At 59.2% G+C, this 115,343-nt stretch carries 102 protein-coding genes and 3 pseudogenes (1 of these 105 running past the window's edge); 62 read left to right on the top strand and 43 right to left on the bottom strand.

What is annotated here, in order from left to right:
- The 5 genes and pseudogenes from AACY50_RS16875 to AACY50_RS16855 all read left to right on the top strand — a co-directional run.
- Positions 1–386: the 3' portion of a DUF4123 domain-containing protein gene (locus AACY50_RS16875; protein ID WP_339538881.1), read on the top strand. Its footprint begins 355 nt before the window's first position; the window shows 386 of its 741 coding nt (coding positions 356–741); the start codon falls outside the window, past its left edge; its stop codon occupies positions 384–386.
- A complete protein-coding gene (locus AACY50_RS16870; RefSeq protein WP_339538880.1) occupies positions 383–5,389 on the top strand; it encodes an RHS repeat-associated core domain-containing protein in 5,007 nt (1,668 codons plus the stop codon). The genes AACY50_RS16875 and AACY50_RS16870 overlap by 4 nt, the downstream gene beginning before the upstream one ends.
- The gene (locus AACY50_RS16865; protein ID WP_339538879.1) at positions 5,389–5,700 is read left to right on the top strand and encodes a hypothetical protein; all 312 of its coding nucleotides are present in this window, start codon (positions 5,389–5,391) and stop codon (positions 5,698–5,700) included. Before AACY50_RS16870 ends, AACY50_RS16865 begins: the two co-directional genes overlap by 1 nt.
- 484 nt (positions 5,701–6,184) lie before the next feature.
- Positions 6,185–6,751, top strand: a pseudogene (gene tnpC, locus AACY50_RS16860) (IS66 family transposase); the annotation flags it as partial.
- A gap of 379 nt (positions 6,752–7,130) precedes the next feature.
- Positions 7,131–7,958: a glycosyltransferase family 2 protein gene (locus AACY50_RS16855; RefSeq protein WP_339432501.1), complete on the top strand. Its 828-nt coding sequence runs from the start codon at positions 7,131–7,133 to the stop codon at positions 7,956–7,958.
- Between the two features lie 406 nt (positions 7,959–8,364).
- Here the strand turns inward: AACY50_RS16855 and AACY50_RS16850 are convergent, their stop codons facing one another.
- Genes AACY50_RS16850 through AACY50_RS16840 form a run of 3 tightly spaced genes read right to left on the bottom strand, consistent with a single transcriptional unit; the run spans position 8,365 to position 12,543 of the window.
- Positions 8,365–9,432 (bottom strand): lipocalin-like domain-containing protein, encoded by a 1,068-nt coding sequence (locus AACY50_RS16850; protein WP_339432502.1) that lies wholly within the window; start codon positions 9,430–9,432, stop codon positions 8,365–8,367.
- Positions 9,422–11,893: an ABC transporter permease gene (locus tag AACY50_RS16845; protein WP_339538878.1), complete on the bottom strand. Its 2,472-nt coding sequence runs from the start codon at positions 11,891–11,893 to the stop codon at positions 9,422–9,424. Before AACY50_RS16845 ends, AACY50_RS16850 begins: the two co-directional genes overlap by 11 nt.
- On the bottom strand, positions 11,890–12,543 hold the full coding sequence (locus AACY50_RS16840; protein WP_221729569.1) for an ABC transporter ATP-binding protein: 654 nt from the start codon (positions 12,541–12,543) through the stop codon (positions 11,890–11,892). Before AACY50_RS16840 ends, AACY50_RS16845 begins: the two co-directional genes overlap by 4 nt.
- Positions 12,544–12,702: 159 nt before the next feature.
- Here AACY50_RS16840 and AACY50_RS16835 point away from each other — a divergent pair, with 159 nt between their 5' ends.
- Complete coding sequence (locus tag AACY50_RS16835; RefSeq protein WP_339538877.1) at positions 12,703–13,644, top strand: YncE family protein; 942 nt, start codon at positions 12,703–12,705, stop codon at positions 13,642–13,644.
- A 16-nt stretch (positions 13,645–13,660) separates the two neighbouring features.
- On the opposite strand, the gene AACY50_RS16830 is transcribed toward AACY50_RS16835, so the two are convergent.
- Complete coding sequence (locus AACY50_RS16830; protein WP_339538876.1) at positions 13,661–15,358, bottom strand: sulfatase-like hydrolase/transferase; 1,698 nt, start codon at positions 15,356–15,358, stop codon at positions 13,661–13,663.
- Positions 15,359–15,748: 390 nt separating this feature from the next.
- Between AACY50_RS16830 and AACY50_RS16825 the strand changes: the two genes are divergently transcribed.
- The 17 genes from AACY50_RS16825 to AACY50_RS16745 all read left to right on the top strand — a co-directional run bounded on the left by AACY50_RS16825 (position 15,749) and on the right by AACY50_RS16745 (position 34,510).
- Positions 15,749–17,101, top strand: a complete 1,353-nt coding sequence (locus AACY50_RS16825; RefSeq protein WP_339432506.1) for a UDP-glucose dehydrogenase family protein — start codon at positions 15,749–15,751, stop codon at positions 17,099–17,101.
- Positions 17,098–18,135, top strand: a complete 1,038-nt coding sequence (locus AACY50_RS16820) for an NAD-dependent epimerase (protein ID WP_339432507.1) — start codon at positions 17,098–17,100, stop codon at positions 18,133–18,135. The genes AACY50_RS16825 and AACY50_RS16820 overlap by 4 nt, the downstream gene beginning before the upstream one ends.
- Before the next feature lie 18 nt (positions 18,136–18,153).
- Positions 18,154–18,900 carry a sugar transferase gene (locus AACY50_RS16815; RefSeq protein ID WP_339432508.1) on the top strand — a complete coding sequence of 249 codons (747 nt, stop codon included), beginning with the start codon at positions 18,154–18,156 and terminating at the stop codon, positions 18,898–18,900.
- A complete protein-coding gene (locus tag AACY50_RS16810) occupies positions 18,900–19,547 on the top strand; it encodes a CpsD/CapB family tyrosine-protein kinase (protein WP_339465650.1) in 648 nt (215 codons plus the stop codon). The genes AACY50_RS16815 and AACY50_RS16810 overlap by 1 nt, the downstream gene beginning before the upstream one ends.
- Before the next feature lie 21 nt (positions 19,548–19,568).
- Positions 19,569–20,594 carry a polysaccharide biosynthesis/export family protein gene (locus AACY50_RS16805; protein ID WP_221729562.1) on the top strand — a complete coding sequence of 342 codons (1,026 nt, stop codon included), beginning with the start codon at positions 19,569–19,571 and terminating at the stop codon, positions 20,592–20,594.
- A 17-nt stretch (positions 20,595–20,611) separates the two neighbouring features.
- Positions 20,612–22,207, top strand: coding sequence for a GumC family protein (locus tag AACY50_RS16800; RefSeq protein ID WP_339495844.1), 1,596 nt, complete (start codon positions 20,612–20,614; stop codon positions 22,205–22,207).
- Positions 22,204–23,295: a glycosyltransferase family 4 protein gene (locus AACY50_RS16795; RefSeq protein WP_339538875.1), complete on the top strand. Its 1,092-nt coding sequence runs from the start codon at positions 22,204–22,206 to the stop codon at positions 23,293–23,295. The genes AACY50_RS16800 and AACY50_RS16795 overlap by 4 nt, the downstream gene beginning before the upstream one ends.
- The gene (locus tag AACY50_RS16790) at positions 23,292–24,662 is read left to right on the top strand and encodes an O-antigen ligase family protein (RefSeq protein ID WP_339432512.1); all 1,371 of its coding nucleotides are present in this window, start codon (positions 23,292–23,294) and stop codon (positions 24,660–24,662) included. The genes AACY50_RS16795 and AACY50_RS16790 overlap by 4 nt, the downstream gene beginning before the upstream one ends.
- Positions 24,659–25,627 (top strand): glycosyltransferase, encoded by a 969-nt coding sequence (locus tag AACY50_RS16785; protein WP_339538874.1) that lies wholly within the window; start codon positions 24,659–24,661, stop codon positions 25,625–25,627. Before AACY50_RS16790 ends, AACY50_RS16785 begins: the two co-directional genes overlap by 4 nt.
- The gene (locus tag AACY50_RS16780; RefSeq protein WP_221729557.1) at positions 25,620–26,756 is read left to right on the top strand and encodes a glycosyltransferase family 2 protein; all 1,137 of its coding nucleotides are present in this window, start codon (positions 25,620–25,622) and stop codon (positions 26,754–26,756) included. Before AACY50_RS16785 ends, AACY50_RS16780 begins: the two co-directional genes overlap by 8 nt.
- A gap of 13 nt (positions 26,757–26,769) precedes the next feature.
- Positions 26,770–27,771 carry a polysaccharide deacetylase family protein gene (locus AACY50_RS16775; protein WP_339538873.1) on the top strand — a complete coding sequence of 334 codons (1,002 nt, stop codon included), beginning with the start codon at positions 26,770–26,772 and terminating at the stop codon, positions 27,769–27,771.
- On the top strand, positions 27,768–29,075 hold the full coding sequence (locus tag AACY50_RS16770; RefSeq protein ID WP_339538872.1) for an oligosaccharide flippase family protein: 1,308 nt from the start codon (positions 27,768–27,770) through the stop codon (positions 29,073–29,075). The genes AACY50_RS16775 and AACY50_RS16770 overlap by 4 nt, the downstream gene beginning before the upstream one ends.
- Positions 29,072–30,994: a hypothetical protein gene (locus tag AACY50_RS16765; RefSeq protein WP_339538871.1), complete on the top strand. Its 1,923-nt coding sequence runs from the start codon at positions 29,072–29,074 to the stop codon at positions 30,992–30,994. The genes AACY50_RS16770 and AACY50_RS16765 overlap by 4 nt, the downstream gene beginning before the upstream one ends.
- A gap of 67 nt (positions 30,995–31,061) precedes the next feature.
- Positions 31,062–31,751: an N-acetyltransferase gene (locus AACY50_RS16760; protein WP_339432518.1), complete on the top strand. Its 690-nt coding sequence runs from the start codon at positions 31,062–31,064 to the stop codon at positions 31,749–31,751.
- A gap of 4 nt (positions 31,752–31,755) precedes the next feature.
- Positions 31,756–32,940 (top strand): GNAT family N-acetyltransferase, encoded by a 1,185-nt coding sequence (locus AACY50_RS16755; RefSeq protein ID WP_339538870.1) that lies wholly within the window; start codon positions 31,756–31,758, stop codon positions 32,938–32,940.
- Positions 32,912–33,703 (top strand): ChbG/HpnK family deacetylase, encoded by a 792-nt coding sequence (locus tag AACY50_RS16750; RefSeq protein ID WP_339432520.1) that lies wholly within the window; start codon positions 32,912–32,914, stop codon positions 33,701–33,703. The genes AACY50_RS16755 and AACY50_RS16750 overlap by 29 nt, the downstream gene beginning before the upstream one ends.
- A gap of 114 nt (positions 33,704–33,817) precedes the next feature.
- Complete coding sequence (locus tag AACY50_RS16745; RefSeq protein WP_339538869.1) at positions 33,818–34,510, top strand: N-acetyltransferase; 693 nt, start codon at positions 33,818–33,820, stop codon at positions 34,508–34,510.
- 61 nt (positions 34,511–34,571) lie between these two features.
- Here the strand turns inward: AACY50_RS16745 and AACY50_RS16740 are convergent, their stop codons facing one another.
- Complete coding sequence (locus tag AACY50_RS16740; protein ID WP_339432522.1) at positions 34,572–35,378, bottom strand: class I SAM-dependent methyltransferase; 807 nt, start codon at positions 35,376–35,378, stop codon at positions 34,572–34,574.
- Positions 35,379–35,494: 116 nt separating this feature from the next.
- Positions 35,495–36,394 carry a LysR family transcriptional regulator gene (locus AACY50_RS16735; RefSeq protein WP_339432523.1) on the bottom strand — a complete coding sequence of 300 codons (900 nt, stop codon included), beginning with the start codon at positions 36,392–36,394 and terminating at the stop codon, positions 35,495–35,497.
- Positions 36,395–36,554: 160 nt separating this feature from the next.
- Here AACY50_RS16735 and AACY50_RS16730 point away from each other — a divergent pair, with 160 nt between their 5' ends.
- Entirely contained in the window at positions 36,555–37,574 is a 1,020-nt protein-coding gene (locus AACY50_RS16730) for an alpha/beta hydrolase (RefSeq protein WP_339538868.1), read from the top strand.
- 91 nt (positions 37,575–37,665) lie between these two features.
- Here the strand turns inward: AACY50_RS16730 and ycaC are convergent, their stop codons facing one another.
- The 5 genes from ycaC to AACY50_RS16705 all read right to left on the bottom strand — a co-directional run bounded on the left by ycaC (position 37,666) and on the right by AACY50_RS16705 (position 42,426).
- A complete protein-coding gene (gene ycaC, locus AACY50_RS16725; protein ID WP_339432525.1) occupies positions 37,666–38,292 on the bottom strand; it encodes an isochorismate family cysteine hydrolase YcaC in 627 nt (208 codons plus the stop codon).
- 69 nt (positions 38,293–38,361) lie between these two features.
- Positions 38,362–40,200 (bottom strand): amidohydrolase, encoded by a 1,839-nt coding sequence (locus tag AACY50_RS16720; RefSeq protein ID WP_339465658.1) that lies wholly within the window; start codon positions 40,198–40,200, stop codon positions 38,362–38,364.
- A 30-nt stretch (positions 40,201–40,230) separates the two neighbouring features.
- Entirely contained in the window at positions 40,231–40,857 is a 627-nt protein-coding gene (locus tag AACY50_RS16715; protein WP_339495856.1) for an antibiotic biosynthesis monooxygenase, read from the bottom strand.
- On the bottom strand, positions 40,850–41,266 hold the full coding sequence (locus AACY50_RS16710; protein ID WP_339538867.1) for a DoxX family protein: 417 nt from the start codon (positions 41,264–41,266) through the stop codon (positions 40,850–40,852). The genes AACY50_RS16715 and AACY50_RS16710 overlap by 8 nt, the downstream gene beginning before the upstream one ends.
- Positions 41,267–41,502: 236 nt before the next feature.
- On the bottom strand, positions 41,503–42,426 hold the full coding sequence (locus AACY50_RS16705; RefSeq protein ID WP_221729543.1) for a LysR family transcriptional regulator: 924 nt from the start codon (positions 42,424–42,426) through the stop codon (positions 41,503–41,505).
- Positions 42,427–42,784: 358 nt separating this feature from the next.
- Here AACY50_RS16705 and AACY50_RS16700 point away from each other — a divergent pair, with 358 nt between their 5' ends.
- A complete protein-coding gene (locus AACY50_RS16700) occupies positions 42,785–43,237 on the top strand; it encodes an AraC family transcriptional regulator (protein WP_339432530.1) in 453 nt (150 codons plus the stop codon).
- A gap of 8 nt (positions 43,238–43,245) precedes the next feature.
- On the opposite strand, the gene AACY50_RS16695 is transcribed toward AACY50_RS16700, so the two are convergent.
- Entirely contained in the window at positions 43,246–43,815 is a 570-nt protein-coding gene (locus tag AACY50_RS16695) for a flavodoxin family protein (protein ID WP_339432531.1), read from the bottom strand.
- Positions 43,816–44,172: 357 nt separating this feature from the next.
- Between AACY50_RS16695 and AACY50_RS16690 the strand changes: the two genes are divergently transcribed.
- Positions 44,173–46,980 (top strand): ATP-binding protein, encoded by a 2,808-nt coding sequence (locus tag AACY50_RS16690; RefSeq protein ID WP_339538866.1) that lies wholly within the window; start codon positions 44,173–44,175, stop codon positions 46,978–46,980.
- On the opposite strand, the gene AACY50_RS16685 is transcribed toward AACY50_RS16690, so the two are convergent.
- Both AACY50_RS16685 and AACY50_RS16680 read right to left on the bottom strand, forming a co-directional pair.
- Entirely contained in the window at positions 46,945–48,414 is a 1,470-nt protein-coding gene (locus AACY50_RS16685) for an ATP-binding protein (protein ID WP_339538865.1), read from the bottom strand. The genes AACY50_RS16690 and AACY50_RS16685 overlap by 36 nt on opposite strands.
- A 90-nt stretch (positions 48,415–48,504) precedes the next feature.
- Positions 48,505–49,455 (bottom strand): GlxA family transcriptional regulator, encoded by a 951-nt coding sequence (locus AACY50_RS16680; RefSeq protein ID WP_339432534.1) that lies wholly within the window; start codon positions 49,453–49,455, stop codon positions 48,505–48,507.
- Between the two features lie 219 nt (positions 49,456–49,674).
- Between AACY50_RS16680 and AACY50_RS16675 the strand changes: the two genes are divergently transcribed.
- On the top strand, positions 49,675–50,397 hold the full coding sequence (locus AACY50_RS16675; protein WP_339432535.1) for a pirin family protein: 723 nt from the start codon (positions 49,675–49,677) through the stop codon (positions 50,395–50,397).
- Between the two features lie 48 nt (positions 50,398–50,445).
- Here the strand turns inward: AACY50_RS16675 and AACY50_RS16670 are convergent, their stop codons facing one another.
- Positions 50,446–50,742: a hypothetical protein gene (locus AACY50_RS16670; protein ID WP_339432536.1), complete on the bottom strand. Its 297-nt coding sequence runs from the start codon at positions 50,740–50,742 to the stop codon at positions 50,446–50,448.
- Positions 50,743–50,879: 137 nt separating this feature from the next.
- Here AACY50_RS16670 and AACY50_RS16665 point away from each other — a divergent pair, with 137 nt between their 5' ends.
- The 3 genes from AACY50_RS16665 to AACY50_RS16655 all read left to right on the top strand — a co-directional run bounded on the left by AACY50_RS16665 (position 50,880) and on the right by AACY50_RS16655 (position 52,629).
- A complete protein-coding gene (locus AACY50_RS16665; protein ID WP_017338400.1) occupies positions 50,880–51,182 on the top strand; it encodes an ArsR/SmtB family transcription factor in 303 nt (100 codons plus the stop codon).
- Between the two features lie 62 nt (positions 51,183–51,244).
- Complete coding sequence (locus AACY50_RS16660) at positions 51,245–52,207, top strand: zinc-dependent alcohol dehydrogenase family protein (RefSeq protein WP_339538864.1); 963 nt, start codon at positions 51,245–51,247, stop codon at positions 52,205–52,207.
- A gap of 53 nt (positions 52,208–52,260) precedes the next feature.
- Complete coding sequence (locus AACY50_RS16655; protein WP_339432538.1) at positions 52,261–52,629, top strand: antibiotic biosynthesis monooxygenase family protein; 369 nt, start codon at positions 52,261–52,263, stop codon at positions 52,627–52,629.
- Positions 52,630–52,728: 99 nt separating this feature from the next.
- On the opposite strand, the gene AACY50_RS16650 is transcribed toward AACY50_RS16655, so the two are convergent.
- Entirely contained in the window at positions 52,729–53,643 is a 915-nt protein-coding gene (locus tag AACY50_RS16650) for a LysR family transcriptional regulator (protein ID WP_339432539.1), read from the bottom strand.
- A gap of 140 nt (positions 53,644–53,783) precedes the next feature.
- Here AACY50_RS16650 and AACY50_RS16645 point away from each other — a divergent pair, with 140 nt between their 5' ends.
- Positions 53,784–54,179: a RidA family protein gene (locus tag AACY50_RS16645; RefSeq protein WP_339432540.1), complete on the top strand. Its 396-nt coding sequence runs from the start codon at positions 53,784–53,786 to the stop codon at positions 54,177–54,179.
- Positions 54,180–54,603: 424 nt separating this feature from the next.
- On the opposite strand, the gene AACY50_RS16640 is transcribed toward AACY50_RS16645, so the two are convergent.
- From AACY50_RS16640 to tnpA, 4 genes and pseudogenes are all read right to left on the bottom strand, one after another.
- Positions 54,604–54,927, bottom strand: a complete 324-nt coding sequence (locus AACY50_RS16640; RefSeq protein ID WP_339507866.1) for an ASCH domain-containing protein — start codon at positions 54,925–54,927, stop codon at positions 54,604–54,606.
- Positions 54,876–56,425: pseudogene (tnpC, locus tag AACY50_RS16635) on the bottom strand (IS66 family transposase). Before tnpC (AACY50_RS16635) ends, AACY50_RS16640 begins: the two are co-directional and overlap by 52 nt.
- 61 nt (positions 56,426–56,486) lie before the next feature.
- The gene (gene tnpB, locus AACY50_RS16630) at positions 56,487–56,822 is read right to left on the bottom strand and encodes an IS66 family insertion sequence element accessory protein TnpB (RefSeq protein ID WP_339432541.1); all 336 of its coding nucleotides are present in this window, start codon (positions 56,820–56,822) and stop codon (positions 56,487–56,489) included.
- Entirely contained in the window at positions 56,819–57,151 is a 333-nt protein-coding gene (tnpA, locus tag AACY50_RS16625) for an IS66-like element accessory protein TnpA (RefSeq protein WP_339465666.1), read from the bottom strand. Before tnpA ends, tnpB begins: the two co-directional genes overlap by 4 nt.
- A 110-nt stretch (positions 57,152–57,261) precedes the next feature.
- On the opposite strand from tnpA, the pseudogene AACY50_RS16620 reads away from it, so the two are divergent.
- Positions 57,262–57,479 (top strand): annotated as a pseudogene (locus AACY50_RS16620) (hypothetical protein).
- Between the two features lie 407 nt (positions 57,480–57,886).
- Here the strand turns inward: AACY50_RS16620 and AACY50_RS16615 are convergent.
- Positions 57,887–58,225 carry a hypothetical protein gene (locus AACY50_RS16615; RefSeq protein ID WP_339432544.1) on the bottom strand — a complete coding sequence of 113 codons (339 nt, stop codon included), beginning with the start codon at positions 58,223–58,225 and terminating at the stop codon, positions 57,887–57,889.
- 205 nt (positions 58,226–58,430) lie between these two features.
- The gene (locus AACY50_RS16610) at positions 58,431–59,306 is read right to left on the bottom strand and encodes a LysR family transcriptional regulator (RefSeq protein WP_339538863.1); all 876 of its coding nucleotides are present in this window, start codon (positions 59,304–59,306) and stop codon (positions 58,431–58,433) included.
- Between the two features lie 109 nt (positions 59,307–59,415).
- Between AACY50_RS16610 and AACY50_RS16605 the strand changes: the two genes are divergently transcribed.
- The 3 genes from AACY50_RS16605 to AACY50_RS16595 all read left to right on the top strand — a co-directional run bounded on the left by AACY50_RS16605 (position 59,416) and on the right by AACY50_RS16595 (position 62,723).
- Complete coding sequence (locus AACY50_RS16605) at positions 59,416–60,606, top strand: YbfB/YjiJ family MFS transporter (RefSeq protein ID WP_339538862.1); 1,191 nt, start codon at positions 59,416–59,418, stop codon at positions 60,604–60,606.
- 61 nt (positions 60,607–60,667) lie between these two features.
- Positions 60,668–61,666, top strand: a complete 999-nt coding sequence (locus AACY50_RS16600; RefSeq protein WP_339432547.1) for an NAD(P)H-quinone oxidoreductase — start codon at positions 60,668–60,670, stop codon at positions 61,664–61,666.
- 112 nt (positions 61,667–61,778) lie between these two features.
- Positions 61,779–62,723 (top strand): alpha/beta hydrolase, encoded by a 945-nt coding sequence (locus tag AACY50_RS16595; protein WP_339432548.1) that lies wholly within the window; start codon positions 61,779–61,781, stop codon positions 62,721–62,723.
- On the opposite strand, the gene AACY50_RS16590 is transcribed toward AACY50_RS16595, so the two are convergent.
- Positions 62,720–64,531 carry an ABC transporter ATP-binding protein gene (locus AACY50_RS16590; RefSeq protein WP_339538861.1) on the bottom strand — a complete coding sequence of 604 codons (1,812 nt, stop codon included), beginning with the start codon at positions 64,529–64,531 and terminating at the stop codon, positions 62,720–62,722. The two genes, AACY50_RS16595 and AACY50_RS16590, sit on opposite strands and share 4 nt — an antisense overlap.
- Before the next feature lie 6 nt (positions 64,532–64,537).
- Between AACY50_RS16590 and AACY50_RS16585 the strand changes: the two genes are divergently transcribed.
- Together AACY50_RS16585 and AACY50_RS16580 are read left to right on the top strand one after the other, a co-directional pair.
- Positions 64,538–65,254, top strand: a complete 717-nt coding sequence (locus AACY50_RS16585; protein WP_339465669.1) for a hypothetical protein — start codon at positions 64,538–64,540, stop codon at positions 65,252–65,254.
- 148 nt (positions 65,255–65,402) lie between these two features.
- Positions 65,403–65,816, top strand: coding sequence for a VOC family protein (locus tag AACY50_RS16580; RefSeq protein WP_339432551.1), 414 nt, complete (start codon positions 65,403–65,405; stop codon positions 65,814–65,816).
- Positions 65,817–65,872: 56 nt separating this feature from the next.
- Here AACY50_RS16580 and AACY50_RS16575 read toward each other — a convergent pair whose 3' ends face one another.
- From AACY50_RS16575 to AACY50_RS16520, 12 genes are all read right to left on the bottom strand, one after another.
- Positions 65,873–66,202 (bottom strand): hypothetical protein, encoded by a 330-nt coding sequence (locus AACY50_RS16575; RefSeq protein WP_339432552.1) that lies wholly within the window; start codon positions 66,200–66,202, stop codon positions 65,873–65,875.
- A gap of 227 nt (positions 66,203–66,429) precedes the next feature.
- The gene (locus AACY50_RS16570; protein WP_339432553.1) at positions 66,430–67,452 is read right to left on the bottom strand and encodes an ABC transporter permease; all 1,023 of its coding nucleotides are present in this window, start codon (positions 67,450–67,452) and stop codon (positions 66,430–66,432) included.
- A gap of 56 nt (positions 67,453–67,508) precedes the next feature.
- Entirely contained in the window at positions 67,509–69,074 is a 1,566-nt protein-coding gene (locus tag AACY50_RS16565) for a sugar ABC transporter ATP-binding protein (RefSeq protein WP_339432555.1), read from the bottom strand.
- A 70-nt stretch (positions 69,075–69,144) separates the two neighbouring features.
- Positions 69,145–70,071, bottom strand: coding sequence for a sugar ABC transporter substrate-binding protein (locus AACY50_RS16560; RefSeq protein ID WP_339432556.1), 927 nt, complete (start codon positions 70,069–70,071; stop codon positions 69,145–69,147).
- 156 nt (positions 70,072–70,227) lie between these two features.
- Positions 70,228–71,280 carry a Gfo/Idh/MocA family protein gene (locus tag AACY50_RS16555; RefSeq protein ID WP_339432557.1) on the bottom strand — a complete coding sequence of 351 codons (1,053 nt, stop codon included), beginning with the start codon at positions 71,278–71,280 and terminating at the stop codon, positions 70,228–70,230.
- A 154-nt stretch (positions 71,281–71,434) separates the two neighbouring features.
- Positions 71,435–72,460: a Gfo/Idh/MocA family protein gene (locus AACY50_RS16550; protein WP_339538860.1), complete on the bottom strand. Its 1,026-nt coding sequence runs from the start codon at positions 72,458–72,460 to the stop codon at positions 71,435–71,437.
- A gap of 42 nt (positions 72,461–72,502) precedes the next feature.
- Positions 72,503–74,434: a 3D-(3,5/4)-trihydroxycyclohexane-1,2-dione acylhydrolase (decyclizing) gene (iolD, locus tag AACY50_RS16545; protein WP_339538859.1), complete on the bottom strand. Its 1,932-nt coding sequence runs from the start codon at positions 74,432–74,434 to the stop codon at positions 72,503–72,505.
- Positions 74,435–74,481: 47 nt separating this feature from the next.
- Positions 74,482–75,303 (bottom strand): TIM barrel protein, encoded by an 822-nt coding sequence (locus AACY50_RS16540; protein WP_339538858.1) that lies wholly within the window; start codon positions 75,301–75,303, stop codon positions 74,482–74,484.
- 25 nt (positions 75,304–75,328) lie between these two features.
- Positions 75,329–76,831 carry a CoA-acylating methylmalonate-semialdehyde dehydrogenase gene (locus tag AACY50_RS16535; protein ID WP_339432561.1) on the bottom strand — a complete coding sequence of 501 codons (1,503 nt, stop codon included), beginning with the start codon at positions 76,829–76,831 and terminating at the stop codon, positions 75,329–75,331.
- A gap of 44 nt (positions 76,832–76,875) precedes the next feature.
- Positions 76,876–77,685 (bottom strand): 5-deoxy-glucuronate isomerase, encoded by an 810-nt coding sequence (iolB, locus tag AACY50_RS16530; protein ID WP_339465679.1) that lies wholly within the window; start codon positions 77,683–77,685, stop codon positions 76,876–76,878.
- The gene (gene iolE / locus AACY50_RS16525; RefSeq protein ID WP_339495622.1) at positions 77,685–78,575 is read right to left on the bottom strand and encodes a myo-inosose-2 dehydratase; all 891 of its coding nucleotides are present in this window, start codon (positions 78,573–78,575) and stop codon (positions 77,685–77,687) included. Before iolE ends, iolB begins: the two co-directional genes overlap by 1 nt.
- A gap of 69 nt (positions 78,576–78,644) precedes the next feature.
- Positions 78,645–80,582, bottom strand: a complete 1,938-nt coding sequence (locus tag AACY50_RS16520) for a bifunctional 5-dehydro-2-deoxygluconokinase/5-dehydro-2-deoxyphosphogluconate aldolase (RefSeq protein WP_339432564.1) — start codon at positions 80,580–80,582, stop codon at positions 78,645–78,647.
- A 309-nt stretch (positions 80,583–80,891) separates the two neighbouring features.
- On the opposite strand from AACY50_RS16520, the gene AACY50_RS16515 reads away from it, so the two are divergent.
- Positions 80,892–81,812, top strand: coding sequence for a MurR/RpiR family transcriptional regulator (locus AACY50_RS16515; protein ID WP_339432565.1), 921 nt, complete (start codon positions 80,892–80,894; stop codon positions 81,810–81,812).
- A 160-nt stretch (positions 81,813–81,972) separates the two neighbouring features.
- Positions 81,973–83,088 carry a Gfo/Idh/MocA family protein gene (locus AACY50_RS16510; RefSeq protein WP_339538857.1) on the top strand — a complete coding sequence of 372 codons (1,116 nt, stop codon included), beginning with the start codon at positions 81,973–81,975 and terminating at the stop codon, positions 83,086–83,088.
- A 497-nt stretch (positions 83,089–83,585) separates the two neighbouring features.
- Here AACY50_RS16510 and AACY50_RS16505 read toward each other — a convergent pair whose 3' ends face one another.
- Entirely contained in the window at positions 83,586–83,732 is a 147-nt protein-coding gene (locus AACY50_RS16505; protein WP_339538856.1) for a hypothetical protein, read from the bottom strand.
- Positions 83,733–84,221: 489 nt separating this feature from the next.
- Between AACY50_RS16505 and mtlD the strand changes: the two genes are divergently transcribed.
- Together mtlD and AACY50_RS16495 are read left to right on the top strand one after the other, a co-directional pair.
- A complete protein-coding gene (gene mtlD, locus AACY50_RS16500; protein ID WP_339432567.1) occupies positions 84,222–86,378 on the top strand; it encodes a bifunctional mannitol-1-phosphate dehydrogenase/phosphatase in 2,157 nt (718 codons plus the stop codon).
- A 192-nt stretch (positions 86,379–86,570) separates the two neighbouring features.
- On the top strand, positions 86,571–86,873 hold the full coding sequence (locus AACY50_RS16495) for a hypothetical protein (protein ID WP_339432568.1): 303 nt from the start codon (positions 86,571–86,573) through the stop codon (positions 86,871–86,873).
- Positions 86,874–87,338: 465 nt separating this feature from the next.
- On the opposite strand, the gene AACY50_RS16490 is transcribed toward AACY50_RS16495, so the two are convergent.
- Entirely contained in the window at positions 87,339–88,058 is a 720-nt protein-coding gene (locus tag AACY50_RS16490; RefSeq protein ID WP_339538855.1) for an alpha/beta family hydrolase, read from the bottom strand.
- A 95-nt stretch (positions 88,059–88,153) separates the two neighbouring features.
- On the opposite strand from AACY50_RS16490, the gene ccoN (AACY50_RS16485) reads away from it, so the two are divergent.
- The 8 genes from ccoN (AACY50_RS16485) to ccoP (AACY50_RS16450) all read left to right on the top strand — a co-directional run bounded on the left by ccoN (AACY50_RS16485) (position 88,154) and on the right by ccoP (AACY50_RS16450) (position 95,050).
- On the top strand, positions 88,154–89,578 hold the full coding sequence (gene ccoN / locus AACY50_RS16485; protein WP_221733294.1) for a cytochrome-c oxidase, cbb3-type subunit I: 1,425 nt from the start codon (positions 88,154–88,156) through the stop codon (positions 89,576–89,578).
- Between the two features lie 10 nt (positions 89,579–89,588).
- Positions 89,589–90,197 (top strand): cytochrome-c oxidase, cbb3-type subunit II, encoded by a 609-nt coding sequence (gene ccoO / locus AACY50_RS16480; RefSeq protein ID WP_339432570.1) that lies wholly within the window; start codon positions 89,589–89,591, stop codon positions 90,195–90,197.
- Between the two features lie 3 nt (positions 90,198–90,200).
- Positions 90,201–90,398, top strand: a complete 198-nt coding sequence (locus AACY50_RS16475) for a cbb3-type cytochrome oxidase subunit 3 (protein ID WP_339432571.1) — start codon at positions 90,201–90,203, stop codon at positions 90,396–90,398.
- Positions 90,395–91,348: a cytochrome-c oxidase, cbb3-type subunit III gene (gene ccoP / locus AACY50_RS16470; protein ID WP_339538854.1), complete on the top strand. Its 954-nt coding sequence runs from the start codon at positions 90,395–90,397 to the stop codon at positions 91,346–91,348. Before AACY50_RS16475 ends, ccoP (AACY50_RS16470) begins: the two co-directional genes overlap by 4 nt.
- Positions 91,349–91,828: 480 nt before the next feature.
- Positions 91,829–93,271: a cytochrome-c oxidase, cbb3-type subunit I gene (gene ccoN, locus AACY50_RS16465; RefSeq protein WP_123463551.1), complete on the top strand. Its 1,443-nt coding sequence runs from the start codon at positions 91,829–91,831 to the stop codon at positions 93,269–93,271.
- A complete protein-coding gene (gene ccoO, locus AACY50_RS16460; protein WP_221733289.1) occupies positions 93,271–93,879 on the top strand; it encodes a cytochrome-c oxidase, cbb3-type subunit II in 609 nt (202 codons plus the stop codon). Before ccoN (AACY50_RS16465) ends, ccoO (AACY50_RS16460) begins: the two co-directional genes overlap by 1 nt.
- Positions 93,880–93,884: 5 nt before the next feature.
- Entirely contained in the window at positions 93,885–94,070 is a 186-nt protein-coding gene (locus tag AACY50_RS16455) for a CcoQ/FixQ family Cbb3-type cytochrome c oxidase assembly chaperone (protein WP_003175465.1), read from the top strand.
- Positions 94,067–95,050, top strand: coding sequence for a cytochrome-c oxidase, cbb3-type subunit III (gene ccoP / locus AACY50_RS16450; protein WP_339538853.1), 984 nt, complete (start codon positions 94,067–94,069; stop codon positions 95,048–95,050). The genes AACY50_RS16455 and ccoP (AACY50_RS16450) overlap by 4 nt, the downstream gene beginning before the upstream one ends.
- A gap of 55 nt (positions 95,051–95,105) precedes the next feature.
- Here ccoP (AACY50_RS16450) and AACY50_RS16445 read toward each other — a convergent pair whose 3' ends face one another.
- Positions 95,106–96,110 (bottom strand): metallophosphoesterase family protein, encoded by a 1,005-nt coding sequence (locus tag AACY50_RS16445; RefSeq protein ID WP_339465694.1) that lies wholly within the window; start codon positions 96,108–96,110, stop codon positions 95,106–95,108.
- A 327-nt stretch (positions 96,111–96,437) separates the two neighbouring features.
- Between AACY50_RS16445 and AACY50_RS16440 the strand changes: the two genes are divergently transcribed.
- The 9 genes from AACY50_RS16440 to AACY50_RS16400 all read left to right on the top strand — a co-directional run bounded on the left by AACY50_RS16440 (position 96,438) and on the right by AACY50_RS16400 (position 105,377).
- Positions 96,438–96,614 (top strand): hypothetical protein, encoded by a 177-nt coding sequence (locus AACY50_RS16440; RefSeq protein WP_339538852.1) that lies wholly within the window; start codon positions 96,438–96,440, stop codon positions 96,612–96,614.
- 256 nt (positions 96,615–96,870) lie between these two features.
- Entirely contained in the window at positions 96,871–98,286 is a 1,416-nt protein-coding gene (gene ccoG / locus AACY50_RS16435) for a cytochrome c oxidase accessory protein CcoG (protein ID WP_339538851.1), read from the top strand.
- A gap of 11 nt (positions 98,287–98,297) precedes the next feature.
- Positions 98,298–98,837: a FixH family protein gene (locus tag AACY50_RS16430; protein ID WP_339432576.1), complete on the top strand. Its 540-nt coding sequence runs from the start codon at positions 98,298–98,300 to the stop codon at positions 98,835–98,837.
- A 120-nt stretch (positions 98,838–98,957) separates the two neighbouring features.
- Positions 98,958–101,408: a heavy metal translocating P-type ATPase gene (locus tag AACY50_RS16425; RefSeq protein ID WP_339538850.1), complete on the top strand. Its 2,451-nt coding sequence runs from the start codon at positions 98,958–98,960 to the stop codon at positions 101,406–101,408.
- Positions 101,409–101,430: 22 nt separating this feature from the next.
- The gene (ccoS, locus tag AACY50_RS16420; protein WP_339432578.1) at positions 101,431–101,643 is read left to right on the top strand and encodes a cbb3-type cytochrome oxidase assembly protein CcoS; all 213 of its coding nucleotides are present in this window, start codon (positions 101,431–101,433) and stop codon (positions 101,641–101,643) included.
- A complete protein-coding gene (locus tag AACY50_RS16415) occupies positions 101,636–102,319 on the top strand; it encodes a sulfite exporter TauE/SafE family protein (RefSeq protein WP_339432579.1) in 684 nt (227 codons plus the stop codon). Before ccoS ends, AACY50_RS16415 begins: the two co-directional genes overlap by 8 nt.
- 132 nt (positions 102,320–102,451) lie before the next feature.
- Positions 102,452–103,834: an oxygen-independent coproporphyrinogen III oxidase gene (gene hemN, locus AACY50_RS16410; protein WP_339432580.1), complete on the top strand. Its 1,383-nt coding sequence runs from the start codon at positions 102,452–102,454 to the stop codon at positions 103,832–103,834.
- 181 nt (positions 103,835–104,015) lie between these two features.
- On the top strand, positions 104,016–104,750 hold the full coding sequence (gene fnr, locus AACY50_RS16405) for a fumarate/nitrate reduction transcriptional regulator Fnr (protein ID WP_339432581.1): 735 nt from the start codon (positions 104,016–104,018) through the stop codon (positions 104,748–104,750).
- Between the two features lie 78 nt (positions 104,751–104,828).
- Positions 104,829–105,377, top strand: coding sequence for an adenine phosphoribosyltransferase (locus tag AACY50_RS16400; RefSeq protein WP_027921719.1), 549 nt, complete (start codon positions 104,829–104,831; stop codon positions 105,375–105,377).
- A 122-nt stretch (positions 105,378–105,499) separates the two neighbouring features.
- Here AACY50_RS16400 and AACY50_RS16395 read toward each other — a convergent pair whose 3' ends face one another.
- From AACY50_RS16395 to dnaX, 5 genes are all read right to left on the bottom strand, one after another.
- On the bottom strand, positions 105,500–106,648 hold the full coding sequence (locus tag AACY50_RS16395; protein WP_339538849.1) for an acyl-CoA dehydrogenase family protein: 1,149 nt from the start codon (positions 106,646–106,648) through the stop codon (positions 105,500–105,502).
- 193 nt (positions 106,649–106,841) lie between these two features.
- Positions 106,842–107,444, bottom strand: coding sequence for a recombination mediator RecR (gene recR, locus AACY50_RS16390; protein ID WP_339432583.1), 603 nt, complete (start codon positions 107,442–107,444; stop codon positions 106,842–106,844).
- Between the two features lie 66 nt (positions 107,445–107,510).
- Positions 107,511–108,545 (bottom strand): NADP-dependent oxidoreductase, encoded by a 1,035-nt coding sequence (locus AACY50_RS16385; RefSeq protein ID WP_339432584.1) that lies wholly within the window; start codon positions 108,543–108,545, stop codon positions 107,511–107,513.
- Positions 108,546–108,805: 260 nt separating this feature from the next.
- Positions 108,806–109,144 (bottom strand): YbaB/EbfC family nucleoid-associated protein, encoded by a 339-nt coding sequence (locus AACY50_RS16380; RefSeq protein ID WP_008088817.1) that lies wholly within the window; start codon positions 109,142–109,144, stop codon positions 108,806–108,808.
- Between the two features lie 67 nt (positions 109,145–109,211).
- Positions 109,212–111,311 carry a DNA polymerase III subunit gamma/tau gene (gene dnaX / locus AACY50_RS16375; protein ID WP_339538847.1) on the bottom strand — a complete coding sequence of 700 codons (2,100 nt, stop codon included), beginning with the start codon at positions 111,309–111,311 and terminating at the stop codon, positions 109,212–109,214.
- A 146-nt stretch (positions 111,312–111,457) separates the two neighbouring features.
- Between dnaX and AACY50_RS16370 the strand changes: the two genes are divergently transcribed.
- From AACY50_RS16370 to AACY50_RS28800, 4 genes are all read left to right on the top strand, one after another.
- Positions 111,458–112,207, top strand: coding sequence for a substrate-binding periplasmic protein (locus tag AACY50_RS16370; RefSeq protein WP_339538883.1), 750 nt, complete (start codon positions 111,458–111,460; stop codon positions 112,205–112,207).
- 230 nt (positions 112,208–112,437) lie between these two features.
- A complete protein-coding gene (gene codB / locus AACY50_RS16365) occupies positions 112,438–113,709 on the top strand; it encodes a cytosine permease (protein WP_339465691.1) in 1,272 nt (423 codons plus the stop codon).
- Between the two features lie 14 nt (positions 113,710–113,723).
- On the top strand, positions 113,724–114,962 hold the full coding sequence (gene codA / locus AACY50_RS16360; RefSeq protein WP_339465692.1) for a cytosine deaminase: 1,239 nt from the start codon (positions 113,724–113,726) through the stop codon (positions 114,960–114,962).
- A 239-nt stretch (positions 114,963–115,201) separates the two neighbouring features.
- A partial coding sequence (locus AACY50_RS28800; protein WP_445261491.1) for a hypothetical protein occupies positions 115,202–115,343 on the top strand: 142 nt, incomplete at its 3' end.

Here is a 115,343-nt window from a genome sequence, read left to right as displayed (position 1 = left end):
TGTTTTTCAGATTCTGGGATGGTCGACATCTTCATCCGATCATCGAAGGGTTAGGTGCCACGGCAGGTGAATTGCTGCCAGTGTTCCAACGCTACCTGATCAACGGACAGACTCTCGAAGTCGGCAGAAGAGCAGTGCCACCCGCAAAAGAGTGGCCCTGGTGGGAGATCCCCAAAACGCTATTGGATGCCCTCGCGAAAAAGGACCACACCACCGTCGTAGATAACCTGATGCAGTGGCTGTCAGAAGATTGCCCCGAGTTGTATTTCGAATTCCCCGAAGCCAACTTGCGCAGAAAGGTTGAGCGCTTCGTGCGCCAGAACCCAAACACAGAAGAAATGGCAGAGCGTCTCGCCGCACAGCTGACAAAGGAAGTCACGTCATGAATACCCCGATTGGTACCCTGGTCCTGCGTGTGCTGGACGCCAAAGCGCCTGACGTGAGCCTGATTCTCAAAGACTTCAAGAACTGTCTGAGTGAATACAAAGACTGGGCGGACGGTTTCTGGACCGGCTGGGCACTGGATGTCGACCAGACCTTCAAGGTCGGCAACGAAGTCAGCGTATCCGAGCGAAAAACCAAGACCGGCGCAGTGGAAACTTACGCGACCTGCCCGCTGGTGGGTGACTTCACGCTGATTCACATGTTCGAATCGGCGCGATTCGTGCCTATTGGCAATACCCCGGTGAAACTGGAGCCGGTCACCAAAGGCACCTTTTACGACGACGTTACCGGACCGGTCATCGAAACCATGATCGGCCCGAGCGGTATCAAAGTGATCGAGGGGGCCAAGAAGGGTCAGACCTATCGCATCACTTTTTTCCCCAACGTATCCCAGAGTGACGTCAAGGCGCTCTATGACTCCTATCAAGGCGTTATCGGCAAGCTTGATGGCTGGCTGCAGAGCGAATGGTCGAGCAAGTTTCAGCCGCAATGGGCCAGTTACTCTGCAGCGGATCGCACCGGGCGTTCGGTGATTTTGCTCAAACGAGCCCTGGAGGGGTTTGAAAAGGCTCTGTTGCAGCTGTGGGATGACATCAAAAGCCTGTTCGAGCTGCTCGCCAATCCGAGGAAAAATTACGAAAAGCTGAAAAAGTACCTTTCGGACGTCGAGATCGACAAACTCTATGCAGCCTCCAAGGAGTCGATTGCTTCAGGGCTGTTGATCCTCAGCGACGAGCCGCTGATGTTCGTCTACGTCTCCGCCATTGTTGCTTGGGTCGGCATGCTACCGCCGCAGGTAGTTGTCGACGTGATGACTGCCATTGCCTCGGAATTCCTGATCAACGTACTGGTGGGCATCTGCCTGACAGGTGGCGCCGGACTGGCCGTGAGAGCGGGCACCAAAGTCCTCTCCACCGTCAAATCCGGAGAAGCCATCAAGTATCTTGAAGACCTCGCGTCTACCTTGATGACACTCAGCAACAAACACGCCCTGCCCGCCCATGCGGAAGTGTCGAAGACAATCATCGCCAGTGCCAAAAATGTGCCAATGAAGCCTGCCAAAACCGCAGCGCTGAAAATCGATGAAGCTACCACTGAAGCGCCAAAGGCTGGCTCGCGCAAGGCTGAACCCAAAAGTCAGGTAGAAGGGTTACCGTCACAAAAACAACTGCCTAAAACTGCAGATACTCCGAAACAGGAAGTCAAAGACGCCTCTTCGTTCCCAAGGGACAAGAAAAAGAACCAATCCACTTTGCAACCTGAGGAAAAAGTCGACGACGTTCCCGATCAGTCCAAGACTCCCGACGATAAAAGCGCAACCTGCGCGAAGAAAACCTGCACCAATGGCTGCCCGGTCTCGATGGTCACCGGTGAAGAACTGCTAACCATTACCGACGGTGAACTCGGTGGCCTGCTGCCGTTCAACTGGACTCGTCTCTACCGAACCAGCGCAACTGAAATCGACTGTGGTCTAGGCTATGGCTGGAGTCACGCCCTCGCTCAACGGGTGGACATCAAAGGCGACGAGGTCGTGTGGACCGATCACGAAAATCGGGTCACCACTTTTCCGATGCCCAGCTTACAGCGCCCGGCGATCACTAATAGTCTTTCGGCAGCCGCCATCTTCATTGGCGATGATGCGTCCGAACTCATACTGACCCAGGCCGGCGAAAAGCCGCTGTTCTATCACTTCCGCTTCAGCAGCAAAGGCGCGACGTTGATCGCCATCAGCGACAACTACGACAATCGCCTGCACATCACGCGTGACATCCATGGACGCATCAAGCGAGTGGATAACGGCGCTGGTCGTGCCCTGCTTGTCCGATACAACCTCAAGCACATTGTCGCCATCGACTATCAGCAGTTCCTACCGGCGGACAATCTCGAGGACGGCTGGAACACAGTTCAGACGCTGACCACCTATGAATACGATGCTCAACATCGATTGATCAAAGCCACAAACGCTCTGGGAGAGTCCGAGCGTTATGCCTACAACGAGCAAAACGTCATTCTTGAGCGGCAACTCGCCGGGGGCGCAAGCTTTTACTGGGAGTGGGAAAAGGAAGGCAAGTCCGCACGTTGCATCCATCACTGGGCCAGCTTCTCTCAGATGGATGCGCACTATGCGTGGGATGACAAAGGCAGCGTCACCGTTACCAATGCCGATGGAAGCGAAGAGGTCTATACGCACGATGACAAGGCGCGACTCGTCGCCAAAGTTGATCCGGACGGTGCCGAGCACTTAAAGGCCTATGACGACAAAGGCCGACTGATCGCCGAAAAAGATCCGATGGGGGCGGTTACGGAGTATCAGTACAACGAAGCTGGTCGATTGATCGCGGTGATACCGCCAGAAGACGCGCCGACCACCTACGAGTACTACAAGGGCTTTGTCCGTGTGGCGAATCGCGGTACCGCCAAATGGATCTACTGGCGTAACAACCAAGGTGACATCACTGAGCAAGTCGACCCGGATGGTAACTCGACGCATTACACCTATGATCGCCAAGGACGCCTGCTGGAGATCCGCCATCCCGACGGCAGCCGCCACCAGCTGGGGTGGAATAACCTCGGTCAATTGCTGGAGGAGCGCCTGCCCGATGGCGGCCAGCGCAAGTACCGCTACGATGCGCTCGGTCGCCAGATCACACGTCAGGCCGAAACCGGAGCGATTACTCATTATCAATGGGATGCCGCCAATCGACTGGCACAGATCACTCTGCCCGGCGGTGCTACCCGTGCATTCACTTACAACCCATACGGCCGCGTCACTGCAGAACGCGACGAACTGGGGCGCATCACTCGCTATGAGTACGCCGACAATCTTCATTTGGTCAGCCGTCGTATCAATCCGGACGGCAGCCAACTGCGTTATCGCTACGACAACGCACGCCTGCTGCTCACCGATATCGAAAACGAACGCGGCGAACACTATCAGCTCGATTACTACTCGAACGGGCTGATCCAGCAGGAAACCGGGTTTGACGGGCGTCGCACCGCCTATGAGTACGACCTCAACGGCAAACTGTTGAAGAAAACCGAGTTTGGTGACGACGGCAGTGAGTTGGTGACCGAGTATCAGCGCGATGCCTCTGGCCGCTTGCTGGTCAAAATCCTCGCTGATGGCGAGGAAATCCATTACAGCTACGATGCCTTGGGTCGCCTGGTAAACGTCGACGACGGCCACTGGCCCCTCGCCTATGAGTACGACGTACAAGATCGCCTGATCACTGAGCACCAAGGCTGGGGCACCACGCGTTACGAGTACGACAGCATTGGCCAACTGAACCATTGCCGACTCCCTGATGGCAGCACACTCGATTACCGCCATCTCTCCGGCGGCCGGCTGAGCAGCATCGACCTCAACGGCTCGCGCCTGACTACGCACCAGTTCGACGCTGGCCGCGAGCAGCAGCGCCAACAAGGCGTACTGCTTAGCCAATATCACTACGATGAACAGGGAAGGCTTCAAGCGCACACCGTAAGTCAGCAGGCTCGCAATCTGTTCCAGCGCCGCTACGCCTACGATGCAAACGGCAACCTGGCCGGCATCGATGACAGCCGCAAAGGAAACCGCAGCTACCACTACGACCCTCTGGATCGTCTGGTCAGCGTACGTGGCGCGACTCCGGAAACTTTCGCCCACGACCCAGCCGGCAACTTGCTCGGCCAAAGCGATCTGCCCACTGCAAACCTCGCTAACGTCAAAGGCAATCGCCTGCTTATGCAAGGCGACCGACATTACGACTACGACGCCTACGGCAACCTGAGCCGCGAACGCCGTGGTACCGGCCAGCAACTGGTCACCGAATATCGCTACGATTGCCAGCATCGTTTGATTGGAGTCAGCCTTCCCGGTGGCAGCACCGCAAGCTACAAGTACGACGCGTTTGGCCGTCGTATCGAAAAAACCGTCGATGGACACACCACTGAATTTCTGTGGCAAGGTGAACGCCTTATTGCCGAGAGCGCTGAAAATCGCTACCGCACCTACATCTACGAGCCAGGCAGCTTCCGCCCATTGGCAATGCTTGATGGCGAAGGCCCGCTAAAGGCAACACCGTTCTATTACCAACTCGACCACCTTGGTACACCTCAAGAACTCACCGACTACAGCGGTGAAATCATGTGGTCGGCGAGATACCGTGCATACGGCAACCTTGCGGCGTTGAACGTCAGCGAAATCGACAATCCGCTGCGCTTCCAGGGTCAGTACTTCGACGCCGAGACGGGCTTACACTACAACCGGCACCGTTACTACAACCCAAACACAGCACGTTTTCTGACGCAGGATCCGATCAAACTTGCAGGTGGATTGAATAACTACCAATACGCACCTAACCCAACAGGATGGGTAGACCCTTTGGGCCTAGATACTTGTCCTGGGGGAGATGGATGCAAGCCCCCCACCGGCATTGAAGATCCTATATCCAATTCGAGAGTAGACGACCTCACCAAAGCCCCTGAGGTAGCACAGTCCAAACCGGATTTCTACGTAGGTCCCTCGGGCCCGGACTCCACAATGCCCTCAACTGGATATCGATATATCCGATACAAAAATGATGATGGAACTCTTAACAAATGGGGTCAGGACGCAATAGAGACGAAGAGCCAGGGGGTAACCTACTTCGGATTCGAAAAACATGAATCAGGTAAAGACGCACGAAATGCATTTCAGGTTAAAGGGCCTGAACATGGACCGGACGAAAATGGTCCAGGCTCATGGAGCGATGGGCGCATCCGGGCAGAATTTGATACTTTGCAGCTCTACACTGACGGGAAGCCGAGAGCACGTGTTCCTTTTTGGAAGGGTGATACTGACGAATCCCAATTAGAGCCTTTAGCTGAGGCCTATAAAAAATACGGCGATGGAGGAGCGCAACAACTTCATCTCGATGGTAAGAAAGTTAACTTCGATAAAGTAGATATACTCCCGGAGGAGTAATGAGGACCTTTTACATAATTGCAAAAAATGATATGGAACCTACTATTCCGCATAGCTCAAGCTGGCCGAAAGTTATAGGCTACTCATTTACGGATAAGTATTTTTATTTATCGGAGGGTAAAGGCCATGGATTCGCAGCGAACGACATGCCTGAATCAAAAGCGAGGAGACCAGAGTGGATTGAGATATTTTTAGCTCTAGATGCAATCTGGTTCTTAGATCTAATCGACAACACAAACTTCACAAACGAAAAAGATTTTTTTGATAGAATAACTACAATACTTGGCAGTGTAGACACGATAGCTTTCTGATAAAAACATAAAAAATTCCAGAGTCAATGCAACCATCGAAAAATTAAAACTCAAAGTTACCAACAGTAGCAACATAATAAGTCTTCAGAGTCTCTTCTGAACGCACTCGCCGGAGCCCTTTAGTCGAGAACAACTACTGGCTATTTTAGGTCGAAATCAGTCGCTCGTGTACGGTAGCAATCGGCCAGTGTTACTTGCCTGACTGCAAGCCATGTGCAATAACGGAGTTTATAGACTAAAAAGAGCCGCGGTCTACGCGACTCTTTTCTTCTAGCCAGCTAAAAATCAAAGTAATTGTAACGAAATACTGGCACTCGTTGAATCTTGTTGTGTTGCCGCTGATGCGATTTTGACCCAGGCTGCCTGAATTCATTGATCTATCCAAATATTCAGCGAACGATGTGTTTACGCGGGATTTCACAGGCCGCATATAGGTCAGTCAAAATCAGCAACCTGGGTCAAAATCGTATCAGCGCTAACAGGGTGTTGGCCGCATGCTCGTCGCAAGTTCGTGGAAGCACAAAAAGTGCAGCCTAAAGGCAAGATAGGACGTGCCGACATCGCGCTGAACTTGATCAACAAACTGTATGGCGTAGAGCGTGATCTAAAGGATGCCAGTGACGACGATCGTAAAACCGGCCGTCATGATCGGAGTCTGCCAGTACTGGCTCAGTTAAAAAGCCGGATGAAAAAGACGCAGCCATAAGTTACGTCTCAGAACGCCTTGGGCAAGGCCATCGGCTATCTGGCAAGTAACTGGAACAAACTGGAGCGGTATATCGAGGAAGGCTATCTGCCAATCGACAACAACGCTGCCGAGCGCGCGATCAGGCCCTTCGTCATCGGAAGAAAGAACTGGTTGTTTAGCGACACACCCAAAGGCCCGACCGCCAGTGCTCAACTTTACAGCTTGGTCGAGACTGCCAAAGCCAACGGCCAAGAGCCCTATGCGTGGCTGCGCCACGCATTAGAACGGCTACCACTGGCGACCTCGGTTGGAGATTACGAAGCGCTGTTGCCGTGGAACTGCTCGCTGGTATCGCCCAGCTAAGCGCTCTACCCATCTTGTAGTCGGTGGGGTTTATGGAGCGCTTACTCAGTTTTGAGGTGTGTTTGAGGTAGCGAAACAGCAAGCGCTCAACGGCGCCGGCGAGACGTGCATAGCGTTTGCGCGAGCAATGCCGGGCAATTTGGCGGAACAGTTTTTTTGGCCACACGCACAGCCATTACAGGACCAGGTGGTAGAGGGAAAGTGGGTTCATCCGTGAGGTAACGGCGCTGGCCTTCTCTTCCTTGAAGCGTAAATGGGCGCGCAGTTTAGCCTGTCACCCACGCGAACCCGGAAATTAAGCTTCGCCTAAGGTTGCCTCGCTACCGTTGCGGCTCATGAAACCACTGTTGCCCATGAATCGCGGATGAGTCCTTCAGATATGAAAGCCATTGATTTACCAGCCCAGCCACCGGCGAACTTCAGCCTTGTCTTGGTAAATTACAAAACCTTGGACATCACCAGGATGTGCCTTGAGCTTTTGCGTGAGCACGTCAAAGAGCAACGTATTGCGGTGTGGGTGGTGGACAACGATTCGGCGGATGCAAGCTTGGATTACTTGCGTTCTTTGGACTGGATCAATCTGATCGAACGGCCATCGCCTTGCAAAGAGGCCGGGCATATTGCGCATGGCAAGGCGCTGGATATGGCGCTGGAAAAAGTCGACAGCGATTATCTGTTTCTGCTGCACACCGATACCTTTGTCTACGACAAGGAAGTGTTTGCCATGATGATGCGCGAATGTACAAAGACGCCGGATATCGCCGCCGTCGGTTGTGTCGAGCAAATCAATCGTGGCGTGGTGAGAGATACCTGGCGTTTAACTTCGCGTTTCTGCAAGCATCATGTTCGACGCGCAAAGAATCACTTGGGCCTGCATTCAAAAGAGCCGAAGCCCTATAAGGAAACTCACCTCAAAAGTTTTTGTACGCTGTGGAATGTCCGCTTGATGAAGTCTCTGGGGCTGCACTTTTGCATGGATGACCGAGTGCCCGGTTATACGCTGCAGGACCGGATGGCAGGCTTGGGCTACGGCATCAAGTTCCTGTCGCCGCGCAAGATTTTCAGCTATCTGGATCACATTCAGGCAGGAACCGTCGCTGCGGCAGGCACCTACGGGAAAGATCACCGGCGCACGAAAATGTATCAGGCGACGCTCAAACGCTTTCAAGGGCAACACGGTAAATCCGGGATGCAAACGCCGGTCTGATTCAAGGAAAAAAAAAAGGGGCGACTTCAAAGTCGCCCCTTTTTTATGTGAAATTGTATACAACTGCTCCTGCATGGTGTTCGCCCAGTGTTATGGCCTGGCAATCCATGCACCGGTAAAGAGCCCTGACACTGGGCGAACGGGGAGGATTTTAATGGAAGTTGGCGTATATGTCGCCATGGATAATGATGAAATTTATGTACTGAAAAGTTAAAAACTGTATCTCGCCGAAATTTACCGAGAAAGTTTCAACGCATACTTTTATATGTAGTGCCCTCATGCCTCAACCTGTACAAGAACAAACATCGATAGAGCTAATACTCAACTTTCACACTGACGGGTCACTTTTAATACATCCGTGTAAGTGACAATAACGCTCCGCCCGACTGTCAGTTCTTTAGGACGCTCAGTAACCTGTCATTTCCAGATACCCTTGCCCACCCTGGTTACCGCTGATGCGCACCGGGCCTTCCCAGTAAGGAATGCGCAAGTTCATCCACGCGTTGGGGTTGAGTGCGTCGAGGCGGATGTCGAGGTGTTTGTCAGGGATGCTGATCGACCATTTCACCGGCATCGAGCGGCCGGCCACATCGGCGGTGTCTTGCGCAGTGAGTTTGATCTGTTCGGCGCGCAGGGTTTGCGTCTGACCGTCGGCGGCGATCCAGGTGCCGGTCAGGTAGGGCGCACCGTCCTTCTGGCGCATGCGATAGAGCATCAGGTGTTCGCCGTTGTCCAGATGCAGCGAGAACCAGTCCCAACCCGTCTGGTTGGCCGTCAGTGGCTGGCTGCTCCACTCGCGGTCAAGCCACGCCGGGCCGCTGACGGTGTAGGTCTGACCGTCGACCTGCAAAGTGCCGCTGGCCTGAAAAAATGGCTGGCTGTAGTAGTACGAGGCCTGGCCCTGTTCGGACTTTTGGCTGAAGCCCTTGTCACCTTGCAGCACCAACGGACGGCTCGAAGTGAGGTGCAGTTGATAGGCGAATGACGTGTCACGAGCACTCAGCTGCATATCGCTGAGAGGGTCCGGCGCTTGACTGGCAAACCGCCAATCGTCGATCCACGCTTCGAACGGCGCCAGCCGCACGCCCGCCTGCCCCACACCGCCCCGCGCATAGCGCTCGGCCGCATGATGAACAGAACGGGAAGTCACTGCCGCATGCCCCAGCCAGATGGTTTGGTTGCCCCACCCCGCCTGCTCCGGCACAGGTTTCAACGCACTGCGAAATAACGTCCATTGCACACCGAAATCATTGCCCTGCTGATCCTTGAGATTGGCCGTCACGTACCACCATTCGATGCGAAAACCATCGTGCGCGCCATGATCGGCCGGAAAGCTGAACGCTCGCCCCGGTACCACCGGCTTAAACGACTGAGCCTGATTGCCCATTCCGGCAAAACCCTTCTGTTCGGGCGTGGACTGATCACATCCGCCCAGCAGCAGTGCGACACACAGCACAACCCGCTTAATCCTCATGTGCAAACGTCCTCAGCAGATCTGCCGGTTGCGTGCGGTACAGCGAATACAGAGGCCAGGCCGAGGCCAATAATGTCGCCAGCAACGCCAACCCCATCAGTTGCAGCAGTTGCCATGGGAAGACCCGCAGCGGCAGACGCCAGCCGAAAGCCTGCACGTTGATCACCGCATCCAGACACCACGCCAGCGCGATCCCCAGCGGCAACGCCAAGACCAGCGTCAGCACCGCCAGCAGCCAGGTCTGGCCGAGATTGAGCAGCATCAATTGCCGTCGTGTCACGCCCAATGCCCACAGCGGTGCGAGTTGGCCGAGGCGGCTTTGGCTCTGGGTCAGCAGGCTGATGAACAGCGCAACGCCAGCGACCGCAAGGGTCAGGCTGTTCAACGCCGCCGTCGCCGCAAAGGTGCGTTCGAACACCTGAACCGACCAGCCCTTGAGCTGTGCCTGATCGACGATACGGCTGTCATCGAGTTGGAAACGCGCCTGCAATGCGCTGAGCAACGGCGCAGTATTCTGCGGGTCGATGCGCAGGTTGAAGCGGTTCGGCGTCAGTTGCGGCCAGTTGTGCAACAGATGATTGACGTTGACCAGCAGGTGCCCCTTGGGATTGCCGTAATCGGCGTAAATACCCACGATGCGCGGTGACCATGGCCCGTTGGGTGTCGGGATCGTCATGTGATCGCCGGGGTGGACCTTCAAGCGTCGGGCCATTTGTTCGCTGAGCATCACCGCATCATCCGTCGCCAGATGCGCCCACGGTTCACCGCCAACCGAGTCGAGCAACGGCCAGTGCTGACGGTAATAGACATCGTCGATCACCCCGAACACCTCCGCCGGCCAGCCATGCAGCGTCACCGACACCTGCCAGTTGGGCAGTATCGCCGTGACCTGTGGCTGCTGTTTGAGCCAGTTGTGCATCTCGCGGGCCTGTGCCGGATTCACCGGATTGATGTACAACTGCGCGCTCAGACGTTGTTCGAGCCAGTCGTTGAAGGTCTGGCGAAAACCGGCGGTCATGCTACCGGCGCCGATATTGGCGGCCAGCGCCAAAAGCAACGCCATCAACGCCAGGCTCAGCGCTGGCAGTTGTTGTCGGCAGTCGGCGAGAAACCATTGGCCGAGCACTGAACGACGGCGCCCCAGCAACTGATTCAATAGCGCACTGAGCAACACCGGCAAGGCCAGCGCGGCGCCGATCAACAGCCCGACCATCAGCACAAAACCGCTGGCCAGGCTGTCGCCCCAGATCAGTGCCAGCAGCGCGATCACGCCCAACACAAAAGCCAGCCAACCCTGGCGCTGCAGCCAGCGCGCATATTGCTGATGCCAGGCTTGCGGATCGGCCACCGCCAACAGCGGCAAACGCGCCGCCCGTATCAGGCTGTTGGCACCGGCCAGCAAGGCGCCGAGCAGGCTTAAGCCGATCCCGCTGAACCACCACCAAAGGCTCAATTGCAACTGCCCTGCCACCTGCGCGCCATACAAACCGCGCAGGCTGGCGGCGACATCGGGCAGCAACACACTGGCCAGCCAATAACCACTGATGACGCCAAACACGCCACCGATCAGCGCCAGCACACCGAGTTCGACGATCAGGCAGCCGATCAACATCCGCGCACTGACCCCACAGGCTCGCAAGGTACGCAGCAGGCCACGCCGTTGTTCCAGCGCAAGCCCGATGGCGGCGTGAACGATAAACAAACCGACGACGAACGAAAGAAAGCCCAAGGCATCGAGATTGAGGTGAAAACTCTCGGTCAGTCGCGCCAGATTGTTTTCCTCGCCACGGCTCTTGAGTTGCAACTGCCCCTTGAACGTGGGCGGCAACTCGCCGTGAAAATCTTTGGGCAACAACAAGCGTGACAGTTGCCCGGGTTGTTCGAGCAGGGTTTGCGCAACGCCGATGTCCACCAGCAACACGCCCGGCGCCATGTCTTTTTGCGCCAGCAAGGGTGGCAATTTCTGGCCCCCCTGGGTTTGCGGCGTGGCGCCTTCTTGCAGGTTCAACGCCTGCAAGGTTTGCGGGGAAATCCAGGTGCTGCCCGGCGGCGTGAAAAACTCGACGACCCGCTCGATCGGCATCGCCTTCCCGGCCACTGCCGAATCCGCCGGCAGCGACACCGGTTCGATCCCCATCAACTGAAGACGTTGGTTGTCGTGATCTTTGAGACTCAAGCGGCCCTGCAACAACGGTGAGACCGGCCAGCCCTGACGGCGCAGATCGATGAACCATTGCTGAGGGAATGTTGCGCCGCTCGGTGTGCTCAGACTGGCTTGCGGCTCGCCGCCAATCAACTGGCTGGCGCGCGCGTAACTGTCACGCGCCTGACTGTTCAGCGCCTCGACGCCGGTCAGCAGGCTGGTCGCCAGCCACAACCCGGTCAGCACACTGAAAAACTGCACCGGATGCCGCCGCCAATGGCTGAGCAGCGCGCGCAGGGTTTGTTTGAAGACGATCACAGCAGACGCCCGTTGGACAACACCACACGCTGTGCCAACCGTTGTGCCACACGCGTGCTGTGGGTGACCATCAACAACGTCGTCGGCGTGTCGTCGAGCAGTTCGAGCAACAGTCGCAGTACTTCATCACTGGTCGCTTCGTCGAGGCTGCCCGTGGGTTCGTCGGCCAACAGCAATTTCGGCTGCGAGGCCAGCGCACGCCCCAGTGCAACCCGTTGCTGCTGGCCACCGGACAGTTGCTCGGGATAACGCTTGAGCAAATCGCCCAGCCCCAGGCGTTGCACCAGATGCGCCAGCCAACGCGGTTCATGACGCCCGGCCAAACGCGCCTGAAACGCCAGATTGTCCTCGACGCGCAAACTGCCGATCAGGTTGAACTGCTGGAACACCAGACCGATTTCCGTTCGGCGCCAGTTCGCCAGTTGCGCTTCGTTCATCGCTTCAAGTCGATGCTCACCGCAGCGAATGCTGCCGCTGTCGACCTTGTCGAGGCCGGCCACCAGGTGCAGCAGGGTGCTTTTGCCACTGCCGGACTCGCCCATCAGCGCCAAGCTACTACCAGGTTCCAGCGTCAGGTCGACGCCTTGCAGCACCGGTAATGGGCCTTGGGGGGTGAGGTAACTTTTAAAGACATCCAGAACCTGAAGCATGCCGTCATCCAAAGTTTGCAAGTGGCTCTAGGATAGCGGCCGCGAGTGTTTTTTGTGTGCCGGTACCTGTCAACTCTGACAGTAGCGGAGCAAAGGGCACGGGTATCTAATAAACAGGCCGTCGAACAGAGGCAGTTGAATCCAAAAGGCCACTCCGCCATGAAGACAACAATCATGTATGAAACGCTCACTGCTCCGATCAAATGCACCTCCCAGGTCATCGAGGTCATCACCGTGGGGCGTGAACCCGGAGCCATCGCCCTGCACCCGAAACTGCCGGTTGCGTACGTGTGCAATACCGAAGGCCGCAGCCTGTCGATCATCGACCTGCACTTGCACAGGGTGAGCGCGGTGATACCGCTACCAATCCGGCCCATGGCAATCGTTATCGAAAACAGTGGTGTGACCGCATACATCACCGGCCTCGATCAACCGCTGATACTGGCCATCGATACCCGCCGCCAACGTATCCGTCAGACCATCAGCGCTGCCCAGGGACATTCGTTGGTGCTCAGCGCTGACGGCGCGCGGTTGTTTGTGCACAGCAACAGTCATGTGAACGGGCACATCCATGAAATCGATACGGCGAACGCCAAGGTCGTCGCCTGCGTCGATACCGGGCCGTTCACCAGTGGCGCGGCATTGAGTGCCGACGGTCGGTTGTACTACTGCGACTACATCCATCATGAACTGCGGTTCCTGAACACCCGCAATGCCGAGACGCAGAGTGTTTTGACCCTCCCCAACTCCTTTGAGGAAGTGACGCTAAGCCCCGACAATCAGTTGGCCTACGTACCCTATCGCAACGCCGATAGCAGCACGGCGGTCATTGATCTGGGCGTAGGCAAACTGATTGACTTGATCCCGACCGCTCAGTTGCCTCACGGGTTTGTCGTCAGCGCGGACGGCCGCCTCGCCTGCTGCTGCAGTGCCGGCGAACGAACCGTCTCAATCATCGATACCGTATCGCGGCGCAGCATTCACACGTTTACGGCTGGCGAATATCCGCAAAGCCCTGTGTTCAGTCGCGACCGCCAGAAGCTGTATGTCTGTGACTCGTCAGCCGATGCGATCTGGGTGTTTGCCTTGCAGGCCGACTGAGCGTTTGCCTCGAAATCTACTGCCCCGCCGCCACACTGGTCGGTGCCTGCGACGGCGTGACAATGCTGCCCAGATCAATATGTTTCCACTCAGGCTTGGCCCCCAGCCGCGCGTTGAAGCGGTAGTTGAAGGTGAATTCATCCGCCGTCGGCACTGTCAACGGCTTGCCATACACCGCCTCGATCCCCGCCAGGTCGTAACCCATCAACTGCAACAGCGTCGGGAAGATGTTGTAGTGACTGGAGCGATCCTTGTTGGCGGCCAGTTGCGTCGACCAATCCAGCGTCTTCAAGTCGCGGCCCTGAATCACCACCAGCGGCACCAGACCCTCCTCCTCCACCGGATCGCCGCCGCAATGCGTATTGAGCCCAGGGTTGCCACGTTCATGAAGATCCTGACCGTGATCCGAGGTATAGATCACCAGCGCATTGTTGAGATTGGCCAGGGCAAACACCCGCGCAAAAAACTCGCCGACGTTCCATAAAACCGTGTTCTTGTAGGCATTGCGATACAGCACCCAGTCATCCGGTTGACCATTGAAGCCATCGCGTTTGCCGGTGTCGGCGACTTCGGTGAACTGTCCGCGCGGCAAGGTCGGACGGTAAGCCATGAACGCATCCGGGTATTTGTCGTGCACCGGAAAATGCGCGCCGACCTTGTTGATCAGGATCAGTTCGGGCTTGTCGTCGTTGAGCAAACCGATCAGTTTCTGCGCGGCCGCCATGTCGCGATCTCGCACGCTGGTGCGGTCGAACTGGACAAACTCGTCGATGTCCTTTTTCTCGGCGTCGGTCATCAGGTTCTGCAAGTGGCCGCCGGTGCGCTGGGCGTCAATGTAGACCGTGCGCATCCCGGCCTTTTTTGCGTACTGCCAGATCGACGGAAGCGTACTGTTGATGCGCATGTAGTCGGCGCGGGTGCCGCCGTAGCGTAAGGTGACGTTGGTGTCGGCGCTGCAATTGGCGATGGACGCGGCGTAACCGTAATTGAAGATGTCGACGCCCGCGTGCGGTTGTTTGAGGTTGCTGTGCACACCGAATGGCGCGTTGATGTCCAGGTAATTGCCGGAGATGCTTTCATCGATGATCAGCACGATGTCATGCCCGACCGCTTGGCCATTGCGCGCCAGTGTGACGGGTTCACGCGGACCGACCGTGTTGTGCAGCGCCTCATAGGCGAACAGGTTCAGATAGGCCAGCGGCGTGTACATGATCGGCAAGCCCCGGGCGCCCTCACCGGCGCGCAGAAACAGCACAGCGCTGAGCACGATCACGCCACAGATCGGCGCCGCCACGCGCAATGCGTTGGGCACGACAAGCGAATGCCGCGGTTTGAGACCGATGCCCACCAACAACAGCAAGCCACTGAGCGCACCGTGGATGATCGCATCGCGATACTGGTAAGCCGCTTCCTGAATGAAACCGCCGGAATACACCAGCGAGACGAAGCTGCTGTAGCTCAGGTAATCGGCCGTAACCCGGGTGTAGACATCAAAAAACACCGCCGAAACAAACATCGTTATCGCGAATAAATGCCGAATGAGCGCCTGACGAATATAAGCCGTTAGATATAACGCTAAAGTAAGCGCCAAAAACATCGCGCCAAAAAGGAGTACAGCAAAACCAACACCGATAGCATTTAACCGCTCAATGTAATATTCGGAATAAAGCAGCAGATAAACAACTAAAAGCAGTTCTTTAAAATATCGAAACATGGCAATCCCGGTCGTACAAAACGGTATTGGGTCAATAGTTTGTCGGTCAAAACCTGACACTAGCACCCGGCCATCAAACCGCAAGAAAAGACTGGTTTTTCCCTAAAACGTCAAAAAAACGTTGACTCATTCCTGACACACTCCAGCGGCTACAAGTCTTTAATTTCAGGGCTCTCGACCGTTTATCGCTTTCTTCTCAACAGGGAAAAAGCGTCAAGAACGCGACAAACCCAGTAATAGCAAGCACTTGATGGCCAATAGCCTGAAAAAAGCCGGGTGTTATACACGTGCAACATGTCATTTTGCTGACACGCTTTGCGCACGCTGCGCTATACCCATTTTGACAGTTCAATTCTTAAGTTCTCATTTTGTTTTTGAGAGGTGCGCATTATGGACGTGAGTGTATTTGGCACGGGCTACGTTGGTTTGATTCAAGCCGCCGCACTTGCCGATGTCGGACATCGCGTTTTATGCGTTGATATTGATCCGAACAAGATTAAACAACTGCAACAAGCGGTGCCGCCCATTAGCGAACCGGGTTTGTCGAACACACTTGAAGAAAATATCAAGGCTGGTCGTCTGCTGTTCAGCACCCAGGCCAGCGACGCCGTCACCCATGCCGAGTTGATCTTCATCGCCGTCGGCACGCCAGCCGATGAGGACGGCTCCGCTGATCTCTCCCATGTGCTCAACGTCGCCCGGCAGATTGCGTCGCACATGGAGGCTGATCGCACCCTGATCATCAAATCCACCGTACCGGTCGGCACAGCGGATGAAGTGCTGGCCGCCGCCAACAGCGAACTGCTGCGTCGTGGCAAAAGCACCTTGACCGTACGCGTGGTCTCCAACCCCGAATTCCTCAAGGAAGGCAGCGCGCTCGCTGACTGCATGCGCCCGGACCGGATCATCATCGGCACCCTCGACGACGAGGCCCGCGAGCAGATGAGCGAACTCTACGCGCCGTTCTGCCGCAACCACGAAAAACTGATGTTCATGGACAACCGCAGCGCCGAGCTGACCAAGTACGCGGCCAATGCGATGCTCGCCACCCGCATCAGCTTCATGAACGAGTTGGCCAACCTCACCGAACTGCTCGGCGCCGACATCGAAGCGGTGCGCAAAGGCATCGGCTCCGATCCGCGCATCGGCTACCACTTTATTTATCCGGGCTGCGGCTTCGGTGGCTCGTGCTTTCCCAAGGATCTGCGTGCCCTGCTGCACACTGCCGAACACAACGGCATGCCGCTGAAACTGCTGCGCAGCGTCACCGACGTGAACGACACTCAGCGGCACATTCTGTTCAGCAAACTCAAAGCGCAATTCCCACAAGGTCTGGCCGGCAAGTCCATTGCCATCTGGGGCCTGGCGTTCAAACCAAACACCGATGACATGCGCGAAGCCCCCAGCCGTTATCTGATGGACGCACTGTGGGCCGAAGGCGCCAGCGTGCAGGCCTACGATCCGGAAGCCATGTCCGAATGCCGGCGCCTTTACGGTTATCGCAACGACCTGCATCTGTGCGCCACCCGCGACGACACACTGGAAGACGCTGACGCCCTGGTGATTTGCACCGAGTGGAAAAACTTCCGCGTGGTCGATTTCGAGCTGCTGGCCAGCAAACTGCGCTCGCGGGTCGTGGTCGACGGCCGCAACCTCTATAACCCGCAACACCTGGCGGCGGCCGGTCTGCACTACAGCGGCATCGGCCTGCGCCATGTCGCCCCTGAAGGACTGCGGCCATGAGGATTCTGGTCACCGGTGCGGCCGGGTTCATTGGTGCCCATTGCGTATTGCGGCTGATGCGCGACGGGCATTCGGTGGTCGGTCTGGATAATTTCAACGCCTACTACGACCCGCAACTCAAGCACGACCGCGTGCAATGGGTGCGCGAGCAGGTCGGCGATTTCCAGCTCGCCACGGTTGACCTGGCCGATGCGCTGGCCATCGAAGCGCTGTTTGTCCGCGAACGCCCGCAAGTGGTGGTCCACCTCGCGGCGCAGGCCGGCGTGCGTTATTCGCTGGACAATCCTCGGGCGTATCTGGACAGCAACCTCAACGGTTTCCTGAATATCCTGGAAAGCTGCCGTCACCACCCCGTCGAGCATTTGATCTACGCCTCGTCGAGCTCGGTGTATGGCGCCAACCAGCACACGCCCTACTCCGTGAAGGACGGCGTCAATCATCCGCTGTCGCTGTACGCCGCGACCAAGAAAGCCAATGAGTTGATGGCCCACAGTTACAGCCACCTGTTCGGCATTCCCTGCACCGGGCTGCGCTTCTTCACTGTGTACGGCCCTTGGGGTCGGCCGGACATGTCGCCGATCCAGTTTGCCCGCGCAATCACTCAAGGCACGCCGCTCAAGCTGTTCAATTACGGCGAACACCAGCGCGACTTCACCTACATCGACGACATCGTCGAAAGCATCGCCCGCCTCACCGACCAGCCACCGCTGGCCCGTCCTGAATGGGATCGCGAGCTACCCGACCCGGCCAGCAGCATGGCGCCGTGGCGGCTGTTCAACATCGGCGGGCAACACCCGGTGGAGCTGAAAACCTACCTGGCCCTGATAGAAAAACACCTTGGCCTCAAAGCCATTGTCGAGCTGCTGCCCCTGCAACCGGGCGACGTACTCAACACCTGCGCCGAGGCCAGCGATCTGGCCCAGGCCACCGGCTTCCAGCCGCGGATAGAACTGGATGAAGGACTGGAGCGTTTCATCGCCTGGTTCCGCGACTACTACCCCACTGCCTATCGCCCACGCGCCGCTCGCGGCTGAGTTTATGTGGAGGACTCCATGACTGGACATGAAAAAGGTGTGCCGATCCAAGAGATGCGGCGTGACAAGCGCGTCGACCCCGAGCACCGAATGCGCCTCGATGCGGCGATCCACCGCCAAGGCCGCGGGTGGTTCACAGGGCGCGATGGCGGTCGTCCATGGCAACTGTCGCGCACCAATCGGGTGGTCGCCTGTTTCGGCGCGCTGCTGATTCTGCTGCTGATTTCCCCCGTGCTGCTGGGCCTGGCCCTGGCCATCAAGTTCACCAGCCCGGGGCCAGTGATGTTCGTGCAGCAACGCACCGGCTATCGCGGCCGCAAGTTCGGCATGTACAAATTTCGCACCATGGTCGCCAACGCCGAAGAGCTGAAAGAGTCGCTGCGCCATCTCAACAAGCACGGTGCCGAAGCCATCGATTTCAAGATCGACAAGGACCCCCGCATCACCGGCATCGGCGGTTTCCTGCGGCGTACCAGCCTTGACGAGTTGCCCAACCTGATCAACGTGGTGACCGGTGACATGCGCCTGGTCGGCCCTCGTCCGACTTCGTTCAACGCCTATCGCTACAAGGACAACCACCTCGCACGTCTGGCGATCTACCCCGGCATGACCGGTCTGTGGCAGATCTCCGGACGCAGCAACATCGACTTCGACCAGCGCGTTGAGTTGGACCTCAGCTATATCGCCGAGCAAAGCCTTTTGCTTGATCTGAAGATCCTGTTGAAAACCCCCTTCAAAGTATTCAGCGGCCACGGAGCAAGCTAATGGACGGTTCAACCAACAAAAGCCTGAGCATCGCCAGTCCCAGCGAATCGAACCTGACCTCGACCGTGCTGGATCTCAATCTACGGATCCTGTTCCTGACCGCCGCCAACCCCGGTGCCGGCACCACCACCAGTGCTCTGGCGCTGGCCAGTCAACTGGCACAAATGAGCAGCGGCCAAGTGCTGCTGGTCGATGCCAGCCAGTCGGCGAGCAACCTCACCCAGCAGTTGAACCTGGGCAAGGAGCGCGGCCTGCGGGATTTGCTGTTCAGCCCGGACAACCCGCCGCTGTTGCAAGACTGTGTGGTGCAGGTCTCAAGCCTGCCCTTCCATGTGCTGCCCAACGGCCGGCCGATTCGCACCATGGAACACCTGACCGCCGAGCGCCTGAGCCCGTTGCTCGACCAGTTGGGCAGCCAGTACCGCTTTGTGGTGATCGATGGCGACGCGGTGTATTCCGCCGCCGACACGCTGGTCATCAGCACTCAGGTCGATGGCGTGGTGTTCGTCGTACGCGCCGAAGACACCCGCTGGGAAGTCGCCCAGGCCGCCGTGCAACGCCTGACCCAGGCCGGGGCGAAAGTGGTCGGCAGCGTGTTTAACCGGCGCAAGTACTACATGCCCAAATGGCTTTACAAAAACCTCTAGGCCACCGCGAAGGATGACGCCATGAACGCCAGAATGCTTGTCCTGCTGTTGCTGCCGCTTGCAGGTTGCTCCAGCACTTCCGAAGTCCAGACCATGCCGGTGAATATTCTCACCGCCACTCCGGCCAACGCCCAGGCCACCGACATGCCGAAGATCGAGCAGACCCTGCGCCCGCAGGATGTGCTGGACGTGATCTTCCACATCAGCACCAGCGGCTCGGACGCTTACCGCGTGCAGTCAGGTGACCAGATCGGCCTGAACTTCACCGCTGCCAGCCAGCTCAACGGCAATCAACTGGTGCTGCCCGACGGTACCATCGAACTGCCGGGCGCCAACACCTCGGTGAAAATCGCCGGGCTGACCAGTGATGAGGCCCGTCAGGAAATCCAGCGGGCCTATCAGCGCAAACAACTGTTCCAGCCCAACCGCAATCAACTGACGGTGCAGATCATCAGCCCGTTGACTAACGAGCAGAACCTGAAAAGTGCGCTGAACCACCCGGCCACCGGCATGAGCCGCGAGATCACCGTGGGCACTGACGGTTACGCGAGTTTCCCGGAGATCGGCGCCGTGCCCCTGCAAGGCATGACCGTCAATCAACTGGAAACGTTCCTTAACCAGAAATACGCACAACTGCCGGGGCGGATGACCGTGGATGTGCTGCTCAAATCCACCGCCGGCAACGAGATTTACGTGCTGGGTGAAGTCGGCCAGCCGGGTTCCTATCCGATCCGTCGGCCGGTGTCGGTGCTTGAAGCGCTGACCCTGGCGCGCGGCACCAACGTCAAGGCGCGCCTGGATTCGGTGGTGATCATGCGCCGCAACGGCAATCAGGTGCAGGCCGTGCATTACGACGTGGAAAAAGCCCTGGCCGGCGACGCCTCGCAGATCGCGTATCTGCAACCGGACGACATGCTTTTCGTACCGAAAACCAAACTGGCCAGCGCCGGCGAACTCGCCCGGCAATTGGCCGACGTGGTGTTGTTCCAGGGCGTCGGGTTCAGCTTCGGCTACCGCGTCGACAATAAAAGCAGCAGCAGTAACTGACTCCCAGGTGAACGATCATGAATCCAAAGGAAAACTACCTGCATGAGTTCTTCAGGATCTTCTTCGCCAACAAGCAACTGGTGAAACGGGTCTTCCTGATCTTTGCAGTCATCGCCCTGCTGCTGCCATTGGTGCTCAAACAGAGCTTTGATATCACCGCACAGGTGATCGTGCAGTCGAAAAAACTCTCCCAGGGTGACGCCACCACGTCACTGACGGTCGATAACGCCACGTTCATTCCGCCGTCGCTGGCGGACATGGAAACCGAGAGCAACATCCTCCGTTCGCCGGCGCTGATCCGTCAGACCATCAGCGAACTGCGCGACAAAGGCGAATACACGCCCTCGCCCGGCATGTTCAACAAACTGGTGAGCGAGCCCTTCAAGCGCTACGTCACCTCGCCACTGCGTCAATACGTGATCAACCCGACGCGCAACATGCTCGGGCTGGAAACCGATCCGGTGCGTGACACAGCCCTAGATGCGCTGACCCAACAAGCCATCGACAGCCTGAAAATCGAGACCCTGCCGGGCTCCAACGTGATCTCGATCATCTACAGCTTCCCGGACCCGCACCAAGGCACGACCTTTGTCACGGCCCTGCTGCAAAACTATCTGGTGAGCCGTCAGGCGCTGCAATCGATCGACCTGCCGCAGTCCTTCTACGAATCCAAAAAGCACTTGTATCAAGTACGGCTCGACGGCCTGGAAGGCAACCGTCAGGCACTGCTCGAAAGTGTCGGTGCGGCGGATCCCAAGGAAGAAATCACCTTCCGCCTGAACGCGATCAACACCGAGGAACAGGCACTGAACCTGTACCGCGATCGCCTGCTGCAAAGCCAGCGCTGGCTCGAATACCTGAAAACCGCGCTGGCCGCCGCCAGCAGCAACAACAAGCTCAACGACTACACCTTCCCCTTCACCTTCACCACGACCGTCGACAATGTGGCGTTCGAAGATCGGGAAATAAAACAACTGGGCGAGCAACTGACCACTCAGGTCAGCCGCTACATGAACGACCTTGCGGTGTTCCAGCCTGGCAGTGAACCCATGTTGCTGACCCGCGAGCAAATCGGCCGCACCCGCCAGCAGTTCCTCAAGGTGGTGAGCAACCGGATTCAGGAGCGCACCAACGATCTTTCGGTGGTCAAGCAGGTGATCGATCAGAAAACCGCACGCATCGCCGAATTCAAGAACCGTATCCGTGACCTGCAGCAAACCCAAAGCAAGCTGCGGCAGATGGACACCGAAATCGACGCCATGCACGCCGCGTTCTCGACCTACGCCCAGCGTTTCGCCGAGAGCAGCACCGTCGGCGCGCTGAACGACGATCTGTCCAACGCCCGGGTGCTCAGCCCGCCGTTCGAACCCACCGAAGCGGCGTTCCCGAAACCGATGCTGATCATTCCATTCGGCCTGTTCACCGGTCTGCTGCTGGCCATTGCCCTGGTCTATGTGCGTGAGTTCTTCGACCATCGCTTCAAACACCCGGCGCAAATCAGCCACGAGCTTGGTCTGCCGGTGTTGCTGGTGATCAACGACGAGAACGTGCTACCGAGCAATCCGCACAAAAACTGGACGGTGCCGAGCTTCCTGCACTGGGTGCGCAATTGAACACCGTGTCCACCCCGAAGACCGCGCTGCCGATCATTCATTTGCTCAGCAGCGGCGGTTTCTATGGGGCCGAGCGGATGTTGCTGGATCATTGTCTGGCGACGCCGGGGCAGCATCAGGTGCTGTTTCTCGACGCGCCGCCAGAATTGATCGAGCGCTTTCGCGAAGCCGGGGTGGATGGCCGTGGCTGCGGCGGGCTTGGGGAGTTGTTGCGGCACCTGCGTCAGCGTCGCAGTGAAAAGCCGCTGATCAACACGCACAACTTCAAAGGCCTGCTGTTTGGCTGGATGGGCGCGACACTGTTGCGCCTGCCGCTGGTCATCACCCAACACGGCTTCACGCCGCGCAGTCGCAAGCAGAAGTTCTACACCTGGCTCAGCCTGCAACTGTGCCGCACCGCGTCGGTGGATCGGGTGGTCTGCGTGGCAGAAAGCATCGCGGTGTTGCACCGCGATGCCAGCGTACAGGCCGAGAAGTTGCAGGTGATCCCCAATGGTTTGCCGGCGGCTGCGGCGATGGTTCCCGATGCGGGTCGGCAACGCTGGCTGGCCGGTTACGTTGGCCGATTGAGCAGCGAGAAAGGCCCGGATCTGTTTCTCGATGCGCTGATCCCGCTGTGTCATCAGCACCCGCAACTGGACGCCGTGATGCTCGGCGACGGGCCGGAATGCGAGGCGTTGCAGGCACGCATCGACAACGCCGGTTTGCAGCAACGGATTCGTTTACCGGGTTATCAGACGGCCATGCAACCGTGGTGGCAGCAGCTCGATGCGCTGGTAATCAGCTCGCGCACCGAAGGCACACCGATGATTTTGCTGGAGGCAATGCAGGCCGGCGTGCCGGTGGTGGCGTTTGGTGTCGGCGGAATTCCCGATGTGCTGGAACATCGGCACAACGGCTTGCTCGCCGCTCCGACCGACAGCACCGCCCTCGCCCATCAGCTCGAAACGTTGTTGAGCGAGCCCAAACTGGCGCGACAACTGCGCGACAACGCCAAACGCACGCAACAGGATCGCTACGACCTCAAGGCCCTGGCCGAACGCTGGTCGCAGCTCTACATCCGCACGGCACGGGAGGCACGCGCATGATTTTCCCGCTCTCGATCGTCAGTCTGCTCGGTCTGGTCTGCATCGCTTTGCTGGCCAGCCCCTATCCGTATCTGGCACCGGGAGCGGTGCTGGGCCTGGTGGGTTTCACGGTGTTGTACCGCAAGCCAACCTGGGGCCTGCTCGGTATCGCCGCACTGGTGCCGTTCGAAGGTTTCTTCAAGGACAGTTCGCTGTCCGGCAGCAAACTGCTCGGTGCCTCGCTGGCGGTGATTCTGATGCTGCAACTGGCGCTGCATCAGATTCCCTCCGAACGCTTGCGCAGCAATATCTGGCGGTACCTGATCGGGTTCATGGTTCTGTACTTCCTCAGCCTGCTGAACACCGATGACATGGGCATGTCGCTGGAGCATCTGCGCGAGCTCAGCGTCGGGCTGATCCTGTTTGTCATCACCCTGTTGATCGGCCGCGAGCTGAACCTCGACCTGTTCGCCCGACTGGTCACCCTTGCCGTCAGCAGCACCTGCGCGATGGCGATGTTCTCGACCAGATTCCAGGATCAGGGCCGCGCTGCCGGCCTGCTCGAAGACCCCAACGCCTTCGCGATGCTGATCGCCTTCGCCATCCCGCTGGGGCTGCTGCTGGTGATTCGCGGCCCTAACCTGCTGCATCGGTTGTTCTGGGGCGCGTGCTGCCTGCTGTTGCTCGGCGGCATGACCAAGACCGAATCGCGCTCAGGGCTGGTGGTCGTGGCCTTGAGTCTGTTGATCGGCGGCTGGCATTACCGCGCGCAAATGACACGAATTCGCCCACGGCACCTGGGCTTCGCCATGCTCGGCGCGGCCATCGTGATTCCGCTGGCAATCTATGCGATGCCCGCCGGTTACCTGGCGCGCATTCAATCCTTGAGCGTATTAAGTGCCGGCGCCAAGGGCCATAACGACGAATCCCTCGGCCGCCGTGCTTCCTACATCGTTGTCGGTACGCAGATGATCCGCGAGAACCCGCTGCTGGGCTCCGGCCCCGGCACCTTCGCGCTGCACTACGCGACCACCGGCTACGCCAAGGCGTTTTCGGCCAACCGCAAGATCGGTGACCTCTATCGCCGCGCTCACAACACTTATCTGGAAATCTTCAGCGAACTGGGGATTCCCGCCGGCCTGATGTTCGTCGGCATGCTCGGGCTCGGCTTGTACAACCTGATCCGCGCACGCGCCGTGTGGATGCGCCGACGCGACTGGCAACAGGCGGACCTGATGACCCATCTGAGCGTGAGTTTCCTGTCGCTGACGTTGTTCCTGATGTTCCTCAGTGCGCCGAACCAGAAATACGTGTGGATCATGCTTGCCATGACCTGGGTGCTGCGCCTGAAAGCCGAACAAGAACCGATCACGGAGGCCGTCGCATGAGCCGAATCAGCATCATCATCCCGATGTACAACGAAGCCCGGCATATTGGCCGCACCTTGCTGTCGGCAGAAAAAGCCGCCCACGCCGCCAGCGTCGAGTGCGAACTGATCGTGGTCGACAACGGTTCAAGCGATGACGGCCCGCACATTGCCCGCCAGTTTGGCGCACAAGTGCTGGTGCATCCGGGTTTGCTGATCGGCGCCCTGCGCAATCGCGGTACGGCGGTCGCAACCGGTGATTGGCTGGCCTTCATTGATGCCGATGTTGAGATGCCGCAAAACTGGCTGCAGCCGCTGTTCGATCTGCACGCCAGTGGTCAGGCCGATGTGTTTGCGCTGGACCTGGGCATCCCGGCACAAGCGCCGTGGTACGCCATCGCGTGGCAGCGTCGCACCCAGCGTGTTTGCGCGCAGGCCTCGCACGTCGTGGACTGGCTGCCCAGCTCCAACCTGCTGATGCGCCGTGACTGGTTCGACAAGGTCGGCGGTTTCAATGAAAGCCTGCGTACCGGCGAAGACAAGGAGTTCACCCTGCGCCTGCGTGAAAACGGTGCGTTGCTGCTGTCGATCAACGACAACGAAGCCCTGCACTGGGGTTACGAAATGAACTGGCGCGAGTGGATGGGCAAGGAAATGTGGCGTCAGGGCAGTCATCTGCAACTGCTGCGCACCCACGGTTACAGCCTGCGTCTGCTGCGTTTCCCGATGCTTTCGCTGCTGGTCTGGCTCCTCGACTTTCTGGCGATCTCGGCCCTGCTCGACAATTTTCCTCATCACGCGGCGGCCATGCTGATATTGACCCTGGTGCCGGGGCTGGTGCTGAGCATTCGCCAAAGCATCAAGCATCGTGACCTCTTGCTGACCCTGCAACTGTGGGGCCTGCACTGGGTACGCCTGCACCTGGCCGGCGCCGCGTTCATTCTCAGTCTGTGTCATTGGAATGCCAGGAGGCCTGCCCGTGGCTGAGTTCATTTTCTGGATGTGCCTGTTGCTACCGGTCTACGCGTATGTGGGTTACCCGCTTTTGCTGACGATACTGGCGCCTCTGTTCGCGGCCAGCCGGCATGGCCCAACGCCGCCGCTGAACATCAGCATCGTGATTGCCGCCCACAACGAGGCGCGGCACATCGAGCACAAGTTGCGCACGCTGCTGGCCCAGGATTATCAGCCTGCCCGTTTGCAGATCATTCTCGCCAGCGACGGCTCGACGGATGACACCGTGGCTTGTGCACACAACGTCGTCGATCCGCGCATTACCGTGCTCGACCTGCCGCGCCAAGGCAAAGCGGCGACGCTTAACGCCGGCGTGGCCCTGAGCACGGGCGACATTCTGGTGTTCACCGATGCCGACAACCAATGGTCACGCGACACCCTCGGACATTTGCTGGCGCCATTGAGCGACCCGCAAGTCGGCGCCTGTGCCGGGCACATGGTGATCCCGGTCACCGGTGGCGGCTTGAGCGTCGGCGATAGCCTGTATCGACATTACGAAGGCTGGCTGCGCCGGGTGGAAAACCGCACCGGTTGCATGGTGTCCGCCGACGGTGCCCTGCTCGCGTTGCGCCGCGAGTTGTTCCAGAACGTGCCAGCAGAGGTTAACGACGATTTCTTTATCAGCACCTGCGCGCCGGTCGCGCACAAACGCATCGTCTATGTACCGCAAGCGCAAGTCATCGACCAAGGCGTCGATGAAGCCGACAAACAGTTCCGTCGTCGTCAGCGCGTCACCGTCGGCGGGCTGCAAAGCCTCGCTCAGCGCCGCGAACTGCTCAATCCGCTGAAATATGGCCTGTATTCGATCGCGCTGATCAGCCACAAACTGATCCGCCGCCTGGCACCAATCCTTTTGCTGCCATTGTTGCTGAGCAACTTCTGGCTGTGGAGCGAGCACGGTTTCTATCGCCTGAGCCTCATTGCACAACTGTTCGGCTACGCGGTGGCGATAGCCGGATTGATGGATTCGCAACACCGCTTGCCCAAACCCTTCCGCCTCGCCGCCTTTGTGCTGGTCACTCTCGCCGGGATGAGTCTTGGCTTGTGGCAGTTCCTGCGCGGCCAGCGCTATGCCCAGTGGAATCCTGAACAGAACCGCTAAGAGGACCGAAGCCATGGCGATCAAACAATTGATAAAAAGCACCAGTGGCTGGCTCTATCTCAACTCGTCCGTGGGCCGAAACCAGTTGCAGGGCGCCGGGGTGATTCTGATGTTGCACCGGGTGCTGTCCAACGACCGCGCCGCCGACCTGCCCCACCGCAATGAGCTGTGCGTCGGGCCCAAGGCCTTCGAGCATTGGCTGGTGTGGCTGCGTCGCCACTTCGAATGCGTACCGCTGATGGAAATCCTTCAGCCCAATTCGCTGCACACCGAGCGCCCAAGGGTGGCGTTGACCTTCGACGACGGCTGGCGCGACAACGCGGTCAACGCCTTCCCGCTGCTGCAAAAACACCAGGTGCCGGCGAGCATTTTCCTTTCGACCGATTTCATCGGCAGCCGTCAACGTTTTTGGTGGGAGGCCGTGGGCGAAACCCTGTGGGGCAGCCACGGCGACAAGGCGCGGATGCATTTGATCGAGCGCTTGCATGCCACGGGCCATCCGCTGCCCGTGTTGCTCGATGACATTGATGTCGATCGGCGCAGCCTGGCACTGCTGCATTACCTGCAAGGGCTCAAGACACTGGCACCGCAAGAACTTGAACGCCTGACCGATGAGTGCCCGCAAGAATCGCAACCGCAGGCACTGGACTGGCATCAGGTGCGCGCGATGGAAGCCTCAGGTCTGGTGCGTTTCGGCCCCCACGGCGCCAGTCACGCGATCCTTACCGGCCTTGACGATGTGCGCCTGAGCGAAGAAATCAGCCGCAGCCGCGATGCCTTGCACAACGGCTGCAACCGGCCGCTGCCGGTGTATTGCTACCCCAACGGCGACAACGACGAGCGCGTGCGCAAGCAGGTTGCCGATCACGATTATCCGTTTGCGCTGGGCACCAGCACCGGCCTCTATCGCGGTGAAGGCGATCCGCTGAACCTGCCGCGTTTCGGTGTCAGTCAGCGCACGGCGCGCAATCCGCAACTGCTGTCGTGGCGGATATTTCGCGGAGCACGACCATGAGCCGAGGCCGCTACCTCAAGCACTTGGCGCTGAGCATGGGCACCAAACTGGCGATGATCGCCTTGCGTTTACTGCGCAACGTGCTGCTGGCGCGGATCCTCGGGCCGAGTGAACGCGGGCTGTTTGCATTGCTCAGCACCTTGCCCGACCTGATCAGCGCGGCCACCAGTGGCGGGCTGAATTCGGCGGTCGGTTATCAGGCCGCCAAACAAAGGCCGATGGGGGTGTTGCTCAGTCAGGTGCTGGTTTTCGGATGCTTGCTGGCGGCGCTGTTAACCCTGCTGGTGGTCGCGCTGGTGCGCGAGTTTGGCGGTGAACTGGATGTGACCACGCAGCTTGGCCTGCTCGCCTGGCTGTTGCTGTTGGCAGTGCCGCTGACGGTGTTGAAAAGCGGCTTGTTGACGTTGCACAACGCGTCCGGCGGCGTGGTCGCATTCAATGCCTTGCGCCTGGTGGAGTCGCTGGCACCGCTGCTGATGTTTCTCGGGCTTTTCTGGATGTGGAAAAGCGCCGCCCTTGAAGCGGCACTGATCAGTTGGCTGGCCGGGATCAGCCTGGTGGTGCTGGTCGGTTGGGTCTGGCTCAAACGGGCGCAACCGTTGCAACTGCAATGGGATCGCGCCAGCCAGAAAGAGCTGCTGCGTTACAGCGCCCGCAGCCATCCCGACCTGTTGTTCCAGCAAGTGATTTTGCGCTCGGATTATTTGTTCATCGGCGCCCTGCTCGGCAGCACCGCGCTGGGTCATTACGCCATGGCCAGCGCCGCCGCCGAACTGCTGCTGATCGTCCCGGAAGCGGTGACCACGCCGTTGATGAAACGCCTGCTGCAACAGGACGAAGGCATGGACAAAGTCACCCCGCTGGCGCTACGCCTGACCGCAACGGTGATGCTCGGCGCATGCCTGAGCATGGCGGTGATCGGCAATTGGCTGATCGTCACCCTGTTCGGCATCGCCTACCAACCGGCCTATCCGGCGCTGCTCGCGTTACTGCCGGGGCTGTTGGGTTTGTGCTATGCGAGCATTCTGCGTCTGGACTTGCTGGGCAAAAATCGCCCCGGCACGGTGTCCTTGCTGATGGGGCTGGGGGCCTTGCTCAATCTGGCGCTGAACCTGGTGTTGATTCCGGCCTACGGGATTGTCGGCGCAGCGGCGGCTTCGTCGATTGCCTATCTCGCCGTCACGGTGGCGATGCTGGTGTTGTACTGCCGTCTGAGCGGCGTGCCGTTCTGGCAAACCCTGATCATCCTGCCCAGCGACATCACCCCGATGTGGTTGATGCTGCAACGTCGCAAAGCCGCATGAAAGGCCTGGCCCTGCTGTTCGGTCTCGGCCTCTCGCTGGACGCCTTCGCGGCGTCGATGCGTTGGGGCGAAATCCGCGACGCCAGCCTGTACCTGCAAACCGATCAACCCGACAACGTGATCGTGCGCTGGACCCCGGCGTGGCAAGCGGATGCCAACGAAGAGCATCTGTACCTGCTCGACGGCCAAGGCAAACTGCAAGGTGACAGGTTCATCAAGGCCAGTGAAACCCGTGGTAGCCAGCGCTGGAGTCTGGCGCCCGGCGCCGCCAGCTATCGACTGGAAATCCCCGGCTACAGCTTCCGCAATTACCGGATAGAACACGATGAACACACGGTCGCGCTGTTCGCCCCGGCCAAAGTGCACTTCAGCGTTCAAGCCCAGAACGGCGACATGTTGTATTTCAAGGTCGCGCCCGGTGAGCGCGCGGTGCTGGCCGGTAAATTTCATGGCGGCGTCAGTGCGCTGCAGGCGCAACGGGTGGGTGATGGTCAGGCACTGACGCTGGCCCTGAAACCGTACCGCGCCTATTGGCAGTTCGATCAGGTCGCGCTGCCGGTCAGTGAGCGTGAACAAGTCTGGCGCCTGCGCCTGCAAGGCAGCGGCAAAGCCGCATTCTGGCTCGACGGCACGGCCAATCTGTTTGCACAGAATCCACAACAGCTCAAACCGCTGCGCGAAGACGTCGGCCAGACCCGCTTGACCCTGCACGACAAAGTGCTCGGGCGCACGCCGGATCTGGGCATCGCCCTGCCCTATGTGATGCCGCCCACCACCAGCTATGCCGCCCTCGATGCGCTGAAACCCACTGCCGCCAGTTACTACAGCTTTGTTGATGTGACGGCGAAGAACCGGCATTTCGAGGACGCGTTCCGTCAGTTCTATCAGGATCGTTTCGGCATCCAGCAGGACATCACCTTGCTCGCCGGCAGCCAGCGTCAGGCTGATCTGCGCGCCGACGTACAAAGCAACAGCGGCCTTGATGCGTGGCTCGCCAGTACCCGCACGCTAGGCGGCAAAGGCACCCACTACATCGGGTTTGCCGACGAACCGAACCTCAACTACTCCAGCTACGCGCAGTATCAGGCGATCTTCGCCAGCATGGCCCGGCAGGTGCGCAGCGACCCGGCGAACGCCAAGGCTGGCGTGCGTATCGCCATGCCGGCCAGTTCGCGGCTGGTCAACGGGCCGTTCGCTGACAACGCGGCAGACAAGCGTGGTATCGATTGGGCACGGCGCTTGCTGAGCGAATCCGGCGATCAGGTCGACGCCTTGGCGTGGCACGAATGGATGATTCGCGACCTGCTAGCCACCCGCGTCTACCGCGACAGCGTACGCCGCGCCGCCGAACTCGTTGGCCTCGACGACAAAGGCCAGCCACGCAAAGCCTTGCTGCTCGATCAGACCAATTTGTCCAGCGGCTCCAGCCTCAGCCCCTACGATCAGGAAACCCATTACGCCGCGCTGTGGTGGGCGTCGGTGGTGATCAACGCCTCCCAGGACGGCTTGCTGAGCATGCTCAACTGGTTCCAGGCCGCCGATGAACCGCAGTACCCCAAAGGCATGCTGCGCGTCTCGGCCGATGAACAACGCTTCGAACTCAAACCAGTGGGTCTGGCCCAGCAATTCATCGCGCAACACTGGCTGCATAACGTCCTGGCGCTGGACAACGATGGGTTTGAAGTCGACGTGCTGGCGATGTCCAGCGATGAGCAGCGTGGCTTGCTGGGCGTCAACAAAGGCACCCGCCTGCAACGTGTAGACCTGAGCGGCACCCAGTGTCCGCTGAACAATGGCGCCTTGCGCTACTTCGGCGCCGACAACCGCAGCCGCGATGCGCCGTTTGCCTGCAAGGACGGACGCGTGCGCTTCGACCTGCCGGGGCAAACCCTGTTCTCGCTCCGCTGGAGAGCGTCATGAACCGTCCTTTGATGTTCCGCCGCGTTGGCCTGGGCCACGCGATGCATCGTCATCAGGAGTCAAGACCATGAACATTGTGCAAAAACTCAGCGAACACATCAGACAAAAAGGCCTGCGCGCCACCTTCGGCAAGGCCTGGAAGCACTACGTATTCTTTCATCAGGAATTGCTGTGGATGGAGCGTGATCTGGTCAGTCCCGTCCCCCCGCACAACCTCAAACCCTACCCGCCGCTGCGGGTGGTGAAAATCACGCCGGACAACACCAGTGCCTTTGCCCGCTACTTTGGCGACCGCGTCGGCACCATGGCCGAACTGGCCAGAGAAGGCCACACCGGGCACATGCACCTGGACGATCAGGGCGACGCCGTGGCGTTCATCTGGGGCACCGCGCGGGACTATCTCGACCGGCATTACTACGGCTGTCTGTTCCCGGTGAAACCCGGCGAGTTCTTCGAATTCGGCGGCGAACTGACCCGAGCCTACTGGGGCAGCGAACTGTCGGTGGATCTGCAACTGGCGCTGTGGAAAGCCATGGCCGCCCAGGGCTGCAACAAGGTCGTGGACGTCTGCGAATTCCACAACATCCCGGCGCTCAAACTGCACCTGCGCATGGGCTACACCGAGCAACACCGGATCATGAACATTTACACCCTGTTCGGTCGCTGGAACTTCTACCGCGAAACCCGCTACAGCGGTTCGCGCCTGGAAGCGCTACGCAAACCTTCCCGTCCACCCGTCACAGTAACGGCGGCCTGAGCCCATGGCGACGCGATTCGAATGGCGTACTTCATTGTGCGCCGCCGACTTTCCGGCAACAGCGTATGAAGCGCTGCGCCTGCGCGTGACGGACCGCACGCCGTTCAACAACCTTGGCTGGTTGTGTGCGGCCGAGCAGGCCCTTGGCGAGGGTGAGCGCCTGCACATCCTGCTGGGATGGGAGGCGGATCAATTGCGTCTGTGCCTACCGCTGGTGGCGAGTCGTGAGCGCTTCGCCGGGTTGCGGTTTCGGGTGTTGCACCACTTGGGTTATCCGTTGGCTGATCGCTTGGCCCTGCTCTCTTTGCTGGCCGGCGAGGACATGCGCAAGGCCCTTGTATTGATTCGCCAACGCCTGCCCCATGCACTGCTTCAGCTCAACGAACTCTCGGAGCCGGCCGGTGAGGAAAGTAGCCTCACCGAATGGATGGCACACAGCTCTGCGGGCGAGCGACGGCTCAGTTGTCGGGCGCCTGTGCACCTGATCAGCGAGGCGGATCATCAGGAAGTGTCCGGCGATCCACGCTACAAACTGCGCCGGGCTCGCAAGCGCATCGCCGCGTGCGGGGCTCAGGTACGGCGGATCATTCCGGACGCGATCAGCATGGGTCCGCTGTTGCAGGTCATCGGCGAAGTCGAAGCGGTCAGTTGGAAAGGCGACGAAGGCGTCGGGATCTTCGCCAGCGAACGCAGTCGCCATCTGATCGAGCGTGCTTTCATTGCCCTCGCCGGCCAAGGCTTGGTGCGGGTGGTGACGCTGGAGTTGAACGGGCGCTGCATCAGCTATCGCCTGGGCTTGCTCGAACAGGGCCGGCTCTACGATTACAACCTCGCCTTCCTGCCGCAATACGCCGATCTGGGCAGCGGCCGGGTGCTGCTGGAGGAATGGATTCGCTGGGGCCTGGACGACCACTGGCGCTGGATCGATGCCTCACGGGTCAGCCTGGAAAACTCCAGCCACCAACTGCACGAACGCATGACCGGGCAACTGGAACACTGGCGCTGGAGTTTCTATTCCTGGCGCCCGAGTGGCCTGGCGCTGGGTCTGGCATTACGCGTCTGGCACCGGCTCAAACCGCCATTGCAACGGTGGCGGGCAAAACGTGCGGCCAAACCTGCACCTGTCGTCAAACCTGTCGCGATCACCACGGAGGGCGAACATGCCTCGCCAAGTCATAGTCAACGCTGACGATTTCGGCCTCAGCCCGAACGAAAACGCGGTGATCTTCGCGGCGTTTCAGGCCGGGGTCATCAGTTCCGCCACCGCCATGGCCAACATGCCAGCGTTCGAAGCCGCGTGCACCATGGCTCGGCAGCCCTTGCTTGAGGGCCGGGTCGGGCTGCACTTCAACCTGACTTACGGGCGACCGCTGAGCCGGACGATTGTGGAGCGCCGAACGTTCTGCGACAGCCATGGCGTATTCGACCTCAACCTGCCGCGCCACCGTTTGTGGCTCAGTCGCGAAGACCGTGAGGCGGTGCATGAAGAATTGCAGGCGCAGTGGCAACGCTGCGTCGATCATGGCGTGCGTCCCAGTCACATCGACTCGCACCAGCATGTGCACAACATTTTGCCGATTGGCGAGATCGTCGCGCGCTTCGCTGCGCATCACGGTGTACCGATTCGGTTGGCGCGCAATCTGGGGCAAAACCTCAATCTGCCCAAACGCGTTTTCAAAGGTTGGCTCAATTGGCGTTTGCAGCGTCTGGCCGGCGCAACGGCGGACTACGTGTGCACCCCCGTGGATTTGCGCAACGGCAGCTCGCCGACCGACGGCGTACTGGAAATCGTCGCCCATCCGACTCAACTCGGGGCCGACTTTGGTGACGCGTATCTCAACCCCGGCGAATCCCTGAGCCGCGTGTTAGCGCAGCGGCTGATGGGCGTTCCACGGGTTTGCTACGCCGACCTGAACAAGGACTTTCCAAGCGGTGCCACGGCACTCGATTGACTTGCATACGTTTCAACATTTTCGAAAATGGCACTCTGAAAGGCATGTAAGGGCTTGATCTATAAACATAAAAAGTGACATCCACAACACTGGGCTTCGGCCATAGAGGGCATCATGAACGTTATCGGAAAACTGCGTGAACGCATCAAGCAAAAAGGCCTGAGCCACACCGTCGGCACGTTGTGGAAACGCTACGTGTTCTTCCATTGGGAACTGTTGTGGATGGAACGTGACCTGGTCAGCCCGGTGCCACCGCACAAGCTGCGCCCCTATGAGGGCCTGCGCAAAGTCGATATCACACCGCACAATGCCGGCGTGTTTGCCAAGCATTTTGGTGACCGCGTGGCGACCATGGCCGAACTCGCCGCCGAAGGTCACACCGGGCACATGTACCTCGACGCCGACGGTCACGCGGTGGCGTTCATCTGGGGCAGCATTCGCGACTATCACGACCGCCACTATTACGGCTGCAACTTCCCGGTCAAACCCGGCGAGTTCTTCGAATTCGGCGGCGAAATGACCCGCGCCTATTTCGGCAGCAGCCTGTCGGTGGACGTGCAAGTGGCGTTGTGGGAAGCCATGGCCGCCCAGGGCTGTAACAAAGTCGTCGACGTCTGCGAAACCCGCAACATCCCGGCAATGAAACTGCACATTCGTATGGGCTATCAAGAACAGGGCCGCGTGACGCACCTCTACTGCTTGTTTGGGCGGTGGCGGTTCTTCCGTGAGACCCGCTACGAGGGCTCACGCCTGGAGCTACTGCGCAAACCGGGGCGGCCAGTGGTGAGTGCGGCGGCGCAGACTTGAATCAACCCCAAAAGGTGTGGCGGCTTTGGTGCCGCCTTCGCGGCCAGTGGCTGCGACAGCGTCAGCTCTTGCTGGCAACCAGGGTGAAACACAACGGCAACTGCGCCTCTTGATTCAGGTACCGGTCGTACAGTTCTTCCCGATTCGAATGCGCATACTCCTTGAAGTGCGCGATGTTCAGCCCTGCCCCGATGGCGCCGCTGAAGATCGCGCCGAGGGTGTGCACGAACCAGTACGACTTCGCCGCCGGTTGCTCGACCTTGCCGACGTAGACGATGGGCTCTTGCTGCACAAACGGTTCGGCGCGGAAGTAGGAGCTGGCGAGGCGGAACGGGTCCTCGGCGTCAGGATCGACCATTTCCAGAAACGGATGGGTTTCGTAGATCACCAGTTTCCCGCCCGGTTTCAGGGTCTGTGCGACGTGGCGCAAGAATTCGCCGATGTCCGGCATCCAGTTCAGTACGCCGATGGTGATCAACGCTACGTCGAAGCGGTTTTGCAACGACGCCGGCAGGTGATGGATATCGCATTCAACGAATTCGGCGTTGTGCGCTGAACGGCTGTTCAGCTCGCGGGCCTGATCGAGAAACGCGCTCGACTGATCCACACCCACCACATTCCGCGCACCGAGTGCGAACAGCGAGAGACTTTCGCGACCGTTGTTGCAGCCCAGTTGAATCACATCTTTACCGTCAACGCCGACCTGTTCCAGCAACCCGCGCAGTGTGTCGTCGAGGCACGAGAAACCTGCCTGTGCGACGTCAGTCAGCAGCGCCTGCCAGTCAGGGGAGTCCTGATGGTGGCGGGCGGAATCGTTCCACGCCTGACGATTGCTTTCGATAGCGTTCTTATTGTTCGGCACTTCCATGGCGTACTCCGCACGATGCGCTTGATTGAGCGGTCGGAGTCTAGATCAGCCAGGCAATTGTGGTTGTTGCGACTTTGTAAGCCGTCGCCCGCTCCCACATTTCCATTTGCGTGAGCTTAGAGAGCGACGTTGCCTTGATTGAGGCGCTCACGCAAAAACTCGATCAGCGCCTGCACTGGGCGCGAGGCCTGACGATGCTGCGGATACACCGCCGACAACGTCAGCGGCTCGGGCCGCAGGTCATCCAGTACGGGCACCAGTCGCCCGTCCTTCAGCGCCGCGCCGACAATGAACGTTGGCAGGTAAGTGATCCCCATCCCCTGCACCGCCGCGTCCCTGAGCAACTCGCCGTTGTTCACGCGCATCCGTCCGGTGACGTTGACCAACACCGGCTTGCCTTGCCCGGCATTGAACCGCCACTGCACCGAGCGGCCGTGCCCATAAGGCAGGCAGTCGTGGCTGTGCAAATCTTCAGGGCTGAGCGGCGTGCCACGTTCGGTGAGGTATGCGGGGCTGGCGCAGTACACCCGCTCGATGGAGGCGATGCGACGGGCGATCAGGGTCGAGTCTTCCAGCACGCCAATGCGTAGCGCCAGATCGTAACCCTCGCCCAGCAAGTCAACGGGGCGATCACTCAGATCCACTTCCACCGTCACTTCACGATAGCGCTGCAAAAACACCGGCAGCAGGCATCCAAGATGCGCCACGGCAAACGACAGCGGTGCACTGAGGCGAATCGTCCCGCGCGGCTCGGCGGTTTGTCCGGCGATGCTCTGCTCCACTTGCTCGACTTCGCCGAGCAGCCGCAGCGCCGACTCGTAATAGCTCTGGCCCAGCGGCGTGACGTCCAGGCGCCGGGTCGAGCGGTTCAACAAGCGCACGCCAAGGCGCTCTTCCAATTGCATCAACCGACGGCTGACGAACTGCTTGGACAGGCCCAACTGATCGGCCGCTGCGGTGAAGCTGCCGGAGTCCATGACCTGGCAAAAAATACGCATGTCTTCGAACGGGTTCATTGTCACTCTCTGGTGGACAGTTAAACGCTTTATAGCCGCTTTTTCGCTGTTCGGCACCCCACTAATCTGTGCTCACGGTGTTGCTGAGGCCTGAACCCCAGTGCCACAGCAGCCCGCCATCAAGGCACAGACCCTAAAAACATTCAAAAGGATTTCCACCATGACCCTCGTCAAGAAAACCCTGACCGCTTCGCTCCTCGCTCTTTCCATCGGCAACGCGTTTGCCGCGGGCAGCCCCGGCGTCGAACACAACACTCAAGCCTTCCTCGAAGCCCTCGCGGCTGGCGGTGGCAAACCGCTTGAGCAACTGAGCCCGAAAGACGCCCGTGCCGTGCTGACCGGCGCACAGGCTTCGGTGAAGGTTGATCTGTCCGGCGTGGAAGTCAGCGACAAGGCCATCAACGTCGACGGTCAGACCATCAACCTGAAAGTGGTGCGTCCGGCCAAGGTCAAAGGCGAGTTGCCGGTGTTCATGTTCTTCCACGGTGGCGGCTGGGTGTTGGGGGACTTCCCGACGCACCAGCGCCTGATTCGTGACTTGGTGGTGGGCTCCGGCGCCGTCGCGGTGTACGTCGATTACACGCCGTCGCCGGAAGCGCAGTACCCGACCGCAATCAACCAGGCGTACGTCGCCACGAAATGGGTGGCTGAGCACGGCAAGGACATCGGCGTCGACGGCAAGCGTCTGGCGGTGGCCGGCAACAGCGTCGGCGGCAACATGGCGGCGGTCGTAGCGTTAATGGCCAAGGAACAGAAAACCCCGGCCCTGCGTTTCCAGTTGCTGATGTGGCCGGTGACCAACGCACAATTCGACGACGGTTCGTACCAGCAGTTTGCCGAGGGCCACTTCCTGACCAAAAACATGATGCAGTGGTTCTGGGACAACTACACCACCCGCTCGGCCGAACGTGCACAGATCCACGCCTCGCCCTTGAATGCCAGCGCCGAACAACTCAAGGGTTTGCCCGCTGCATTGGTGCAGACTGCCGAATTCGACGTGTTGCGTGATGAAGGCGAAGGCTATGCGCGGCATCTGGATGCAGCGGGTGTGCCGGTGACCGCCGTGCGTTACAACGGGATGATTCATGACTTCGGGCTGCTCAACCCGCTGAGTCAGATTCCTGAGGTGAAGGCTGCAGTACGTCAGGCAGCGGCTGAACTCAAGACTCATCTGAACTAAGCGAAATCTCTCGCCACAACGTTTGCCAACGCAGTTTTGCGGCGGCGAAGAGACAAAAATGCCCGCAAATTTGCGGGCATTTTTCAGTTCATCACTTGGCCGTGAACTTGGTATAGCTGTTGATCAAGTTGCGGTAGTTCGGCAGGCGTTCCGAGAGCAAATGTGCCAAGCCTTCCATGTCGTTGCGCCAGTCACCTTGCAGCTCGCAAGCCACGGCGAACCAGTTCATCAGGTGTGCGCCGGCGGCCGACATGCGTGCCCATGCCGCTTGCTGCACGGTGGTGTTGAAGGTGCCGGATGAATCGGTCACCACAAACACTTCATAGCCTTCAGCAATCGCCGACAGGGTCGGGAATGCCACGCAAACGTCGGTCACCACGCCAGCGATGATCAGTTGCTTGCGACCGGTGGCCTTGATCGCCTTGACGAAATCTTCGTTGTCCCAGGCATTGATCTGACCTGGACGCTGAATGAATGGCGCATCCGGGAATTGTTCAAGCAGTTCAGGCACGAGCGGGCCGTTGGGGCCGGCATCGAAACTGGTGGTCAGGATGGTCGGCAGTTTGAAGAACTTGGCGATGTCGCCCAGTGCCAGCACGTTGTTCTTGAATTCGTTCGGCGAGAAATCCTGCACCAGCGAGATCAGACCGGTCTGGTGATCGACCAACAACACGACGGCATCGTCTTTGTTCAGGCGCGAGTAAGGAACGTTGCTCATGTGAAACTCCTCGGTGGATGGTTGTTGCGTGAGACGCCGACCGTCGGGGTCGGCGCTTTGTTGTAAGGATCAGAACGCGAAGCAGGAACAACCGAACGCGCCCCAGAAACCGGCGAAATCGCTGACCGGTGCGTTCGACAGGCGGGCCTTTTCATGGCTGTGCGAGTGCACGGCGCACGCGCCGACGCACTGGTGTACTTGCGCCTGCAATGGCGCGTTCTGGCGCCAGTGGCCCGGGACTTTCGCCACCGGCGACCAGTCCGGCAGCACCGGCACGCTGGCCGGGCCGAGGTCCTGGAAGTCGCCTGCGGCGTAAACGATCTTGCCGCCGACCACGGTCAGCACTGACTCGATCCACTTGATGGCTTCTTCTTCGACGTGGAAGAAGTCGGCGCTCAGCGCCGCCAGATCCGCCAGTTGTCCGACCTTGATCTGGCCTTTCTTGCCCTGCTCGGACGAGAACCAGGCGCTGCCGTGGGTGAACAGCTCCAGCGCGGTGGTGCGCGGCAAACCTTCCTCGTACAAGGCCAGGCCACCGACGGTGCGACCGCTGACCATCCAGTACAGCGACGTCCATGGGTTGTAGCTCGATACCCGTGTTGCGTCAGTGCCCGCGCCAACCGGCACACCTTCGGCGAGCATGCGTTTGATCGGTGGTGTGGCTTCAGCGGCCTGCTTGCCGTAGCGGTCGACGAAATACTCACCCTGGAACGCCATGCGATCCTGAATCGCGATGCCACCGCCCAGCGCTTTTACGCGTTCGATGTTCTGCGCGGTGATGGTTTCGGCGTGGTCGAAGAACCACGGCAGACCATTGAACGGAATGTCGCGGTTGACCTTCTCGAACACGTCGAGCATGCGGCTGATCGATTCGTTGTAGGTGGCGTGCAGACGGAACGGCCAGCGCTGCTCGACCAGGTGACGCACCACCGGTTCGAGTTCCTGTTCCATGGTTTGCGGCAGGTCCGGGCGCGGTTCGAGGAAGTCTTCGAAGTCCGCCGCCGAAAACACCAGCATCTCGCCGGCGCCGTTGTGCCGCAGGAAGTCGTCGCCCTGGTGCAACTTTACGCTGCCGGTCCAGTTCTGGAAATCGGTCAGCTCTTCTTTCGGTTTCTGGGTGAACAGGTTGTAGGCGATGCGCACGGTCAGTTGGTCGTCTTTGGCCAACTGCTCGATCACTTGGTAATCGTCCGGGTAGTTCTGGAAACCGCCGCCGGCATCGATGGCGCTGGTCAGGCCGAGGCGATTGAGTTCACGCATGAACTGGCGGGTCGAGTTGACCTGATATTCCAGTGGCAGCTTCGGCCCCTTGGCCAGGGTCGAGTACAGAATCATCGCGTTGGGTTTTGCCACCAGCATGCCGGTCGGGTTGCCGTTGGCATCGCGCACGATCTCGCCACCCGGCGGGTTGGGCGTGTCGCGGGTGTAACCGGCCACACGCAACGCGGCGCGGTTGAGCAAGGCGCGGTCGTACAGGTGCAGGACAAACACCGGGGTGTCCGGCGCGGCCTGGTTGAGTTCTTCAAGGGTCGGCATGCGTTTTTCGGCGAACTGGAATTCGTTCCAGCCGCCGACCACGCGTACCCATTGCGGGGTCGGTGTGCGGTCGGCCTGCTCCTTGAGCATGCGCAGCGCATCGGCCAGCGATGGCACGCCCTCCCAGCGCAGTTCGAGGTTGTAGTTCAAACCACCACGGATCAGGTGCAAGTGCGAGTCATTGAGACCGGGGATGACGCAGCGCCCGTGCATGTCGACCACTTGTGTGGCCGAGCCGCGCAGGGCCATGGCTTGGGTGTCGTTACCGACGACCACGAAGCGACCGTCCTTGATCGCCACGGCGCTGGCCAGCGGTTTGGTTCGGTCTACGGTATGAAATTGGCCATTGAACAGAATCAGATCAGCGTTCATCGCAGTTCCTTCGACAAAAGTGAATGGGGTTCAGCGTGACGGGTGTTCGTCGGGGTCAATGTGTTCATGGGCCTGACTGGCTTCCAGCCACGGCGCGAACAAACGGGTCACGCGGGGCATGAACACGTACACCACTGACACGACGATGGTCAGGGTGATCAGGAACGTGGCCACCACGTAGTTGGAAAGCAGCGGATGCAGCTTGAGCAGCGGCCCCCAGATCAGCGGCACGAGCAAGGTGTGCGGCAGAATCACCAGCAATGTGATGACCGCTTGTTTCCAGCGCGGTGGCGGTGACGCGGCATCGGCCAGTGGGGAGAACCAGAACTCGTTGATCGGTGCGACTTCGGTCTGGTCGCCGTCGGCGAGCATCGGTGCGGCTTCATTGATCAGGGCCTGGCGTTGCTCAGAGTCGAGCCAGCGCTGCATCGCCTCGGTCGAGCAAAACCGCAGCACGCAGGTGAACAGATCCAGCCCGCCATGCTTGCTGCGCATCACATCGACCCCCAGATGCCCGTCGCTGCGCCCCGCCACACTGACGATATTGCGCAACCAGGCCTCATAGGGCTTTTCAAAACCGGCCTTGACCCGATGCTTGACGATCAGCGTGACAATCTCATCGCTCCCGGGTGCATTCTGAAAGGGGCTATCAGGCATAACGCAGCACTCCGGGCAGGCGAACATTGAGCGCCAGCCGTCCCGGCCCGGCGATAAACACAGTGGCAAACACGATCAACAGCAACCAGCCGAACTGCCCTTGGGCCACACTCCATTGCGGATGCACGACCAACAGCGCGACCAGCAGCACAAATAGAATAGGCAAGCAGGCCAATCGCGCCAGGACACCGGCGACGATCAACAGCGGACAGAGGACTTCGGCGAAGATCGCCAGAATCAGCGTGAGGTGGGCACCGAGGTGGAACGGGTCTTCGATCAGTTGCAGTTGCGCGGTGAAGTCCAGCAGCTTGGGCAAACCGTGCACCCACAGCAGAAAAAGACCGCCGCTGATCCGTAGAAACAGTAAACCGACGTCGCGCGCCCGTTCGTCGCGTTGCAAGGCATTCATGACCCGACCCTTTAAATGTCATTGAACTCAATAATGCCAATGCGGGGCGGGGAGAAATTGGATGGATGTGCTCTCTTCTCAGATCGAGCAAAAACCAAAAGGAACTAAAGAGACCTGCCGGAGCTTGCTCGCGAAAGTGCTGTGTCATTCAACGATGATGCTGGCTGATCCGACGTCTTCGCGAGCAAGTCCGCTCCCACAGGGTGTTGTGTCATTTTCAGGAAAGGTGTGCAGCGTCAGGCGGGCGGGATGTCCAGCGATGCCGACATGAACTGACTGATCCTGGATCGCAGCCAGCGCTCGGCCGGGTCGTTGTCATGCACCCCGCTCCAGGCCATCGACAGTTGCGCGGCATCAATCGGGAACGGCGGGTCTTCAGCGCGTAGAGCGCAGCCATCGACCAGCGCGCACGCGGCGTAATCGGGCACGGTGGCGATCATTTCGGTGCCGGCGAGCAACGCGCGCAAGCCGCTGAATTGCGGCACGCCGAGCACCACGCGACGGCAACGGCCGAGCTTGGCCAGATCCAGGTCGATGTTGCCGCTCAAATCGCCAGAGAACGACACCATCGCATGCGGACGCTCGCAGTATTCGTCCAGCGTCATTGGCCCCGGGCGGTCGTCGCCGCGCAGGACTTTGCAAGGGATGTCGCGCAGCTTCTTGCGCTTGGCATTGGCCGGCAGGTCGGTGGTGTAGCTGACGCCGACGGAGATTTCGCCGGAGGCCAGCAACGCCGGCATCAGCAGGTAGTTGGCACGCCGTACGACCACAACGATCCCCGGCGCCTCTTGTTGGAGGTTACGCAACAGCGGCGGAAACAGACCGAATTCGGCGTCGTCCGACAGGCCGATGCGGAACACGTCGCAACTGCTCGCCGGTTCGAACTCCTTGGCCCGGCTGACGGCGCCGGAAATGACGTCCATCGCCGGTTGCAATTCCTTGAGAATGGCCAGGGCGCGGGCGGTCGGCTCCATGGCGCGACCGTTGCGCAGCAGCAGCGGATCATCGAACAGATCACGCAAACGACCAAGCGCCGCGCTCACGGCGGGTTGACCCATGAACAGTTTTTCCGCGACCCGGGTGAGGTTTTTTTCGAACATCAGGGCTTCGAAAATCACCAGCAGGTTCATGTCGACGCGACGCAGATCGTTACGGTTCATGAGCATCTGTTCCTTACTTGGAAGTCTTGTTCAGTCAGGCGCGAGTGCGACTTACTTTACTCGATCAACGGCACTTTGGCGGCGGGTTTGTCAGGGCCTTACATCCCCGACAGCCACTCTGCGTGCCTCCAACATCAGCGGACACGCGGACGCGCCCGGCGTCTTCATCATCTTCGCCGATCTGCCACAGGCTGACTTGCAGCGATGTGCTGAGTTCAACGCTTCGCGGCGCAATTAACAACGTTTAACTCGTCAGCCCTCTGGCCCCGCCCAACAATGAAACCCTCAGCGAAACGTTGTTTTTTTGACCTGGGGGAAAGTGCCGAACGTGCGTTCCCCACCGACACGGACATTGGCCATGGTTCACGTACAACACAGCGTCGCCCTCGCCCCTGCCAGCGAACCTCACGCACCGCGCCTCGGCGGTCTCAGTCCGCAACGCGAACGGCGAGTCAAACAGTTGATTCTCGAGCGTCTGGACGACAGTCTGGAAGTCACGGAACTGGCGCAAGCGTGTTCGCTGTCGCGCAGTCACTTTTCCCGGGCGTTCAAGTGCAGCACCGGGCTTTCACCGCAAGAATGGATCCGCACCCAACGCATCGCCCGCGCCAAGCTTTTGATCCTGCACACCGACTTGAGCCTGACGCAAATCAGCCTGGAATGCGGTTTCTGCGATCAGGCGCACTTCTGTCACATCTTCACCCGCAGCGAGGGGATCAATCCGTTCGCCTGGCGCTGTCGTGAGGCGCAAGGCAGCAAAATCAAACGATCGCAGCCTGCGCCAGTCGCAAGCGTTTGCATCGCTTTGTAGGGTGGGGCTCACGTTTGCGCCATGCGCTGCGCCAAACGCGCGACCCGCTCGCCCAAGTGCGCCGCTGTGCACCGGTCTTCAGGCGGTGGCGCCTGGTCGGGCGTCTGTTCGACATTGGATTGCGACATGGCGCCAAGTGAGCTGCCGAGACGATTCAATTGCCCATCAAAGCATCCGGCCGCTGAACGCGCCGGAAGCAGGTCGAGACCGACCCAGATCATCGAATGTTGCGCGGCAAACACCGCCATTTGCAGCAGCGTGTTGAGCTTGTCGCCACACAGGCTGCCCGAGTTGGTGAACCCGGCGGCGATTTTGTCGCGCCACGGTTTGGCCAGATAGAACGCCGCGCTGGCCTCCATGAATTGCTTGAACCCCGCCGAAGCGCTGCCCATGTAGGTCGGCGCACCGAAGATGATCGCATCGGCGTAATGCAACTCATCCCAATGGGCATCCACTTCCTCTACCGCAATCAACCGACAGGTGCTGCCCAAATGCCGTTCGACGCCTCGCGCCACGGCTTCGGCCATGACCCGCGTGTGCCCATAGCCGCTGTGATAGACAACCACCACGTTGCTCATTGCGCCGTCCTCCGGACGTGTGCATTCCATTGCAGCCAGCAGGCCGGTGCCTGTCGCTGAACTTGTCTGACTGGATTTTTGGGGCTAGACCGGACACAGACGAGTTAATCGTTGTTAATTGTGGCGCGCCTGAAGACGCGGCTTGGAACATGGCAGTCCGTAAAAACGGGGGTTGCGCCGCTTCGCGTTCATCGAGGCCGTCCTTCTGCACGTTGCACGCAGGCAAGAACCTGAGGAATATGTCCCGATACTGCGGATTAGAGGGCTTGCGTGCGCTGTTCTCTTCCTCCGCCCTGCTCGTCACAAAGTCTTCGCACAGTACGGGCAGGATCATAAAAACATTGCAGGAGTGAGCTGTTGAGTCTTTCCCCGAATCAGGCCATCGGTTTCGGCCCCTATCGGATCCATCCCGGACAACGGCTGGTGCTTGAGGGCGACCAGCCGTTGCGTCTGGGGCGACGTGCCATGGACATTCTGCTGATCCTGCTGGCGAACGCCGGCGAAGTGGTGAGCAAGCAGCAGTTGATCGCCGAGGTGTGGCCGAACAGTGTTGTGGAAGACATCAACCTGCGTGTGCACATGGCGGCGCTACGCAAAGCCCTTGGCGACGGCCAGGCCGGCCAGCGCTACATCATCACGGTGGCGCAGCGTGGCTACAGTTTTGTCGCGCCGACCCTGCTGGAGTCCATCGGGCAGCGCCCGCTCGCCGATAGCGGCACCCGGCATAACCTGCCGCTGCGCCGCACACGGATGATCGGCCGTCAGCCACTGGTCGACAGCTTGGTGGCCCAACTGCCACGTCAGCGCTGCATCACGTTGGTCGGCCCCGGCGGGATCGGCAAAACCACCGTGGCCCTGCGTGTGGCCGAACAGATGATCGGCCGCTACCAGGACGGTATCCGGCTGCTGGACCTGGCGCCAATCAACGACCCACAAATGATCTGCTCGCACCTGACGACCTTGCTCGACCTGTCGCTGCACGATGGCGAACCGCTTAACAGGTTGATCGACGGCTTGAGCAAACGGCAAATGTTGCTGGTGATCGACAACTGCGAACACCTGATCGATGCCGTAGCGCTGCTCAGCGAGCACATTTTGCGCGGCGCGCCGCAAGTGCACATTCTGGCCACCAGCCGAGAGAGCCTGCGCGCCGAAGGCGAGTATGTGCAGCGCCTGGAATCCCTGGATTACCCGCCGCCGATTGCGGTGCTCGATCGTGCGCAAGCCTTGAGCTTTTCGGCACTGCAACTGTTTGTCGAACGAGCCCTTGCCGCTCACGAGAGCTTCGAATTGCAGGATGCCGAGTTGCCTCATGTCATTGAAATCTGCCGACGGCTGGATGGCATCCCCCTGGCATTGGAACTGGCGGCGGCGCAGGTCAACGAACTGGGGCTGAGCGGTTTGCTGAGCCAATTGCAGGGGCGCCTGCCCGCCTCGCCAGCAGGTAATCAGAGCAGCCTGGAACGCCACCATACCCTGCGCGCGACGCTGGACTGGAGCTTCAATCTGCTCACGCCTTGCGAACAGACTTGCTTGCGACGATTGGGCGTCTTTCGTGGCGGTTTCACACTGGAGTCCGCTGCCGCCGTGATTGTCGGTCAGCACATTGAACCCGACGAGGTCTTTGGCTCCGTCACACAACTGGTCGCCAAATCTCTGCTCAACGTCGAGGTCGGTGATGAAGAGGTGTTCTACCGCTTGCTCGACACCACCCGGCGCTACGCCCTGGAAAAACTCGACCACTGCGCGGAACTTGCCGACACCCGCAAACGCCACGCCGAACGCTGCCTGGCGCTGATGCATCAAGCGCAAAGTGATTGGGAGAGCACCTCGACCGCTTTGTGGATCGAACGCTATGCACGCGGTCTCGAAGACTTGCGTGCTGCGCTGGACTGGAGCCTGAACGGTGCTGGGCCCGATGAAGTGGGGATTTATCTGGCCGCGACCTCGGCACCGTTGTGGCAAGAGTTGTCGCTGCTCAAGGAGTACGGCGGTTACGTGCGTCGGGCGCTGGCCCTGCTCGACAAGGCCGCCGAACCTTGTCCGCGTGTGAAAATCGCTCTGAAACTGGCGCTCGGCAGTGCCTGCTACCACACCTGGGGCGGCACCCCGGAAACCATCGCAGCCTTCGTCGACGCCCGTACGCTGGCGCAAGCACACGACGATATCGCCGGGCAACTGCGGGCGGTGTCCGGACACATGGCGGTCAATCTCAGTTGCGGTCATTACCAGGCAGCGCTGGAGCAGAGCGAGCAGTTCGACCGCATTGGCCTGCATGGCGACCCGCTGCTGTCGCTGAGCATGCACCGGTTGCGGGTGCTGGCCCTGCACTACGCGGGCGACCAGACGCAGGCGCGCATTCATGCCGAGCAGGTGATCGAACGGATGGCACACAGCGGTCACCTCAACCGTTTTACCCACGGTTTTGGCGTGCAGTACGACCAGAGCGTCGCCTCGCTGACAGTGCTCGCCCGTGTGCTGTGGCTGCAAGGTTTCCCGGAGCAAGCCTGGCGCACCGCGCGACAGGCGCTGGATATTGCCGTGCAGATCAACCACGGCACCTCGATCTGTTACACCTTGGCGCTGGCCAGTTGTTTGATTGCTCATTACAACGGTGACCGGCAAAACGCCCGCGCGCTGCTGCATCTGTTGCTCGAGCAGGCACAGAAGCATTCGGTCATGCTGTTCTATACGTGGGCACGGCACTACGCGCAGGTGATCGACGCGGATAGCGCCACGCCAATGCCGTTGCAGAGCAGCGGTCTGGTCAGAGAAGTCATGGTGACCCTGGACAGCGGATTTGTTGATGATGCATTGCTTGAACGCGCGCAAAGCGGCGCAGCGGGTTGGAGTACAGCGGAGATTTTGCGCGCTCGCGCGGATCGGTTGTTGGCTGAAGAATCAGGGTGTTCGGGCGGCAATACCCGCCAGGCAGAAGAAGTATTGCAACAGGCACTCTCGATCGCCCAAAGCCAGGGCGCCCTGGCTTGGGAACTGCGCAGCGCCACGTCGCTGGCCCAACTGTGGCAACGGCAAAACCGCTGCCGCGAAGCGCTGGATCTGCTGAACCCGATCTACCAACGCTTCACCGAAGGCTACGCCACGCCGGACTTGCGCAAGGTGCGCTCGCTACTCGACGAGCTGAGCAGTCAACTGCGAGTCTGAAGGCCAACGGCTGCGGCTTAGGCTGCGTGCATGGCGGTGTTCGAAATTACTCGACTCACCACTGCGTTCCAGTCGTTCGCGAGCATAACGCCGGGTGGTGTTGAGCATGCGATAGCGCAGCCCACCGGTGCCCCGCACCACCACCAGCCACGATTTCTGCGCCAACCGCTCAATCATCAAGGCCAGCATCGAGGGCGGCAGTTGTGCGCAACTGATCACACTCAACGCGGCATCAAGGGCAAAAGCCGTCTGGAACACCGACAGTCGGTGCAACACCCGTTGTTCCTGCTTGCTCAGGTGCTGATAACTCCAGTCCAGCGCGGCCGTCAGGGTTTGATGGCGGGGCACGGCGGTGCGCCGACCATGACTGAGCATCTGTAGACAGTTGTCGAGTTGGGCCTGCAACCCGACCATCGCCAAAGCATCGATGTGTGCCGCTGCCAGTTCAATCGCCAGCGGCAAACCATCGAGTCGCCGACAGATGTCACGCACAGCGTTGAGATCCTGTTCGCGCAGCGTAAATCCCTGCTGCCGCGCGCGGGCACGACTGACAAACAACTGCACCGCCGAATAACCCATGACTTCTGCAACACTGTTCAGTGCCGTGGATTTGGGAATGGCCAGCGGCGGCAGTTGTTGCACGGTCTCCAGGCTGGCGTGCAAGGCTTCACGACTGGTCGCAAGAATCGACAGCCTGGGCGCTGCGTCCAATAAGCGTTCAACCAACGCCTTGCAAGCGTCGAGCAGGTGCTCACAGTTATCCAGCACCAGCAAGGTGTGGCGGCGAGATAGCGCGTCGAGATCGGTTTCGAGTGTTTGCAGCAGATGATCGAGCAGCAACGCGGGCTCGTCGATCACAGACAGATCCACCAGCCACACGCCGTCACCAAAATGCTCCAGCAACAACTCTGCCGCGCGCAACGCGACCGTGGTTTTGCCGACGCCCGCCGGGCCGGTCACGGTCATCAGCCGGCACAGCGGCAATTGCCGCACCATGGCGCCCACCAATGAATCGCGACCCGTGACCGGCGTCAGTCGCGCCGGCAAGTTGTGCAGGGGCGCTTGCAGACCTTCGAACACCACTTGCCCGGCGCTGTCACCGTGCACCGGCGCCGCGAAGCGATAGCCGCATTGCGGCACATTGACAATGTAGCGATGCCCCTTCTCACCCTCACCCAATGCTCTGCGCAGCGCCGCGATGTGAACGCGAAGGTTGATTTCCTCAACCACTGACGTCGGCCAGACCCGCGCAATCAACTCTTCCTTTCTGACCACGCGCCCCGCTCGCTCGACCAGCACCTGCAGAATGTCCAGCGCACGCCCGCCCATACGCAGTGGCCGATCCCCTTCCAGGATCAACCGTTGGCGCAAATGAAACGCGTAGGGGCCGAAATACAGCACCGACGCCGGGTTCACATCGTGGCGGTTGTTCATACCCGCTATCTTGGCAGTCCCGGCTGACGGTACAACCACCACACAGGGCGCATCACGGACATACGAGTGCGCGTGACGGACACAATGGCTCTAGCTGAACTGTTCGCGGTACTGCACAGGCGTCAGACCGAGCTTTTCAGCGAACAACAAGCGCATGTGCCGCACGCTGCCGAAACCGCTCTTGTAGGCCACGGTTTTCAATGGCAGGTCACTGGTTTCCAACAGGTTGCGTGCACAGTCGATGCGCGCACTCTGCAGGAATTCCATGGGAGTCATATTGATGTCACGGGCGAAAATCCGCGCGAAGTGCCGCGTACTCATGTTCGCCAAATGGGCCATGCGTTCGACGCTGAAGGCTTCGTCGAGGTGTTCGAGCACGTAATTCTGCACCCGTGTGATCGGGGTTTCCTGGGGCGCCACTGCCGCCATCAATGGGCTGAACTGCGCCTGCCCGCCCTGACGTTTCATCACCACCAGCAACACTTTGGCGACATCCTGAGCCAGCTTCTTGCCGTGATCCTGGGCGACTAACGCCAGCGCAAGGTCGATGCCGGCAGTGACACCCCCCGAGGAAATCAGGTTGCGATCCTCAATGAAAATCTGATCGGTCGCGACGCTCGCCTTCGGGAATGCCTTGATCAGGCGTTCGGTGTAATTCCAGTGCGTGGTGACGCGATAACCGTCGAGCAATCCGGCATGCCCAAGAATGAACGCGCCGGTGCAGATCGAGCCGTAGCGCTCGGCGCGCGGGACGGCCTCTTTTAGCCAAGCGAGCAATGCGGGAGGCTTTTCGTTGTAAGCGCCGGGACCACCGGGCACCAGCAACAAGTCATAGCGCTGCGGTGCGTCTTCGATAGAGCAGTCGGCCAGCACTTGCACACCGTTGGATGCGCGCAGAGGGCCGCGTTCAGTGCCAAGGGTGGTCAATTGATAATGCAGTTGCGGTTTCAAATACCGGTTGGCAACCGAAAACACCTCCAGCGGCCCGGCCATGTCGAGCAGAAGAAAGTCAGGGAACAACACCATTGCCACGGTTTTCATGGGGAGACTTCACTGAGAGCAAAAATGAAAGGCATGAGGCAGAGTGAGCATTATGGCCAAGTACAGCGAAGTCGTTAAAAAAGAATGCGTGAACTGAACCGCAAAACTGTCAACCTGAGAGGGACAGTATTTCAATTTTCATCTACTTATTGCATCGCAAAGTAACCAGTAACCTTCTCCTCACTCGGACGAATTCACGTCCCGCAAGGAGATTTCATCATGCTGACTCTTCGTAAAGCCTCCGATCGTGGCCTCGCTAATCATGGCTGGTTGAAGTCGTTCCACACCTTTTCTTTCGCCAGCTATCGCAACCCGCGTGAACAGGGTTTTTCCGATCTGCTGGTGATCAACGATGACCGTGTTGCCGCCGGCAAAGGCTTCGGCCAGCACCCACATCGCGACATGGAGATCTTTTCCTACGTGCTCGAAGGCGCGCTGGAACATAAAGACACCCTGGGCACAGGCTCAGTGATTCGCCCCGGCGATGTGCAACTGATGAGCGCCGGCAGTGGCGTGGCGCACAGCGAGTTCAACCATTCGGCGACCAAGCCTGTGCACTTCCTGCAAATCTGGATCGTGCCGGACGTCGGCGGCGCCAAACCGCGCTATCAACAGGAGCATTTCAGTGCGCAGAAAAAACGCGGTCGCCTGCAACTGATCATCTCGCCGGATGGCCGTGATGGTTCGCTGACCGTGCGCCAGGATGCGCGAGTCTTCGCCGGGCTGTTCGATGGCAAAGAGAGCGCCACGCTGGATTTGCCGGCCAACCGTTACGCCTATGTGCATGTGGCGCGTGGCAGCGTTGAACTGAACGGCCAGCGGTTGCAGGAAGGTGACGGCGTGCGGGTTCGCGAGGAGCAGGTGCTGACCTTGAGCAATGGCGTGGATGCCGAAGTGCTGGTGTTTGACTTGCGCCCGCAAGAGTTGCCGCAGATGCCATAAACGAGTGTTTAACGCCCACAAAAACGGCCTTCTTTTGAAGGCCGTTTTTTAGGGTGGCGTGATCGGTAATGGCAACATCGCGGGGTTAGGTGGAGGGGTAACCTTGCCTGCTTGAACCGCCGATAGAGTCGTTTGAATCGCTACAAAGACGTTGGCCTGATTGGCGTAATAGGGCGCAACGACTATGCCGACGATGCCAAGAAAATACACCGCGGTTGAAGCCCAATAATTTGCCTTGATCGTAGAGGCCTGTCGGACCGCCTCTTTTGTCTGCGAAATTGCACTCCACTTGACCACCCGTTTGCATTCGACCTGACCACCGATCGCATCGGATTTGACCAGCACGCTTTGTAACCATGATCGGCAGAGAACGGCCAGAAGCGGACACTCGGTCTAGCCAACGAAACCGTTGGCAATTCGAAGTTCAAAATTGTTCTAATCTCCCGTATTGACATATCGATAAATCTCGATACCCTAAGCTTATGGAATTGATCGAAATATTCAAAGCCCTCTCAAACCCTACGCGTCTTGAAATCTTGAAAGGTTTGAAGGATCCCGCAAAGAACTTCCCTCCGCAGGATGAAGGTGACGTTCTCACGGTCGGAGTCTGCGTCAGTAGTATTCAAGAAGGTATCGGACTGTCGCAGTCAACGGTGTCCGGTTATCTTGCCACGTTGCAACGAGTGGGCCTGGTCGAAGTAAGGCGCATCGGTCAGTGGACCTACTACAAACGAAATGAGGCAACCATCAGTGCTCTTGCCGAGATCATTGGGAAAGATCTGTAATTTTTTTACCGCAATATATCTAGATATCTCGATATTCCTTTTTGTAGATACGAGGATTTACTATGAAAGCGATGATACTTAAATCATTTGGCGGTCCTGAATCGTTCGAACTCTGCGACGTGCCCAAGCCCGTGCCACACACGGGACAGGTCCTGGTCCGGGTACACGCAACCTCCATCAATCCACTGGATTACCAGGTTCGACGTGGCGATTATCCCGACCTGGTGCAACTGCCGGCCATTACCGGACACGACGTATCTGGCGTTGTCGAAGAAGTTGGGCCAGGTGTGACGACCTTCGTACCAGGAGACGAAGTCTGGTACACCCCGCAATTATTTGACGGGCCAGGAAGTTATGCCGAGTACCACGTCGCTGCAGAAAGCATTGTCGGGAAGAAGCCTCCCTCGCTGAGCCATCTTGAGGCGGCAAGCCTGACCTTGGTTGGTGGGACGGCGTGGGAAGCACTGGTCGTGCGTGCAGCGCTCAGAGTGGGGGAAAGCATCCTCATACACGGTGGCGCGGGGGGAGTCGGTCATGTGGCGATCCAGCTGGCAAAAGCCATGGGGGCAAGGGTGTACACGACCGTGCGCGAGGCAAACTCCGAGTTCGCACGAAGTTTAGGTGCCGATGTGGTCATCGACTACGAAAAGGAGGATTACGTCGACGCCATCATCCGGGAATCAGGTGGCCGCGGAGTCGATGTCGTGTTTGACACCATCGGCGGCAACACACTGTCGCGTAGCCCCGACGTGCTCGCACAACTTGGCCGCGTGGTCACGATTGTGGACATTGCACTGCCACAAAACGTCGTTCAGGCCTGGGGCAAGAACGCGAGTTATCACTTCGTTTTCACCAGGCAAAACCGCGGCAAGCTTGATGAACTGAGCGCGTTGGTAGCGCGCGGTCAGCTGCGGCCACACGTTGGCGCTGTCTATTCGCTTGCCGACATTGCGCTCGCCCATGCCCGGTTGGAGAGTCCCAACAACGGCATTCAAGGAAAAATCGCGATCGCAGTCGAGCCATAGGCTCATCCCGTAAGTGCGTATTTTTAACCGTTGAACTCACTTAAAGGCACGCCATGATTTATGAAATTGCTTTGCTCCCCGTACACAAAGAACACATTGATAAGTTCAGATGTGCATTTGCCGAGGTCGCTCCTTTGCTCAGCCGCGCAAAGGGCTACGGCGGCCACTTGCTAGCGCAAGGGATCGAAAGCCCCGAGCTGTTCAACCTGATAGTGAGATGGCAATCACTCGAAGATCACACGCCGGGCTTCGAAGCGAGTGAAGACCATCGGCTGTTCATGATGGGCTTAGAGGGATACTTTTCGGAAGAACCGAAGGTCTACCATATTGAGGAGACCGCTTTTAGGACTGACGAACATGATGATCCAAACAATACCGTTGGCATGGGTGCTACCAGCGGCTTAAGAGGCTTGTGGCCTTAAAGCAAATAGCCGTTGTCGGAAACAGACGTTCATGACCGACAACTTTTGTCAAAAATGGACGTTTAGAGTGTCTAGTCCTGAAATGGCTTTACACCTGTTTCACCTAACCACCGGCGCATGCTCGGCCATCAAATCTATTACCCAGTCGATAAATACCCGCACCTTGGCGCTGACATGGCGATTCGGCGGGAATGCCAGATACATCGGCATTGGCGCCATGTGCCAGTCCTCAAATAGCGGCAGCAGCTCACCGCTGACCAGGTGCGGTTTGGCCATGTACTGCGGTAGCCAAAGCATGCCCAGACCAGCCAAGCCGGCGGCGAGGTACGCATTGCCGTCGTCGACCGTCAGTTGCGGGCGGCCCTGGGCCTCGATGCGTTCCTCACCCCGCTGCATCGCGTAGGGCAAGGATTTGCCTGTACGAAACCAGAGGAAGCCAACGGTACTGTGCCTGCCCTCCTCCAGCTCACTGGGGTGCGCCGGCGTACCGAAGCGCTGCAGATAGCCGGGCGCGGCATAGATGCCGAGTTTCAGATCGCCCACATGCCTTGCCACCAGGGACTGATCGATGATCTCGCCGCCGCGCACCACGCAGTCTACGTTATCGCCAATGATGTCGACGATGCGATCGCTCACGCCCACGGTCAGCTGGATTTCCGGGTAGCGTGCAAAGAACCCCGGCAAGGCTGGTATCAGCAGCATTCGCGCCAGCGGACTGGGTACATCCACCCGCAGCCGCCCGCGCGGTGTCATCGAAGCGCTGGACAAGCTGGTCTCGGCGTCGTCCATATCGACCAGTAGCCGGATGACGCGCTCGTAGTAGGCCGCGCCATCGGCGGTGACATTGACCTTGCGTGTGGTGCGGTTGAGCAGGCGCACGCGCAGCCTCGCTTCCAGTTGCTGAACGAGCTGCGTCACGGTGGTCTTGCTCATGTGCAGGGTGGCTGCCGCCTTGGTGAAACTGCCGGTTTCCACCACTCGGGCAAAGGCCTGCATTGCATCGAAACGGTCCATTTCACGCCTCACTCGGGTCTGGATAGTTTGGATTCTACAAACAGTCATGACCAGAGTTGCTTGTTTATTCAGGTTGGTCGTTTTTTTACAGTGGCTTCATCGTAAACAGCGGGCCGCGATGGCCCCGAAGGAGGTATGCAATGACCAGCAAACGTGATGTCGTTTTCCCGCCTGACCGCCATGCACTGTACGAACTCCACCGCTACTCGCCGGCGATTCGCTCCAACGGTTTTCTGTTCGTATCCGGTCAGGTCGGCAGCCGCAAGGATGGCTCGGCCGAGCCGGACCTTGCGGCACAGGTTCGCCTGGCCTTCGCCAACCTCAACGCGATCTTGGCCGAGGCCGGCAGTAGTTTCGAGGATGTGGTCGACACGACCATCTTCATGGTCGACCCCGACTCGAAATTCGAAACTATCTGGGAAGTAGCGGCCGAGTACTGGGGCAAAGCTCCCTACCCGACAGTGACTGCTATCGGCGTGACCTGGTTGTCCGGCTTCGACTTCGAGATCAAAGTGATCGCCAAACTACCCCAATAGAATCGGCTCAGCACTCCTCCGACCGCCAAAGGGAACCCTTTTTTTTCTGGCGCGCCCCTCCGCTCCCTACCGTTCGCTACCTGTTGTCACCGTCCGCTTTTGGCCGGATGCTGCCAGTGGGAAGTTATCGTGATGAATATTTATGGTCGCAGGAGTTCTAGAGTTCGAATCTCTACTTCACCGCCACATTAAGTAAACGCAAATTCCTGATTTTCCTAGAGAAAGTTGGGAGTTTGTGGTTTTTGGTGTCTGAAAAAAAGCCATATGGGACTGAGATGGGACTGGTGCGCTATTTTGGTGCGTAAATTGGTCCGACTGGATGAGTGATCAGTCTTCGCCTTTGACGATATGAACTAGGCTTTTGCGAACCCGAATCCAAGGCCGATTTTCAGTAAGCGTCTGCTCAACACGTCTTGCTTAATGGTCAGCGCTTGTCTGGAAGCAAGAAGTCTACCTCGTAGATACCGCGCGCCGCTCGGATGGCCACTGAGTGTGTGACTGGCCTTAAGTCACTCAGCTCCCATGCGAGCCAGCCGTCTTCAAAATAACTTGCACAGGCCGCTTGCATGTCAGCCAGGACGAATGGGCGCACGGCTTTCACGCGCACAATTGCGACGGCAATACCGTTATCGTCTTCGTCACCATCGTTATGAAGAAACCTCCCGTTTTCGACAATCAGAAGATCCTCGAAAGGATCTAAGTCTGGAAACCAACGACGAACTTCGAGGGTTTTCTCGCCAGAAGCGATTCGACCGCCACTGGGCCGTACAATTGATAAAGCCTTGATGGTTCTCTCCTAACAGTTGGGCGCTTGGAAAATAGTCGCCTTAATGGGATTCCACTTATGCGGCAGCAACTGATCGATTTCACTCGCCCGCTGCGTAGCGACCCTGCAAAGAGCCAGTTCTTGCGCCCAAGAGCCCACGGCCGGATCTGGTTCTCTGCCCAATTATTATCAATGGGTACGGCCCCGTCATCGAGGTAGCGCGACAGCGCTGCCCAGCGTTTCAGGCTGTAATCGAGTGCTCTGCTGATAGCCGAACCTTCGGGCACAACATCGCGCTGGGCGATCATCCAAGCATGCAGCATGTCCATCACTGGTACGGCTTTTTCTTGCCGTATTCGGCGCCGTAAATCCGGTTCCAGGTCGCGGACTTCGCTCTCGATTTCGTAAAGCAACTGGATGTATCGCAAAGCCTGCTCGGCGAGCTGGCTCTTGTTGGTGGCATGCAATTCGAAGAACTTGCGTCGCGCATGGGCCATGCAGCCGATTTCGGTAACGCCAAGTTCGAAGCTTGCCTTGTAACCGCCAAAATCATCACAGACCAGCTTGCCCTTCCAGTCTTGCAGAAAGTTGCGAGCGTGCTCTCCGGCACGGCTGGGGCTGAAGTCGTAAACGACCGCCGCCAAGTCCGAGAACTGGCTGGTGGCGTAGGTCCAAACATAAGAACGGTGGGTTTTCTTCGCACCCGGCGTGAGCATCTGCAATGGTATTTCATCGGCATGGATGACCTGCTGTCCGAGCACTACATCACGCAACGCATCGACCAGAGGCTGTAACTGTACGCCCGTCATGCCAACCCATTGCGCCAAGGTTGAACGTCGAATGGCCAAGCCAGCTCGTCCGAAAATCGACTCTTGCCGGTAAAGCGGAAGATGGTCGGCAAACTTGGCGATCATGACGTGAGCAAGCAGCCCAGCGGTCGGGATGCCCTTATCAATGACCTGTGCCGGAACCGGCGCCTGGATCAGTGTTTCACAGTCATTACAGATCCACTAGCCACGGACATGACGCTCTACGGTAAATACGCCGGGCGTGTAGTCTAACTTTTCGCTGACATCTTCACCGATGCGCTGAGTGCGCAGCCGCATTGGCAGTGAGTATTGTCCGGTTCGTGATGGATCAACGTGCGTGGAAACCCTGCCGGCAATGCAGTGCGCTTGGGCTTTTGCTTTTTCTCGGTCGCCGCTGGCACTGTTTGCAACGCCTGAAGCTCTGCTTCAATCGCCGCGATATCGGTATCGATCAGGTCATTGAGCAGGCTGGCCTGCTCGGGATTCATCTGCTTGCTGCGCTTGGCAAACTTCAATCGCTTGAGCTGCGCGATCTCGTGAGTCAGTTTCTCGATCACCGTTTGGTCTCGGTTGATCTTCTTGCCCATGGTGTCGACTTGCGACAGCAACTGCGCTGCCAAGGCACGCAGTTGGTCGGAGGACATTTGGTCGAGATTGGGCGAAGAAGTCATGCTGCGGATTTTGCCAGAGCAGGCAGTTCGCGGGGATAGACCGATAGCCGAATTGCAGCCGTTAAAGCAGTGTGATCGCGCCGCCGCAACCCACACGTTGCCATGGCAGGCCCACTACCAGAGCTTGAAGTTGCTCGGTGTCCAACTGCATTTCAGCTCCATGACGGATGCTTGGCCAATGGAATTTGCCCTGGTTCAACCGACGAGCAGCCAGCCAGATACCGAAGCCGTCATGTACCAGAACTTTCATGCAAGTAGCGCGGCGGTTGGCAAATAGATAAGCACAGTGCGGCCTCGCCGCACCGAACACCGCGATCACCCTGGCCAACGCGGTTTCGGTGCCCGCTCGCATGTCCATCGGCTCGGTAGCGAGCCAGATGAAGTCGATGCGGATCATCGCAGCAGGTCTCGAAGAAAGGTGGCGCAAGCAGCAGCATTTTCGGTTGGCCAGTTCACTTTGACGGTGCCGCGCGAATGCTGGATCTCGACGTAGATATTCGACGATGTAGCTTGCGAACTTGCTCCGCCCAACTGCATGGGTAACGGAATAAATGCAGGTTGCAGCGCCATGCTTTTCTGCGCGTGCATCCGAATCCATTTGTGGACCAGGTTTGCGTTGAGGCTATGGCCGAGTGCGATGTTGGCAATAGAAGCGCCGGGCTGGGCACACTCTTGAATGACCTGGGCCTTGAAGGATTTTGAATAGGAACGGCGTGTTGGTTGCATGAAATACCCGCTTAAAAGGCTAGAACTGGTGCCCACTTAAATTTAAGTGCACACCATGTCTTGGCCTTGCGAGGTTGGGTAGATGACTTGGCCGGACGCATACGATTTTCATGGCGCATGACTCAGAGTCCAACATTGCTACTGGGGATGCACTGACATTGGTTCTACACAACCAGCATGCCTTGGGAGCCCAATAGAGGAGGTCACCAAGTGGCTTTCAGAGAATGGCGTAGATACTGTCGCCGAGAACGCACTTGTGGCGATGGAAACCTTAGACATAAATGCCAAAGCGATTACAGATGCGATTGCACGACTAAGGCAGTTTTAGGGTGTCGCCCTAGAAGGCAGCGATCGGCTGAAAGCTGGCATTTCGAATGTCGCTTGATTTGACGGGATTTCACTGTAAAAAGGCTGCGGACTTTCAACGAACAACCCGCTTCAAAAAGGTCACAGGGAATGAGATCGATAGAAAATAATCCTCCACAGTTCACTCGTATTCCGCTGGCAGCCATCGGCGTCGGGCTGGGCCTTGCCGTTGCCGTCTATACAACTGGAAAAGGCCCCTTCTTCCTAGATAACTTTGCATACTCCTGGTTACCGCAAGTGGCAGTGCTTTGCATAGCGCTGCTGTGCAAAGCGTCACGAGAATCGCTGGGGGGAATGGCTACTGCCATGGGGCTGTACTTGTTCCTTTTCGACCTCTGGGTCACAGACTCCATGGGGTGGCTTTTCTATTTATTCAGCTTTCCAGGCATCCTCATTGGGGCATTGCTTGGCGTTGTTTTCAGCCCCTCGCGGAAGGTATTCAAGGCGCTGGTAGCGTTTGCGTGGGTGGTTCTCGGTATAGTGGGAAATTTGGCGGTTCTCGCTGTTACGGTCACATAGACTCCTCGCGGTGATGGGCAATATGATATGTACTAACAGGCGGCTTGCAGCCATGGGCAACTGATAGCAAACCGAATCCTGGAAGTGAGTCAGTATTTTATGAACGAAGGTTGGCAAAACGACGATTACCTCATCGTCCTCACGCAGGATGAAAGCTTCGCTGCGATGAAAGCCTACCAATTTGACCATTACAAAAATTCCCTGGCTTTCAATCCGATCCCCTTCCTTGGGTGACCGATACCTTTCCTGGCTCATCTCTCAAAAAGCGAGTGTTGTATGACCGCGAGCTGCAACAACCATGGAGCCCCTCCCCAACACCCACAAGCCAGCGAATTCTGCTCTGGGTGTAGGCCGTTTCGTCAGGCTACGTAGCTTCTCCAAAGCCACTCAGCGCTCACTCATTCTCCTGCGCAAACGCTTCGACAATCTGCTCGATCACGGCCCTTACCCGCGCCGTATGGCGCAAGTCTGCGTGGGTCACCAGCCACACTTCATAGGGTTGTGGGCGATTGCGCGCCGGCCAGAGGTTGACGAGGCCATCACGTTCGCCCATGTAAACAGGGATTTCTCCTACACCCAGGCTCGCCGCAATCGAGCGACGCACCAACAAGCTGGAACTCAGGCTGGCGACGATTCGCCCGCGATGCAACGGCTCGCAGACCAGTGTCATGTCCTTGTTACCCTTTAGATAGGGTTCGTAAACCACCAGGTCATGCCCCTCAAACGCCTTACCCTGCTGAGGGATGCCCTTGGCGTCGACATACGCCTGTGACGCAAACAATCCCACCGGCCAGCGGGCAATCCGCCGAGCGATCAGGTCTGGATTGTCGGGACGGGTGTTGCGCACGGCGATATCCGCCTCGCGTTTGGCCAAGCTGAGGATCTGCGTGGAAGCATCCAGTTGCACGCGCACGTCCGGGTGCAGTTCGTGCAGTCGGGCGATGGCCGGGATCAGGAAATCGATGGCCAGCGAATCGGTGGTGCTGACGCGCACGTTGCCGGTCAGGCGATCGTCCAGGCCCTGAATCTGCCGCTCCAGCTCCAGCGCCGAGTGCTCCATTTTTTCGACGCTTTTAAGCGCCGCTTCGCCGACCGCTGTCAACGCGTAACCGTCGGACGTGCGCAAAAACAACGTCGCACTCAGCGACTGTTCCAACGCCGTGATCCGTCGTCCGACAGTCGCCTGATCCACGCCCAGTACCCGCGCCGCGCCGCGTAACGTCGACTCCCTGCATACCGCGAGAAATACCCGCGCATCGTCCCAATTCATCTTGCCTCCTGATAATGCAGATGTGCATCAATACGATGCCAACTCGCTGCACCAGCGCAGCAACAATAGCCGATATGCTGAGCGCCATATACCTCTCAGGATCGCTCCCATGCGTACATCATCCTCAGCGTTACCGATCTTCGCCGGACTCTGCGCCAGCCTGGTCGGCATCGGCCTGGCGCGCTTCGCCTACACACCGTTGATTCCCTCGCTGATTCAGGCGCAGTGGTTTTCTGCCAACGACGTGGTCTATCTCGGCGCGGCCAATCTGGTCGGTTACCTGATCGGCGCCCTGCTCGGTCGGCCGATAGCTAGGCAACTTGGCAATAAAAACGCCCTGCGACTGATGATGCTGCTGGTCACCGCCGCGTTTTTTGCCTGTGCGTTTCCGTTGTCGGTGGGCTGGTTCTTTGGCTGGCGTTTGCTGTCAGGGATTACCGGTGGCGCGATCATGGTGCTGGTGGCGGCGACCGTCCTGCCCCATGTGCCGGCGTCCCGTAAAGGGCTGGCCAGCGGCGCAATCTTCCTCGGTATCGGCCTGGGGATTGCCGGTTCCGGGACAATCGTGCCGCCGCTGCTGAGCCTGGGCCTGCAGGCCACCTGGTTGGGGCTGGGCGGTTTGTCGTTGTTGCTGACCGCACTGAGCTGGTTTGGCTGGCCCGCCGATTTACCGCATGCGATTGCGACTCACGAGGTTGTGCCGGTTGAGTCAACACCTCCCGCCGTCTATTTGCTGTTCGGCCAATATGCGTTCATGGCCGCAGGTTTGGTGCCGGCCATGGTGTTCCTGGTGGATTACGTGGCTCGCGGGCTCGGTGCCGGGGCGCATATGGGTGCACGGGTGTGGGTCATGTATGGCCTGGGCGCAATTGTCGGGCCGGTGAGTTATGGTTTTCTCGCTGATCGACTTGGCGCGCGGACAGGCATCCGGCTGGTATTGATGGTGCAGGTGATTGCGCTGGGGCTGCTGGCGTTTTCCCACACCTTCATGGCCCTGGCCGTGCTGGCGGTGATTATCGGCTCATTCCCACCCGGTATCGTGCCACTGGCCTTGGCCCGTGTGCATGAACTGGTGCCGGATCATCATCGCCAGCAAATCGCCTGGAGCCGCGCCACCGTATCGTTTGCCACGTTCCAGGCGCTGGCCGGGTTTGCCTATTCGGCGTTGTTCAATGCCACAGGTGGCCATCACGCCTGGCTGTTCATGATCGCCGCGGGCGCGATCACGGTGGCAATTTTGCTGGAGCATGCCCCGAAATGGCTACCCTCTTCGCCTAAACCGCGGTTCTGTGAAAATTGAACGGAATCATTACCGGCAGGCCGCGCTCCCATCTATAGAACCTCTGGCAACAGGAATCCAAATGTCCTTACCCAACGAAATGACTCGCATCGAAATCACTGAACCCGGTGGCCCCGATGTTCTGCAAGCCAAACGCGTACCGTTGCCGGTCGCCGCTGAGGGTGAAGTGCTGATCCGCGTTCACGCCGCCGGCATCAACCGGCCAGACGCCTTGCAACGCGCCGGCAAATACCCGATGAAGCCCGGAATGAACCCGATTCCCGGTCTTGAAGTAGCCGGCGAAGTGGTCGCGCTCGGGGCCGGTGTCAGCCAGTTTGAGCTTGGCGACAGCGTTTGCGCGCTGACCAATGGCGGCGGTTACGCCGAATATTGCGCAGTACCGGCCGGCCAGACCCTGCCAATCCCCGCCGGGATTGATTGGGTGCAGGCCGCCGCGATCCCGGAAACCTTTTTTACCGTGTGGGCCAACCTGTTCGGCCTAGGTGGTGCCAGCAGCGGGCAACGTGCGCTGATTCACGGTGGCACCAGCGGTATCGGCACCACCGCGCTGATGCTGTGTCGTGAGTTCGGCATTGAGGCATTTGCCACGGCCGGTAGCGCCGAGAAATGCGCAGTGATCCGTAAGCTGGGCGGTCAGGCAATCAACTATCGCGAAGAGAATTTCGCTGACGTCATCGCCGAGAAAACTGCCGGTCAAGGCGTGAATATCGTTCTCGACATCATGGGCGCCTCCTACCTCAACGCAAACATCAGCGCCCTGGCGATGGATGGACGAGTGGTGATGCTCGGTTTCCTTGGCGGCGCCCGGGCCAATGACATTGATCTGCTGGCAATCCTCGGCAAACGCGCCGTTGTAACGGGTTCTCTGCTGCGCGCACGCACCGCTGCCGAGAAAGCCGCGATCGCCGATCAACTGCGCGAACACGTATGGCCGGTGCTGGCCGACGGACGCTGTCTGCCGATGGTCGACAAGGTCTACTCACTGACCGACGCGGCCAAAGCCCATGCCCACATGGAAGCCGGCGATCACATCGGCAAAATCGTGCTTCGCGTGGACTGAGCCGCCGCAGCATTTTGTAATCGTTGCACACGGGCGATGGTCGAAAATGTCGTGCACAGACCGAGGCATCTGGTAAAAAGCGTTCTTTGTCTGCGCAGTGGTGAACCGTTTAATGTTCCTTTCCTTCATGACCCGCCTGCGACGTCGCCGCTTGGCATTCGCCTGCATGGCCGCGCTTATTATCGGCGTGCCGGCGAGTTGTGCCGTGCTGGAACATACCGAGCGCAAACTGCTGTTTCGCATCGAACCGGGCACGGCGGGTTGGTATCACGGCTTGCCCGGCAGCGTGCAGGAACTCGATCTGCAACCCAAACGTTTCAAGGCCGGGCAAAACATTCATGCCTGGTGGTGGCCTGCAGAACGCAAGAATGCCCCGGCCATCCTCTATCTGCACGGCGTGCGCTGGAACCTCACCGGGCAATTGTTCCGCATCGAGCAACTGCGCGCAGCGGGCTATTCGGTGCTGGCCATCGATTACCGTGGGTTTGGCAAGAGCAAGGGTGATCTGCCGTCCGAAAGCAGTGTTTATGAAGATGCGCGAGTGGCGTGGGAGCGTTTCAAGCTGTTGCAACCGGATCCGAACAAACGCCTGATCTACGGTCACTCCCTCGGCGGTGCCGTGGCAATCGATCTGGCAGCCGAACTCGGACAGGACGCCGCCCGCGATCACACGCCACTGCCCGTGCGCGGACTGGTGATCGAGTCCACGTTCACCTCTCTGGCGGATGTCGCCGCGGCGGTGGCCAATACCTCGCTGCCGGTGCGCTGGCTGCTGTCGCAGAAGTTCGATTCCATCGACAAGATCGCCGAGATTCATATGCCGCTGCTGGTGGTGCATGGCTTGGCCGATGCCTTAGTCCCCCCGCGTTTCAGCGAACAACTGTTCAACGCGGCACAGCAACCCAAACGCTTGCTGCTGGTGCCTGGAGCGACGCACAACAACAGCATGGCGTTGGGCGGGCAACATTATCGCAAGGCTATTGATGCGTTGATGCAAACCCAGCCCGCCCCTCGTATCGCCGGCCCCGCGACTGTGCGCAGCGCACGGGACACCTAACGATAACCACTCGCCTGTAAATCGAACAGTTGCGCGTAATGCCCGGCCGCGGCGATAAGCGCACCGTGGCCACCCTGTTCCAGAATCTTTCCTTGTTGCAGCACGATGATGTGATCGGCATTGCGCACGCTGGAAAAACGATGGGAAATCAGTAAGGTCATGCGCCCTGCCGTGTGCTGGCTGAAATGCTCAAACACTGCGGCTTCCGCCGCCGGGTCCAGGGCCGAGGTTGGCTCATCGAGGATCAGGATGTCGGCATCACGGCGCATATACGCCCGGGACAACGCAATCTTCTGCCATTGCCCCCCGGACAACTCCTGGCCACCGGCAAACCAGCGCCCCAACTGCGTGGCATAACCACGGTCGAGCCTTTCGATGAATGGCGCCGCCATCCCTTCGGCAGCGGCCTCCTTCCAGCGTTGTTGGTCGTTGAACGCCAGCGTATCGCCGACGCCGATGTTTTCCCCGACGCTGAACTGGTAGCGGATGTAATCCTGGAAAATCACGCCAATGCGACGGCGTAACGCGGTTTCCTGCCAATCCTGCAAATCGCTGCCATCGAGCAGAATGCGTCCTTGATCGGGACGGTATAGGCGGGTCAATAACTTGATCAGCGTGGTCTTGCCGGAACCGTTTTCCCCCACCAACGCCAGGCTGTTGCCCGGCACCAGATGCAGGTCAATGCTTTGCAGTGCCGGACGGCTGGCCCCCGGGTAACAGAAACCGACGTTTTCGAAACGCAGACCATCGCCCGGTTGCGCGCCGACGGTCAGGTGACCGGTATCGGCCAGCACCGGTTCAGCGAGGTATTGATAAAGACTCGTCAGGTACAGGCCGTCTTCGTACAGACCACTGATCGCGCTCAGGCTACTGCTCACAGCGCTCTGACCTTGCTTGAACAGCACCAGATACATGGTCATCTGGCCCAGACTGATGTCGCCCTGCACTGCATCGATCACCACCCAGGCGTAGGCCACGTAGAACGCCGCGGTGCCAAGCAATCCAAGACCGAAACCCCAGCCATCACGACGCAGCGTCAAGCGCCGATCTTCGGCATAGAGTCTGGCGAACGTGTCGCGGTAGCGTTGCAGCAACAGCGGTGCGAAGCCGAACAGTTTGACCTCTTTGATATAGGCCTCGTGGGAAAGAAGCGTCTCGATGTAACTCTGCTGTCGACTCTCCGGCGCGCGACGGGTAAACAGGCGAAACGCATCACCGGAGAAATGCGCCTCGGCGAAAAACACCGGCAGCGCCCCGGCCACCAACAGCACCAAGGCCCACGGCGAAAAGTGCACCAGCAGCACGCCGAAGCTGATCAGCATGATCAGGTTCTGGATCAATCCCAGCGACTTCATGACCAACGCCAATGGCCGCGTCGAGGCTTCGCGGCGCACCCGCACCAGCTTGTCGTAGAACTCGGAGTTCTCGAACTGCACCAGTGAGAGGGTCTGCGCCTTCTCCAGAATCATCGTGTTGACCTTCTGGCCCAACTGCACCCGCAACAGCGACTGCTGCACCGACAGCGCCCGCTGTGTGCCGGACAACAACGCCAATACCCCCGCCTCCATCAGCACATATCGCAACACCGGCCACAGCGGCGCACTGCCGTGCTGCGCGTGCAGCTGCATCGCCGCGACCACGGCATCGACAATGCGCTGGCCCAACCACGCCGCCAGTGCCGGCAGCATCCCGGCAATCAGCGTCGCCAGCACCAGCCCCAGAAACAAACCTCGCGACGTCCCCCAGACCAACCGCAACGCACGCTGCGCTTGGTCGAACAAGGAAGTGACGCGGGAAAATGAAGGCATAGGACGTTGAACCCGGCAGGTGATGACAGTGCGCCATGGTACTCCAGCGCAACGATTGAAATTCATAGTGTGCGAATTCCTCGGCATACTGGCGTGCGCCGAACACCACGAAAAGGACTCAACGTGTTATCTCGCCCCAATGCCCTTTGGCTCTATTACCCTCTCTGCTGGCTCGCGGCTCTGACGCTGCTGCTGCACAGCGCTTTTTATGACTGGAATCTGATGACACCGATCGATGTCGGTGGCACCTTCATGGGCGGCATGGGCGGGCAAATGTTTGTCAGTGCCTGGGTTCTGACCACAGTGGTTTTGTTGATAAGCCTGCTAGTGCGCTTGCCTGGATCGATCCATGCCTGCATCGCCGCAGGGCTTTTGCCACTTGGCATGGGCGCCTGGTGGCTAGTCAACTATCCAGACGATGCAGAACAACGGATCTACAGCATCAGCCCCCATGAAATCGGCAGCGCAATGTTGATCGGCGCAGGCTTGATGCTGTTCGGTCTTTTTTTGCGCTCAAGACTCAAGAAAAGCCACAGCAGCGGCCAGCCGTCCCGCTTCGCAATGATCGGCAGGTCTGTGGTGGCGGTTCTCATAGCCGTTGTTTTTATCGGCGCGCCGATCAAAATTGCCACGCACCTTGAGCTACCCCATTGCGCGTTCAGCAAGGAGGGTCAGCAATTGACCATATGCCTAGGTGACGACGAGCACGTCATCGTCGACTGAGTCGGGACTTGCCCGGGTCTTTTCATTTGAAAAACATCGGGAGAAACCCGCTCGATCCCGACGTCAAAACCTCTGCTATGTTTTAACCGCCCATCGTGGAACACGCTGTACAACCACTACTCCACGCCTGACTGCCAGGAACAAAGACATGAAAATCAACCCGTACCTGATCTTCAACGGCGACTGCCGAGAAGCCTTCACTTTTTATCAGCAAGCCCTGAGCGGCGAACTGGAGGCGATGACCTCTTTCGGTGAATCCCCCGCTGCGGAGCACGTTGCAGAAGAACATCGGCACCTGATCATCCACACCTGCCTGAAAGTCGGCGATCAGATGATCATGGCTTCGGACACCACGCCCGACCGCCCGACTCAGGGCATGAGTGGCTGTTCAATTTCCCTGAACGTCGACAGCATTGCCGAAGCCGAGCGGATATTTAACGCGCTGGCCAAGGACGGTCGCGTCGACATGCCGCTGGAAGCGACCTTCTGGGCCGCACGATTTGGCATGTTGGTGGATCGCTTTGGCGTGTCATGGATGGTCAATTGCGATAGCGACAAGTGAGTCTGCGTTTTCCACACCCATGAAAAAGCCCAACCGTTAAGGGTTGGGCTTTTGGCTTAACGCTGTGCCAGTTCATGCCGCACGCATTGTTCATAGTAGGTTTGCTTGATCGCCGCGGGTCTGAGCCGCGAGCTGCTGTTGTAGGTTTGCTCGGTGATGCCCATGGCGGTCATGCGCATCCATGGCTGCTGGAACTTGCGGGCCTGCAAGCGCTTGCGTGCACCGTACAGGGAGATTCCGGACAGTTTCGATTGCTGCGCACCGGCGGCGATATCGGCACCCCAGGTGCAGGCAAAGCGATGGTTTTTGCTCAATGCCCTTGCCTGAACCCCCGCGGCAAAGACAGCCAGGGAAAGCGTTGCAACGGTGATGACAATCGTCCGCATGTGGCCAACCTAACCTTTTGAAAAAAAGCGAGTTTGCCGTTCAAAGTGCAATCAGGGGGCCAGCAATTTGCCGCTTTTACCGATTTTTCTACTGCCTTGCTGGACTGATCAGCACAACGGTCGACTCACCGACAGCCCTCATGATGCGTGGCAAACACCCTGGCTGAAACTAATAGGGGTGTGGTGAAGCGAGAGCCAGAAAAGGCCCTCGCTGTTTGCCGTCAAAGTCAGCGCTTGAGTTTGCGCTTGTTGCGGTATTGGTCGATGACCACCGCGACCACGATGATCAAGCCTTTGATGATGTCCTGAATATAGGCATCGACCCCGACGAACGTGAATCCACTGGCCATCACCCCAAGAATCAATGCACCGATGACGGTGCCGGTAATGCGCCCCACCCCGCCCGCCAGGCTGGTTCCGCCAATGACCGCTGCGGCAATGGCATCCAGCTCATAGGACATGCCCATCCCCGCCTGCCCGGTGGCGGCGCGGGCCGAAGCCACCACGCCCGCCAATCCTGCCAGCAACCCGGCGATGCTGTAGACGATGACCAGATGGCGTTTGACGTTAATACCGGACGTACGCGCCGCCTGCATGTTGCCGCCGATGGCGTAGGTGTATTTGCCGTACTTGGTGTAGCGCAATGCGATGTGGAAAATCACCGCGACCACCAGAAAGATGATCACCGGCATCGCGCCGTTACCGATGGCCGTGTAGGAGTCCGACAGCATGCTGATCGGCTGGCCTTCGGTGTAGTAACGCGCCAGGCCACGGGCCGAGACCATCATGCCCAAGGTGGCAATGAACGGTGGAATTCCGGTGATGGCGATGATGCTGCCATTGATTGCCCCCGCCAACAGCCCGACGCCGAGCCCGACAATCACCGGAATCCACACCGGCAAGTCGGTCAGCGACGGGAATACCGCCCGAGAGAAATCCGAGGTCTGTGCCAGGCTGGCCGCAATCATCGCCGATAAGGCCAGCACCGATCCCGACGACAGGTCGATGCCGGTGGTGATGATCACCTGGGTTACGCCAATCGCCAGCAGGCCGATGATCGACACTTGCAGGATCATCAGCACCAAACGCTGGGAGTTCATCAGGAAGCTCTGGTCGCGCACGATCCAGCCGAACACTTCGAACACCAGGCCGATACCAATCAGCACCAGGAAGATGCTCAGCTCGGTCGGAAAGCGCCGGCGATTCTTGGCCGGCGCCGCTGCCGGTTTGTTTTCCAGTATCGCGTTCATAACTACTCACCCTTCTATCGCGTCGACGACGCTGGCCGTGCCAGCGTCAGCATTCATTAGTGAACGGCGGACATGCCCGAGGCCAGTTGCATCACTCGCTCCTGAGTCGCTTCGCGGCGGTCGAGGGTGCCCATCAGGTCGCCCTCGTGCATGACCATCACGCGGTCGCTCATGCCGAGCACTTCCGGCAGTTCCGAAGAAATCATGATCACCGCCATGCCTTCGCTGGCGAGATAGGCGATAAGCCGGTAAATCTCGGCCTTGGCGCCGACATCGATACCGCGGGTCGGCTCGTCGAGAATCAGGATGCGCGGATTGGTCATCAGCCACCGCGCCAACAGGGCTTTCTGCTGATTACCACCGGACAAGGTATCGATGCACTGCTCCAGTGACGGGGTTTTCACCCGTAGCTTCTTGCACATGTCTTCGCACAAGGCGCGCAGGGCTTTTTGCTGGATGAATCCGCGGCCGGCGTAATGCGGCAGCACTGCCATTTCCATGTTTTCCAGTACTGACAGGCACGGGAACAGACCGCTGAGCTTGCGATCCTCGGTCAACAGCGCGAAGCCCTTCTCGATTGCCATGTGGGGGTCGCTGATGCGCACCACTTCGCCATCGAGACGAATCTCGCCACTGTCGCTTGGGGTAATGCCGAAAATCGCTTCGGCAACGTTGGTCCGCCCCGAGCCCATCAGCCCGGCGATGCCGAGGATCTCGCCGGCGTGCAGGTCGAAGGAAACATCCTTGAAAATGCCGTCCAGTTTAAGGTCGCGCACCGACAGCAACAGATCGCCGATCGGCTTTTCGCGTACCGGGAACAACTGGCTCAACTCGCGACCGACCATCATCGAAATCAGGCTATCGCTGTCCATGCTGTCGGCCCGTTGCAGGCCTATGTAGGCGCCATCGCGGAACACCGCCACTTCATCGGCGATAGCGAACACTTCGTTCATTTTGTGGGTGATGTAGATAATGCCTTTGCCCTGGCTTTTCAGGTCGGCAATGATCGAAAAGAGGTGGGCAACTTCCTTGTCGGTGATGGCCGAGGTCGGTTCGTCCATGATCAAGATGTCGGAATCGTAGGACACCGCTTTGGCGATCTCGACCATCTGCCGTTCGGCGATGCTCAGGTTGCCGACCTGCTCTTGCGGATCGAGGTTGATCCGCAAGCGTTCGAGCAATTTCGCCGTGCAGCGGTGCATTTCCCGGTGATCGACCATGCGAAAGCCGTTGAGCTGCTCACGGCCGATCCAGATATTTTCGGCGATGCTCATGTGCGGCATCAGGTTGAGTTCCTGGTGGATCATCGCGATCCCGGCCTGAAGCGCTGACAGTGGTGTTTGGAAGACCACCGGCTTGCCCCTCAGGCGCAGTTCACCGGCGTCCGGCTGATAGATGCCGGCAATGATTTTCATCAGGGTGGATTTGCCAGCGCCGTTTTCACCCATCAGGGCCAGCACAGAACCTGGGCGTACCCGAAGCTGCACATCGGCCAAGGCAACCACACCGGGAAATCCCTTGCTGACGTTGACGATCTCCAGCAGGTACGGCTCATCGGCAGGTGTTGCAGTTGGCTGGATACCCACTAACGGGGTGCTCGAAGCAGTCGCTGAAGCGAACATGATCAGGTACTCCATCAGCAAGGTCGCGGTGGCAACCTTGCGTATTTATTGTTGTTATTGAACGGACGGGCTATTTGAACGTGTCGACGTTTTGCGGGGTGATCAAGCGGTATGGCACCCACACGGACTGTTCAACCGGCTCGTTTTTGGCCATTTTCACGGCGGTGTCGATCGAACCGTCGGCCTGTCCCTTGGCGTCCTGAAACACCGAGACGGCCAAGGCGCCCTTCTTCACTGCGTTCAAGCCGTCCGGCGTACCATCGACACCGGCAATCAGCACGCTACCCTTTTTGACGCCTGCCTGTTGCAGGGCCATGGCCGCGCCAATCGCCATCTCATCGTTGTTGGAAACGACCGCGTCAAACTTGCGGCCCTGGGTCAGCCAGTCGTTGACCAGGGTCATGCCTTTATCCCGCGACCAGATACCTGTCTGCTCTTGCTCGATCTTGATGTCCGGGTATTTGGCCAAAACTTCTTTGACGCCCTTGGTGCGGTTAGTGGTGGAGTTGTTCGCGAGGTCGCCGAGCAGAATCACGATGTTGCCCTTGCCGCCCATTTTGTCGGCCAGGTACTGCATCTGCATTTCACCGGCCTCCAGATCGTTGGAGGCGACCGTGACGACACCTTTGGGCAGCTTCAGGTCATCGGGGCGGCGGTTGACGTAGACCAGCGGGATACCGGCCTTGACGGCGGCTTCGGTGATTTTACGGGTGGCGGCGGTATCCACCGGATTGACCACGATGGCATCGACCTTCTGGCTGATGAAGTTTTCGACCTGACTCAATTGCTTGACCACGTCGCTGCGGGCGTCTTCGAATTGCAGCTGTACGCCATCGGGATAGGACTTGGCTTTCGTGTCCATGGATTCGCGCAGGTAGGTCAGCCAGGTGTCATCGAATTGGGACATGCTGACGCCGATCTTCATATCGGCGAGCGCCGCGCCACTGGCGAACATCAGCGACAAGGCAAGTGAGGCAAAGCGGATCTTGGTCTTCATGAAAAGTCTTTCTCCACATTCTTGTTGGTTTTATGGATGAGGCGTGACGATTTCAGTAAGCAGGCAAGCGGGAAAAGGGTTTAAACAGGTGGCGAGGCAGGTCGCTGAAAACGACTTTATTGGAAAATAATTTCCATATCAACTCATTTTAGAATTTTATTCTGATTTTATTCCATGGCGCTCGAACAGGCTCAATTCCACCACTTGATGCCGCTCGGCGCTCAGTCGCGCAGCGTCCAGCACGCAAGTGGTCGCCAGTGCATCACGGGCGTCCACAGGCAGTGGGCCACCGCTCTGCAACGCGGTTTGTAGCTGTAAATAGAACTGATTCCAGCAACCGCGCTCGGAGGGCACCCGTTCGCGCACCTCGCCCTGTTCGAACCAGCCCCAGCGGCGATGTTCTTCCACCCCCCAGCGCTCACCTTCGGTTTTTGGCGAAAGCCCGGCGAGTGCCGAGGCTTCTTGCCCGTCCAGACCATCGACGCTGTAACAACCGTGGGTGCCGGTCACCCGAAAGCGCGGGCCGGGGGTGTTTTGCAGGCAACTGCCGCCCAGGTGTGAGGTCACGCCACTGGCATGGGTCAGGGCCATAAAGAAGCCGTTATCGAAAACCTGGCCTTTTTCCAGGTAATCCAGTTCGGCGTAAACCCGTGTCACCGGACCAAACAACAGCAACGCCTGATCGACCAGATGGCTGCCCAAGTCGCGAAGAAAACCACCACCACTGCCGTTGTTCACCGCCAGTGGTGAGTAACGTTCGATCCGCGATTGGAAACGGGTGACTTGGCCCAACGCACCGGATTCGATGAGTTTGCGCACGGTCAGGAAGTCCGAGTCCCAGCGACGGTTCTGATAGACGCTGAGCGGCACGCCTTGGCGCTCGGCCATGGTAATCAGGGTTTGCGCTTGCTGCGCATCAGCGGCAAACGGTTTGTCGCTGACCACCGCCACTCCGTGTTCGATGCCATCAAGCACCAACGCCGGACGGCCCTTGAGCGGCGTGGACACCACCAGCACATCGATCCCGGCCTCCACCAGTTGGCCGATGCTGTCGAACGCTGGCACCCCTGGGTGTTCTGCCGCCAGCAACTGTCGGCGTTCCGGTGAACGGGTGACCACACCCACGAACGTCGCCGCCGGCAAACTGCTGATCAGCGGAGCATGGAAAAACCGGCCGCCATGGCCGTAACCGACAAGTCCGATCCGCATGTGTGCATTCCTTCTTATTGTTATGTAACCGCTCACTGGACACACGCCGTCCTTGTGGCAGCGGGTTTGCTCGCGAAGGCGGCGGACACGTCAATATTGATGTCGGCTGACACAGCGCTTTCGCCAGCAAGCCCGCTCCCACAGGCGATCATCGTTAGCCGTAGAAATGTGGGCGGTCTGGCAGACCGACTTTGACGATCGCCCCGCTGCTCTGCGCCTCGATGCACGCGTCTGCGGCGACGGCAGCGGCGAAGCCATCCCACGCTGACGGGCCACCCACCTGCCCGGCGCGCACGCCATCGATGAATGCCTGCAACTCAACGTCATACGCCGCGATAAACCGATCCTTCCAGTCCATCAGAATCGCGTTGGACAACTTCGCCCCGCTGCGCAACTGCACCTGGGACGGCTCGGGCAACCTGGCGATGCCGGTCTCCCCCACCACTTCGCACTGGATGTCGTAGCCGTATTGGCAGTTGACGAACACTTCCACGTCGATGCGCGTGCCCTTGGTGGTTTCCAGCAGCACGATCTGCGGGTCTCTCAAATGCGCGAGGGCCTTGCTGCTCTTGCGCGGGAACACCACCTGCACCGACACGTAATCGTCGTCGAGCAACCAGCGCAACACGTCCAGTTCATGGATCAGGGTGTCGGTGATCGCCATGTCGGTCTTGTAGTTTTCACCCACGCTCGGGTTGCGATGCGCGCAGTGCAACATCAAGGGCTCACCAATCTGACCGCTGTCGATCACGGCTTTGAGTGCCCGATAACCTTCGTCATAGGGGCGCATGAAACCGACCTGTACCAGGCGTTTACCGTGGGCCACTTCGGCCTCGACGATGTTGCGGCAACCTTGAGCGGTGACCGCCAGCGGCTTCTCGCAGAACACCGGTTTACCCGCCGCAATCGCCGCCAGCACGAACGCTTCATGGCTCGGGCCCCAAGAGGTGACGAGGATTGCTTCGACCTCCGGTGCCTTGATCAGCGCATGGCCGTCGGGATAGACCTCAGCGGTCAGTTTCAAGTCGGAAACGACCTTCGCGGCTTGCTGCAAATTGATGTCGGTTACAGCAACGACCTGGCTATTGAGCAGGGTCTGGCTGCAACGACGGATATGGTCCTGGCCGATAGCCCCGGTACCGATGACGCCGATCCGCAGTGAATGAGAGAGCAATGACATGAAGATTCTCCGGTGAAAATTTGTTGTGGGTATCAGGGGCAATCAGTACTGACGGGCCTTGGCCAGTCGTTCATTCAGGGTCTTGGCCACCGCATCGGTGCGGGCGCTGGTGGAGACTTGCGCCACGCCGACCCGCCACCACGAGAGGTATTTGTGAATCATGGTTTTGGGTAGAACCTTGATATCGATCAGCGTCGACACCGTCTGCAAACGCGCATCGGCCAATGCGCTTCGCAGCTCTTCGACCGTGCTCACTTTGTAGGTCTTGCAACCATAAGCCGCCGCGCTCATGGCGAAATCCACCGGCACGAAACCGCCGTCGAGCTTGCCGGTTTGCGGGTTGCGGAACCGCAACTCAGTGCCGAAGCTGTCCATGCCGTGTTCCATCTGCAGGTTGTTGATGCAACCGAAAGTCATGTTGTCGAACAGCACCACGTTGATCTTGCGGCGCTCCTGGATCGAGGTCGCCAGTTCGGAATGCAGCATCATGTAAGAGCCGTCACCGACCAGCGCATAGACCTCGCGCTCAGGCTCGGCAAGTTTCACGCCCAGTGCGGCATTGACCTCGTAACCCATGCAGGAATAGCCGTACTCGACGTGATAAGTGTTCACGCCCTTGCTGCGCCAACTGCGCTGCAAGTCACCGGGCAGGCTGCCGGCGGCGGCGACGATCACCGCGTCATCGGCCAGGGTTTCATTGAGCACGCCAAGCACACGGCTCTGGGTCAGGCAGGAGCCGGTCAGCTCGATGAATTCGCGCAGCACCGCCGGGTCCATGTGGTCGTTGATTTCCGGGATGAAGTCCTGGCTCTGGTATTCGACCTGATAGAGACGGTCGACTTCCTCGTCCAGTTGAACCTTGGCCTGTCGCGGTTGATCGCCCCACGCAGAACGGTAATCGCCCAAGGCTTGAGCCAGGGCTTGCAAGCCAACTTTGGCGTCCGCCAGCAGTTGCACGCCGTCGAGCTTCAGGGCATCACAAGGACTGATGTTGAGGTTGAGAAATTGCACGTCCGGATGCTGAAACAGGGATTTCGAGGCGGTGGTGAAATCACTGTAGCGGGTGCCGACACCGATGATCAGGTCCGCGTCTTTGGCCAGCAAGTTCGCCGCCAGACAGCCGGTTTCACCGATCCCGCCAACGTTCAGCGGGTGACTGGACACCACCGCACTCTTGCCGGCCTGGGTTTCGGCGAAGGGAATGTCGAAGCGCTCGGCCAACGCCTGCAAGGCGCCATTGGCACCCGAGTATTTGACCCCGCCACCGCAAATGATCAGCGGCTTGCGCTTGCCTTTGAACAGCGCCAGCGCATCACCGAGCATCGCCTCGGTCGCCGGACGACGCTCGATGCGGTGCACGCGTTTTTGCAGGAAGTAATCGGGATAGTCGTAGGCCTCGGCCTGCACGTCTTGCGGCAAGGCCAGGGTCACTGCGCCGGTTTCGGCAGGATCGGTCAGCACACGCATGGCGTGGATCGCCGCCGTCATGAGTTGTTCGGGGCGGTTGATGCGGTCCCAGTATTTGCTCACGGCCTTGAACGCATCGTTGGTGCTGATGCTCAGGTCGTGGAACTGCTCGACCTGTTGCAACACCGGGTCCGGCTGGCGGCAGGCATACACGTCGCCGGGCAACAACAGCAAGGGAATGCGGTTGGCCGTCGCCGTCGCCGCGGCGGTCAGCATGTTGGCTGCACCAGGGCCTACCGATGAAGAGCAAGCGTAGATCTTGCGCCGCAGGTGCTGCTTGGCAAAACCGATGGCCGCGTGTGCCATGCCTTGCTCATTACGCCCCTGATGGACGATCAGGTCGCCACTGTCCTGCTCCAGCGCCTGGCCCAGACCCAGCACGTTGCCGTGGCCGAAAATGGTAAAGATCCCGGCCACGAACTTGCTTTGGACCCCATCGACCTCGATGTACTGGTTATCGAGGAATTTCACCAGGGCCTGGGCCATGGTCAGTCTTGTTGTGTTCATTGCCGCACCTTTTATGAAGGCAAATCCAATCTAATGGGGGATTTCCATTAACCTTGAGTTCTTTGCAGGTGATCCATGCTCGCGCCGATCGCCTGCTGGATATCCGCCAGACCATGGACGCTGTCGGCAAAAGGCTCGAACGACAGGTAGCCGCTGTAACCACTGCTGAGCAAGGTGTCGACTTGCGCCGCGTTGCCGAGGATGTCGCCCTCGCCCACCAGCACCCGGTGGCCGTCGCGAATGGTCGCCAACGGCGCCTCGGCATCCTCGACACCAGAGATGTGCACCAGTCCGGTCAGCTCGGGAAAGAATTCATGTTCGCCGGCCAAGTAATGGTGAAAGGTGTCGTGCACCAGACGAAACACATCCAGCCCGCCAATGGCCTTGATCGCGTCCACCGCCGTACGCTTGCGGCGCAGCGAGCACTCTTCGAAACCCAGCGGTTCAATGAAACCGAGGATGCCGTGTTCGCGCAGGATCGGCGCCAGTTCAGTCAACGCCGTGCGCAAACCCGAAGCGCGTGCAGCCTCATTGCGCGGGTCAGCACGGTCGTTGAGCGGACACATGACCAACCCTTGAGCACCACAATCACGGGCATAAGCAGCCAGCTTCAAGGCCTGTGCACGGCGCTCGTCATTCCACACATCAAACGGATACAGCGCGTTGATCGACAGCACGGTAATGCCTTGGGCGGTGCACAACTCACGGACGCGCTCGGGGGCGGTGCCGTCTTCGATCTCGACGCCTTTAAGGTCGTTGCGAATTTCGATGGCGTCGGCCTTGAGGGCCACCGCCAGGTCGATGAACGCCGGCAGGGACAAGCGTGGGGCGACCATACGGTTCAGGGCGAAACGCAGGGGTTTGCTCATTATTGTTGTTCTCCGCACAGGTGAATCAGTTGGCCGTTGGCATGCTGAATTCCGGGCCGTTGGCGATACTGTCGGGCCAGCGCTGCATCACGCTTTTGTAGCGACTGTAGAAGCGAATGCCCTCCTCGCCGTAAGCATGGTGATCACCAAACAACGAGCGTTTCCAGCCGCCGAAAGAATGCCAGGCCATCGGCACCGGAATCGGCACATTGATGCCGACCATGCCGACCTTGATGGTGCGGGCGAAGGCTCGGGCGATGCCACCGTCGCGGGTGAAACAGGACACGCCGTTGCCGAATTCGTGGGCGTTGATCAACGCGACGGCGCTGGCGAAATCCGGCACCCGCACGATGCCCAGCACCGGGCCGAAAATTTCCTGTTGGTAGATGCTCATTTGCGTCGTGACGTTGTCGAACAGCGTCGCGCCGACGAAGAAGCCGTTCTCGGCGCCCGGCACCTTGAAGTTTCGGCCGTCGACGATCAGTCGTGCGCCCTGAGCCACGCCTTCGTCGATAAACCCTTCGACTTTGGCCTTGTGCTCGGCGGTCACCAACGGCCCCATGTCGCTGTCGCCCTTCAGGCCGTTGCCGACTTTCAGTTGATCGATACGCGGCAGCAGTCTGGCAATCAGTGGGTCACCGACATCGCCCACCACCACGGCAATCGAAATCGCCATGCAGCGCTCGCCGGCCGAGCCGTAGGCCGCGCCGATCAGGGCATCTGCCGCTTGATCCAGGTCGGCGTCGGGCATGACGATCATGTGATTTTTCGCCCCGCCCAGTGCCTGCACACGCTTGCCCCGGGAGGTAGCTTGTTGGTGGATGTACTCGGCAATCGGCGTCGAGCCAACAAAGGAAATCGCCTCGATGTCCGGGTGTTGCAGCAACGCGTCCACCGCTGTCTTGTCGCCCTGGACCACGTTGAACACGCCGTCGGGCAAACCGGCTTCGCTCAACAGTCGGGCCATCAGCACGCTGGCGGACGGATCACGCTCGGACGGTTTGAGGATGAAGCAGTTACCGGTGATCAGCGCCAGCGGGATCATCCACAACGGCACCATCACCGGGAAGTTGAACGGCGTGACGCCGGCACACACGCCCAGCGGCTGACGCAGGTTCCAGTTGTCGATGCCGCCGCCGATGTTGTCGCTGAAATCGGTTTTCAGCAGGTTCGGCGCTCCACAGGCGTACTCGACGATCTCGATACCCCGGGTGACTTCGCCCTTGGCGTCCGAAAACACTTTGCCGTGTTCGCGGCTGATGATTTCTGCCAGTTCATCGTGATGCTGGTCGAGCAGTTCCTTGAACTTGAACATCACCCGCGAACGGCGCAGGGATGATTGTTCGGACCAGGCCGGGAAGGCTTTCAGGGCCGAGGCAACAGCTTCGTCTATGGTTTTCTGGCTGGCCAGCCCGACGCGCGCCTGGACGCTGCCGGTGGCCGGGTTGAAAACATTGCTGAAGCGTTCGCTGTGGCTGTCTTGCACTTGACCGTGAATGTAATGGCCGATGACCGGGGCGTCGCTCATGGATCGTGTTCTCCGTGCAGAGGTTGGAATTTGGGCTTTTCAGTTCACAGATCAAGCAGCCAACTGTGCTGCGGATCGTTGTGGAACTGCCAGACGCGTTTCGGGCCGGCCATGACATTCAGGTAATACGACTCATAGCCGTACGGCACACTCACCGGGTGATAACCCTTGGGCACGACAACAAGGTCGCTGTTTTCCACGGCCATGGCCTGATCGATGCTGCGATCGTCGGTGTAGACCCGCTGGAACACGAAGCCCTGGGGCGGGTTGATCTGGTGGTAATAGGTTTCTTCCAGAAAACTCTGGTGCGGCAAATCGTCGGTGTCGTGCTTGTGCGGCGGGTAGCTCGACGAGTGACCCGACGGCGTACGCACTTCCACCACCAGCAGCGAATGGGCCGGTTCGGTGTCCGGCAGAATGTCGCAGACATAACGGGTGTTGGCGCCTTTACCACGCACGCTGCGTTTCATGGAGTCGGGTTGAATCAGCCTTGGGCCGAGGCCATTGCCCGCGGAACCGGGGGCGGCGCACACGGCGATTTGTGCTTCGCTGAGCGCGACCACTTGCGCCTGACTGCCGGGTGGCAAATACGCGGCGAACGGAGATTTGTCTTCGAACACCGACTGACGATCGCCGAGGTTGTCCCAGTCGAACGCGCCCTGCCCCGGCGCTTCGCCCTTGATGCTGACCCGGCCGCTGAGCAGCACCAGGCACAGTTCTTTATCACCGGCAGACACTGGCAGGGTCTCGCCCAGACTCAAGCGGTACGCGGCGAAACCGACGTACTCCAACTCATCTTTACCCAGCTCGACCATGGTCCGGCCACGGGCATTGCTTTTGACCAGCAGGCTCATCATGCAGTCCTCTCGTCGAGCAGCGTGCGCAGGGTGTCGTAGCCTTTTTTGGCGTAGACATAACTCGGCGCCACCGCGGGGTCCTGTTCGGCTTCGACCACCAGCCAGCCTTGGTAATCAGCGGCCAGCAGCACATCGAGCAAGGCGCCGAAGTTGATATCGCCATCGCCGGGCACCGTGAACGTGCCGTTGATGATGCAGTCCGGGAAACTCCACAGGTTGTTGCGCGCCAGTTGCACCACCGGTTTGCGCACGTCCTTGAAATGCACATGGCAGATGCGTTCGATGTGCTTGCCCAGCACCTTCAGGGGTTCGCCGCCCCCCATGTAGCAATGGCCCGAATCGAACAGCAAACCGACCTCACTGCCGGTCAGCGCCATCAGCTTGTCGATGTCGGCCGGGGACTCGACGTAGGCGCCCATGTGATGGTGATAGGCCAGACGAACACCTTGGGACAGGGTGAAGCGTGCCAGTTCGGTGAGTTTGTCGGCGTACTCCTGCCAGGCGTGTTCGGTGTGAAAACGCGGGCGTTCAACCAGCGGAATGTATTGGCCTTGAATGGAGTCGGCGACTTCACCGTACACCAGCACCTTGGCGCCGTTTTTCGCCAACAGTTCGACATGGCTGCCGATGGCGTCGATTTCTTCGGCCACCGAACGGCGGGCCAGACGACTGGAATACCAGCCGGACACCAGCGCCAGGTCGTAGGGACGCAGTACATCGCCGACACCCTTGGCGTCTTTGGGGAACTTGCCGTTGAGTTCGAAACCTTCGTAGCCGATTTCCTTGCCTTCGCTCAATGCGGTGCTCAGCGGCGTCTCGCCCCCGAGGGACGGCAAGTCATCGTTGCTCCAGGAGATCGGGTTGATGCCAATTCGAATAGCGGGCATGGCTGCACCTTTTATTGTTTTTACCTATCTGTAAGACCGACGCTCCCACAGGGGATTTGCGTCAACCCGTCAGGCCCGGGCTGTGCGCCAGGCATCGATCAGTTCGACAAACGTGTCCTGCACCTGGCGGATCAGCGCTTGATCGTCGATTTCACCCGCCATCCACGCGCGGCTCGGCTCTTGGAAAATCGTCCGGCCCACGGCAAAACCACGGCAGGTCTGGCTCTGGCTGGCCTGTTGAAACCCTTTGGCCAGGGCTGCTGTCGGCGCATTCAGCCCCAGCAACACCACGCCTCGGCAATACGGATCACGCGCCTGAATCAGTTCGTCGAGTTGCTTCCACTCCTGGGCGCTCTGCGCTTCGATTTTCCACCAGGCCGGATAAATACCCAGGTTGTAGAGCCGTTTGAGGGCGCGATACAACACGTCTGGATGGGGCGAGGGATGATCAGTGGGTGGGATGATTTCCAGCAGCAGTTCATGACCGCTGACCAGGGATGCCTGATACAAACCCTTGATCTGCGCTTCCTGTTCCAGTCGCAGCAACGGCTCGTCGTCGGGGTGGAATTGCACCAGGCACTTGATGATTTGCTCCTGCGGCCAGGCGATCAGGTTGCTGCCGATGGAGCGACCATGCTCGAAAGCCAATGGACGCGAACCTTGCACTTCCACCGGTCGCGCCACCCACCAGCCACGGCCAGTGGCAGCGTTCAGCGAGTCCTGGCCAAAGCGTTGATCGGCCAGCAGCCCGACATCGGCCTCGATGCCTTGCTTGTGCAAATCAGCTTCGACCCGCTCCACGGCTTTGATAAAGAGTTGCTTGAGTTCGCCAATCGCGCTCAGGTCACGACCGCCCTTGTGCGCCAGTTCCACCAATTGCCCGCGATGGTCGAAAGCAAAAATGAACAGTTGCTTCCATTGTTTGCGCGGCACGCTGACCTGATGCAGGCGTTGCAACACCCCATCCTGATCCGGCCGGGTAATCGGCAACGGGCTGTTGAACAGATATTCGAGTTCGGCGCGGGTCGGCATGGCCGGGGCGCAAGCGTGGCGTGAAACCACGAGACCACCACAGGCATTGGCCAACTGACAGCAGCGCTCGTCGCTCGCATCCTCCAGCCAACCACTGAGGAAGCCCGACATAAAGGCGTCGCCGGCACCCAGCACATTGAGCACCTCCACGCGCACGCCTGGATAAATGGCGCCGTCTTCGAGACGAGCCGGGATCACGCCATCAATCACCGTGCAACCTTGCGGGCCGAGCTTGACCACCAACGTTGCAGCGCTCAGCCGGCGGACATTGCGTAACGCAGTGAGCAAATCCTCGGAGCCGCCAGCCATCAGAAACTCCTCTTCAGTGCCGACGATCAGGTCAAAACGCGGGAGGATTTTTTGCACGTGCTGACTGACGCTCTGATCGGCGACGAAGCGTGTTTCCCCGTCAGCCTTGCCGGCCAGTCCCCAGAGCACTGGGCGATAGTCGATGTCCAGCACCCGTTTGACGTTGTGTTTCTCGGCATGATCCAGCGCCTGGGTGCTCGCTTTGTAGACGCCATCGGTGGAGAAGTGGGTGCCGGTAATCAGCAAGGCTTTGCTGGAAGCGATGAAGGCTTCGCTGATGTCTTCAGCCCGCAACGCCATGTCGGCGCAGTTTTCGCGGTAGAAGACCAATGGAAAGGTTTCGCGATCCTTGAGGCCCAGCAGGACCATGGCGGTCAGGCGCTCCGGATCGACTTTGATGCCACTGATGTCACAACCTTCGCGGGCCAGGGATTGCACCAGGAAGCGGCCCATATGGTCGTCACCGACCCGGCTCAACATCGCCGACTTGAGGCCCAATCGAGCCGTACCGAAAGCGATGTTGGCGGACGATCCACCGAGGTACTTGGCGAAACTTGAAACATCTTCCAACCGCGCGCCGACTTGCTGCGCATAGAGGTCGACGCCAAGGCGCCCCAGGCAAATCAGATCCAACTGACGTCCACTGGCAAAACGAGTCTGGCCCATGCTGGCTCCTGTTATTTTTATCAGCCTGTGCTCAGGACGATGACCGCGCCGAACACTCTTGGTGGATGCAGACTAAAACGACCGGGACCGAACAATCAATAATTATTCCAAATAATTTTTATGTGGAATATTTTTTCCAACATACTCCTGTACAAGCGTTCCAGAGGTCGTGGATCGTTTCAGCACGCTGCGCACGACTGCAAGCTCAAGATTTTGTTCTTGCCTACCCTGTAGACTGCGCATTGCAAACCTATTGCCAGGGGACGAGGTGAAAAATCGTCCCTATAAGAACAGCCTGAAGGATTCCCTATGTCCCGCACCGATCAGCCGGCTACGACCGAGAGCACGCTCGAGAGCGATCTCACCAGCCCCCCGATCAATGCCGAGCGTCTGTTGCAGCTGATCACCAATGAATACGACAGCCTGCCGCGCCAGCTCAAACGTATCGCCAGTTACATGAGCCAGCAAAGCGACCGGATCATGGTCGACCGCATCAGCGACATTGCCCGCGAGTGCGAAGTGCACCCGTCGGCCATCGTGCGGTTTTCCCAGCGTTTCGGCTTCAGTGGCTTCAGCGAAATGCAGGCGTTGTTCCGCGAGGCGTATACCCACAAAACCACGCCGGTGCAGAACTACCAGCAGCGCATTCGCAGCATGATCGCCAACAAATCGCAGAAAGCCAGCGGCGGCGACCTGGCGCGCGAGTGCATCAACGCAACCCTGTCGGGCATCGAACGACTGGGAATGGAGCTCGATGACCTGGCCTTCGACAAGGCCGTGGACATGGTGGTGAATGCGGACAACATCTACGTGGTCGGCGTGCGCCGTTCGTTCGCGGTAGCCGATTACCTGGTCTACAACCTGCAACACACCAACAAACGAATCCACCTGGTCTCGGGGCTCGGCGGCAGCTATCGCGAGCAAATGCGCAGCGTGCGCGCCAATGACCTGGTGATCGCTATCAGCTTCACGCCATACGGCAAGGAAACTCAGCATTGCCTGCGTATCGCCCAGCATCAACAGGCGAAAACCCTGATCATCACCGACAGCAATCTCTCGCCCTTGGCCAAGCGCGCCAACACCCTGCTGCTGGTCAACGAAGGCAGTTCATTTGCGTTCCGCTCATTGAGTGCGACCCTGTGCCTGTGCCAGGCGCTGTTTATCGCCGTGGCGTATCGACTGGAGTTGAAGGTCGATGATATTCACGAGCAGGTCGGGTTCGAAGACTGATCCAGGAGCGGCGTTACGGCTGCACGCGTAGCGCCCTCCCTCCACCATCGCTGGCAGCGGCCGCGCACTCACTTGTAAATATTTATTCCATTTATTTACAGGAAAGAATAATTATTCTATAAGCTGATTCTCTGAAAACAAGAATTTAGAGGATCCTGCCATGCGCGAACTCGGAATCGGACTGATCGGCACAGGCTTCATGGGCCGCGCCCACGCCTTGGCCTTTCGCAACGTCAGTGCGGCCTTCGAACTGCCCTTCACACTGCGCCTGGCCGCCCTGGCGGACGCCGATCACGTTCGTGCGCAAGCCTGCGCCACTGCCTGGGGCTTTGAGCAGGCCTATGGCGATTGGCAGCCATTGATCGACGATCCCAAAGTAAACCTGATCGCCATCACCACGCCCAACCACCTGCACTACCCGATGGCCATGTCCGCTATCGCCGCAGGCAAGGCTGTGTACTGCGAAAAACCGCTGGCGGTTAACCTTGAACAGGCCAATGCCATGCACCTGGCGGCCAAGCATGCCGGCGTCGTCACCCGTGTCGGCTACAACTACCAGCACAACCCGATCATCGGGCTGGCGCGGGAGTTGATTCAGAGCGGCAGACTGGGCGAGATCATCAGTTTTCAAGGCGAATTCAGCGAAGACTTCATGGCCGATCCCGCGTCCCCCTGGTCATGGCGCTGTGAAGCCGAACATGCCGGTGGCGCATTAGCGGATCTGGGTAGCCACTTGCTGGGCATGGCGCGCTACCTGCTGGGCAATGTCGAAGCGGTCTGCGCCGACTCCCAGACCGTGCACCGCCAGCGCCCCACCACCGCCGGTAGTCAGCAACAACGCACAATTGCCGTCGACGATCAGACGCATGCATTGCTGCGCTTCGCCAGCGGCGCGCGTGGAACCTTCAGCAGCAGTTGGCTCAAGCATGGCTACAAGAACCACCTGAGCTTCGAGATCAGTGGCACACACGGAACCCTGACGTTCGACCAGGAGCGCTTGAATGAGTTACGCCTGTGCCGTGCAGGCCAGGACGGTTTCCAGCGTTTACTGGCCGGGCCGACCCTGCCCGGTTACGCAGCGTTCAGTCCGGCGCCGAGGCATCAGTTGGGCTACAACGAGTTGAAGACGCTGGAAGTCCATGAGCTGATCATGGCCCTGGCCGGCCAAGGACAAGCCGGCACTGATTTCGAACAAGCACTGGAAGTCGAGCGATTGGCGACAGCCATTCGAATGGCGGCGCGGGAACAGCGCTGGGTCAATGTCGGCGAGGTCTGATGCGGACAAGGGTGGACGCAGGACGGATGCCGGGCGCTGGATCGTGCAGAGATTCTGTCATCCGCGCCCTCAGCGCATACAGGCCGGTTTGCAGCGCAGAGATCACCTCAGTCAGGCCGACGAAGCTACCGGGGTAAGGGATACTGGTTTTCTCGGTGAGCTGAGCGTTCGCAGTGGATGGATTTCTCATGGGTCCGGTCCTTTGTTACAGCACGGCGTTGGCGATACCGAATGAAATGGCCTCTATGAGGTTGAACGGCAAGAATTTCCGCTGAGGGAGCAGATTTTCAAGAATGAATACGAACTCGGAAATCATGTTTTTTAAAGTTTTCGTGTCGTTTCCTTTTTTTTATCGCACTCGAAACGTTTCAGCGCAACCGCTGGAGCTGCAACGGGATGCACCAACCTGTCCAAGGGGCATGGCGCCAGGCCTTGTGGTCTGGGGGTTTATGCGTTTCAAAAAAAATAAAACTTATCGTTAAAAAAATCATGAAACCTCACTGCACGCCGAGCGAAAGCGCGTGATCTCCCAGTTCCATCGACAGACGCAAGCAGTCTGAATAGATGGCCATGCCGTTCACTTCAAACATCGATTGATGTTCCGACTGCACGGCCAGCGTCCTTGATTCCGGCGTCTCGTACATGCTATTGCTAAAAAACGACTAGCCAATTCGCAGGAAGTTATCAAGCCGTATGCATGGAGTCACACACATCAATCGCCAGTCCGGCCCACCGTATGCATCCCTGATTGCGCACTGTGGGCCTTACGTCAAACACTACTTGAATGTAGCCACAGGGTCCGTTATTCAGCGCTCCACACACTCCGCTTCACACTGCCTGCGAACTCGCTTGTCTGGCAGCTACGCCTATAGGCGCCATCGTTACGTCCCTCCGCCTGCCCTTCTGATCGATAGTCACTGAACCGGCGCCACCTCGTTGTGGTTCGTCACGGTGAGTTCTGCTCGCCTGGTTTTTTTTATCTGAATTCATCACTCACTTGAGTGAAACACAGACCGGTCGGCATCCAGCCTCAAACGGCGTCAACTTCGGGTCACGACAGAATGCTGCCGCAGCGCCTCCTGCACGAGGTTGACCGGTTGTGAGCGTTCCCACGTTACAAGGAGCATCAGCCAATGATTTTTTTCCAGGGGAAGAGAATACTCAGCGCCATCTTCGATATGGATGGCACCATGTTTGACACTGAGCGCCTGCGCTTCAGAACCCTCAAACAGGCATCCAACGAAATTTTCGGCAAGCCGCTCAGCGAGCAAACCTTGATCGGCTCACTGGGCCTGAGCGCGAAGAAGGCCGAAGCGCTCGCGAAGGCGCACAACGGTGAAGATTTCCCCTACGCGCAGATCCGCCAGCGGGCCGATGAGCTAGAACTGGAGTACGTGCGTGATCACGGCGTCCCCATCAAAGCGGGCTTGCTGGAGGTGCTGGAGCGGTTGCGCAAATGCGGCCTGACCATGGCAGTCGCCACCTCAAGCCGCCGAGCCATCGCCGAGGAATACCTGATCAATGCCAACGTGCTCAAGTACTTCGACATCACCGTGTGTGGCGATGAAGTCAGCCAGGGCAAGCCCCATCCCGAGATTTTCCTGCGCGCAGCCAGCGCCCTCAATTGCGCGCCTGGCAGTTGCTTCATGGTCGAAGACTCTGAAAACGGCCTGCTGTCGGCGATCCGTGCCGAAGGGCAACCGATCCTGATCGAAGACATCAAGCCACCTGCCACTGAGGTCAAAGCCGGCGCGCTCAAGGCTTACGGCAGCATGCACGAGTTTCTCGCCGACATCAGCGAGTGCATTCCCCACTTGGGCACACCTGAACTGAGCGAGCCTTTCCCCCAGGCGCTGAACCAGTTTCGCGTGGGTATTCATGGCTTTGGTGCGATCGGTGGTGGCTACTTGACGCAAGTGTTCTCCCACTGGGACGGCTACACCCGGCCCTGTGAAATCATTGCCGCGACCCGCTCGCGGATGCTGCGCGAGACGGTCGACGCCTTCGGTCGGTTCAGCGTGCGTTACGGTGCTACGTCCTTCGACCAGACCATCGAAAACCTCAGAATGATCGATATGGACGACGCCCAAGCGGTGATCGATATGTATGACGTCGCCGAAATCATTGGCCTCAGCCTGCCGGAGCAAGCCATCCGCAAACAGGCCGGGGTGATCGCCAAGGGACTGCTGCGGCGCTTTGAACGCCGCGGCCGCGAACTAACCATTTTGATCGTGTTGAACAAAGTGGGTGGCGCCGCCTTCGTTCGCCGACACGTCGAAGCGGAATTGGCGCTGCTGTGCTCAGTGGAAATTTGCCAGCAGATCCTGAACAAGACCCACTTTGCCGAAACCGTTGTCAGCCGAATCGTCTCCAAGATCAGCAAAGATGCCCTGCTGCGACAACTGCGAATCAAGTCGCAAATGTTCCAGAACAGCATGGACGAGGAACCGAGCATGGCACCCAGGCTTGCCACTCCGGTACCGGAATACGAACGGCTGATTGGTCGCTTTCGCCCGTTCGCCCAGTCCAGCAGCGCACTTAACCAGATGCATCTGATCCTGTTCAACAGCGAGCCGGATATGCCTCTGTATGTGGAACGCGGCAGCGATCTGCTGGAGCGACTGCGCCAAGTGAAAACCGTAGATGACATTGCCCAGATCCAGGTCATCAAGAATCGCCTTTGGAACGGTCCTCACGCGATTATTGCCTGGTATGCCAGCCTGCTGGGATATTCGTGGGTGGGCCAAGGCATGGGGGACTCGCGTGTAAGCGCTTTGGCCGAGCGGCTGATCCGCCAGGAGGTTGCTCCCGCCTTGTTGGCAGACAATGCGCAGATGAACGAGGCGGTCGCCGCGTTTGCTCAAACCTTTTTGGAGCGCTGCAAGACTTCCTTCAAGGACCCTTGCGCACGTGTAGGCCGCGACCCCCTGCGCAAATTGCAGCGCAACGAGCGCATTCTGAGCAGCATTGATCTCGCCAGAAAACACGGGATCGAAACGCCCGCCCTCGAGTTCGGTGCCGCACTGGCCATTCATTACGCCCTGCGCTCGACCGACAGCAAGGAACAGGAGTGCCTTGGGATAAGGAAGCTTTACGATGAAAGTGGCAGTGTCGAAAAAGTGCTGACGCATACAGGGGACTACAACGGCAGGCCGTATCCAGGACTGGACGGGCTTGATGATGCAGCGCTGGTAGAGTCGATTTCGGAGCATTTTCATCAGCTCCTGGAACCTGACTCGGCTCACTGGGGATGGCCGTTTGAGGCTGGATCGCAGCCGCACGTGTCGTAACTTCGCAGCAGAGGCCTGCACGATTTAACCCTGTCTCTGAGAGCTGCTGTAGCTTTTCGGCCTTTGCAACATAGCCATCTGGCCATCGTTGATGCGTGCAGTTCTCGGGGATGGACGAATGGCGCTTGCAAGGCCGTGCCGGCACCTCGTCTTCCCTTTGTTCGGTGTGCTCTTGGTAAAGGTAAAACCACCATGAAATGGACCGCCCCCCGCAAAATCCTACCGGCCCCGGCGGCTATCAGACTTGATGAGGATACCTTGTCGGTCCTGGAGGACTACCGTATTGCCAAAAAGGCTTGGCTGGATGCATCAGACGACGCGCCGGATATGAAAGAGCTAGAGCACGCGTTTCATTATGCAGCGGCCGAGTTCGCGAGTTGGGTTGACGCCGAGATTGATTTTCAACTGGAACTCGCCGGGCGAACGTTACCAGTACCCAGCGATTCGCCAGGCCCGGGATGCATTCATTGCATGGCGCATGAGCAGGACGTGTGACAACCGAATCCTACTGCCTCAGCATTTCACAGGACGGTACCACGTCAGCCTGACGAGAACCGCCCGAGCCTCTCTGCGAGAGCGCGCTATCGCGGTGTTTCCTTCCACACTCCTGATGGAAAGCGACGGACACAACGGCAACCAAGGGAGCAATGAGTGCGGCCAGAGGAAAAACTTCGCCCCGCTCACCCTGGGTATGCATCCATAAGGATTCATGACCTAAAGCACACGTTTGGTCGACGACTGCGCACAGCTCTGAGGATGAATATACGTTCATCGAAAAAAGGGTTCTATGCGTCTAGTCTGCGGGTTCCGACATAGTGACTACAGGAGTAAACCACCATGTTCTCGCACGAAAGCGTCCCGCTGATCATCATCTTCATCATCATGCTGCTTGGCGTGCTTACCGCCATCCTCCATCCGGTACATGCGTTCATTACCAGAGTTCGGAGGCGCAGAGACAGATCATCCACCGAGACAATTAAAGAGATGGATACGCGCTGAACTGTTGCCGAGAAACTCGACTACCTGCTGCGCGGCGCTAGCCAGATGCTGTTCATGGGTAAAACCTGAAGCTTTCAACGGCTTCAAATCATGATCCCCGGCCGCCAGCCACGTCACCTCGATACTCGGTGACAAGGTGTAAGCCTCGACAGCTTCCCGATTGCCAAGCGCATCGCGCTCCCCCTGAACAATCAAAGTCCGCGTCTTCAAAGACGCCAAATGCTCAACCCGAGGTTTCTCCGGCTTCCCCACCGCATAAAACGGATAACCCAAACAGACCAACGCATCGGCACCCAATTCGTCGGCCAATAGACTCGCCATCCGCCCCCCCATCGACTTCCCGCCAATGGCCAAAACCCCAGCGACATGACGTCGCACTTCAACGAACACCTCGCGCCAGCACTCCAGCAATTTCCCCGCAGGATTGGGCGGCCGCTTACCCCCATCAACCCGTCGCTGCGCCATATACGGAAACTCAAAGCGCAACACGTTGACCCCAAGTGCAGCAAGGCGCCGAGCCATGTCCGTCATCCAGTCACTGTCCATCGGCGCACCAGCACCGTGGGCCAGGATCAACGTCGCCGAAGCCTCGCCCGACGCGGCGTCCCACAGCCATCCATGCTCGCGCGCACACTGCGCCCATTGATCCCCGTCAATACTGGCCTTGTGCTGTTTGTCCATGCTTGCCTCGCTTTTAGTCTGCCTATAACTCCAGGCGAAGGATTCGCGGCGATTGTTGCTCGCGCTCACTTCGGCTGAACCGTGGATGGGGAACCATGAACACTTCTATCAGTACCGCCTACAACTACAAGGTGGTCCGCCAATTCGCCATTATGACGGTGGTCTGGGGCATCGTCGGCATGGGCCTCGGGGTTTTTCTCGCCGCCCAATTGGTCTGGCCTGAACTCAACTTCAATTTGCCCTGGACCAGTTTCGGCCGCCTGCGCCCGCTGCACACCAACGCGGTGATCTTTGCCTTCGGTGGCTGCGCGCTGTTCGCCAGTTCGTTCTACTCGGTGCAACGTACCTGCCAGACTCAACTGTTTGCGCCGAAAATCGCCGCGTTCTGCTTCTGGGGCTGGCAACTGGTGATCCTGCTGGCGGCGATCAGCCTGCCGTTGGGTTATACCAGTTCCAAGGAATACGCCGAGCTGGAATGGCCGATCGACATTCTGATCACCATCGTCTGGGTGGCCTACGCCATCGTGTTCTTCGGCACGATCATGCAGCGCAAGACCAAGCACATTTATGTGGGCAACTGGTTCTTCGGTGCGTTCATCATCACCGTGGCAATCCTGCACATCGTCAACAACCTTGAGTTGCCGGTGAGTTTCACCAAGTCCTACTCGGTGTATGCCGGTGCGACCGATGCGATGGTGCAATGGTGGTACGGCCACAACGCCGTGGGCTTTTTCCTCACCGCCGGTTTCCTCGGGATGATGTACTACTTCGTGCCGAAACAGGCCGAGCGCCCGGTGTATTCGTATCGCCTGTCGATCGTGCACTTCTGGGCACTGATCACCCTGTACATTTGGGCCGGCCCGCACCACTTGCACTACACCGCGCTGCCGGACTGGGCACAGTCGCTGGGCATGGTGATGTCGCTGATCCTGCTGGCACCGAGCTGGGGCGGGATGATCAACGGCATGATGACCCTCTCGGGCGCCTGGCATAAGTTGCGCAGCGACCCGATCCTGCGCTTCCTCGTGGTGTCGCTGGCGTTCTACGGCATGTCGACCTTCGAAGGTCCGATGATGGCGATCAAGACCGTCAACGCGCTCTCCCACTACACCGACTGGACCATCGGCCACGTACACGCCGGTGCTCTGGGCTGGGTGGCGATGATTTCCATCGGCGCGCTGTACCACATGATCCCGAAAATCTTCGGCAAAGAGCAGATGCACAGCATCGGCCTGATCAACGCGCATTTCTGGCTCGCAACCATCGGCACCGTGCTCTACATCGCGTCGATGTGGGTCAACGGCATCGCCCAAGGCCTGATGTGGCGTGCCGTGAACGAGGACGGCACGCTGACCTACTCCTTCGTCGAAACCCTGGTGGCCAGCCACCCAGGCTTCGTCGTACGGCTGGTGGGTGGGGCGATCTTCCTCAGCGGCATGTTCCTGATGGCTTACAACACCTGGCGCACCGTACGGGCCTCACAGCCTGCTGACGTCGTTGCTGCCGCGCAGATGGCCTGAGGAGTCCGCCATGAAACACGAAACGATTGAAAAGAACGTCGGCCTGCTGATGTTGCTCATGGTGTTCGCCGTGAGCATCGGCGGCCTGACCCAGATCGTCCCGCTGTTCTTCCAGGACGTGACCAACAAACCGGTGGAAGGCATGAAGCCCTACACCGCGCTGCAACTGGAAGGCCGCGACATCTACATCCGCGAAGGCTGCGTCGGTTGCCACTCGCAGATGATCCGCCCGTTCCGCGCCGAAACCGAACGCTACGGGCACTACTCGGTAGCCGGTGAGAGCGTGTGGGATCACCCGTTCCTGTGGGGCTCGAAACGCACCGGTCCGGATCTGGCCCGGGTCGGCGCGCGTTACTCGGATGACTGGCACCGCGCGCACTTGTACAACCCGCGCAACGTCGTGCCGGAGTCGAAGATGCCCGCCTACCCGTGGCTGGTCACGCAAGCGGTCGACAGCAGCCACACCGAAACCAAGCTCAAGACCCTGCGCACCCTCGGCGTGCCGTACACCGACAACGATATCAGCGGCGCGGTGGCCAGCCTCAAGGGCAAGACCGAGATGGACGCCCTCGTCTCCTACCTGCAAGTGCTCGGCACTGCAATCAAGAGCAAGAGGTGAGCCATGGTCATTGAAATGAGCACAGGCCTCATACGTGGCCTCGGCACGGTCGTGGTGTTCGTCGCCTTCGTCGGCCTGACCTTGTGGGTTTTCAATCGCAAGCGCACCCCGGAGTTTGCCGAAGCACGTCTGCTGCCGTTCGCCGACGAGCCGCAACCCGACACTACCCCCGCATCTGAACCAAGGAGTACCCGGCCATGACCACCTTCTGGAGTACGTGGATCTGCGTACTGACCATCGGCAGCCTGATCGGCCTGACCTGGCTGCTGATCGGCACGCGTCGGGGCGAGACCAAGGGCAGCGTCGACCAGACCATGGGCCACAGCTTCGACGGCATCGAGGAGTACGACAACCCGCTGCCGCAGTGGTGGTTCATGCTGTTCGCCGGCACGCTGGTGTTTTCCGTGGGCTATCTGATCCTGTATCCGGGCCTGGGTAACTGGAAAGGCATCCTGCCCGGTTACGAGGACGGCTGGACCGGCGTGCACGAGTGGGAAAAGGAAATGAGCAAGGCTGACGCCAGGTTCGGACCGATCTTCGCCAGGTTCGCCGCCATGCCGCTGGAAGAAGTGGCAAAAGACCCACAGGCGCTGAAAATGGGTGGCCGTCTGTTCGCCTCCAACTGCTCGGTCTGCCACGGCTCGGATGCCAAAGGCGCGTTCGGCTTCCCCAACCTGGCCGACAGCGACTGGCGCTGGGGCGGCGACGCCGACACCATCAAGACCACCATCATGGGTGGGCGGATGGCGGCGATGCCGGCCTGGGGCGAAGTGCTCGGTGAAGCGGGTGTGAAAAACGTTGCCGCGTATGTGCGTCACGATCTGGCCGGCCTGCCTTTGCCCGCCGACAGCAAGGCCGACCTGCAAGCCGGACAGCAAACGTTCAGCACCACTTGCGTCGCCTGCCATGGGGCAACCGGCCACGGCACTGAAGCCATGGGGGCGCCGAATCTGACGCACCCGGCCGGATTTATCTATGGCACCAGCCTGACCCAGATCGAACAGACCATCCGCCATGGTCGCCAAGGTCATATGCCAGCGCAGAATGAGCTGCTGGGTAACGATAAAGTGCAATTACTGGCTGCTTATGTGTACAGCCTCAGCCACAAATTGAATACAGAAAAACTTATTACTGAAGACAATAAGCAGTAGTTATTGACTACACCGCTGCCGCATGTTTCTCAGTGCGGCAGTTTCCCGCCCCTTTGCGACGCATTGTCGCACCCCTTGATACCCTCTCCTTTCGGTTCCCCTGATTCGGGTCTACGCTTGCTCGATGCGGACTGGCCCGTGCTGGTTCCAGGTCGACCTGAGCGATGTGTTCGATGAATCGGCTGACAAACGCGCCGCAAAGGCCGGTAGATACCGGCTGTCGCGCCGATTGCCGTTCATCAGCCGAACCGGCAGTTTTAACACACCTCGTTACAAGTGATCTGAACCCCTCGCTTTTTTTGTCTGCTGCGACATTTTGTCCGAGGCCAATTTTGTCCTTACGCGGCGTATGGAAAGGCCGCAGAATCAGCGTTGGAAAGCATTGACCCAGGTCATGGCGCGTTGCAATGACCCCTTGCTCTCTGCATACTTGCGGCCGATTTTAATCCTAATAAAACACCTAAACCGTGGAACCTTAGAATGAGCACAGCAATCAGTCCGACTGCTTATAACTATAAGGTAGTCCGCCAGTTCGCCATCATGACGGTGGTCTGGGGGATCCTTGGCATGGGGCTCGGTGTCTTCATCGCCTCGCAACTGGTCTGGCCGGAATTGAACTTCGGTCTGCCGTGGACGAGCTTTGGACGCCTGCGCCCGTTGCACACAAACCTGGTGATTTTTGCCTTCGGTGGATGTGCACTGTTTGCCACTTCCTACTATGTCGTGCAGCGAACCTGCCAGACGCGACTGATTTCCGACAGCCTCGCCGCCTTCACCTTCTGGGGCTGGCAAGCGGTGATCGTCGGCGCGATCATTACCTTGCCGCTGGGTTACACCACCACCAAGGAATACGCGGAACTGGAATGGCCGCTGGCTATTCTCCTGGCCATTGTCTGGGTCACCTACGGTCTGGTGTTCTTCGGCACCATCACCAAGCGCAAAACCAAGCACATCTACGTCGGTAACTGGTTCTACGGCGCTTTCATCGTCGTCACCGCGATGCTGCACATCGTCAACCACGCCTCGCTGCCGGTCAGCTTCTTCAAGTCCTACTCGGCCTACTCCGGCGCGACCGACGCGATGATCCAGTGGTGGTACGGCCACAACGCCGTGGGTTTCTTCCTGACCACTGGCTTCCTGGGGATGATGTACTACTTCGTGCCTAAACAGGCCGAACGTCCGATCTACTCCTATCGCCTGTCGATCGTGCACTTCTGGGCACTGATCACCCTGTACATCTGGGCCGGCCCGCACCACCTGCACTACACCGCACTGCCGGATTGGGCACAGTCGCTGGGCATGGCAATGTCGATCATCCTGCTGGCACCGAGCTGGGGCGGCATGATCAACGGCATGATGACCCTGTCGGGCGCCTGGCATAAATTGCGCACCGACCCGATCCTGCGCTTCCTCGTGGTATCGCTGGCGTTCTACGGCATGTCGACCTTCGAAGGGCCGATGATGGCGATCAAGACCGTCAACTCGCTCTCGCACTACACCGACTGGACCATCGGCCACGTACACGCCGGCGCTCTGGGCTGGGTGGCCATGATCTCGATCGGTGCGATCTACCACATGATCCCGAAACTGTTCGGCCGTGCGCAGATGCACAGTGTCGGCCTGATCAACGCGCACTTCTGGCTCGCAACCATTGGTACCGTGCTGTACATCGCGTCGATGTGGGTCAACGGCATCACTCAAGGCCTGATGTGGCGGGCAATCAACGACGACGGCACCCTCACCTACTCGTTCGTTGAAGCGCTGCAAGCCAGCCACCCTGGCTACATCGTCCGTGCCCTGGGCGGTGCATTCTTCGCCAGCGGCATGTTCCTGATGGCTTACAACGTCTGGCGCACCGTGCGCGCCTCGAACCCGGCTGAAGCCGAAGCCGCCGCCCAGATCGCTGTCGTTGGAGCTCACTGATGAAGCATGAAGCTGTCGAGAAGAATATTGGCCTGCTGGCCTTCTTCATGGTCATCGCCGTCAGCGTCGGTGGCCTGACCCAAATCGTTCCGCTGTTTTTCCAGGACGTGACCAACAAGCCGGTCGAGGGCATGAAGCCACGTTCGGCGCTGGAACTGGAAGGCCGCGATATCTATATCGCCAACGGTTGTGTCGGCTGCCACTCGCAGATGATCCGTCCGTTTCGCGCCGAAACCGAACGCTATGGCCACTACTCGGTCGCTGGTGAAAGCGTCTGGGATCACCCGTTCCTGTGGGGTTCCAAACGTACCGGCCCGGACCTGGCCCGTGTGGGTGGTCGCTACTCCGATGACTGGCAGCGTGCGCACTTGTACAACCCGCGCAACGTAGTGCCTGAGTCGAAAATGCCGGCTTACCCGTTCCTCGTGGAAAACAAGCTCGACGGCAAAGACACGGCCAAGAAAATGGAAGTGTTGCGCACACTCGGCGTCCCTTACACCGACGAAGACATCGCCGGTGCAAAAGATGCCGTGAAGGGCAAAACCGAAATGGACGCGCTGGTGGCCTATCTGCAAGGCCTGGGCACCATCATCAAAAGCAAACGGTGAATTGGATGGATATCGGGATGATTCGTGGCCTGGGCACCGTTGTCGTGATGGTGGCCTTCATCGGTCTGGCCTTGTGGGTATTCAGCCCCAAGCGCAAGTCGGAGTTTGAAGACGCGACCTTGCTGCCTTTTGCGGATGATCCCGAAGCCATCAAGCACGTCGAGCAAGCTTCTAGGAGTAACAAAGAATGACTACATTCTGGAGTCTGTACGTCACAGTCCTCAGTCTCGGTACGATCTTTTCCCTGACCTGGCTGCTGCTGTCGACCCGCAAGGGCCAGCGCAGCGAACAGACGGACGAGACGGTCGGGCACTCCTTCGACGGGATCGAGGAGTACGACAACCCACTGCCGAAATGGTGGTTCATGCTGTTCGTGGGCACCATCATTTTTGCCTTGGGTTACCTGGTGCTGTATCCGGGTCTGGGTAACTGGAAAGGCCTGCTGCCAGGCTATAACTACCTCGATAACGACAAGCAGACCTCGTTCGCCAACGGCCAGACCGGCTGGACCGGCGTCCACGAGTGGGAAAAGGAAATGGCTCGCTCGGACGCCAAGTTCGGTCCGATCTTCGCCAAGTTTGCTGCCATGCCGATCGAAGAAGTCGCCAAGGATCCGCAAGCCCTGAAGATGGGCGGCCGCCTGTTCGCCTCCAACTGCTCGGTTTGCCACGGTTCCGACGCCAAAGGCGCTTACGGTTTCCCGAACCTCACCGACGCCGACTGGCGCTGGGGCGGCGAGCCGGAAACCATCAAGACCACCATCATGGGCGGTCGTCACGCGGTGATGCCGGCCTGGGCCGAAGTGATCGGCGAGCAAGGCGTTGCCGACGTGGCAGCCTATGTGGTGACGCAACTCGATGGCCGCAAGCTGCCGCAAGACGCCAAGGCTGACCCGGTCAACGGCCAGAAACTGTTCGCCGTCAACTGCGTGGCTTGCCACGGCCCGGAAGGCAAAGGCACCCCGGCCATGGGCGCGCCTAACCTGACCCACCCGGGCGCGTTCATCTACGGCTCGAGCTTCGCGCAACTCCAACAAACCATCCGTTACGGCCGTCAGGGCCAGATGCCGGCGCAGGAACAACTGCAAGGCAACGACAAGGTTCACCTGCTGGCGGCTTACGTTTACAGCCTGTCCCACGGTGAAAAAATGCCGGAAGCCGAGGCGCAGTAAGGCCGACGCTTGATGCAAAGGAAGGCCCGGCCAATGACAATTGGCCGGGCCTTTTTCATGGACGGCTGGCCCAGATGGATTTCACCGCCACCGTGTCGATGAGCGTGCGCTCCTGCCATTGATTGTCCTTCACCAGATAAATCTGCAACTGCTTGCGATCCTCGGTAAAACGGGTGATCAAGTAGGTCTGCTGAGACGTGGCGCCACTCAGATACATCGGCACATCTCCCACCCAGTAAGAGTCACCGCCGTCCCGGTGTAAATGACCGGCGAATATTGCTGTGACCTGATACTTGACGATCATGTCGCGAAAGCGTTTTTGCTGCGCACTGTCGCCCTTCATCTTCAACGGCTTGTGCATATTTATGATAATGGCGTACCCCTGAGCTCTCGCCAGACGCAGGTCAACCTCAAGCCAGTCCAGTGCACTATTGATCTCGAACGTCGTCGGGTTCAGGAAATGAGCAATCCGGGTCGAGTACGTCGGCTCATTGTTGAGTTGAACCATGTGGACGTCACCGATGGTCTTTGAATAAGCGAGACTTCCTGAATACGTATTACCCCAAAAACCTTGCGCGGACCTCACATCAAAGTTATCCACCCTGTTTTCATGATGTTTTCTGAATTCAACAATACTGCCCGCCGCACAGCTGTTACTGAAACAATCATCCACATTGTTTTCATAGTCATGATTACCCAAACCATACAGATACTCACCACCGAAGTGCTTAGCCAGCACCTCTTTCATATAGGAGCGCTGCCAGTCATGACCGAAAGCGGTGATATCTCCGTTGATCATCAATGGCACTTTCGCCTGCCCACCCTGAGCATTTCGAAAAGCGGCAATACTTGCCAACTGAGTTTCCACCAGCCACTTCGAACGCTTTGTAAACGCCTCATCAGATTCAGGCGCCCCGCTGTCTGTCTTGTCTGTCCAGGGATACTGCGTATCCGATGCAAACACCATATATTTAGGCGCAGGCTCCACAGAATAAGCCGAGACTACCGACAACAACAAACACACACCCAGAATAAAAGCCGCAACTTTACTACCCGTCATCATATTTAACTTCCATTCAATAACTTATGCTGACGACCTCATGTCGCCAGCCACCAACTTATTCGAAAGACAATAAAATCTCAAACACACAAACCTGATTAATTAATCACTCTTGTTTCCAAGCTTCTAAAAAACAACCAGGACTAACAATTAAAAAGCAATCAACGAACAGCCGCAGGGGCTTGCGAAACTTGCAATCAGAAAGCGTTCACGATTTGAGGCAAATGCTCAATAGACTCAATCTTCATCGGTCTGTAACTTTTCTTTCCGTCTGCCGATGGTTCGTCAGACCACCCCCTATACCGCTGCATATCAAGGAAGAAAGCCATGCGAGAATCCGATGTTGATTGTGTGCAATCCCACGAAGATTTCACTTTTGCCGACCTGGGTATCAAACCCGACACTCCGCTCCCCGATGCCAGCGGCGACGCCACCGCTGGCCATGAGGTGAAAAAACCCAAAGACGGCGGGCTTGAAAGTCTCGGCGGCGGCAGGCTGGACTGATGCCTGCGGATTGCCTGCCGAGACGATGCATGGGACTCACTCGCCCGAGCGATTCTCATGCATCGTCTATAGTCAATTGATCTGGATCAGGACTTGTTACATCTGCTACACCATTTACAGCCCGCCCCCAACGCGACCAAAGGTCGCACCCGTTAGACGGCGTGACAGGCGTATCATTGCGCCACTGCAACGCCCTTTCCGACCCCGGCCGGCACGTATCGACCGAGGCATTTTTCCACTGCCGTGGGATGCAATGATGAGCAACCAGATTCCGGTACACGACGTCACGCCACCGAGCAAAAACGCGAGCAACAGCGTTGATCTTTACGCCTCACGAGAAAAAATCTACACCCGTGCTTTTACCGGTCTGTTCCGCAATCTGCGGATGATGGGCGGTGCCGCCCTGTTCCTGCTGTATTTCGGCACGGTGTGGCTGAACTGGGGTGGCCATCAGGCCGTGTGGTGGAACCTGCCGGAGCGCAAGTTCTTCATCTTCGGCGCCACCTTCTGGCCACAGGACTTCATTCTCCTTTCAGGCCTGCTGATCATTGCCGCGTTCGGCCTGTTCTTCATCACCGTATATGCCGGCCGAGTCTGGTGCGGCTACACCTGTCCGCAAAGCGTGTGGACGTGGATTTTCATGTGGTGCGAAAAGGTCACCGAAGGCGACCGCAACCAGCGCATCAAGCTCGACAAGGCGCCGATGAGCGGCAACAAACTCCTGCGCAAACTCGCCAAACACTCGCTTTGGCTGCTGATCGGTTTCGTCACAGGCATGACCTTCGTGGGTTACTTTTCGCCGATCCGCGAACTGGTCTTCGAGTTTTTCACCGGACAAGCCGATGGCTGGTCGTACTTCTGGGTCGGCTTCTTCACCCTCGCCACCTACGGCAACGCCGGCTGGCTGCGCGAACAGGTGTGCATCTACATGTGCCCGTACGCTCGCTTCCAGAGCGTGATGTTCGACAAGGACACACTGATCGTTTCCTACGATCCGCGTCGTGGCGAAAGCCGTGGCCCGCGCAAAAAAGGCGCCGACTACAAGGCTCAGGGCCTGGGCGACTGCATCGACTGCACCATGTGCGTTCAGGTCTGCCCGACCGGTATCGACATCCGCGACGGCCTGCAAATCGAATGCATCGGCTGCGCCGCATGTATCGACGCCTGCGACAGCATCATGGACAAGATGGATTACCCGCGCGGCCTGATCAGCTACACCACCGAACACAACCTGTCGGGCCAGAAAACCCATAAACTGCGGCCACGCCTGATCGGCTATGCCGTGGTGTTGCTGGCGATGATCAGCCTGTTGGTGACTGCGTTCGTCATGCGTTCACTGGTCGGTTTCGATGTCAGCAAAGACCGCGTGCTGTATCGCGAGAACGCCGAAGGCCGGATAGAAAACGTCTACAGCCTGAAGATCATGAACAAGGATCAGCGCGACCACACCTACGTGCTGGAAGCCGCTGGCCTGCCGGATCTGCGCCTGCAAGGCAAACGTGAAATCAAGGTCGCGGCCGGGGATATTTTCAGCATGCCGGTCGAGCTGTCGAGCGCACCGGAACAACTGCCGTCGAGCACCAACGAGGTCAAATTCATCCTCAAGGATGCTGATGACAACAGCGTCCACGTTGAAGCCAAGAGCCGATTCATCGGCCCACAAATCCGTTAAGAGAACTGAACATGCCCGCAGCAAACGCCGCAAGTCCCTGGTACAAGCACCTCTGGCCATGGATCATCATCGCGATTCTGGCCTGTTCGGTGACGCTGACCCTGTCCATGGTGACCATCGCGGTGAACAACCCGGACAACCTGGTCAACGACAACTACTACGAGGCAGGCAAAGGCATCAACCGCTCACTGGATCGCGAACTGCTCGCACAGCACCTGAAGATGCGCGCCGCTGTGCATCTGGATGATCTGACCGGTGAAGTCGAAGTGCGCTTGAGCGGCGACAGCCAGCCCAGGACACTTGAGCTGAACCTGATCTCGCCGACCCAACCGGAGAAGGATCGCAAGATCGTCCTGACCCGCAGCGAAACTGAAGCGGGCCGCTACATCGGCCAGTTGAGCGACAAGGTCGACGGCCGCCGGTTTGTCGAATTGCTGGGATCGCAGGATGATCACATCTGGCGCATGTTCGAAGAAGAGCGGGTCAGCCATGACACGGACCTGCTGCTCGGTGACGAACCGCTCCAGGGCGCCGAAGACCTGAAGAAGTAACGCCGCGCTTCGCGCAAACCCGCTCCCACGGTGGATATCCAGTATCCACCGTGGGAGCGGGCTTGCTCGCGAAGAGGCCCGACCGGACGACATCGATTACGCCGCATTAATGAAAACCTGATGACCACCCCGATCCCCTGCTACCACTGCGCCCTGCCCGTCCCGTCCGGCAGTCGCTTCACCGCCGTTGTACTCGGGGAACCCCGTGAGTTCTGCTGCCCGGGCTGTCAGGCTGTGGCCGAAGCCATCGTTGCCGGTGGTCTGCAAAGCTACTACCAGCACCGCAGCGAAGCCTCGGCCAACCCCGAAGCGCTGCCGGTGCAATTGGTCGATGAGCTGGCGCTGTACGACCGCGCCGATGTCCAGCAACCTTTTGTCCGCCACGAAGGCGAACTGGCCGAAACCACGCTGCTGATGGAAGGCATCAGTTGCGCCGCCTGCGGCTGGCTGATCGAGAAACATCTGCGCACGCTTGGGGCGGTCGCCGAAGCCCGACTGAATCTGTCCAACCATCGACTTCACGTTCGCTGGGCGGATGGGCAATTGCCGCTGAGCCGATTGCTCGCCGAACTGCGCCACATCGGTTACGCCGCCCACCCGTATCAGGCCGACCGTGCCAGCGAACAGATAGCCAGCGAAAACCGCCTCGCCCTGCGCCAATTGGGCGTGGCCGGGCTGCTATGGTTCCAGGCGATGATGGCAACCATGGCGACCTGGCCGGAATTCAACATCGACCTGAGCCCCGAACTGCACACCATCCTGCGCTGGGTCGCGCTGTTTCTGACCACGCCGATCGTGTTCTACAGTTGCGCGCCGTTCTTCAAGGGCGCGATGCGTGACTTGCGAACGCGCCACCTGACCATGGATGTTTCGGTGTCGCTAGCGATCGGCAGCGCCTACATTGCCGGGATCTGGACGGCGATCACCGGCGTCGGCGAGTTGTATTTCGATGCGGTCGGCATGTTTGCGCTGTTTCTGCTCGCCGGGCGCTATCTGGAGCGTCGCGCGCGGGAGCGAACCGCCGCTGCGACCGCACAGTTGGTCAACCTGTTGCCCGCCTCGTGCCTGCGCCTCGATGAGGCCGGCCAGAGCGAGCGCATCCTGCTCAGCGAGCTGCGCCTGGGCGATCACGTGCTGGTGCCACCGGGCTCGACCCTGCCGGCGGACGGCAAGATCCTCGATGGCCAGTCGAGCATCGACGAATCACTGCTGACCGGCGAATACCTGCCACAACCGCGCACGCCGGGCGATGCCGTCACAGCGGGCACCCTGAACGTTGAGGGTGCGTTAACCGTGCAAGTGCTCGCGCTAGGACAGGACACGCGACTGTCGGCCATCGTCCGTTTGCTCGACCGCGCCCAAACCGAAAAACCACGACTGGCGGAAATCGCCGACCGCGCCGCGCAATGGTTCTTGCTGTTGTCGCTGATCGCCGCTGCTGCCATTGGCCTGCTGTGGTGGGAGCTGGATTCGTCACGCGCGTTCTGGATCGTCCTCGCGATGCTGGTGGCGACCTGCCCCTGCGCGCTATCGCTGGCAACACCGACCGCCCTCACCGCCGCCACCGGCACGTTGCACAAACTCGGCTTGCTGCTGACCCGCGGCCATGTGCTGGAAGGCCTGAACCAGATCGACACGGTGATTTTCGACAAGACCGGCACCCTCACCGAAGGCCGACTGGTATTGCGCTCGATTCGCCCACTGGGCGCACTGGACAGCGATCAATGCCTGAGCCTCGCCGCTGCGTTGGAGAACCGTTCGGAACACCCGATTGCCCGCGCGTTCGGCCGTGCGCCGCTGGCGGCCGAAGAGGTCCACAGCACGCCAGGGCTTGGTCTCGAAGGCTTGGTCGGCGAACAACGCTTGCGCATCGGTCAGGCGGAATTTGTCTGCGCCCTTAGCGGCGCCACTGCGCCTGCAATGCCGAATGAACCCGGGCAATGGCTGCTGCTCGGCGACACGCAGCGGCCGCTGGCCTGGTTCGTCCTCGATGACCGTTTGCGCGACGATGCACCGGCCCTGCTCGCCGCCTGCAAGGCGCGTGGCTGGCGCACATTGCTGTTGTCCGGCGACAGTTCGCCGATGGTCGCAAGTGTTGCCGCAGAACTGGGCATCGAAGAGGCCCGTGGCGGTCTGCGCCCGGACGACAAACTGCAAGTGCTGCACCAGTTGCACCGGGAAGGTCGCAAAGTCTTGATGCTCGGTGACGGCGTCAACGATGTGCCAGTGCTGGCGGCTGCCGACATCAGCGTGGCCATGGGCTCGGCCACTGACCTGGCGAAAACCAGCGCCGATGCCGTGTTGCTGTCCAATCGGCTCGACGCCCTGGTGCAAGCCTTCACGCTGGCGCGACGCACCCGCCGGGTAATCATCGAGAACCTGCTGTGGGCGGCGCTGTACAATGGCTTCATGTTGCCGTTCGCCGCCCTCGGCTGGATCACCCCGGTGTGGGCCGCGGTCGGCATGTCGATCAGTTCGTTGACCGTGGTGCTCAATGCCCTGCGCCTGACTCGCCTGCCGAGCGCGCCGGCCGCCCGCACCGCGTCAGAAACCCGCCCGCTGCCGGCCTGAGCCGCAAGGGCATGGAGTACAGATGCCAGCTCTCTACGTGATGATCCCGGCCGCACTGCTGATCGTGGCCATCGCCGTGTACATTTTCTTCTGGGCAGTGGACAGCGGTCAGTACGACGACCTCGACGGTCCGGCCCACAGCATTCTGTTCGACGATCAGGACCCCAACCACACCGCTGCGGTGGACGAAGCCAACGCAACCAAACCGGACGACAAGGCGCCACCCCATGCTTGAATTGGCGCCCCTGCTGGTGTCGGCGCTGATCCTCGGCTTGCTCGGCGGCGGCCATTGCCTGGGAATGTGCGGCGGTTTGATGGGCGCGCTGACGCTGGCAATCCCCAAGGAACAACGCAGCCGACGCTTTCGTCTGCTGCTGGCCTACAACCTGGGTCGAATCCTCAGTTACGCCACCGCCGGATTGCTGATCGGCCTCGCCGGTTGGGCAGTGGCGAACAGCCCGGCCGCGCTGTTCATGCGCGTGCTGGCCGGTTTGCTGTTGATTGCCATGGGCTTGTATCTGGCCGGCTGGTGGAGCGGACTGACCCGCATCGAAAGCCTCGGTCGCGGCTTGTGGCGCTACATTCAACCGGTAGCCAACCGCTTGCTACCGGTGTCGAGCCTGCCCCGCGCCTTATTGCTCGGTGCGCTATGGGGCTGGCTGCCCTGCGGACTGGTTTACAGCACGCTGTTGTGGTCGGCGAGCCAGGGCAATGCGCTGGACAGTGCCTTGTTGATGCTCGCATTCGGGCTGGGTACCTGGCCGGTGCTGCTCGCAACCGGCCTCGCCGCCGAGCGCGTCACAGCGTTGTTGCGCAAACGCAGCGTACGCATGACCGGCGGGGTTTTAGTGATGCTGTTCGGCATCTGGACCCTGCCCGGCCCTCATCAACACTGGTTGATGGGGCATTGAGTCGGCGGCGCAACCTTCGCGGGTAAGCCCGCACCCGCCACACATATCTCCCCGTTGATGCAAATCAACATGCCTGCGCGCGCCCTCCCCTAGACTCGCCAACACTGCCAGCCTACCCGGGGGAATGCCCGCATGCTCGACGCCATTCGTTGGGACACAGATCTGATCCGCCGCTACGACTTGGCGGGGCCGCGCTACACCTCGTACCCGACGGCCGTGCAATTCAACAGTCAGGTCGGCACCTTCGACCTGTTCCACGCCCTGCGCGACAGCCGCAAGGCGCTACGCCCCTTGTCGTTGTATGTGCATGTGCCGTTCTGCGCGAACATTTGCTACTACTGCGCCTGCAACAAGGTGATCACCAAGGATCGTGGCCGAGCGCTGCCTTACCTGCAACGCCTGGAGCAGGAAATCCAGCTGATCGCCTGCCACCTCGACCCGGCGCAGAAAGTCGAGCAGTTGCACTTCGGCGGCGGTACCCCGACCTTCCTCAGCCACGACGAACTGCGCCAACTGATGGCGCATCTGCGCAAACACTTCAATCTGCTGGATGACGACTCCGGCGATTACGGCATCGAAATCGATCCGCGTGAAGCCGACTGGTCGACCATGGGCTTGCTGCGTGAGCTGGGGTTCAACCGGGTCAGCATTGGCCTGCAAGACCTTGATCCGGCGGTACAGCGGGCGGTTAATCGCCTGCAAAGCCTGGAAGAAACCCGCGCCGTGATCGACGCGGCGCGCACGCTGCAATTTCGTTCGATCAATATTGACCTGATTTATGGCTTGCCCAAACAGACCCCCGACAACTTCGCCCGCACGGTCGAGGAAGTCATCAGCCTGCAGCCGGATCGACTCTCGGTATTCAACTACGCACACCTGCCGGAACGCTTCATGCCGCAGCGGCGGATCAACAGCAATGAACTGCCGACCCCGACGCAAAAACTGCACATGCTCCAGCGCACCATCGAGCAACTGACCGCCGCCGGTTACCGCTACATCGGCATGGACCACTTCGCCCTGCCCGACGATGAACTGGCGGTCGCTCAGGAAGAACAAACCCTGCAACGCAACTTCCAGGGCTACACCACCCACGGTCATTGCGACTTGATTGGCCTGGGCGTATCGGCCATCAGCCAGATCGGCGATCTGTATTGCCAGAACAGCAGTGATCTCAACGAATACCAAAACACCCTCGCCGCCGCGCAATTGGCGACCAGTCGGGGCCTGGTGTGCAACGCCGATGATCGGCTGCGACGCGCAGTGATTCAGCAACTGATCTGCAATTTCAGCCTGGAATTCGCCGAGATCGAGCAGCAGTTCAACATCGATTTTCAGGGGTATTTCGGCGCGCTGTGGCCGCAACTGCAAGGCATGGCCAACGATGGCCTGATCACGCTTGGTCGCGAGCGTATTGAGGTTTTACCGGCCGGACGGCTGTTGGTGCGCTCGGTGTGCATGGTATTTGACGCCTACCTTGAACAGCAGAACCGCCAGCGTTTTTCCCGGGTGATCTGAACTGTTATTGCTTACGCAGACGCTTTGAAACCGATGGTTCAGGATTCACTCGATAGCACCTCGACTGTCGCGTGCCCTGCGGCTTTATGCCCGCAGGGCAATCTCTTCACAAGCTGGCCTGAATGTCCTCCCGTGAGTTACCCTTACGGCTTATGTGTGTTTTCCCACAAGGATTAAAGAAATGTCCGAGCCAGTTAAACTGCGCGCTCACACCCAGGCTCATTGCAAGGATTGCAGCCTGGCCCCTCTGTGCCTGCCACTTTCTCTGAATCTGGAAGACATGGATGCGCTGGACGACATCGTTAAACGCGGCCGCCCGTTGAAAAAGGGTGAGTTCCTGTTCCGCCAGGGCGACACGTTCGATTCCGTTTATGCAGTACGCTCCGGCGCCCTGAAGACTTTCAGCCTGAGCGATACCGGCGAAGAGCAACTCACCGGCTTCCACCTGCCCAGCGAACTGGTCGGCCTGTCCGGCATGGACACCGAAAAACACCCGGTTTCCGCCCAGGCCCTGGAAACCACCTCGGTCTGCGAAATCCCTTTCGAACGCCTCGACGAACTGGCCCTGCAATTGCCGCAACTGCGCCGCCAGTTGATGCGCGTGATGAGCCGCGAAATTCGCGACGACCAGCAAATGATGTTGCTGCTGTCGAAGAAGACTGCCGACGAGCGTATTGCGACCTTCCTGGTCAACCTGTCCGCCCGCTTCCGCGCTCGCGGTTTCTCGGCCAACCAGTTCCGCTTGAGCATGTCGCGCAATGAAATCGGCAACTACCTGGGGCTGGCGGTAGAAACCGTGTCCCGGGTGTTCACCCGCTTCCAGCAAAACGAACTGATTGCCGCCGAGGGCAAAGAAATTCATATCCTCGACCCGATTCAGCTGTGTGCGCTGGCGGGTGGCTCGCTCGAGGGCTGATCTCGATCCGCGGTTGAGCGAAGCGTTTCAGCCGCGGGTATACTGCGCCGTTTGCAGCCCTGCCAGGACACTTCGACGATGGTCTTCGACTCCTTCGACATCAAATCCCTGATCCGCCCCGTAATCGACTTCCCGAAACCGGGCGTGATCTTTCGTGACATCACCCCCCTCTTCCAGTCGCCAACGGCCCTGCGCCTGGTGATGGACAGCTTCGCTCACCGCTATGTCGAAGCCGACTTCACCCACATCGGCGCGATGGATGCCCGTGGTTTTTTGATCGGTTCGGTATTGGCCTATCAGTTGAACAAGCCGCTGGTGCTGTTCCGCAAGCAAGGCAAACTGCCGGCGGACGTGCTGGCCGAGGGTTACGCGACCGAGTACGGTGAAGCGTTCCTTGAAGTGCACGCCGACAGCCTGTGTGAGGGCGATTCGGTGGTGATGTTTGATGATTTGATTGCCACCGGCGGAACGCTGATTGCCGCGGCCAATCTGATTCGCCGGATGGGCGCTCGGGTGCATGAGGCGGCGGCGATCATTGATCTGCCGGAGCTCGGTGGTTCGCAGCGTCTGGAAGACATGGGGATCCCGACATTCTGCCTGACGCAGTTTGCCCTGACCGATAAGTAAGTAGCGCCTGTACTGATGCCTTCGCGGGCAGGCCCGCTCCCACAGTGATTTCGGTCGTTCACAAATCTTGTGTACACCGGGAACTGGCTTGCCCGCGCAGAGGCAGTAGCCTCAGCTACCCTTCAAAGCCCCATCTGCTTGCTGATGATCTCGTTCATCACCTCCCGCGTCCCGCCGCCAATCGACAGGATGCGGTTATCCCGATACAGCCGCTCCACCAGACTCTCGCGCATGTAACCCAGCCCGCCGAGAATCTGCACCGCTTCGGTGGTGATTCGGCCCGAGGTGTCCGTGGCAAAGTTCTTCGCCATGGAAATCTCCTTGATGACACTCTGCCCCGCCGCCATTTTCGCCGCTTGTCGATAGGTGAACTCCCGCGACACTTCCAGCGCCGTCGCCATCTCGGCGAGCCGGTGCTTGATCACCTGGAATTTGCCGATCGGTTTGCCGAATGCCTCACGCTCGCGTGCCCACTTCAGGCTCTCTTCCAGCGCCAACTGTGAAGTCATGTTGGCCATCAGCGCCAACGCCAGCCGCTCGCTCTGGAAGTTGCCCATGATGCAGGCGAAGCCCATGTTCTCGGCACCGATCAAGTTGTCGACAGGCACCCGGCAATCGTCGAAGAACAACTCCGCCGTGTCCGACGCCCACCAGCCCATTTTCTTCAACTGGCGGCCGACGGTGAATCCGGGCGTTTGCTTCTCGATCAGCAACAGGCTGATGCCAGCAAAACCCGGCGCGCCGGTGCGAACCGCGACGGTATAGAAATCGGCGCGCACGCCACTGGTGATAAAGGTTTTACTGCCGCTGACCCGGTAGAAATCACCGTCACGCACGGCGCGGGTTTGCAGGTTGGCAACGTCAGAGCCGCCGCCGGGCTCGGTAACGGCCAGCGCACTGATTTTCTCGCCACGGAGCACCGGCGGCACCACGCGATCGCGCACGTGGGGACGCGCCCATTTGACGATCGGCGGCAGGCCGATATCGAGCGAACCCAGCCCCGCCACCAGGCCGCCAGCACCGCAGCGCATCAATTCCTCACTGGCGGCAACCTTGGCGAACACATCGCCTTCATGGCTGCCACCCAGTGCTTCGGGGTAGCCGATACCAAGGATCCCCGCTGCACCGGCCTTCAGATACAACTCACGGGGGAAGCTTTCGGCTTCTTCCCACTCATTGATGTCCGGCAGGATTTCACGCTCGACGAAACGTCTGACGCTGTCGCGAACCAATTGGTGGCTGGGGTCGAAGTATTCCTGGAAGGCAGGCATCGGCAAACTCCACGGAAGGGTTGACCGACGTTAACCGAGCGCTTGCTTGGTTTTCAACAGGATTGTTTGATTCAGACAGACCGAGGCGCGCCATTGGCGAGCAAGCCCGCTGCCACATGGGATTTGTAGCGTATACAAAACCATTGTGGCAGCGGGCTTGCTCGCGAAGGCCTCAGATCAGGCAACACAACTATCAGAGAGAGATCGGCTTACGCCCGGCAAACGAGTGTGCAAGGGTACCGCCATCCACCAACTCCAGCTCACCCCCCAGCGGTACACCGTGGGCAATCCGCGAGGCGATCAAGCCTTTATTGTTCAGCAACTGCGCGATGTAATGCGCCGTCGCTTCACCTTCCACCGTCGGGTTGGTGGCCAGGATCACCTCGGCAAAAGTGCCCGCCTCTTCGATCCGCGCCATCAACTGCGGAATACCGATTGCCTCAGGCCCGAGGCCGTCCAGCGGCGACAGGTGACCTTTGAGCACAAAGTAACGCCCACGGAACCCGGTCTGCTCGACCGCATAGACATCCATCGGCCCTTCCACCACGCACAACAGCGTGTCATCGCGGCGCGTATCGGCGCATTGCGGGCACAGATCGTCTTCGGTCAGCGTGCGGCACTGACGGCAGTGACCGACCCCTTCCATGGCCTGACTCAGGGATTGAGCCAGACGCAGACCGCCGCTGCGGTCACGCTCGAGCAACTGCAACGCCATGCGCTGGGCGGTTTTCTGACCCACACCCGGCAGAACGCGCAGGGAATCGATCAGTTGGCGAATCAAAGGGCTGAAGCTCATGGGTAAAAAGTCCGACAAAACAACGAGACGCGGTTTATACCCGCGCCTCTGGCCAGCGTCAAATACTCAGTCCTGGGCGACCCGCACCACCAGTTTGCCGAAGTTGCGCCCCTCCAGCAGACCGATAAACGCATCGGGTGCCTGCTCCAGGCCTTCGACCACGTCTTCACGGAATTTCACCTTGCCCTCACGCACCCACGGCACCATGTGGCTGATGAATTCCGGCTGACGATCACCGTAGTCATCGAACACGATAAAGCCCTGAATCCGCACACGCTTGGTCAACAGGGTGCGTTGCAGCATCGGCAGGCGATCCGGGCCTTGCGGGGCTTCATGGGCGTTGTAGCCCGCGATCAGACCACACAGCGGAATGCGCGCCTTGGGATTGAGCAATGGCACCACGGCCTCGAACACATGACCGCCGACATTCTCGTAATAGACATCGATACCATCGGGACAGGCCTTCGCCAGTTGCTCGGCGAAATCCGCAGCCTTGTGATCGACGCAGGCGTCGAATCCCAGCACCTCCACCACGTATTTGCACTTTTCGGCGCCGCCAGCCACACCGACCGCGCGCAGGCCTTTGATCTTCGCCACTTGGCCGACCACTGAGCCGACCGCCCCGGACGCCGCCGCGACCACCAGCGTCTCCCCAGCCTTTGGCTGACCGATATCCATCAGGCCCATGTACGCGGTCAACCCCGGCATACCCAGCACACCGAGGGCCATTGAGGGGCTCGGCAACCCTGCCGGAATCGGAATGATATTGCGCCCGTCGCTGATGCTGTGACTCTGCCAACCGGTCGCGCCAACGACCAGATCACCGGTGTGGAATTTGGGGTGGGTCGAGCGTTCGACTCGGCTGACCGCACCACCGGTCATCACTTCACCGATTTCCACCGGCGCGGCGTAGGACGGAGCGTCGCTCATGCGCCCGCGCATGTACGGATCAAGCGACAGGTACAGGGTTTTCAGCAACACCTGCCCGTCTTCAAGCTCTGGCAAGGCTTCGCGCTCAAGGCGAAAATTTTCCGGGGTCGGCGCACCGACCGGGCGTGAGGCCAGGACGACACGTTGATTGAGGGTGAGAGGGTCGGACATGTCAGCGTCTCCTGTGAATGATGAATTCGGCGGTATAGGGAGCAGACCGTGGGTGGCGGTGATGGGTTCGATGTTTATTCGGACCGACCGAGTCGACTTCTTCGCGAGCAAGCCCGCTCCCACAGGGTTAACGCATTTCAAATGTGCGAGCCTGCTCGCGAAGGCGTCAGCCCTGCCAATGCAAAACAATCAGCCAGAAACAAAAATGCCAGGCGCAATGCCTGGCACTTTGTGTAGCTCATCTGTCGCGCAATGGCGAATCAGAATGGCAGTTTCATGCCCGCTGGCAGGTTCATGCCGGCGGTCATGCCGCCCATTTTTTCCTGGCTGCTGGCTTCGATCTTGCGCACGGCGTCATTGACGGCGGCAGCCACCACGGCTTCCAGCATCTCTTTGTCGTCTTCGCTCAGGCCTTCAACCAGGCTTGGGTCGATGCTCACGCTTTTGACGTCGTGACGACCGGTCATCACCACGGTGACCATATCGCCGCCGGCCTTGCCGGTGACTTCGGCGTTGGCCAGTTCTTCCTGCATCTTGGCCATTTTTTCCTGCATCTGCTGCGCCTGCTTCATCAGGCCGGCCATGCCACCTTTCATCATGGGAATCACCTCAAAAGTACTTGGATCAAAACAGCGCCCGGCCTTGGAGAACGAGCGCCTTCAGTTATTAGCCTTGGGCGACCAAGGCGTCGACGGGTTCAATAGTATCGTGTCGCACCACTGCGCCGAACTGCTGAACCATCTGCTGGATGAACGGATCGCCGTGGATCGACTCCTCCGCTTCGCGCTGACGGTTGGCACGGCGACGGGACGCGGCCTGGGCCGGGGTTTCCTGCTCGGGCTTGATCAGTTCGATGGTCAGGCTCAGCGTGCGACCGTGGAACTGGTTCAACGCATCGTTGAGACGACGCTGTTGAGTGGCGTTGAACAAGGCGCTGTGAGCCGGGTCCAGGTGCATCAGCCACTGATCGCCATCAACCGCGATCAGCGTGCAGTTGGCGGCGATGCTGCCCGTCATGCCGGAGATCGGCAGTTTCGGGAACAGTTCCAGCCATTGCAACGCCAGACCGGTGGCCGGCATCGCTGCGGGCTCCGGCTCGGGTTCCGGGGCCGGTTCTGCGGCATGCTCGCTCGCCAGTTCGTCGAGATAGCTGTATGCCGAATCCATGTCCGGCTCGATGTAGTCCTCGTCCAGCGGCGGCTCGTCATCCGTGTCCATGCCCGGCGTGGCGGCATCGACGTCGGCGACCGACGGCTCGGGAATCGGTCCGGCGGCCCACTCCGGCGCGTCCGGTACAACGCTGTCCGGGGTGGGCAACGGCATCGGCGGCAGATCAGGCTGCTCGGCAGCGGTTTCCAGCACGGGGTCGACCGCCGGCTGCTGGGCCGGTTCGGGTTCGGGTTCTACCGGATCGTTCCAGGGCAAGTCGACGACGGCATCGACGACGACTGGCTCAGGCTCGGGCACAGGATCTGGTTCTGGTTCCGGTTCCGGCTCAGGAGCAATCACCGGCGCTGGCTCGGGAGCCGGCGCGGGTGCAGCAGCCGGCGCTGGAGCCGGCGCAATAGCTGCAGCGACCACCGGCGCAGCTTCAGGCGCGGCAGCCACGGCGTTTGCGGAATCAACTGTGGCCTGGCTGATCCCCACTGGCTTTAGCGGTTGCCTCGGGGCGTCCACTGTGTCGGCGGGCCGGAAGGCCAGCATCCGCAACAACACCATTTCAAAGCCACCGCGCGGATCAGGCGCCAGCGGCAAATCGCGACGGCCGATCAGGCCCATCTGGTAATAGAACTGCACGTCTTCGGCCGGCAAGGCCTGAGCCAATGCCAACACGCGATCACGGTCGCCATGACCGTTGTCGACACCTTCGGGCAGCGCCTGGGCGATGGCGACGCGGTGCAGCACGTTGAGAATTTCCGAGAGCACACCATTCCAGTCCGGGCCTTGCTCGGCCAGGTGACGCACAGCTTCGAGCAACGCCTTGGCGTCACCTTCGATCAGCGAATGCAAGACGTCATAGACCTGACCATGGTCCAGTGTGCCGAGCATCGCTCGCACGTCGGAGGCCAGAACCTTGCCTTCACCAAAAGCAATGGCCTGATCGGTCAGGCTCATGGCGTCTCGCATCGACCCGTCAGCGGCGCGACCCAGCAGCCACAGGGCATCGTCTTCGAACGGCACGTTTTCGGCACTGAGGACGTGGGTCAAATGCTCGACCACACGCTCTGGCGTCATGTTTTTCAAAGAGAACTGCAGGCAACGCGACAAAATCGTTGCCGGAAGTTTCTGCGGATCAGTCGTCGCCAGGATGAATTTGACGTACGGCGGCGGCTCTTCGAGGGTTTTCAGCAGCGCATTGAAGGAATGGCTGGAGAGCATGTGCACTTCGTCGATCAGGTAGACCTTGAAGCGCCCACGGCTCGGCGCGTACTGCACATTGTCGAGCAACTCGCGAGTGTCTTCGACCTTGGTGCGGCTCGCGGCGTCGATCTCGATCAGGTCGACAAAACGGCCTTCGTCGATTTCACGACACACCGAACACTCGCCGCAGGGGCTGGAAGTGATACCTGTCTCACAGTTCAGGCATTTGGCAATGATCCGCGCAATCGTGGTTTTACCCACCCCGCGTGTACCGGTGAACAGGTACGCATGGTGCAGCCGCTGGCTGTCCAAGGCATTGATCAGAGCCTTGAGCACATGGGTCTGGCCGACCATTTCGCGGAACGAGCGCGGACGCCATTTACGTGCAAGAACCTGATAACTCATCGAAAACCGTCGCAACGAAGGAAGCTGAAGCGGCTAATGCTAGCGGAGCAAGGGCAAAATTGCATCCGGTGTCCTCGTCTAATGTGGCTAAGCTGCATGAGCGGAGTCTTTTATCGGCTCGGGATCGGGAAATGACCGGAGCGTTTATGCGTTGGGCCTTGGGGGCACTGCTGGGAATCAGCTTGAGCGTGACGGCAGCGCAAACACCACTGCGCTTCGCCGTGCCGGATAGCTGGGCCATGCCGATGGTGCAACTTGAACGCGGTCGTCCGACCCAAGGCATTCTGTACGACATGATGCTCAGCCTCGCGACTCAGGTCGGCGTGCCGGCAGAATTCCACGTTCTGCCCCGGACTCGCGTACAAAGCACCATGGAACACGGCGGAGTCGACGTGCGCTGCTTTGCCGCACAATCCTGGCTGCCGAATCAGTCCGGGGATTACATCTGGAGCATTCCGTTGTTTTTTCAGCGTGATTTGCTGATCAGCCACCAGGATCAGCCTGCCCGCGTCGACACTAACCGACTGCCACGCCAATCCATCGGCACCGTGCTCGGTTACACCTACCCGACCCTGCAAAACCTGTTCGATGCTGATCGACTGCATCGCGAAGACGCCCGAAATCAGGAACAGGTACTGGAAAAACTGCTGGCCAGGCGTTACCGCTATGCCGTGAGCAATCAGTGGACGCTGGACTGGTTCAACCAACGCCTGACGCCTGAAAAGCAACTGCAAGGTGTCGCGATACTGCAGGAGCAGAGCGTGGGCTGCTATGTCAGGAATGACCCAAAGGTGCCAGTGCAGCGCGTTTTACGCACGTTGCTGAGGATGAAAATGTCGGGGGAGATTGATCAGATTATCCGGCTCTATACCGGCAACTCTGAAGTTCACCACTAAACAGCCACCACCGCTCTTTTCCATGCCTGGACTTTTCGGGCTCAAACCTTCGCGCTGTGCATCGGAAAACCCGCCGCCCTCGACAGCTCCCAGATTGTGCCTCGGTGCGTTCAACTGCACCGCTTTCGTGCCATTCCTCGCGACTCGTCTATACATAATCGCGCCCACCCGCATTTGGCACGAGCACTGCAACCCTCCCGCGTCTTCCCCTTTTCAGCAAGGACCACCCCATGACGCAGAACGATGCCGGCAACGATTACCCCCTCAGCGAAGTCCCCATGCACGCGCGCAAAGGCCTGGCCTCGACGGCGATCGTGTTACTGGGCTTCACGTTTTTCACTGCCACCATGTTTGCCGGTGGCAAGCTCGGCGTGGCGTTCAGTTTTAGCGAGATGATGGCGGTGATCATCGTCGGCAACTTGCTGCTGGGCCTCTACGCGGCGGGCCTGGGTTACATCGCCTTCAAGAGTGGCCTCAACTCGGTGCTGATGGGCCGGTTCTGCTTCGGCGAAGTCGGCAGCAAACTCAGCGACCTGATCCTCGGCTTCACCCAGATCGGCTGGTACGCCTGGGGCACCGCGACGGCGGCGGTGGTGATTGGCAAATATTTCGATCTTGATCAAGGCACGGTGCTGGGTTTGATGGTGCTGTTCGGCCTGATGTTCTGCGCCACGGCATATGTCGGCTATCGCGGACTGGAAATTCTCTCCTGCATCGCGGTGCCGGCGATGATGTTGCTGCTGTTGCTGTCGATGTGGGTGGCGACGGTGAAGGTCGGCGGTTTCGAGGGTTTGCTCAGCATCGTCCCGAGCGGCTCGATGGACTGGTCGACGGCGATCACGCTGGTGTTCGGCACCTTCGTCAGCGGCGCAACACAGGCGACCAACTGGACACGCTTCTCACGCTCGGCAAAAGTCGCCGTACTGGCCAGCCTGATCGGGTTCTTCATCGGCAACGGTTTAATGGTGCTGATCGGGGCCTACGGCGCCATCGTCTATCAGCAGCCGGATGTGGTTGAAGTCTTGCTGCTGCAAGGCTTCGCCATGGCGGCGATGGCGATGCTGTTGCTCAACATCTGGAGCACCCAGGACAACACCATCTACAACTTCGCCGTCGCCGGTTGCAACCTGCTGCGCACCGGGCGGCGCAAGACCGTGACCCTCGCCGGCGCGGTGATCGGCACCCTGCTCGCCCTGCTGGGCATGTACGACATGCTGGTGCCCTATCTGATTCTGCTCGGCACGGTGATCCCGCCGATTGGCGGGGTGATCATGGCTGACTTTTTCTACCGTTGGCGCGGGCGCTATCCACGGCTGGTCGACGCACAACTGCCAGCCTTCAACTGGCCGGGGCTTTGGGCTTACGCCGTCGGCACCGTGGCCGCGTTCAGTTCGCCATGGGTCGCGCCGCTGGTCGGCATTGCCGCTGCCGCGCTAACGTATGTCATCGTCACCGGCCTGCTCGGCGCCCGCCGCGCCAGCGCGCCACTACAAGACCTATAAAAAGGATTCGCCTGATGCACATCATCAACGCCCGATTGCGCCACAAGGAAGGTTTGCACCAACTGCAACTCGAAGACGGGTTGATCCGCAGCATCGCCCCCCAGACCGAAGCGCCGTCCCTGGGGCCCGACGACCTCGACGCCGGCGGCAACCTGGTGGTGCCGCCCTTCGTCGAGCCGCACATTCACCTCGACGCCACCCTCACCGCTGGCGAGCCGCGCTGGAACATGAGCGGCACGCTGTTCGAAGGCATCGAGTGCTGGGGCGAGCGCAAGGTCACCATCACCGAAGAAGACACCAAGACCCGCGCCAAGAAAACCATTGAGGCACTGGCCGCCCACGGCATTCAACACGTACGCACCCACGTCGACGTCACCGACCCGCAACTCACTGCACTCAAGGCCATGCTCGAAGTGCGCGAAGAGAACCGGCACCTCATCGACCTGCAAATCGTCGCGTTCCCGCAGGAAGGCATCGAGTCATTCCGCAACGGTCGCGAGTTGATGGAAGAAGCCATCCGCATGGGCGCGGACGTGGTCGGCGGGATTCCACATTTTGAATACACCCGCGATCAGGGCGTCAGTTCGGTGAAGTTTCTGATGGACCTGGCCGAGCGCACCGGTTGTCTGGTCGACGTGCACTGCGACGAAACCGACGACCCGCACTCACGCTTTCTCGAAGTGCTTGCCGAAGAAGCGCGCAGCCGTGACATGGGCGCACTCGTCACCGCCAGCCACACCACCGCGATGGGCTCCTACGACAACGCCTACTGCGCCAAACTGTTCCGCCTGCTCGGCCATTCCGGGATCAGTTTTGTTTCGTGCCCGACCGAAAGCATTCACCTGCAAGGCCGTTTCGACAACTTCCCCAAACGCCGGGGCGTGACCCGCGTCAACGAGTTGCTGGAGGCCGGCATGAACGTGTGCTTCGGCCAGGACTCGATCGTCGATCCGTGGTACCCACTGGGCAACGGCAACATCCTGCGCGTGCTTGAAGCGGGGCTGCACATCTGCCACATGCTCGGTTACCGCAACCTGCAAAGTGCGCTGGATCTGGTGACGGACAACAGCGCCAAAGCCATGCATCTGGGCGAGCGTTATGGCCTTGAACCGGGGCGCCCGGCGAACCTGTTGATCCTTTCGGCGGACAGTGATTACGAAGTGATTCGTAGCCAGGGTCTGCCGCTGTATTCGATTCGCGGCGCCAAGGTATTGATGAAGCGGCAGATGCCGGTGGTGGAATTCAGCGCCTGAGCGGCTGAAAAATGCCCTCGACTGCCCAGCAAAGCATGCTCTGTGCTGGGCTAGCTGATGGCACATCGCCAAGAAATATTTCGCATTACTTTCCCGGAGCCCCCATAGACCGGGGCCCTCACCGTATGTGCGCAACTTTTTGCGCAACTTTTTACGTTTAACATCCAGCTCCCATCTGCGTCCCCCTACACAGATGCACTACGCCCACGGATTACCGGCGCTGTCTCAAGGAGTCTGAGATGTTCAACCTGGCCAACGAAACCCACTTCAGTCTCAAGGTCGAAGACTACGTGGGCGACCTGCAAGTGCTGTCGTTTGTCGGCACCGAAGGCATCAGCCAGCCGTATCGTTTCGACCTCGAACTGGTCAGCGAAAACCCCG

Source organism: Pseudomonas sp. RA_15y_Pfl2_54 (assembly GCF_963971015.1).
GTDB lineage: Bacteria > Pseudomonadota > Gammaproteobacteria > Pseudomonadales > Pseudomonadaceae > Aquipseudomonas > Aquipseudomonas baetica_A.
The sequence above is the reverse complement of the archived record's forward strand: the minus strand, read 5'-3'. Positions and strand labels throughout refer to the sequence as shown.

Excerpts from the sequence above, each read along its gene's own strand:
- AACY50_RS16870 (WP_339538880.1), top strand. The coding sequence starts at position 383 with ATGAATACCCCGATTGGTACCCTGGTCCTGCGTGTGCTGGACGCCAAA.
- AACY50_RS16865 (WP_339538879.1), top strand. The coding sequence starts at position 5,389 with ATGAGGACCTTTTACATAATTGCAAAAAATGATATGGAACCTACTATT.
- AACY50_RS16855 (WP_339432501.1), top strand. The coding sequence starts at position 7,131 with ATGAAAGCCATTGATTTACCAGCCCAGCCACCGGCGAACTTCAGCCTT.
- AACY50_RS16850 (WP_339432502.1), bottom strand. The coding sequence starts at position 9,432 with ATGAGGATTAAGCGGGTTGTGCTGTGTGTCGCACTGCTGCTGGGCGGA.
- AACY50_RS16840 (WP_221729569.1), bottom strand. The coding sequence starts at position 12,543 with ATGCTTCAGGTTCTGGATGTCTTTAAAAGTTACCTCACCCCCCAAGGC.
- AACY50_RS16835 (WP_339538877.1), top strand. The coding sequence starts at position 12,703 with ATGAAGACAACAATCATGTATGAAACGCTCACTGCTCCGATCAAATGC.
- AACY50_RS16830 (WP_339538876.1), bottom strand. The coding sequence starts at position 15,358 with ATGTTTCGATATTTTAAAGAACTGCTTTTAGTTGTTTATCTGCTGCTT.
- AACY50_RS16825 (WP_339432506.1), top strand. The coding sequence starts at position 15,749 with ATGGACGTGAGTGTATTTGGCACGGGCTACGTTGGTTTGATTCAAGCC.
- AACY50_RS16820 (WP_339432507.1), top strand. The coding sequence starts at position 17,098 with ATGAGGATTCTGGTCACCGGTGCGGCCGGGTTCATTGGTGCCCATTGC.
- AACY50_RS16815 (WP_339432508.1), top strand. The coding sequence starts at position 18,154 with ATGACTGGACATGAAAAAGGTGTGCCGATCCAAGAGATGCGGCGTGAC.
- AACY50_RS16810 (WP_339465650.1), top strand. The coding sequence starts at position 18,900 with ATGGACGGTTCAACCAACAAAAGCCTGAGCATCGCCAGTCCCAGCGAA.
- AACY50_RS16805 (WP_221729562.1), top strand. The coding sequence starts at position 19,569 with ATGAACGCCAGAATGCTTGTCCTGCTGTTGCTGCCGCTTGCAGGTTGC.
- AACY50_RS16800 (WP_339495844.1), top strand. The coding sequence starts at position 20,612 with ATGAATCCAAAGGAAAACTACCTGCATGAGTTCTTCAGGATCTTCTTC.
- AACY50_RS16790 (WP_339432512.1), top strand. The coding sequence starts at position 23,292 with ATGATTTTCCCGCTCTCGATCGTCAGTCTGCTCGGTCTGGTCTGCATC.
- AACY50_RS16785 (WP_339538874.1), top strand. The coding sequence starts at position 24,659 with ATGAGCCGAATCAGCATCATCATCCCGATGTACAACGAAGCCCGGCAT.
- AACY50_RS16775 (WP_339538873.1), top strand. The coding sequence starts at position 26,770 with ATGGCGATCAAACAATTGATAAAAAGCACCAGTGGCTGGCTCTATCTC.
- AACY50_RS16770 (WP_339538872.1), top strand. The coding sequence starts at position 27,768 with ATGAGCCGAGGCCGCTACCTCAAGCACTTGGCGCTGAGCATGGGCACC.
- AACY50_RS16765 (WP_339538871.1), top strand. The coding sequence starts at position 29,072 with ATGAAAGGCCTGGCCCTGCTGTTCGGTCTCGGCCTCTCGCTGGACGCC.
- AACY50_RS16760 (WP_339432518.1), top strand. The coding sequence starts at position 31,062 with ATGAACATTGTGCAAAAACTCAGCGAACACATCAGACAAAAAGGCCTG.
- AACY50_RS16755 (WP_339538870.1), top strand. The coding sequence starts at position 31,756 with ATGGCGACGCGATTCGAATGGCGTACTTCATTGTGCGCCGCCGACTTT.
- AACY50_RS16750 (WP_339432520.1), top strand. The coding sequence starts at position 32,912 with ATGCCTCGCCAAGTCATAGTCAACGCTGACGATTTCGGCCTCAGCCCG.
- AACY50_RS16745 (WP_339538869.1), top strand. The coding sequence starts at position 33,818 with ATGAACGTTATCGGAAAACTGCGTGAACGCATCAAGCAAAAAGGCCTG.
- AACY50_RS16740 (WP_339432522.1), bottom strand. The coding sequence starts at position 35,378 with ATGGAAGTGCCGAACAATAAGAACGCTATCGAAAGCAATCGTCAGGCG.
- AACY50_RS16735 (WP_339432523.1), bottom strand. The coding sequence starts at position 36,394 with ATGAACCCGTTCGAAGACATGCGTATTTTTTGCCAGGTCATGGACTCC.
- AACY50_RS16730 (WP_339538868.1), top strand. The coding sequence starts at position 36,555 with ATGACCCTCGTCAAGAAAACCCTGACCGCTTCGCTCCTCGCTCTTTCC.
- ycaC (WP_339432525.1), bottom strand. The coding sequence starts at position 38,292 with ATGAGCAACGTTCCTTACTCGCGCCTGAACAAAGACGATGCCGTCGTG.
- AACY50_RS16720 (WP_339465658.1), bottom strand. The coding sequence starts at position 40,200 with ATGAACGCTGATCTGATTCTGTTCAATGGCCAATTTCATACCGTAGAC.
- AACY50_RS16715 (WP_339495856.1), bottom strand. The coding sequence starts at position 40,857 with ATGCCTGATAGCCCCTTTCAGAATGCACCCGGGAGCGATGAGATTGTC.
- AACY50_RS16710 (WP_339538867.1), bottom strand. The coding sequence starts at position 41,266 with ATGAATGCCTTGCAACGCGACGAACGGGCGCGCGACGTCGGTTTACTG.
- AACY50_RS16705 (WP_221729543.1), bottom strand. The coding sequence starts at position 42,426 with ATGAACCGTAACGATCTGCGTCGCGTCGACATGAACCTGCTGGTGATT.
- AACY50_RS16700 (WP_339432530.1), top strand. The coding sequence starts at position 42,785 with ATGGTTCACGTACAACACAGCGTCGCCCTCGCCCCTGCCAGCGAACCT.
- AACY50_RS16695 (WP_339432531.1), bottom strand. The coding sequence starts at position 43,815 with ATGAGCAACGTGGTGGTTGTCTATCACAGCGGCTATGGGCACACGCGG.
- AACY50_RS16685 (WP_339538865.1), bottom strand. The coding sequence starts at position 48,414 with ATGAACAACCGCCACGATGTGAACCCGGCGTCGGTGCTGTATTTCGGC.
- AACY50_RS16680 (WP_339432534.1), bottom strand. The coding sequence starts at position 49,455 with ATGAAAACCGTGGCAATGGTGTTGTTCCCTGACTTTCTTCTGCTCGAC.
- AACY50_RS16675 (WP_339432535.1), top strand. The coding sequence starts at position 49,675 with ATGCTGACTCTTCGTAAAGCCTCCGATCGTGGCCTCGCTAATCATGGC.
- AACY50_RS16665 (WP_017338400.1), top strand. The coding sequence starts at position 50,880 with ATGGAATTGATCGAAATATTCAAAGCCCTCTCAAACCCTACGCGTCTT.
- AACY50_RS16660 (WP_339538864.1), top strand. The coding sequence starts at position 51,245 with ATGAAAGCGATGATACTTAAATCATTTGGCGGTCCTGAATCGTTCGAA.
- AACY50_RS16655 (WP_339432538.1), top strand. The coding sequence starts at position 52,261 with ATGATTTATGAAATTGCTTTGCTCCCCGTACACAAAGAACACATTGAT.
- AACY50_RS16650 (WP_339432539.1), bottom strand. The coding sequence starts at position 53,643 with ATGGACCGTTTCGATGCAATGCAGGCCTTTGCCCGAGTGGTGGAAACC.
- AACY50_RS16645 (WP_339432540.1), top strand. The coding sequence starts at position 53,784 with ATGACCAGCAAACGTGATGTCGTTTTCCCGCCTGACCGCCATGCACTG.
- tnpB (WP_339432541.1), bottom strand. The coding sequence starts at position 56,822 with ATGATCCGCATCGACTTCATCTGGCTCGCTACCGAGCCGATGGACATG.
- tnpA (WP_339465666.1), bottom strand. The coding sequence starts at position 57,151 with ATGCAACCAACACGCCGTTCCTATTCAAAATCCTTCAAGGCCCAGGTC.
- AACY50_RS16615 (WP_339432544.1), bottom strand. The coding sequence starts at position 58,225 with ATGGTCAAATTGGTAGGCTTTCATCGCAGCGAAGCTTTCATCCTGCGT.
- AACY50_RS16610 (WP_339538863.1), bottom strand. The coding sequence starts at position 59,306 with ATGAATTGGGACGATGCGCGGGTATTTCTCGCGGTATGCAGGGAGTCG.
- AACY50_RS16605 (WP_339538862.1), top strand. The coding sequence starts at position 59,416 with ATGCGTACATCATCCTCAGCGTTACCGATCTTCGCCGGACTCTGCGCC.
- AACY50_RS16600 (WP_339432547.1), top strand. The coding sequence starts at position 60,668 with ATGTCCTTACCCAACGAAATGACTCGCATCGAAATCACTGAACCCGGT.
- AACY50_RS16595 (WP_339432548.1), top strand. The coding sequence starts at position 61,779 with ATGTTCCTTTCCTTCATGACCCGCCTGCGACGTCGCCGCTTGGCATTC.
- AACY50_RS16590 (WP_339538861.1), bottom strand. The coding sequence starts at position 64,531 with ATGCCTTCATTTTCCCGCGTCACTTCCTTGTTCGACCAAGCGCAGCGT.
- AACY50_RS16580 (WP_339432551.1), top strand. The coding sequence starts at position 65,403 with ATGAAAATCAACCCGTACCTGATCTTCAACGGCGACTGCCGAGAAGCC.
- AACY50_RS16575 (WP_339432552.1), bottom strand. The coding sequence starts at position 66,202 with ATGCGGACGATTGTCATCACCGTTGCAACGCTTTCCCTGGCTGTCTTT.
- AACY50_RS16570 (WP_339432553.1), bottom strand. The coding sequence starts at position 67,452 with ATGAACGCGATACTGGAAAACAAACCGGCAGCGGCGCCGGCCAAGAAT.
- AACY50_RS16565 (WP_339432555.1), bottom strand. The coding sequence starts at position 69,074 with ATGTTCGCTTCAGCGACTGCTTCGAGCACCCCGTTAGTGGGTATCCAG.
- AACY50_RS16560 (WP_339432556.1), bottom strand. The coding sequence starts at position 70,071 with ATGAAGACCAAGATCCGCTTTGCCTCACTTGCCTTGTCGCTGATGTTC.
- AACY50_RS16555 (WP_339432557.1), bottom strand. The coding sequence starts at position 71,280 with ATGCGGATCGGACTTGTCGGTTACGGCCATGGCGGCCGGTTTTTCCAT.
- AACY50_RS16550 (WP_339538860.1), bottom strand. The coding sequence starts at position 72,460 with ATGTCATTGCTCTCTCATTCACTGCGGATCGGCGTCATCGGTACCGGG.
- iolD (WP_339538859.1), bottom strand. The coding sequence starts at position 74,434 with ATGAACACAACAAGACTGACCATGGCCCAGGCCCTGGTGAAATTCCTC.
- AACY50_RS16540 (WP_339538858.1), bottom strand. The coding sequence starts at position 75,303 with ATGAGCAAACCCCTGCGTTTCGCCCTGAACCGTATGGTCGCCCCACGC.
- AACY50_RS16535 (WP_339432561.1), bottom strand. The coding sequence starts at position 76,831 with ATGAGCGACGCCCCGGTCATCGGCCATTACATTCACGGTCAAGTGCAA.
- iolB (WP_339465679.1), bottom strand. The coding sequence starts at position 77,685 with ATGAGCCTGCTGGTCAAAAGCAATGCCCGTGGCCGGACCATGGTCGAG.
- iolE (WP_339495622.1), bottom strand. The coding sequence starts at position 78,575 with ATGCCCGCTATTCGAATTGGCATCAACCCGATCTCCTGGAGCAACGAT.
- AACY50_RS16520 (WP_339432564.1), bottom strand. The coding sequence starts at position 80,582 with ATGGGCCAGACTCGTTTTGCCAGTGGACGTCAGTTGGATCTGATTTGC.
- AACY50_RS16515 (WP_339432565.1), top strand. The coding sequence starts at position 80,892 with ATGTCCCGCACCGATCAGCCGGCTACGACCGAGAGCACGCTCGAGAGC.
- AACY50_RS16510 (WP_339538857.1), top strand. The coding sequence starts at position 81,973 with ATGCGCGAACTCGGAATCGGACTGATCGGCACAGGCTTCATGGGCCGC.
- AACY50_RS16505 (WP_339538856.1), bottom strand. The coding sequence starts at position 83,732 with ATGTACGAGACGCCGGAATCAAGGACGCTGGCCGTGCAGTCGGAACAT.
- mtlD (WP_339432567.1), top strand. The coding sequence starts at position 84,222 with ATGATTTTTTTCCAGGGGAAGAGAATACTCAGCGCCATCTTCGATATG.
- AACY50_RS16495 (WP_339432568.1), top strand. The coding sequence starts at position 86,571 with ATGAAATGGACCGCCCCCCGCAAAATCCTACCGGCCCCGGCGGCTATC.
- AACY50_RS16490 (WP_339538855.1), bottom strand. The coding sequence starts at position 88,058 with ATGGACAAACAGCACAAGGCCAGTATTGACGGGGATCAATGGGCGCAG.
- ccoN (WP_221733294.1), top strand. The coding sequence starts at position 88,154 with ATGAACACTTCTATCAGTACCGCCTACAACTACAAGGTGGTCCGCCAA.
- ccoO (WP_339432570.1), top strand. The coding sequence starts at position 89,589 with ATGAAACACGAAACGATTGAAAAGAACGTCGGCCTGCTGATGTTGCTC.
- AACY50_RS16475 (WP_339432571.1), top strand. The coding sequence starts at position 90,201 with ATGGTCATTGAAATGAGCACAGGCCTCATACGTGGCCTCGGCACGGTC.
- ccoP (WP_339538854.1), top strand. The coding sequence starts at position 90,395 with ATGACCACCTTCTGGAGTACGTGGATCTGCGTACTGACCATCGGCAGC.
- ccoN (WP_123463551.1), top strand. The coding sequence starts at position 91,829 with ATGAGCACAGCAATCAGTCCGACTGCTTATAACTATAAGGTAGTCCGC.
- ccoO (WP_221733289.1), top strand. The coding sequence starts at position 93,271 with ATGAAGCATGAAGCTGTCGAGAAGAATATTGGCCTGCTGGCCTTCTTC.
- AACY50_RS16455 (WP_003175465.1), top strand. The coding sequence starts at position 93,885 with ATGGATATCGGGATGATTCGTGGCCTGGGCACCGTTGTCGTGATGGTG.
- ccoP (WP_339538853.1), top strand. The coding sequence starts at position 94,067 with ATGACTACATTCTGGAGTCTGTACGTCACAGTCCTCAGTCTCGGTACG.
- AACY50_RS16445 (WP_339465694.1), bottom strand. The coding sequence starts at position 96,110 with ATGACGGGTAGTAAAGTTGCGGCTTTTATTCTGGGTGTGTGTTTGTTG.
- AACY50_RS16440 (WP_339538852.1), top strand. The coding sequence starts at position 96,438 with ATGCGAGAATCCGATGTTGATTGTGTGCAATCCCACGAAGATTTCACT.
- ccoG (WP_339538851.1), top strand. The coding sequence starts at position 96,871 with ATGAGCAACCAGATTCCGGTACACGACGTCACGCCACCGAGCAAAAAC.
- AACY50_RS16430 (WP_339432576.1), top strand. The coding sequence starts at position 98,298 with ATGCCCGCAGCAAACGCCGCAAGTCCCTGGTACAAGCACCTCTGGCCA.
- AACY50_RS16425 (WP_339538850.1), top strand. The coding sequence starts at position 98,958 with ATGACCACCCCGATCCCCTGCTACCACTGCGCCCTGCCCGTCCCGTCC.
- ccoS (WP_339432578.1), top strand. The coding sequence starts at position 101,431 with ATGCCAGCTCTCTACGTGATGATCCCGGCCGCACTGCTGATCGTGGCC.
- AACY50_RS16415 (WP_339432579.1), top strand. The coding sequence starts at position 101,636 with ATGCTTGAATTGGCGCCCCTGCTGGTGTCGGCGCTGATCCTCGGCTTG.
- hemN (WP_339432580.1), top strand. The coding sequence starts at position 102,452 with ATGCTCGACGCCATTCGTTGGGACACAGATCTGATCCGCCGCTACGAC.
- fnr (WP_339432581.1), top strand. The coding sequence starts at position 104,016 with ATGTCCGAGCCAGTTAAACTGCGCGCTCACACCCAGGCTCATTGCAAG.
- AACY50_RS16400 (WP_027921719.1), top strand. The coding sequence starts at position 104,829 with ATGGTCTTCGACTCCTTCGACATCAAATCCCTGATCCGCCCCGTAATC.
- AACY50_RS16395 (WP_339538849.1), bottom strand. The coding sequence starts at position 106,648 with ATGCCTGCCTTCCAGGAATACTTCGACCCCAGCCACCAATTGGTTCGC.
- recR (WP_339432583.1), bottom strand. The coding sequence starts at position 107,444 with ATGAGCTTCAGCCCTTTGATTCGCCAACTGATCGATTCCCTGCGCGTT.
- AACY50_RS16385 (WP_339432584.1), bottom strand. The coding sequence starts at position 108,545 with ATGTCCGACCCTCTCACCCTCAATCAACGTGTCGTCCTGGCCTCACGC.
- AACY50_RS16380 (WP_008088817.1), bottom strand. The coding sequence starts at position 109,144 with ATGATGAAAGGTGGCATGGCCGGCCTGATGAAGCAGGCGCAGCAGATG.
- dnaX (WP_339538847.1), bottom strand. The coding sequence starts at position 111,311 with ATGAGTTATCAGGTTCTTGCACGTAAATGGCGTCCGCGCTCGTTCCGC.
- AACY50_RS16370 (WP_339538883.1), top strand. The coding sequence starts at position 111,458 with ATGCGTTGGGCCTTGGGGGCACTGCTGGGAATCAGCTTGAGCGTGACG.
- codB (WP_339465691.1), top strand. The coding sequence starts at position 112,438 with ATGACGCAGAACGATGCCGGCAACGATTACCCCCTCAGCGAAGTCCCC.
- codA (WP_339465692.1), top strand. The coding sequence starts at position 113,724 with ATGCACATCATCAACGCCCGATTGCGCCACAAGGAAGGTTTGCACCAA.